The sequence below is a fragment of the Pseudoalteromonas ardens genome, assembly GCF_030125445.1.
Lineage (GTDB): Bacteria > Pseudomonadota > Gammaproteobacteria > Enterobacterales > Alteromonadaceae > Pseudoalteromonas > Pseudoalteromonas ardens.
In genome coordinates this window covers 346,028-431,962 of sequence record NZ_JASJUV010000004.1, presented here as the reverse complement: position 1 = coordinate 431,962, position 85,935 = coordinate 346,028, and the positions used below count along the sequence as shown (strand labels likewise).

At 48.7% G+C, this 85,935-nt stretch carries 76 protein-coding genes, 1 tRNA gene and 1 rRNA gene (1 of these 78 running past the window's edge); 35 read left to right on the top strand and 43 right to left on the bottom strand.

Features of this window, described 5'->3' with window-relative positions:
• From QNM19_RS15600 to QNM19_RS15590, 3 genes are all read right to left on the bottom strand, one after another.
• Positions 1 to 382: ribosomal RNA gene (locus QNM19_RS15600) — 16S ribosomal RNA — on the bottom strand; the annotation flags it as partial.
• A gap of 593 nt (positions 383 to 975) precedes the next feature.
• Positions 976 to 1,905 carry a porin gene (locus QNM19_RS15595; RefSeq protein WP_284026900.1) on the bottom strand — a complete coding sequence of 310 codons (930 nt, stop codon included), beginning with the start codon at positions 1,903 to 1,905 and terminating at the stop codon, positions 976 to 978.
• Positions 1,906 to 2,047: 142 nt separating this feature from the next.
• Positions 2,048 to 2,896, bottom strand: a complete 849-nt coding sequence (locus QNM19_RS15590) for a LysR family transcriptional regulator (protein WP_049866495.1) — start codon at positions 2,894 to 2,896, stop codon at positions 2,048 to 2,050.
• Positions 2,897 to 2,982: 86 nt separating this feature from the next.
• On the opposite strand from QNM19_RS15590, the gene QNM19_RS15585 reads away from it, so the two are divergent.
• Positions 2,983 to 3,360 (top strand): MaoP family protein, encoded by a 378-nt coding sequence (locus QNM19_RS15585; protein ID WP_049866496.1) that lies wholly within the window; start codon positions 2,983 to 2,985, stop codon positions 3,358 to 3,360.
• Positions 3,361 to 3,402: 42 nt separating this feature from the next.
• Here QNM19_RS15585 and rarD read toward each other — a convergent pair whose 3' ends face one another.
• Entirely contained in the window at positions 3,403 to 4,308 is a 906-nt protein-coding gene (gene rarD / locus QNM19_RS15580; RefSeq protein ID WP_049866497.1) for an EamA family transporter RarD, read from the bottom strand.
• Positions 4,309 to 4,457: 149 nt separating this feature from the next.
• Between rarD and recQ the strand changes: the two genes are divergently transcribed.
• The 5 genes from recQ (at position 4,458) to QNM19_RS15555 (ending at position 10,484) form a co-directional block, all read left to right on the top strand.
• A complete protein-coding gene (gene recQ / locus QNM19_RS15575; protein ID WP_284026899.1) occupies positions 4,458 to 6,272 on the top strand; it encodes a DNA helicase RecQ in 1,815 nt (604 codons plus the stop codon).
• 24 nt (positions 6,273 to 6,296) lie between these two features.
• Entirely contained in the window at positions 6,297 to 6,599 is a 303-nt protein-coding gene (locus QNM19_RS15570) for a DUF3630 family protein (RefSeq protein WP_284026898.1), read from the top strand.
• Positions 6,600 to 6,673: 74 nt separating this feature from the next.
• Entirely contained in the window at positions 6,674 to 8,443 is a 1,770-nt protein-coding gene (locus QNM19_RS15565; protein WP_284026897.1) for a BamA/TamA family outer membrane protein, read from the top strand.
• A 57-nt stretch (positions 8,444 to 8,500) separates the two neighbouring features.
• Positions 8,501 to 9,067: a mechanosensitive ion channel domain-containing protein gene (locus QNM19_RS15560; RefSeq protein WP_049862893.1), complete on the top strand. Its 567-nt coding sequence runs from the start codon at positions 8,501 to 8,503 to the stop codon at positions 9,065 to 9,067.
• A 79-nt stretch (positions 9,068 to 9,146) separates the two neighbouring features.
• Positions 9,147 to 10,484, top strand: coding sequence for a tetratricopeptide repeat protein (locus QNM19_RS15555; protein WP_049862894.1), 1,338 nt, complete (start codon positions 9,147 to 9,149; stop codon positions 10,482 to 10,484).
• Here the strand turns inward: QNM19_RS15555 and QNM19_RS15550 are convergent.
• Entirely contained in the window at positions 10,481 to 11,080 is a 600-nt protein-coding gene (locus QNM19_RS15550) for a DUF6151 family protein (RefSeq protein ID WP_156202133.1), read from the bottom strand. The two genes, QNM19_RS15555 and QNM19_RS15550, sit on opposite strands and share 4 nt — an antisense overlap.
• Before the next feature lie 148 nt (positions 11,081 to 11,228).
• Here QNM19_RS15550 and efpL point away from each other — a divergent pair, with 148 nt between their 5' ends.
• Positions 11,229 to 11,801, top strand: coding sequence for an elongation factor P-like protein EfpL (gene efpL / locus QNM19_RS15545; protein WP_049862896.1), 573 nt, complete (start codon positions 11,229 to 11,231; stop codon positions 11,799 to 11,801).
• Positions 11,802 to 11,989: 188 nt separating this feature from the next.
• Positions 11,990 to 14,653, top strand: a complete 2,664-nt coding sequence (locus QNM19_RS15540) for an ATP-binding protein (RefSeq protein ID WP_049862897.1) — start codon at positions 11,990 to 11,992, stop codon at positions 14,651 to 14,653.
• A 43-nt stretch (positions 14,654 to 14,696) separates the two neighbouring features.
• Here the strand turns inward: QNM19_RS15540 and rimI are convergent, their stop codons facing one another.
• The 5 genes from rimI to guaB form a co-directional block, all read right to left on the bottom strand.
• Positions 14,697 to 15,170 carry a ribosomal protein S18-alanine N-acetyltransferase gene (rimI, locus tag QNM19_RS15535; RefSeq protein WP_197094209.1) on the bottom strand — a complete coding sequence of 158 codons (474 nt, stop codon included), beginning with the start codon at positions 15,168 to 15,170 and terminating at the stop codon, positions 14,697 to 14,699.
• Positions 15,167 to 15,478 carry a hypothetical protein gene (locus QNM19_RS15530; protein ID WP_049862898.1) on the bottom strand — a complete coding sequence of 104 codons (312 nt, stop codon included), beginning with the start codon at positions 15,476 to 15,478 and terminating at the stop codon, positions 15,167 to 15,169. The genes rimI and QNM19_RS15530 overlap by 4 nt, the downstream gene beginning before the upstream one ends.
• A 107-nt stretch (positions 15,479 to 15,585) precedes the next feature.
• A tRNA-Trp gene (locus QNM19_RS15525) sits at positions 15,586 to 15,662 on the bottom strand.
• 148 nt (positions 15,663 to 15,810) lie between these two features.
• Entirely contained in the window at positions 15,811 to 17,385 is a 1,575-nt protein-coding gene (gene guaA, locus QNM19_RS15520; RefSeq protein WP_049862899.1) for a glutamine-hydrolyzing GMP synthase, read from the bottom strand.
• Between the two features lie 184 nt (positions 17,386 to 17,569).
• A complete protein-coding gene (guaB, locus tag QNM19_RS15515; protein WP_010383433.1) occupies positions 17,570 to 19,039 on the bottom strand; it encodes an IMP dehydrogenase in 1,470 nt (489 codons plus the stop codon).
• Between the two features lie 131 nt (positions 19,040 to 19,170).
• Here guaB and xseA point away from each other — a divergent pair, with 131 nt between their 5' ends.
• Entirely contained in the window at positions 19,171 to 20,535 is a 1,365-nt protein-coding gene (gene xseA / locus QNM19_RS15510) for an exodeoxyribonuclease VII large subunit (RefSeq protein WP_284026896.1), read from the top strand.
• Here the strand turns inward: xseA and QNM19_RS15505 are convergent.
• The 3 genes from QNM19_RS15505 to QNM19_RS15495 form a co-directional block, all read right to left on the bottom strand.
• Positions 20,532 to 21,194, bottom strand: a complete 663-nt coding sequence (locus QNM19_RS15505) for a hypothetical protein (protein ID WP_049862900.1) — start codon at positions 21,192 to 21,194, stop codon at positions 20,532 to 20,534. The two genes, xseA and QNM19_RS15505, sit on opposite strands and share 4 nt — an antisense overlap.
• Before the next feature lie 26 nt (positions 21,195 to 21,220).
• Positions 21,221 to 22,042, bottom strand: coding sequence for a serine O-acetyltransferase (cysE, locus tag QNM19_RS15500; RefSeq protein ID WP_049862932.1), 822 nt, complete (start codon positions 22,040 to 22,042; stop codon positions 21,221 to 21,223).
• A 203-nt stretch (positions 22,043 to 22,245) separates the two neighbouring features.
• Positions 22,246 to 25,119 (bottom strand): M16 family metallopeptidase, encoded by a 2,874-nt coding sequence (locus tag QNM19_RS15495; RefSeq protein WP_284026895.1) that lies wholly within the window; start codon positions 25,117 to 25,119, stop codon positions 22,246 to 22,248.
• Positions 25,120 to 25,420: 301 nt separating this feature from the next.
• Between QNM19_RS15495 and QNM19_RS15490 the strand changes: the two genes are divergently transcribed.
• The gene (locus QNM19_RS15490) at positions 25,421 to 26,377 is read left to right on the top strand and encodes a methylenetetrahydrofolate reductase (protein WP_049862901.1); all 957 of its coding nucleotides are present in this window, start codon (positions 25,421 to 25,423) and stop codon (positions 26,375 to 26,377) included.
• A 68-nt stretch (positions 26,378 to 26,445) separates the two neighbouring features.
• Here the strand turns inward: QNM19_RS15490 and gpsA are convergent, their stop codons facing one another.
• From gpsA to QNM19_RS15470, 4 genes are all read right to left on the bottom strand, one after another.
• A complete protein-coding gene (gpsA, locus tag QNM19_RS15485; protein ID WP_010383439.1) occupies positions 26,446 to 27,453 on the bottom strand; it encodes an NAD(P)H-dependent glycerol-3-phosphate dehydrogenase in 1,008 nt (335 codons plus the stop codon).
• A gap of 3 nt (positions 27,454 to 27,456) precedes the next feature.
• A complete protein-coding gene (gene secB / locus QNM19_RS15480) occupies positions 27,457 to 27,939 on the bottom strand; it encodes a protein-export chaperone SecB (RefSeq protein ID WP_010383440.1) in 483 nt (160 codons plus the stop codon).
• A gap of 70 nt (positions 27,940 to 28,009) precedes the next feature.
• The gene (grxC, locus tag QNM19_RS15475; protein ID WP_010383441.1) at positions 28,010 to 28,264 is read right to left on the bottom strand and encodes a glutaredoxin 3; all 255 of its coding nucleotides are present in this window, start codon (positions 28,262 to 28,264) and stop codon (positions 28,010 to 28,012) included.
• 8 nt (positions 28,265 to 28,272) lie between these two features.
• Positions 28,273 to 28,704: a rhodanese-like domain-containing protein gene (locus QNM19_RS15470; RefSeq protein WP_049862902.1), complete on the bottom strand. Its 432-nt coding sequence runs from the start codon at positions 28,702 to 28,704 to the stop codon at positions 28,273 to 28,275.
• A 263-nt stretch (positions 28,705 to 28,967) separates the two neighbouring features.
• Here QNM19_RS15470 and gpmM point away from each other — a divergent pair, with 263 nt between their 5' ends.
• The 5 genes from gpmM to QNM19_RS15445 all read left to right on the top strand — a co-directional run bounded on the left by gpmM (position 28,968) and on the right by QNM19_RS15445 (position 34,385).
• Positions 28,968 to 30,512, top strand: a complete 1,545-nt coding sequence (gene gpmM, locus QNM19_RS15465; protein WP_049862903.1) for a 2,3-bisphosphoglycerate-independent phosphoglycerate mutase — start codon at positions 28,968 to 28,970, stop codon at positions 30,510 to 30,512.
• A gap of 3 nt (positions 30,513 to 30,515) precedes the next feature.
• Positions 30,516 to 31,652 carry a murein hydrolase activator EnvC family protein gene (locus tag QNM19_RS15460; RefSeq protein WP_049862904.1) on the top strand — a complete coding sequence of 379 codons (1,137 nt, stop codon included), beginning with the start codon at positions 30,516 to 30,518 and terminating at the stop codon, positions 31,650 to 31,652.
• A 38-nt stretch (positions 31,653 to 31,690) separates the two neighbouring features.
• Complete coding sequence (locus tag QNM19_RS15455; protein WP_049862905.1) at positions 31,691 to 32,911, top strand: S41 family peptidase; 1,221 nt, start codon at positions 31,691 to 31,693, stop codon at positions 32,909 to 32,911.
• Positions 32,912 to 32,947: 36 nt separating this feature from the next.
• Positions 32,948 to 33,682 (top strand): divergent polysaccharide deacetylase family protein, encoded by a 735-nt coding sequence (locus QNM19_RS15450; protein ID WP_417712479.1) that lies wholly within the window; start codon positions 32,948 to 32,950, stop codon positions 33,680 to 33,682.
• 283 nt (positions 33,683 to 33,965) lie between these two features.
• On the top strand, positions 33,966 to 34,385 hold the full coding sequence (locus QNM19_RS15445; protein WP_284026894.1) for a CBS domain-containing protein: 420 nt from the start codon (positions 33,966 to 33,968) through the stop codon (positions 34,383 to 34,385).
• A gap of 41 nt (positions 34,386 to 34,426) precedes the next feature.
• Here the strand turns inward: QNM19_RS15445 and pepB are convergent, their stop codons facing one another.
• Complete coding sequence (pepB, locus tag QNM19_RS15440; RefSeq protein WP_049862906.1) at positions 34,427 to 35,722, bottom strand: aminopeptidase PepB; 1,296 nt, start codon at positions 35,720 to 35,722, stop codon at positions 34,427 to 34,429.
• Positions 35,723 to 35,803: 81 nt separating this feature from the next.
• On the opposite strand from pepB, the gene sfsA reads away from it, so the two are divergent.
• The 8 genes from sfsA (at position 35,804) to QNM19_RS15400 (ending at position 42,328) form a co-directional block, all read left to right on the top strand.
• A complete protein-coding gene (gene sfsA / locus QNM19_RS15435) occupies positions 35,804 to 36,511 on the top strand; it encodes a DNA/RNA nuclease SfsA (RefSeq protein ID WP_049862907.1) in 708 nt (235 codons plus the stop codon).
• A gap of 260 nt (positions 36,512 to 36,771) precedes the next feature.
• Positions 36,772 to 37,215, top strand: coding sequence for an RNA polymerase-binding protein DksA (gene dksA / locus QNM19_RS15430; RefSeq protein ID WP_010383453.1), 444 nt, complete (start codon positions 36,772 to 36,774; stop codon positions 37,213 to 37,215).
• Positions 37,216 to 37,233: 18 nt separating this feature from the next.
• Positions 37,234 to 38,178, top strand: coding sequence for a tRNA glutamyl-Q(34) synthetase GluQRS (gene gluQRS, locus QNM19_RS15425; protein WP_049862908.1), 945 nt, complete (start codon positions 37,234 to 37,236; stop codon positions 38,176 to 38,178).
• A 259-nt stretch (positions 38,179 to 38,437) separates the two neighbouring features.
• Positions 38,438 to 39,799 carry a polynucleotide adenylyltransferase PcnB gene (gene pcnB / locus QNM19_RS15420; protein WP_284026904.1) on the top strand — a complete coding sequence of 454 codons (1,362 nt, stop codon included), beginning with the start codon at positions 38,438 to 38,440 and terminating at the stop codon, positions 39,797 to 39,799.
• Positions 39,796 to 40,305, top strand: a complete 510-nt coding sequence (gene folK, locus QNM19_RS15415) for a 2-amino-4-hydroxy-6-hydroxymethyldihydropteridine diphosphokinase (RefSeq protein WP_049862910.1) — start codon at positions 39,796 to 39,798, stop codon at positions 40,303 to 40,305. The genes pcnB and folK overlap by 4 nt, the downstream gene beginning before the upstream one ends.
• 55 nt (positions 40,306 to 40,360) lie before the next feature.
• Positions 40,361 to 41,155, top strand: coding sequence for a 3-methyl-2-oxobutanoate hydroxymethyltransferase (panB, locus tag QNM19_RS15410; protein WP_049862911.1), 795 nt, complete (start codon positions 40,361 to 40,363; stop codon positions 41,153 to 41,155).
• On the top strand, positions 41,155 to 42,009 hold the full coding sequence (gene panC / locus QNM19_RS15405) for a pantoate--beta-alanine ligase (protein ID WP_049862912.1): 855 nt from the start codon (positions 41,155 to 41,157) through the stop codon (positions 42,007 to 42,009). The genes panB and panC overlap by 1 nt, the downstream gene beginning before the upstream one ends.
• 79 nt (positions 42,010 to 42,088) lie before the next feature.
• The gene (locus QNM19_RS15400) at positions 42,089 to 42,328 is read left to right on the top strand and encodes a hypothetical protein (RefSeq protein WP_049862913.1); all 240 of its coding nucleotides are present in this window, start codon (positions 42,089 to 42,091) and stop codon (positions 42,326 to 42,328) included.
• Between the two features lie 285 nt (positions 42,329 to 42,613).
• Here the strand turns inward: QNM19_RS15400 and QNM19_RS15395 are convergent, their stop codons facing one another.
• From QNM19_RS15395 to QNM19_RS15345, 11 genes are all read right to left on the bottom strand, one after another.
• Positions 42,614 to 43,582, bottom strand: a complete 969-nt coding sequence (locus QNM19_RS15395) for a PstS family phosphate ABC transporter substrate-binding protein (protein ID WP_010383461.1) — start codon at positions 43,580 to 43,582, stop codon at positions 42,614 to 42,616.
• A 76-nt stretch (positions 43,583 to 43,658) separates the two neighbouring features.
• Positions 43,659 to 44,987, bottom strand: coding sequence for a phosphate regulon sensor histidine kinase PhoR (gene phoR, locus QNM19_RS15390; protein WP_049862914.1), 1,329 nt, complete (start codon positions 44,985 to 44,987; stop codon positions 43,659 to 43,661).
• Between the two features lie 56 nt (positions 44,988 to 45,043).
• Positions 45,044 to 45,733: a phosphate regulon transcriptional regulator PhoB gene (gene phoB / locus QNM19_RS15385; protein ID WP_010383464.1), complete on the bottom strand. Its 690-nt coding sequence runs from the start codon at positions 45,731 to 45,733 to the stop codon at positions 45,044 to 45,046.
• 504 nt (positions 45,734 to 46,237) lie between these two features.
• Positions 46,238 to 47,191, bottom strand: coding sequence for a porin (locus tag QNM19_RS15380; protein ID WP_284026893.1), 954 nt, complete (start codon positions 47,189 to 47,191; stop codon positions 46,238 to 46,240).
• Between the two features lie 462 nt (positions 47,192 to 47,653).
• Entirely contained in the window at positions 47,654 to 48,718 is a 1,065-nt protein-coding gene (gene fba / locus QNM19_RS15375; protein ID WP_010383466.1) for a class II fructose-bisphosphate aldolase, read from the bottom strand.
• Between the two features lie 199 nt (positions 48,719 to 48,917).
• On the bottom strand, positions 48,918 to 50,096 hold the full coding sequence (locus tag QNM19_RS15370; RefSeq protein WP_049862916.1) for a phosphoglycerate kinase: 1,179 nt from the start codon (positions 50,094 to 50,096) through the stop codon (positions 48,918 to 48,920).
• A 31-nt stretch (positions 50,097 to 50,127) separates the two neighbouring features.
• Entirely contained in the window at positions 50,128 to 51,141 is a 1,014-nt protein-coding gene (gene epd / locus QNM19_RS15365) for an erythrose-4-phosphate dehydrogenase (protein ID WP_049862917.1), read from the bottom strand.
• Positions 51,142 to 51,298: 157 nt separating this feature from the next.
• Complete coding sequence (locus QNM19_RS15360; protein WP_049862918.1) at positions 51,299 to 51,916, bottom strand: 3'-5' exonuclease; 618 nt, start codon at positions 51,914 to 51,916, stop codon at positions 51,299 to 51,301.
• Complete coding sequence (locus QNM19_RS15355) at positions 51,913 to 53,751, bottom strand: DUF294 nucleotidyltransferase-like domain-containing protein (RefSeq protein WP_284026892.1); 1,839 nt, start codon at positions 53,749 to 53,751, stop codon at positions 51,913 to 51,915. Before QNM19_RS15355 ends, QNM19_RS15360 begins: the two co-directional genes overlap by 4 nt.
• A gap of 97 nt (positions 53,752 to 53,848) precedes the next feature.
• The gene (locus QNM19_RS15350; protein ID WP_125559199.1) at positions 53,849 to 55,573 is read right to left on the bottom strand and encodes a sodium:solute symporter family protein; all 1,725 of its coding nucleotides are present in this window, start codon (positions 55,571 to 55,573) and stop codon (positions 53,849 to 53,851) included.
• An 11-nt stretch (positions 55,574 to 55,584) separates the two neighbouring features.
• Positions 55,585 to 55,848 carry a DUF4212 domain-containing protein gene (locus QNM19_RS15345; RefSeq protein WP_010383473.1) on the bottom strand — a complete coding sequence of 88 codons (264 nt, stop codon included), beginning with the start codon at positions 55,846 to 55,848 and terminating at the stop codon, positions 55,585 to 55,587.
• Between the two features lie 366 nt (positions 55,849 to 56,214).
• Between QNM19_RS15345 and QNM19_RS15340 the strand changes: the two genes are divergently transcribed.
• On the top strand, positions 56,215 to 59,643 hold the full coding sequence (locus tag QNM19_RS15340) for a PAS domain-containing hybrid sensor histidine kinase/response regulator (RefSeq protein WP_284026891.1): 3,429 nt from the start codon (positions 56,215 to 56,217) through the stop codon (positions 59,641 to 59,643).
• Between the two features lie 30 nt (positions 59,644 to 59,673).
• On the opposite strand, the gene QNM19_RS15335 is transcribed toward QNM19_RS15340, so the two are convergent.
• Entirely contained in the window at positions 59,674 to 60,708 is a 1,035-nt protein-coding gene (locus QNM19_RS15335) for a sensor domain-containing diguanylate cyclase (protein ID WP_049862919.1), read from the bottom strand.
• A 146-nt stretch (positions 60,709 to 60,854) separates the two neighbouring features.
• Positions 60,855 to 62,483 carry a pyridoxal-dependent aspartate 1-decarboxylase PanP gene (gene panP, locus QNM19_RS15330; RefSeq protein WP_049862920.1) on the bottom strand — a complete coding sequence of 543 codons (1,629 nt, stop codon included), beginning with the start codon at positions 62,481 to 62,483 and terminating at the stop codon, positions 60,855 to 60,857.
• A 314-nt stretch (positions 62,484 to 62,797) separates the two neighbouring features.
• Here panP and QNM19_RS15325 point away from each other — a divergent pair, with 314 nt between their 5' ends.
• Positions 62,798 to 64,696 (top strand): GGDEF domain-containing protein, encoded by a 1,899-nt coding sequence (locus QNM19_RS15325; protein ID WP_284026890.1) that lies wholly within the window; start codon positions 62,798 to 62,800, stop codon positions 64,694 to 64,696.
• Positions 64,697 to 64,719: 23 nt separating this feature from the next.
• Here QNM19_RS15325 and trmB read toward each other — a convergent pair whose 3' ends face one another.
• From trmB to rph, 7 genes are all read right to left on the bottom strand, one after another.
• Positions 64,720 to 65,385 carry a tRNA (guanine(46)-N(7))-methyltransferase TrmB gene (gene trmB, locus QNM19_RS15320; protein ID WP_049862923.1) on the bottom strand — a complete coding sequence of 222 codons (666 nt, stop codon included), beginning with the start codon at positions 65,383 to 65,385 and terminating at the stop codon, positions 64,720 to 64,722.
• 117 nt (positions 65,386 to 65,502) lie between these two features.
• Entirely contained in the window at positions 65,503 to 66,270 is a 768-nt protein-coding gene (locus QNM19_RS15315; protein WP_155946230.1) for an ABC transporter permease, read from the bottom strand.
• Between the two features lie 2 nt (positions 66,271 to 66,272).
• A complete protein-coding gene (locus QNM19_RS15310; protein WP_049862924.1) occupies positions 66,273 to 67,193 on the bottom strand; it encodes an ABC transporter ATP-binding protein in 921 nt (306 codons plus the stop codon).
• Positions 67,194 to 67,400: 207 nt separating this feature from the next.
• The gene (locus QNM19_RS15305; protein WP_010383483.1) at positions 67,401 to 68,018 is read right to left on the bottom strand and encodes a flavin prenyltransferase UbiX; all 618 of its coding nucleotides are present in this window, start codon (positions 68,016 to 68,018) and stop codon (positions 67,401 to 67,403) included.
• 4 nt (positions 68,019 to 68,022) lie between these two features.
• Positions 68,023 to 69,372, bottom strand: a complete 1,350-nt coding sequence (mpl, locus tag QNM19_RS15300; protein WP_049862925.1) for a UDP-N-acetylmuramate:L-alanyl-gamma-D-glutamyl-meso-diaminopimelate ligase — start codon at positions 69,370 to 69,372, stop codon at positions 68,023 to 68,025.
• Between the two features lie 192 nt (positions 69,373 to 69,564).
• Positions 69,565 to 70,209: an orotate phosphoribosyltransferase gene (gene pyrE, locus QNM19_RS15295; protein ID WP_253046851.1), complete on the bottom strand. Its 645-nt coding sequence runs from the start codon at positions 70,207 to 70,209 to the stop codon at positions 69,565 to 69,567.
• 25 nt (positions 70,210 to 70,234) lie between these two features.
• The gene (gene rph / locus QNM19_RS15290) at positions 70,235 to 70,948 is read right to left on the bottom strand and encodes a ribonuclease PH (protein WP_010383487.1); all 714 of its coding nucleotides are present in this window, start codon (positions 70,946 to 70,948) and stop codon (positions 70,235 to 70,237) included.
• A 225-nt stretch (positions 70,949 to 71,173) separates the two neighbouring features.
• On the opposite strand from rph, the gene QNM19_RS15285 reads away from it, so the two are divergent.
• Positions 71,174 to 72,034 (top strand): YicC/YloC family endoribonuclease, encoded by an 861-nt coding sequence (locus QNM19_RS15285; RefSeq protein ID WP_049862926.1) that lies wholly within the window; start codon positions 71,174 to 71,176, stop codon positions 72,032 to 72,034.
• A 107-nt stretch (positions 72,035 to 72,141) separates the two neighbouring features.
• On the opposite strand, the gene QNM19_RS15280 is transcribed toward QNM19_RS15285, so the two are convergent.
• The 4 genes from QNM19_RS15280 to QNM19_RS15265 all read right to left on the bottom strand — a co-directional run bounded on the left by QNM19_RS15280 (position 72,142) and on the right by QNM19_RS15265 (position 75,078).
• Positions 72,142 to 73,497 (bottom strand): HEAT repeat domain-containing protein, encoded by a 1,356-nt coding sequence (locus QNM19_RS15280; RefSeq protein WP_049862927.1) that lies wholly within the window; start codon positions 73,495 to 73,497, stop codon positions 72,142 to 72,144.
• 498 nt (positions 73,498 to 73,995) lie between these two features.
• The gene (locus QNM19_RS15275; protein ID WP_284026889.1) at positions 73,996 to 74,118 is read right to left on the bottom strand and encodes a hypothetical protein; all 123 of its coding nucleotides are present in this window, start codon (positions 74,116 to 74,118) and stop codon (positions 73,996 to 73,998) included.
• A gap of 120 nt (positions 74,119 to 74,238) precedes the next feature.
• Positions 74,239 to 74,775 carry a hypothetical protein gene (locus QNM19_RS15270; protein ID WP_049862928.1) on the bottom strand — a complete coding sequence of 179 codons (537 nt, stop codon included), beginning with the start codon at positions 74,773 to 74,775 and terminating at the stop codon, positions 74,239 to 74,241.
• Between the two features lie 3 nt (positions 74,776 to 74,778).
• Positions 74,779 to 75,078, bottom strand: coding sequence for a helix-turn-helix transcriptional regulator (locus QNM19_RS15265; RefSeq protein ID WP_049862929.1), 300 nt, complete (start codon positions 75,076 to 75,078; stop codon positions 74,779 to 74,781).
• Between the two features lie 307 nt (positions 75,079 to 75,385).
• On the opposite strand from QNM19_RS15265, the gene QNM19_RS15260 reads away from it, so the two are divergent.
• The 6 genes from QNM19_RS15260 (at position 75,386) to QNM19_RS15235 (ending at position 82,340) form a co-directional block, all read left to right on the top strand.
• The gene (locus QNM19_RS15260) at positions 75,386 to 76,558 is read left to right on the top strand and encodes a MerR family transcriptional regulator (RefSeq protein WP_049862935.1); all 1,173 of its coding nucleotides are present in this window, start codon (positions 75,386 to 75,388) and stop codon (positions 76,556 to 76,558) included.
• A gap of 110 nt (positions 76,559 to 76,668) precedes the next feature.
• On the top strand, positions 76,669 to 77,292 hold the full coding sequence (gmk, locus tag QNM19_RS15255; RefSeq protein ID WP_284026888.1) for a guanylate kinase: 624 nt from the start codon (positions 76,669 to 76,671) through the stop codon (positions 77,290 to 77,292).
• Between the two features lie 164 nt (positions 77,293 to 77,456).
• Positions 77,457 to 77,732 (top strand): DNA-directed RNA polymerase subunit omega, encoded by a 276-nt coding sequence (rpoZ, locus tag QNM19_RS15250; protein ID WP_010383499.1) that lies wholly within the window; start codon positions 77,457 to 77,459, stop codon positions 77,730 to 77,732.
• A gap of 260 nt (positions 77,733 to 77,992) precedes the next feature.
• Positions 77,993 to 80,095 carry a bifunctional GTP diphosphokinase/guanosine-3',5'-bis pyrophosphate 3'-pyrophosphohydrolase gene (gene spoT / locus QNM19_RS15245; RefSeq protein WP_010383500.1) on the top strand — a complete coding sequence of 701 codons (2,103 nt, stop codon included), beginning with the start codon at positions 77,993 to 77,995 and terminating at the stop codon, positions 80,093 to 80,095.
• 10 nt (positions 80,096 to 80,105) lie between these two features.
• Entirely contained in the window at positions 80,106 to 80,498 is a 393-nt protein-coding gene (locus tag QNM19_RS15240) for a RidA family protein (RefSeq protein ID WP_010383501.1), read from the top strand.
• Between the two features lie 231 nt (positions 80,499 to 80,729).
• Positions 80,730 to 82,340: a DUF342 domain-containing protein gene (locus QNM19_RS15235; RefSeq protein WP_284026887.1), complete on the top strand. Its 1,611-nt coding sequence runs from the start codon at positions 80,730 to 80,732 to the stop codon at positions 82,338 to 82,340.
• A 42-nt stretch (positions 82,341 to 82,382) separates the two neighbouring features.
• Here QNM19_RS15235 and asnA read toward each other — a convergent pair whose 3' ends face one another.
• Positions 82,383 to 83,378, bottom strand: coding sequence for an aspartate--ammonia ligase (gene asnA, locus QNM19_RS15230; RefSeq protein WP_049864631.1), 996 nt, complete (start codon positions 83,376 to 83,378; stop codon positions 82,383 to 82,385).
• A 179-nt stretch (positions 83,379 to 83,557) separates the two neighbouring features.
• On the opposite strand from asnA, the gene asnC reads away from it, so the two are divergent.
• The 3 genes in view from asnC to recG are tightly spaced (at most 52 nt apart) and all read left to right on the top strand, a layout consistent with a single transcriptional unit that may run on beyond the window.
• A complete protein-coding gene (gene asnC / locus QNM19_RS15225) occupies positions 83,558 to 84,016 on the top strand; it encodes a transcriptional regulator AsnC (protein ID WP_010383506.1) in 459 nt (152 codons plus the stop codon).
• A 52-nt stretch (positions 84,017 to 84,068) separates the two neighbouring features.
• The gene (gene trmH / locus QNM19_RS15220; protein WP_284026903.1) at positions 84,069 to 84,767 is read left to right on the top strand and encodes a tRNA (guanosine(18)-2'-O)-methyltransferase TrmH; all 699 of its coding nucleotides are present in this window, start codon (positions 84,069 to 84,071) and stop codon (positions 84,765 to 84,767) included.
• A gap of 2 nt (positions 84,768 to 84,769) precedes the next feature.
• Positions 84,770 to 85,935 carry the 5' portion of an ATP-dependent DNA helicase RecG gene (gene recG / locus QNM19_RS15215; RefSeq protein WP_049864632.1) on the top strand. The gene runs 919 nt beyond the window's last position, so the window shows 1,166 of its 2,085 coding nt (coding positions 1-1,166); the start codon lies at positions 84,770 to 84,772; its stop codon lies off the right edge, out of view.

Genomic DNA, 85,935 nt, shown 5'->3' with positions numbered 1-85,935 from the left:
ATCAGGCTTGCGCCCATTGTGCAATATTCCCCACTGCTGCCTCCCGTAGGAGTCTGGACCGTGTCTCAGTTCCAGTGTGGCTGATCATCCTCTCAAACCAGCTAGGGATCGTCGCCTTGGTGAGCCGTTACCTCACCAACTAGCTAATCCCACTTGGGCCAATCTAAAGGCGAGAGCCGAAGCCCCCTTTGGTCCGTAGACATTATGCGGTATTAGCCATCGTTTCCAATGGTTGTCCCCCACCTCAAGGCATGTTCCCAAGCATTACTCACCCGTCCGCCGCTCGTCATCTTCTAGCAAGCTAGAAATGTTACCGCTCGACTTGCATGTGTTAGGCCTGCCGCCAGCGTTCAATCTGAGCCATGATCAAACTCTTCAATTAAAAGTTTTTTGAAACCGAAGTTTCGTGCTCATTGAATTCTGATTTTGATTCTTTCGAATCGAATTGACTGTGCTGAATAAACTATGTTTATTCCGTTGGTCACTCAGCTCAATTGAGACTCTAAATTTTTGTGCGTCATTCAGTAAACTGAAATTCGCTGTTAGAACTCAATCTGCACGAGTGCCCACACAGATGATTGCTTCATATTTTTAAAGAACAGTGCGACTTAATGTCGCTGCGCTGTTAGCGCCGAGGGTTGTGCATTCTAATCACTTCCCACTTTATGTCAACACTTAATTTTGAAAAATTTCAGAACCAAGTTTTATTTGACTCCCAACTCGCTGGCTCGTTGCTTTTCAGCGTTGTGCCCCGTGTCGGTGGATGCGCATTATAGGGAAATCGAAACCCAGCGCAACCCCTTTTTTGAAGAAAAGTGAGAAAAACATCGCGTTCGGACAAAAATAAGGCAAGACGCTCATTTTTTGACGTTAAACACCTCAAACTGAATAACTTTTAGGTACATATTACGCAAAAAGGCCAGTCAGAGTATTCTGACTGGCCTTTTTAATCTGTTCTATTAAATTGCGATATGCTTAGAACTTATATTCGATACCGGCACCCAGGTAATCTTCCTCTACACCGTTGTCTTCATCAACACTTGAGTAGAATGCGTAAAGCTTTGCCGCTTTGCTCAGCTTGTGGTCGATACCAACAGAGATACCATCTACTTTATCGCCTTTATCAAAGTCGATAACCTGGTACTGTAGCTTCAGGGTATTCGCGCCAAAACCGTAGGCCGCGTTTACCATATAACCGTCTGCCTCATCAGACCCATCTACTTTCTCTTGCATCTGGTACATTGCACCCAGTTTGAAATCTGCTACCTTACCTTGTACTGAAAAACGCACCGCATCGTAGCCTTTTACTTCACTGTCTGTTGCAACTGCTGCGTAGAAGTTAGTGTTCTTCAGTTTAGCATCACCATAAGTCAGGGCTGCCGAGAAACCGTTTTCACCCTCAGTGCTGTCTTCTGCGATAAAAGTACCGAGTACTTTGAAGCCATTGAAGCTGGCTGACTTATAAGAAATAGAGTCGCCCAGGCGGTTTTCACCTTTAAACAGATTCTTAATATCCGCTTCAAGGTCATTGAACAGATCCAATTTGCCTTGCGACTGTTTAAATGCCGTGTCATTGCGACCAACAACAACTTCACCGAAACCGCCTTTCAGGCCCACATATTGGTTACGCGCTGTAATGTTGTCATCATCGCCTTTAGAGTCTGCATCAGATACGTCAACCTGAAACTCCAATTTGTAGATAACTTCCAGACCAGAGTCTAGCTTTTCTGACCCCTTGAAACCAAAGCGTGATGCATTGCTCTTCACTTCTGTGAATGAACCTTCACCTTCATCTGAACTTTGTACAGACAAATTCGCTTTACCATATACATCAACATCAGCGTAAGCGCTCGCAGACAAAGCACCGAAAATAGAAACAAATAATGCTGATTTGGATAATTTCATGTGTATTTCCTCAAGTATCGCAACACGTAATTTTTTAGACAGGCGCAGTCTGCCAGTGGTACGTGACAGAAATATTACACTTAAAATAAAAGTGACATTTAATTGTCAGCCAACCATCATAAATAATTCAATAATCTGTAACCTAATCAGGTAAAGACGCCAAAAGACTGGCAATTGTCTCAATTTGTTCTATCTGTTCATTATCCTTGTGATAAGCAACATAGATCTCCCGTGCATTTTGCTCCACTGATTCAATATGAAATAGCAGCTTCTTCTCTATCGGCTCAACGGCCAGTGCACGGGGTATAAATGCTGAGCCACCACACTGCATGATCAAATCCAGTGCGATACGACCCGTACTGGTTCTGAAATAAGGCGGTGTGCTGCCGTTAAACTGTTTCGCATGCCACAATGAAAATGCTGTTCCCCAGTCTACGTAAACATATTGCTTATCGAAAAAATCTTCACTGGTGGTTTGCGCCATTGTACTGACCGGGATGATAGCCAGATGCTTAATTTGCTTAACGACCAGTTCATCCACTTTAGGTGGGTCAAATAGCACCGCAATATCGAGCGTGCGCTCCAATAACAAGCGGGTACTCTCCTGTTGCGCTTTGACCTCAGCCACCAGCGATACCCCAGGCATAGCCGCCACAATGTGGTTGATCCCAAACTGCAAAAAAGCGTCCCAAATATTCGGCGTGCCAGCCAGTGACACTTGTTTATGCATATTATTGGCAAGTGCGACGTCAACCTTGGCACGCTGCATCCCGGTGAGGATCATATTGGCATGAGGTAACAAACGTTCGCCCGGTGCAGTCAGTTGAATATTATTACGCTGGCGGATGAACAAATTAACGCCAAGGCTTTGTTCTAACTGGCGGATCCGAAAGCTGACAGCGGATTGAGTTATATATAAATTTTCCGCAGCACGACCAAAATGTCGCGTCTTAACAACTTCGACAAATGTTTTTAATAGATCTAGGTCCACATCCCCCCCTTACGATAAAAAAAACTCGTTTAATTATTTGTTCTCTATGGTCCATACTCCTGCCAAACAATGCTGAGGATTTCACCATGAATCAAAATTTAGCGACCTTGAAAGAAGCTTTTGTTACATCTAAACATTTCTATGATGATCTTAACTTTCCTCGAGGGTTTTCTCGCAGCGGACACTTCACTTTGCAGGAGTCTGATGTACTGGAAAACCATGGTGCACTACTAAAGAGCTTATACACCAAAGCTAGCCAGCCACAAAATGAATTTCAACGACAATTTGTCGACGTCATGGAGGGACGACAAACACCAGACAATGTGATGGAAAAAACCTGGACTAAATACCTGAAACTCACCACCTGCAAAACCAAGTTCCATACTTTGTTTGGCCGCTCTAAGGTAGAGACAAATAAAGAAGAAGTCGAAGCCGTTGCCGTGGAAGCAGACGACGAAATGTAATGAATTACCGGGGGCCTGACAGGTTCAGTGCCCCCAACATAATTATGCAGCCGCGAGACGGCGCTGCGCTTTACCCGAACGGTAAGAATCAAAACTGAACAGTGCCAGGGCAGACCAGATAAAGGCGAACGTTAACACCCGCTCAGCACTAAATACCTCACCATAGAACACCACAGCCAGAATAAACATCAAACTTGGTCCAATATACTGAAAGAAACCCAAAGTCGAATAGGGAATGCGTTTTGCGGCAGCGGTGAAACACAATAAAGGTAAGGTCGTTACAACCCCTGCGCTAATCAATAACACATTAGTGACCCAGTCATTCACCATCATATTGCTGGTTTCACTGGGTGTTAACCACCACCAGTAACCCAGTGCGATGGGCAGCAGAATAACGGCTTCAATCAACAGGCCAGGCAAAGACTCTACCGCCATGGTCTTACGCAATAACCCATAAATTGCAAATGACCCGGCTAAAGAAAAGGCAATCACCGGAAACGAGCCAAAGCTAACCAATTGCAGTACTACCCCAACAACAGCCAGCGCAACCGCAAACTGTTGGCGAGGCCGCAGACGTTCTTGCAAAAACAGCATACCCAACAGCACATTGAGTAAAGGGTTAATATAGTAGCCCAAACTTGCATCCAGCATATGGCCGTTATTCACCGACCAGATGAATAAGCCCCAGTTAAACCCCAGCAATAAGGCCGTAACCGTCAGCATCAGCATGAGTTTTGGTTGACGCAGCACAGCAACCACTTTGTCCCAGTTAAGTTTTACGGCGATGATCAAAGCAATAAAGAGTACCGACCAGACCACGCGGTGGATAAGAATTTCAAGCGCATCCACTTGATCCAACGATTTAAAATAGATGGGGGCCAATCCCCACATCAAAAATGCTAAAACGGCAAAGGTATACCCCTGCTTCGTTTCACTACTCGTTCCCATTCATTTCTCCCAAGCACACCATAATTGATCTTCTGATTGTTCCCACAGATGCCAAGCGCGCAGTATACCGTAATCTGTACCTGCCCGTATGATTTTCCTGTGATCAAAAACAAAAGACTTCTGCTGCAAAACCCACTAAAATGCGCTCGATGGAAAATCTTGCAACTCACTCAATCGACACACCGCACGGCGTACTGAAAGAAGTTTTTGGCTACAGTGACTTTCGTGACGGGCAACTCGACGTCATTCAGGCCTGCCTGGACGGGCGCGACAGCTTGGTACTGCTGCCTACCGGTGGCGGCAAATCGTTGTGCTATCAGGTACCCGCGTTACTTTTGCCGGGCACCTGCGTGGTGGTCTCTCCCCTTATTTCTTTGATGCAAGATCAAGTTGCACAGCTACAGGCTCTGGGTATCTCGGCAGAGTTTATCAATAACAGCCTCGACCGGGCTCAGCAACAAGCCATCTACCAGCGCCTGCATCAGGGAGAAATCAAACTCCTGTATGTGGCGCCGGAAAAAATACTGCAAAACGAATTTATTGAGCGCCTGAGTCACCTCCAGCTGGGCTTGTTTGCCATCGATGAAGCGCACTGCGTATCGCACTGGGGACATGATTTCAGACCACATTACTGTCGTCTGCATGAATTAAAGCATCGCTTTGCCTCAGTCCCTATGATGGCCTTAACCGCGACAGCCGATCTGGCCACCCGCAGTGACATTGTCACCCAGCTCGGGTTACAGGCCCCTTTTATTCATACGGGCAGCTTCGACAGACCGAATATTCGTTACACCATCGAAGAGAAATTTAAACCATTATCTCAGCTGATGCGTTATCTGCGCACGCAAAAAGGGCAAAGCGGCATCGTTTATTGCTCCAGCCGTAAACGTGTTGATGACATCGCCGAAAAGCTGGTTGAAGCCGGCTTTAATGCAGCAGCTTACCATGCAGGGATGAGCAATGAGCAACGCCAGTTTGTACAAAATGCCTTTGCGCGTGATGACATTCAAATTGTGGTTGCAACGGTGGCTTTCGGCATGGGGATCAATAAATCGAATGTGCGCTATGTACTGCACTATGACATTCCCAAGAGTATCGAGGCGTATTACCAGGAAACCGGCCGTGCAGGCCGTGATGGTCTGGCGGCAGAAGCCATCATGTACTTTGACCCCGCTGACATTGGCCGGGTAAAACGGTTTTTTGAAGACATTGAAGATGAGCACAGGCGCAGAGTCGAAGAGCAACGTTTTAGCTCAATGGCCAGTTTTGCTTCGGCTCAAACCTGCCGACGCCAAATTCTGCTCAATTATTTCAGCGAATATCAACGCGAACCGTGCGGCAACTGCGACATCTGCCTGAACCCACCAAAACGATTTGACGGCACTTTGGTTGCTCAGCAAGCCTTATCCTGTATTTACCGGGCCGAGCAGCGCTTTGGACTCGGCTATATTGTGGACGTGTTACGCGGCGCAAATACTGCACGGATCCGGGACAACCAACACCACACCCTGAGCACCTATGGGATTGGCAAAGAGCACAGCAACGAGTACTGGCTGAGTATTCTGCGACAGCTCATACACCATGGCCTGGTTGCACAAGACATTACCCAGGGCGCCGCACTACGCCTGACCGAAGGAGCGCGTTCAGTATTACGAGGGGAATATGCCCTGCAACTGGCACAGCCACGACTTGAAGCTAAGCACGTTTATCAGGATAAACTGGCGCAGTTCAATTATGATAAAAAGCTGTTTGCTAAATTGCGCAGCCTGCGAAAAGAGCTGGCCGATCAGGATGACGTACCACCTTATGTGGTGTTCAGTGATAAAACCCTGGCGGAAATGGCGCAACTGACGCCGACCAATGATAGCGAATTTTTGAAAGTGTCCGGGGTTGGCTTTACCAAACTCAGCAAATACGGCGCACCTTTTATGCAGCTGATCCGTAATTATCTGGACACAGATTAACCCAACTGTTTAAGTGGAGTCACCGTGACAACGCACATCGATCATTTAACAGATCAGAACCACATTCTTGTAACCCCCTGCTCACTCCCTGAGGCAGATGAGTTTGAGCTCTGGGGGCAAATTTTCTTGCACCTGGATGGCCTTACCTTACTGGAATTTCATCAGGGTGCTGACCGCCATCAATGGCGTTTCAATTATGCCGGACACCCCTACAATCTCAACTTTGAGCACTATAGTGAGAGTATCTGGATCGCGCCGGAAGGCCTTGGTGCCACTGAACATTTGCCGAACCTGGTAACATTATTACGGTTAAATTTACAACAATAATATAGACTTAGTTGAGCAGCTATGGCTAACATAGGCCATAATTAAAAGCACGTTAATTAACGACAGGCTGTTCTATGGGTTGGATTGTTCGCACTTCAATACTCGCAGTACTCACATCGATGGTAACCACGTCAGCGCAAGTTGCTGCCAGTACGCCATCAAGCGTTTCCGAACATTGCAGTAACAACCGTCCCATTGTGGCTGAGGACGATAACCTCCACCGCCAGTTAGATAGCACCGAGACTTTACCCGATTTGCGCAATGCCTCTGTGATCAGCATTGAGCTCAGGCAACTGAATGTCTTTGATACCTCTTTGCCGGAGGAAGACAACGCCGTGTTTCGCTTTGCAAATCGGGCGCACATCAAAACGAAACCTGAGGTGATCCGCAATTTATTGCTGTTTACCCAAGGGGGCGAATATGACCCCAAATTGCTGCGTGAGTCTGAGCGACTATTGCGTCAACAGCCCTATATCTATGATGCCAGGATCTTTGCCGAACAAACCTGTGAGGGAGAAGTGGCAGTCACCGTCATAACGCGCGATCTCTGGACCTTACTACCCGATATCAGTTTCAGCCGCAGCGGCGGCGATAATTCCAGCCGACTCGGCTTTCGTGAGTCCAACTTGCTGGGCTATGGTAAACGCCTGTCACTGACACATATTTCCGACCCGGATCGCAGTGGCTACTTATTTGTTTATGATGACCCCCAAATCCTTTCGAGCCGTTACCGGGGACGCCTTGAGTACGCAGACAACGATGATGGAAAAGTGCATTACGCTGGCGTTGAGTACCCGTTTTTTTCAATCTCCACGCCTTATAGTTACGGTATCAGTAACTTAAGTAATCGTCGGGTTGAGTCACTGTACAACTTGGGTGAAGAGATCTCGGAGTATCAGCAGCTCAGCGAAATATCCAATCTCTACATTGGCCGCGCCTTTGCACTGGACAATGACTGGACACGTCGACTCTTACTCGGGTATCAGGATGAAAAACAAGAATTTACCCGTCTTCGCGGTACCACTTTACCCATTGCTGAAAATCGGACGCTACGCTACCCCTATATGCAGGCACAGTGGTTTGAAGATGCCTATATTAAAGTGCGCAATTTTGATTCCATCTATCGTACAGAAGATTTAAATTTAGGCTGGAATATCAATGCCCAGCTTGGCTATTCAGACAGTGGGCTCAGCGATGATGACAGCCGTTGGGTGCTGACATTCAATGCCAACAAAGCCCACTTTACCTCTGCAGACAGTTTGCTCCGCTTTGCCTTCAACTTACATGGTTACTGGAACAAACGTCAGGATCAGGCTGAAAATCTGCTATTCAGTTCAAGACTGCAATATTATCTCAATACCAGCCTACGCCAATCCTGGTATGCCCAGCTTGAAATTCAATATGGTAAACACCTCAGTGCCGATAAACAGATCACCCTGGGCGGAGAAACCGGTTTACGGGGCTATCCCAGCAATTACCTGCAAGGCAATCGTCGGATTCTGCTGAACCTTGAGAAGCGCTATTACTGGGAATATGATTTACTACACCTGTTTAAAGTGGGTGGTGCCGCCTACTTTGATATTGGCAGGGTTGATGGCCGCCCGATACCGCCACCACTGCCGGGCAGCCTCGACGAGCCACACACTTTAACGGCTCTACAGCAACATGCGTTAACACATCAAATTCAGGGTCAATTTCTTAAAAACATTGGTATTGGACTGCGGCTTGCTCCCAGTCGGGCCAATTCGGGGCTGGTGCTGCATCTGGACGTCGCTGCGCCCCTTGATGGCCCGGACAATATTGACTCAGTACAGTGGTTATTTACCGTTAAAAACCGCTTTTAAACGGCCGAAATTCCCTGATATCATCGCGTTTTATTGATATATAAATAGGTCTGCCACGTGCCTGAAGCAATTACGACTTTCCTGCTCACTGAGTACAAACTGATAGTCACACTGCTGTTCGTTTTCCTGTTTCCTTTGCTGCTCAAACTGGCTCTCAAAATACTCCATCGGATCACCCGGGGTAAAATCGATCTGCACCGTCAACAACGGGCTGAGCTACTGCTCAAAGGGCTGGTTGGTACAGTGTTGTTATGCCTGTTACTGGTGTTCTGGGGGATCGAGTTACGCGGTTTATTAGTGCTGGGTTCCTCCCTATTTGCCATGCTCGGCGTTGCCCTGTTTGCCGCGTGGTCTTTGCTTAGCAACCTGACTGCTTTTTTAATCATGTTTGTGCAAAATGACTTTCGTCTTGGCAACTGGGTCAGGGTCATAGATGGCGCCAACGCCATCGAAGGCTGTATTGTCGAGATGGGGCTGATGAATGTGGTGTTACGTCATGTCGATGGGCATAAAGTGGTCTACCCCAACAACCTGTTCGTCACACGTCCAGTCTGGGTGTTGACCGAAGCGCCGGCCAAACCGAAAAACATTACTGAGCGACGGGTGCTAGGTCCCAAAAGATAGCCAAAACTGTCGATTGTCACACAATAGTGACATAACGCATGATATACGAAGGTATCTCAATATGAACAAGGAAAGGACAATGAAGACAACCAAGCTGTGTGCCATTATGATTGCGGGCGTACTGTTATTATCAGGCTGTAAAAGCCTGGTTGAAAAAGGAGACAAGTTGTATGAGGCTGGCATGTATGATCAATCCGCCGAGTTCTACGAACAAGCCCTCGCCGAAGACCCTCAGGATGTAGAAGCACGTCAGCGGCTCACCCTGGCGCGCAATAAAATCATCGACCGTGGACTCATTGACGTACGCATGTTGCGTCTGTCTGGCAACCATACCGGCGCGGCACTCAAACTGGAGACCTTACTGCGTAACCAGGTGAACTGGCACATAGAGCCCATCGGGCCTATGGCAGAAACCCAAAATGAAGAGCTGCGATATGCAACCAGCTGGCTCAGGCAAGAAGCTTTGTCACTGTCGCGCTCAGCCTTTCCGGATCCGTTTCGATACTTCGAATTGCGTTATGCATTTTTAATTGCCAATGCCAGACTGGGCAACACATTTGCTCAGTATCAGGCGCAGTTGCAAGTCAATGCCGAACGACAGTGTGAAAAACTCAGTACATCGCAGAGCAAAGATCGCCTGTTCTTACAGCGCTTTTATCGCAAATATTGTCAAGCCTGGAACATTGCCAGCCACCCCGCACAACGCGTGACTGCCCGGGCCTTGTATTCCGAGATCCGCATAGCACCAAAGCTCACCGTGCAACTGCACGACACAAGCACACAAAAACAACGCCTTCAGACTGTCTTATCTCAGCTAAATGACGCTTTTCGGGACAGCTTATGGTATCACCCTCAAGGTGAGGGGACCTTCACGCTCAACGTCCATGCCACTTTCAAACACAGCCGCAATACTAAACTGGTGAACAGACAAAAGCATTACACGCTGGAACAACCACAGCCTGACCCGAACGAGCCGGGCTCTTTTATAGACGTTGAGGTAGCGCAAACCTATCAATATCCGGTAACTGAATTCACGGAACATTACAGTCTGGATATGATGTACCTGGGGCGCCTGGGTGGGCAACGGATAGAGCATAAAGTGGACGATAGTCAGGTGCATCATACGCAAAGCCATTATGCAGACTTCCCCGATTTAGATCTGGAACCACAACAAGCCCAATTCCTGGATGTCAGCACGCATTTAGACAAACAGCTCACAGAGTTACATACTCAGTTTGTCGCAGATCTGGATCGGGTGTGGCTGCAAACCTACTGCGAAGATCAACTCGGTGCAGCCGATGGCGAATATGTACTGCGCTGCGCCAAGCTTGCACCACAACATGATTACGTCAATAACTGGTTTAATCAGCACTTTGGATTAAGTTACCAGGCGATGTCGAGTCTCTACTCGCTTTAGCCTTTGCCTGCAGGACATGAATAAAGCTGCTGTGGCGCTGCCAGCGGTTCGCCGTTTACAAAAAATACTGAGGGTGAGTTTTTGCCACACAGCTTCCAGGCCAGCAACTTAGTGATCAACCGCAGCACCATCACCTTTTGTGAGCGTGTGCCTTTGAGCTCATCTGGCAATCGACCTAGCGCGCCGCGGCAATAGACACTCCCCGAAGTGGGGCCCACCAAAGTATCGAGCGGTTCGCGCACAAAGCTATGTATGATCCCCACCATGGGCCAGAAAGAGCTAAAACAATTACCAACCGGAGTGTGACAACATTTAGAGTACCAGCGGTAAACGCCGCCCTTGGTCAGCTGCAAGCAGGCTAGCTGATCATGCCCTGTTAAGATACTGACGTGCGCCGGAGGCACCTGATAAATATCCGTTCCGCCAAAGTCGTTGAGAGAGTCCGCCTGTTCCAGGTGATGCAGATACGCACGACAATCCTGACAATAGCAGGTCAGACGATTCCCTTGCCAGCGCGGGTGCGCAGCGATGCGTCCGGTAACCTGACCACACCGACAACCCAGTTTAAACCCTTCAATCATCATGCCTGATCTCACCTTTCTCTCCTCACCAGATTTCCCTGTTCTACAATGCTTCGCCTATCAGGCCCGCATTGTAGAACAAACCGATTGGGAACACAGTACTTGGCGAGATCCCGACTTCATGCTAACTTCTCGCTCAGTTTAGACTAACAGGAAGCCTTTTATGCCTAAAGCCAGTGAAATAAAAAAACACGCCGCGATTGATTATAATGGTCGCGTAATGATCGTCCGAGATATTGAGCGCTCTGTACCGCAAGGTCGTGCTGGCGGCAGTTTATACCGTATGCGTATGTACGATGTCGTCAATGGCGGTAAAGTCGATGAAACCTTTAAAGCCGAAGAAATGCTGCAACTGGCCGATTTAACACGTCGCCCGGCAATGCTTTCTTACATTGATGGTGACGAATATGTGTTCATGGATGAAGAGGACTATACTCCTTATCACATCCATAAAGACTCGATTGCTGAACAGGTGCTATTCATCAATGAAGAAACCAAAGGCCTGTTGATTGTAGTTGTAGAAGGCACACCGGTATCATTAGATTTGCCTTCAAGCGTTGAGCTGGTAATCGAAGATACTGCGCCCTCTATCAAAGGTGCATCGGCCAGCGCCCGTACTAAGCCTGCCACGTTGACAACGGGCCTAGTCGTACAGGTACCTGAGCACATTTCCAGCGGTGATAAAATTAAAATTAACACTGCGGAATCTAAGTTCATGAGCCGCGCAGACAGTTAAGTCTGTGGTGCTCGCGGGACACACGCGGGCACCCTGCTGATGCGTTTAAAGTTCAACCAATTTATGAGATAGCATAGCCGTTTTGCGCAAAAATCGGTAACATAACCCACAATAACACACTAATCGGACACGTTTGTGGTCATACTGAAGTGCTTCAGCACCAAGTTGATAGATGGAATTAAACACGGATGAAGACAAGTAAGCTGAGTATCAGGCTATTATGGTATATCACCCCCTTGGTGATATTGCCGCTGCTACTGCTCGGCGGCTTTACACTGACCAATGTCACCAGCTCTACCCAAAAGCAGGCAAAACTCATTGTCAGTCGCTTCGTTGAACAACAGCAGCAAAAAATGTTCAACTATATGGAAATCTATCAATCCACGACCAAGTTGCTGTCAACCTCCCCGGTACTCAGTGATTTTTTAAGCCTGCCAGAAAATGAAACTCAGGAAAAAACACAACGTCTGGGTGCACTCATGGATGTGTTTGCCAGTTACAGCGAGGCCTATCCGGATATCATTAGTATCAACCTGGTTAATGAACATGGCCAGAGTCATGCCTTTTATGCCAGTAATCTGAACCGGGCGCCTCAGTCCTATCCCTTTTTTGCCCAAGTCCGACAAAGTAACTTACGCCAGCAGCAGTTTATGCAAGCGTCCCATAACGGTGGCACACAGCTGTATTTTGTGCAGCAGATTTATGGGGTGGACTTCAACCTAAACCGGCCTCAGCGTGAGGGCTACATTATTGTTCAGGTCGCCCCGTCAATCATCAGTAGCAGTATTCTGGAAGCCCCCTATGACAACACGCTGAATCTGCTGGTTTCAGCGTCGGGCGAAGTCTTATTCAGCTCCGACAGTCATTTTAATCAGAGCTTTTTGAGCGCTGAGGAAATGGCACAGATCAATGGTCTGGCAGATAAAGGAAAACTGGACTCTCTGGTGTTACCGTCCATTGATAACCTGCGGCGCATGACCTACAGCGCACAGCTCAGTGGCGGTTATTATTATATCTCAACCATACCTAAAACAATTTTATATCAGTCAGGTAAAGCGATCAGCCTGACCACCGCCCTGATTGTTATCCTGTCCGTCATTACACTTCCCATTCTGATCTTCATTGTGGTGAGAAACTTACTGCTGACTCCCATAGAACTGCTCGGGGAAGCCAGCCACCGTGTCGGGGATGGCGACTTATCGGTTGCGCTACCCGCCCATGACGATGACGAAGTTGGCATTTTGTTTGATGACTTTAACCATATGATCAAGCAGATCCGGGATTTCCAGGGGGAGCTGGAAGACTACAAACTGCATCTGGAAGAAAAAGTCGAAAACCGTACCCGGGCGCTGGAAGAAATGAATAGGCAGCTAGAGGTGGCGATTGCCGAAGCCGAACAAGCCAGCCAGCTGAAAAGCCGTTTCCTGGCCAATATGAGCCACGAGATCCGTACACCGCTGACTGCCATTATGGGCTTTACCGAGCAGATACTTCATTACCCTAATGCCACTAACTCAGCCCTGCACCTGGATACCATTTTGCGCAATTCCAGGCACTTACTGGAATTAATCAATAACATTCTGGACTTGTCCAAGATTGAGGCCGAGAAACTGGCTGTTGAACAAGACCCCATAGAATTGCTTCATTTGCTGAAGGATGTGGAGTCAATTATTGCGCCCATGGCAGAGCAAAAGCAGCTGGATTTCACCGTACACTATGCCTTACCGCTGCCTCAGCAACTCTTCAGTGATGAAACCCGTCTCAAGCAGATCCTGCTTAACATCGCAACGAATGCGGTTAAGTTTACTGAGACAGGCAGTATTCAGATCAATGCCCGGTACCGCTCAGACACAGCCCGATTTGAATTTGAAGTCAAAGACAGTGGCATTGGTATGTCGCAAGGCGAGATGTCTCGTGTATTTAAGCCCTTTGAGCAGGCTGATTCCACCACCACCAGACGCTTCGGTGGCACTGGTCTGGGACTATGTATCTCGAAAAATCTGGCTCAGCTATTAGGTGGAGACGTCAGCGTAGAAAGTGCTCAAGGGGTCGGCAGTTGCTTTAACATTAGCGTTGCAGCCAACCATCCGACGCAAGATTTTGCCTGGATTGACGATGAAGGCCAGCTGTCACACGATCACGTAGTATCTGCCCAGCAACTGGACCAAACCCAGCTGGAGGCAGAAATTCTGCTCGCCGAGGATAACCCGGATAACCAGGAGCTGCTGACCTTACTCCTCGGAGCTTGGGGACTCAAACCAGATATTGCCAGCAATGGCGCACAAGCCGTGGAGATGGCACTGGTCAACGATTACGATTTGATCCTAATGGACATGCAAATGCCGGTCATGGGTGGCCTTGAAGCCACTGAAATGCTGCGTCATGCCGCTTATGATGGCCCTATCATTGCGCTGACAGCCAATGTTATGAAACATGACATTGATACCTACCTGGCAGCCGGGTGTGATGCAACACTCGCCAAACCCATTGACCGTGAAAAGCTCGGCGCAGTCCTGCTTAATTACTTACAACTGGAAGACGACAAGAACTCTCAGTGGAACTCACTTTTACAAAGCGAAAAGTACTTACAAATCAGTCGCAACTACGTCGAAAAATTGCCCGATCAACTCATTCAGCTGGAACAGCTGTTTGGGGATCAGGAATGGGAATCTCTCAGGGCGTTGGCGCACAGTCTCAAAGGCAGCGCCGGGTGCTTTGGCTTTAACAACATCCACAGTGCCGCCGGCGATTTGGAAACCTGCTTGCGCGAAGACAATCCAACAAAGTGGGAATATGCCATGCTGACGCTTACACAGGCAATCAGATATACGCTGGAGCAGGAACACGCCTGATTCTGACGAGTCTGTTTCGCAAGCATAGGTAGAGTTAATATGCTCAATGATCCATGAGTTCAGGGTCAAACAGCACTTTCCCCATCAGCAACGCATCTTCTTTACCATCCGTGCTGGGATAGTAGTTTTTACGCACGCCCATCTCCGTAAATCCAGCCTTGTGATATAAACCAATGGCCGCTTCATTACCGACCCGCACTTCCAAAAAGATATTTTCGGCACGGTCTTGCTCACAGCGTGCCATGAAGTGCGCCAACAACTGACTGGCGAGGCCCTGCCCCTGACAAGCAGGCGTGATACAGATGTCCATCAGCGTAAAGTCCGGACCAGCCCGCTCACCTACATAAAAGCCAACCAGTTGCTCATCCAAATACATAGCAGCATTGAAATAACGGCCACTCAGACACGACTGCATGGTCTTGCTGGTCCAGGGGTGTGTATGGCAGGCCTGTTCAATATCCATGACTTGTTGCAATGGCAAGGCAGCAAGGTGATCAGGCCTGATAGAAATGGTCATGATTGCTCACTCCAGATCTGCTGCCACACTGCCCGCTTTTGCTCTGCACTCAGTTGCGTATCCGGTATAACCAGGTGAGCCTGCTGTGCGTGACACGTCCAGCTGATGGTATCGCCTGCAAAGACAGTGAGTTCGCTGGCATTGGCTGCTGTACAGATATCCTGTTGAAACCGCGCGCTTAGCGTCAGGACGACATCAGCTTGCTCCACTTGCTGAGACACAAGCGCACCAGGCTGAGGGTTGGGATCAAAAGCAGATTTGAGTTTAAGTGGCATTACACCAAGTAACTGAGCCTGAGTTGCATGCATGCAAAAACACCGGAAAAATTAAATGCTGAGGATTCTAGAATATGCGTGCAACGACTGCAATCTGAATTGTGTAAAATAAGGGAATTACTAAGAAATAAAGAAGGAAGTGGCAGGGGCGGCAGGACTCGAACCCGCAACCATCGGTTTTGGAGACCGCTGTTCTACCAATTGGAACTACGCCCCTGCAATGTCGACGCATTATAATGAGCTAATTGAAAAGGTAAAGAAAAAAAAGCAACTTTCTGATCGTTTGCTGTTTTTATCAGCAAAAAGGGCGAATGGTAACCCGATCCGCCCTGTTCTTAACCTAATTCAGCTGATAAAACTGATGCTTATTCCCACTCAATCGTCGCAGGTGGTTTACCTGAGATGTCATATACTACGCGAGAAATACCGTCGATCTCGTTGATGATACGGTTTGACACCTGACCCAGGAACTCATACGGCAGGTGTGACCAACGCGCCGTCATAAAGTCGATGGTTTCTACACAACGCAAAGAGACAACCCAGTCGTACTTACGCGCATCACCCATAACGCCTACTGAACGCACCGGCAGGAACACAGTGAAAGCCTGAGACACTTTGTGATACAGGTCAGCTTTATGCAGCTCTTCGATGAAGATAGCATCGGCACGACGCAGCAGATCGCAGTATTCTTTCTTGATCTCGCCCAGTACACGAACACCCAGACCAGGACCCGGGAACGGGTGGCGGTATAGCATATCGTACGGCAAGCCCAGCTCCAGGCCAATCTTACGTACTTCGTCTTTGAACAACTCACGTAGCGGCTCCACCAGACCCAGCTCCATGTCTTCCGGAAGACCACCCACATTGTGGTGTGACTTAATCACATGTGCTTTACCCGTGGCTGATGCTGCAGATTCGATCACGTCCGGGTAGATGGTGCCCTGTGCCAGCCATTTTGCATTAACACGCTTGCCCGCTTCCTCATCAAATACTTCAATGAAGGTGTGGCCAATCGCTTTACGCTTAGCTTCCGGGTCATCAATGCCTTTCAGTGCATTCAGGAAGCGATCTTCAGCATCCACTTTAACGATGTTCAGGCCAAATTTATCACCGAACATGTCCATGACCTGCTGGCCTTCATTCAAACGAAGCAGACCATTGTCAACGAATACACACGTCAGTTTATCGCCAATAGCGCGGTTGATCAGCATCGCCACCACAGATGAATCAACACCACCTGACAGACCCAGGATCACTTCATCGTCACCCACTTGCTCTTTAATACGAGCAACCGCATCTTCAATAATCTGGCTCGGCGTCCAGAGCTTTTCACAGCCACAGATATCCGTCGCAAAACGCTCAAGCAGGCGCAGGCCTTGTTGCGTGTGTGTCACTTCCGGATGGAACTGCACACCGTAGAAACGCTTTTCTTCCCAAGACATCGCAGCGTGCGGGCAGGTGTCTGTTTTTGCAGACGTGATAAATTGTTCCGGAATCTCGATGACTTTGTCACCATGGCTCATCCATACGTCCAGTTTACCAATACCGTCTTCAATGTGATCTTCAATCGCTTCGAACAAGGCACAGTTACCGACTTTTTCAACTTTCGCGTAACCAAACTCTTTCTTATCTGAGCTGTGTACCTTACCACCCAGCTGTGACGCCATGGTTTGCATGCCGTAACAGATACCAAGCACAGGCACACCTGCGTTGAACACATATTCTGGAGCGCGAGGGCTGCCTTCTAAAGTCGTTGACTCAGGACCACCTGACAGAATGATACCCTGCGGATTAAATTCGCGGATCTGCTCTTCGGTTACATCCCAGGCCCATAGCTCACAGTAAACGCCGATCTCACGGATGCGGCGGGCGATCAATTGAGTGTATTGAGAACCAAAATCTAAGATCAAAATACGGGAATCATGGATGTCTTTGCTCATTGATAATCTCGTTTGTTAGGAAGCGATAAAACTAGTAAAGCATAAGAAAAATACTTTACCTAAATGGCCGGGCAAGTTTGCCTGCCCAACGCATTGTATTTGACTATTTGTATCCGCCAGATAAAGGCAGACACTAAAATTAAGAAGGGCCGGCAACCGCCAGCCCACTTTTAACCCGCCGGGGTTAACCCATGCGGTAGTTTGGAGCCTCTTTGGTGATCTGCACGTCGTGGACGTGCGACTCACCCATACCCGCCGAAGTCACGCGGACAAACTGCGGCTTAGTGTTCAGTTCCAAAATAGTGGCACACCCAGTCAGGCCCATGGCACTGCGGATCCCGCCCACTTGCTGATGAATAATGGTGGCGATTGGGCCTTTATAAGCCACGCGGCCTTCAATACCCTCTGGTACCAGTTTTTCAGCTGAGTTGCTCTTCTGGAAGTAACGGTCTGATGAACCTTCTTTTTGGTTCATCGCGCCCAGAGAACCCATACCACGGTATGACTTGTAGTAACGGCCCTGATACAGTTCAACTTCACCCGGTGCTTCTTCAGTACCGGCCAGCATTGACCCCACCATGACACACGATGCACCAGCAACCAGAGCTTTAACAATGTCACCTGAGAAGCGAATACCACCATCAGCGATAACCGGAATGTCACGCCCTTTCAGACCATCAACGGCATCTGAAATTGCTGTGATTTGAGGCACACCACACCCAGTTACAATACGTGTAGTACAGATTGAACCTGGACCAATGCCCACTTTAACTGCATCTACACCGGCGTCAGCCAGTGCAATTGCACCGTCTGCTGTTGCCACGTTACCCGCTACGATTTGCAGATCCGGATACGCTTCACGGGTTGCCTTAACACGATCGATAACGCCCTGAGAATGGCCATGTGAAGTATCGATAAGCAATACATCTACACCCGCAGCAACCAAAGCTTCAATACGCTCATCAGTACCGGCGCCTACGCCCACAGCAGCACCTACACGAAGGCGACCTTGCTCGTCTTTACAGGCATTTGGCTTTTCTTGCGCTTTTTGGTAATCCTTAACCGTGATCATACCTTTCAGTTTAAAAGCATCATCAACGACTAAGATTTTTTCGATGCGGTGCTCGTGCATCAGGCCGAGGATCTCCTCACGTGAGGCGCCTTCTTTTACCGTAACCAGATCGGCTTTTTGTGTCATCACAGATGAAACAGGTTGATCTAGTTTGGTCTCGAAACGCATGTCACGGCTGGTGATAATGCCTTCCAGCAGGTTGTTTTCACCCACAACAGGGAAACCTGAAAAACCGTTTTCTTCAGCCAGTGCCAGTGTATCAGCAATGGTTTTATCCGCAGTCACAGTCACAGGGAAAGACACAATCCCCGCTTCATACGCTTTTACTTTGCGTACATTGCGCGCTTGTTCTTCAATGGTCATGTTCTTATGGATGAATCCGATGCCACCTTCCTGTGCAAGAGCAATTGCAAGGCGTGCTTCAGTTACTGTGTCCATAGAGGCAGAAACTAATGGCAAATTAAGTTCAATACCACGAGTCAGGCGTGTTTTTAAGTTCGCAGTGTGTGGTAGAACAGTCGAATGAGCAGGTACTAAAAGTACGTCGTCAAAGGTAAGGGCTTCTTTTGCAATTCTTAGCATGTGTGCGGCATCTCTCAAGTGAAACTGAGTATAAGGAATTGCGTGCGCATTTTATCAGCGTTCCTTATGCGAGTAAATAAAATTTAGCAAAAATATGTTAGAGTGTTCGTGAATTTTTTATGGAGCTGAGTATGTCGTTGCCACAACAAGAAAAAGTTTATTCGGTCTCACGCCTGAATCGTGAGATCCGCAGTTTGCTGGAACAGGGGTTCGCTTCTTTACAGCTGACCGGCGAGATCTCTAACTTTGTTGCTCCGGCATCCGGGCACTGGTATTTCTCTCTTAAAGATGACAAAGCACAAGTAAAAGCCGCCATGTGGCGCGGTAATAACCGCTATTGCCGCTACCGACCACAAAACGGTGAGCAGGTTTTAGCCCAGGCTCGCGTATCCGTGTATGAACCACGCGGAGACTATCAGCTCATCGTTGAACATATGGCACCAGCAGGCGAAGGCTTATTAAAGCAGCAGTTCGATGCCCTCAAACTGCGCCTGGCCGGTGAAGGCTTATTCAGTAGCCAGCATAAGCAACCACTGCCTGCACGCATAAACCGGGTGGGTGTCGTGACCTCTCCGACCGGGGCCGCAGTCAGAGACATTTTGTCGGTTCTGAAACGTCGTGCACCTCAGCTGGAAGTGGTGATCTATCCGACTCAAGTACAGGGTCAGGAAGCCCACCGGCAAATTGCCGCACAAATCGCCCTCGCCAATCGCCGTAATGAAGTGGATGTGTTGATCGTCGGCCGTGGTGGTGGATCGCTCGAAGATCTCTGGTGCTTTAATGAAGAAACGGTGGCCAGAGCAGTATTTACCAGCGAGTTGCCTGTGATCAGTGCCGTCGGTCATGAAATCGACACCACCATCAGCGATTATGTGGCCGATCTGCGTGCCCCCACCCCTTCCGCTGCCGCAGAACTGGTCAGCCCTGATGGGGCAGAAATTCTGGCTCAGGTCCGTCAACAAAAACAGCGACTGGAAGGTGCCATGCAGCGTTATCTGGCTCAGCAAACGCAACAGTTACACAATGCCCATCAACGCCTGCTGCTACAACACCCGCAAACTCAGCTGATGCAACAAGCACAAAAAGTAGATGAATTGAGTGGTCGGCTGCACCGGGCGATCAGCCACCAGCAACACCGAGCACAAAGCCGGGTTTCACTGGCACAACACCGCTTACAACAATTTCACCCGCAGCAAAAGCTACGTTATGCCAGCCAACACCTTGATGGACTGAAAGACAAGCTCACGCGTGCGATGCAAACATCGCAACAGCAACACCAGCAGCAACTTGCTGTGCTGGCAGCCAGGCTAGATAGCGTTAGCCCATTGGCGGTATTGTCACGTGGCTACAGCATTACCAAGTCAGGTGAGCAAGTCGTCAAGTCAATCCAGGATGTGGCCGTTGGTGACTTACTGATGACAGAATTGCATGATGGCCGCGTACAGACACAAGTGCTGGAACTCCATCCCCACACTGACAACAAAGAAAATGGTTAATACTCTGTGCTCAATTGACGGATGCTTTTGGTGCTCAGATGCACTTGCATCCCTTGCGCCGTTTGTTGAGCCGAACTGACCTTAAAGTGCGTTATCCAGGGGCTGTTAAAGAGGCTATCATTGAGGCGCTGCCATTGCATAGCATCTACGCCCTGGCTGCGTGGTACAAAACTTAACTGACACACATGGCGTTTACAGCCATAGCTGGCGTATGCGAAGTAAGTGCTTAAGTCACTGGTATAAAGAAAATCACCGAGCTGTAACTCGAGTTCATCGGCCCACACCGGGTCACGTGCTTCCGTGCGAAAAATATCTGCCAGCTGACGATGAATGTTGCCAGATGAAGTCACTTGCTGATGCTGTGCCGATGACTCAGACGCCGAATCGGCTTGTGCCTCCAGCTGAGCTAGTTCCCCTTGTAACTGTTGAACCTGTTGCTGCAATGCGGTGAGTTCTGCCCTGTCTTGTGAATTGTCGGAGGTTTCTCCATCAGAGAGCGTGTTTGACAATGAGGCAGTTGGCTGTTGAGCCCGAGGTGAAACGGGCTCCGCGTATTCTGACAGTGGAGTCGATGTAGGGGTTACAGCCCACCAGGTCAATGGTGCTGCAATCGCTGCTCCCAGTAGCATCCAGCACACTTTTTGGCCCAGGTTATCCATCAGCCCGCCTTGAGGTCAATTAAATGCTAGAGCATCGCGCTGGTATGAGATTCGTTACGGGCAATCAAATCTTCATCAAGAAAGTTCTGATCCATGGATTCGGCCGGACACGCGCAAGGAGGATTACCAACAACTTTCGCAGGCACACCCACTACAGTTGTATGTGGAGCGACTGCTTTAAGGACCACTGAGCCTGCACCTATGCGTGCACCTTCGCCCACTTCAATATTACCCAACACTTTTGCCCCTGCGCCAATCAATACACCTGCGCGTATTTTAGGGTGACGGTCGCCTTGCTCATTACCGGTTCCCCCTAAGGTTACCGACTGCAAGATTGAGACGTTGTTTTCTATGACGGCTGTTTCACCTATGACTATACCAGTCGCATGGTCAAACATAATGCCATGGCCGACTTTACAAGCAGGATGGATATCAACACCAAATACTTCGGATGAACGACTTTGGACAAAACGGGCGAGCTCTTTTCTGTCTTGTCGCCATAAGCAATGTGCGAGTCGGTGTGCTTGTATTGCATGGAAGCCCTTAAGGTTTGAAATAACGTTAAGGTAACTATCGGCAGCCGGGTCACGATCTTTAACTGCTTTTATATCATGCGCCACATGAGTCAGCATACGGTCACAATCCACAAAGGCCTGATCAAACAATTCACGAATAGTAAATGCCGATACCACGGCGTCTGCCAGCTTGTTAGCAACAATAAAGCTCAATGCTGCGCCCAGACAATCATGATTTAAAATACTTGAGTAAACATGGCTGGCGAGCAACGGCTCGCGGTCTACTAATTCGGTTGCTTCCTGACGAAGCTTTTGCCAGATCTCGTGTCTCATAAACTGCACTATTTCAATTATTCCAAGGCCTTGTTCTATCTTACCCTGCAAATGCGTAAATTAGCAGTGATAGTCAAATGCTTCTTGCATCAATTTGTTATTAATTATAACCCGAAACAACGGATTGGAGATGGATGAAAAGCAGGCGGATTGCAGATCCGCCTGAACAAGCAAGGAGTCCGCGATGGAACTCCGGCCTGAGGTTACTTAAATACCGCTTCTGCGTTCATCACGTCGATGTTCGCAGCTGGGATAGCGAGCTTGTAATTGGCGATGTGCTTATCTTCATCGATAAGTACTTGTGGTTTCTCAGCATTATAGTGCATTGGCGATTCTGTCTGATTAGCCAAACGCGCTTTCATATCAGCCGCATCGCCCGTAACAAACACGTAGTGAATATTGTCACTTTGCAGGTTTTCACGGATCACCCGATTCACATCTTCGACGGTCAAAGATGCCAGCTGGTCGCGAACATAACTGACAAACTCATCGGTATTGTAGAACTGGCTATCCAGTGCATAACCCAGCTGACGATCCTGACTGGCTACCATCTGAGGTACAAAGTTGCTCAGGAAGTTACGCGTTGCCTGGAAGTCACCTTCAGTCATACCGTCATTGATCAGTTTATCCAGTTCATATTGCGCGACGCGCGTGGCGAAGTGTGCATCGTTGTTCGAACGCAACGGACGCAGCCACACCTGGAAAATTTGCTCAGAGCGACCCAGGTTTGCATCTGGCTTAGTCTGGAACATGCCACGTGGGAAATACTCAATGTAAGCATAATCACCATAGTTCATGCCGCGTACCTGACGAATACGCTGGAACAGATAAGCATTCGAGTTACGGTGCTCACCAAAGTAAGAGCGTACTAACCACAGTGCAGTCCAGTCTTTGCTGCTGCGGATGGTATCAATTGGGAAGCCAAAAGAGACCGCTGTTGATTTAGCGCTCTTTTCTATGATGGTTGCATGGCGGCCAGTCAGTGCCGGTGCATCCGGGATAGTCAGGCGAGATACCTCACCTTTAGGCAGTTGCGCCAGGTCACTCAGCATACGCGCTTTAAGCTTGTCATTAAGCGCACCTGTGATGCCAACATTCAGCTTGGCCTGTGTAAACTCACTGCGATAGAAGGCTTTTACATCATCCAGTGTCAGTGCTTCCAGATCCGATAAATCGCCCAGGTTGTAGCTCTCATAGGGGTGACCCTGATATAGCTTGTGGTAGAGCACTTCTTTACCCAGTTCTTCATCGTTAGATGCTTTAAGGCCCGCCTTGATGTTGTCAATCATCTCTTTTTTCAGACGTTTAAAATCATCTTCACGGAAACCCGGGTTGAGTAACTGCTCACTGACTAACGCATACCACTGCGACGCATTGTCTTTGTGCACACGACCACGTAACGACAGCATTTCTTTGTCGATCTGATAATCGAAGCTTCCCGCAATCGGATAAAGTGCCTTTTGGATTTCTTTATACGACTTGCTCTGCGAGCCGCCATTAGCAATCATGGCTGCAGTCAATGCTGCGACGCCTTTTTTCCCTTTCGGATCGGCCGCCGCGCCGGTATAGAATAACAAGTTTACATCTACCAGAGGTGAAGCATTGGTGTTATCCAGTACAGAGAAATACTGCTGTTTTGGCTGGCTAAGTTGTGCAACCAGGTTATCCAGCTCAACTTCTTTGTCAAACCCCGCCACTTCCGTCAGATCAGACATAGTCACTGTGGTACGACCGCTGTCAACAAAATAACGGTTGGCTACATCGCGAATATCCTCGGCGCTCACTGAATCACTGGTCGCATACAACGTGTTGATCACTTCCGGATCGCGCTCAAAGTGCATGTACTCCGCCAGCATGCTGGCAATCGCCTGTGATGAGTCCAGCCCGTTCGCAAAGTTGTATTTAAGATTAGATTTAAGTGCTGCGAGTTTATCGCTGTCGACCAGCTCAGTGCGCGCAGTCGCATAAGTACGGTTGATGGCGTCACGCACTACGGCCAGGTCACTTTCTTCATTCACCTTCACAAAAACATGCAGCAGGCCCGGATCTTTGGTCTCGGCATTGTAGGTAAACATCTGACTGGCAATTTGCTTATCGACTACCAGCTCTTGATACAGCTCTGAGTTTTCAGAGAAATACAGTTGTGAGATCAGATCCAGTGCCGCACGATCTTTTTTCTGTGGCTCCCACGCTGTGCCTTTGTAAGAGACCAATAGCCAATGACCAGGCAGGCCGTCATAATGCTCATGCACGTATCTGGCTTGCTGCTGCTGTGGCTCAACCGGAATATCAGCAACGTAATTACCGCGCTGCCAGCCACCCCAGTGTTTTTTAACCATCTTCATGGTTTCCTGCGGATCCACGTCGCCGACAATCACAATCGAGACATATTCCGGCTTATAAAAGCGCTCAAAGAAAACCTGACCATACGCCATCTGGTCTGGCATGGCTTCGATATCTTCGAAGAAACCCATCGTGGTGTGCTTATAGGTATGTTTATCAAAGGCTTCTTTACGCACAGCACTTAACAGCTTGCGAATAGGACTGGCGTTGTTCTTCAGGTATTCGCCCTTTACCGTTAAGGCTTCGGTGCGGAACTGAGACTCGCTATAGCTCAGGTTCTGAAAAATATCGGCTTTGATCTCTAAAACCTTGTCCAGGTGCTCTTTAGAGAAGTTCAGATGGTAGTTAGTATAATCATTGGTGGTGTAAGCGCGGTTATCTACGCCTGAATTTTTCAGGATGTCAGCGTACACATCTTGGGGGAATTTCTCTGAGCCCTTAAACATCATGTGCTCAAAAAAGTGCGCAAATCCGGTGCGACCCGGTTCAACTTCATTACGCGAACCAACAGACACGGGGATCTGTAACGAGACAACATCAGGATAATCGGTTTTCACCACCATGACGCGCAGGCCATTATCCAACTCTTCCAGGACGTAGTCCTGCGCAAACACCTTGTTACTTGCCTGGGCCTGAACTTGGCCTGGCGTCTGCTCAGTCGATTGCTGAGAGGTTACGCACCCGGTCAGTGCCAGTGACACCGCCAGGCTGGTCGCCAGTAGTTTAAATTTCATATGCTTCCCTTAAATCTGTAGTGATTATTATTTTTGGCCTCGCGCGAGTGAGGCACATCGTTCCCAATTATGCCGCAATCCCGCTTGAATTCATCTTTACGCGCTCATTTTATGTAAAAAAATATGAACTGCATTGACCCGAACAAAGCTATCAGCAAAACAACGGCTTGCTCAAAAGCCGCAAAATCATATGAAAGAATTTCATGGGTATTGAATTTGTTTCAAGAAAAAAATCTATCTAGACGTCTAAATGGCTGCTATATTAGATCCCAGAAACTGAATTTTTGCCGGAGCCAAGATCATGGCGTTATCACTACAAGAGAAAATCTTAGACCCGAACCAAGGGGTATATTTGATTGGTACGACTCCGCCCAAATCCGGTACGGAGCGAGACAAAGTTGAGCGTATTGCCACTAAGCTACTCGACCGTCTGCACGAAATTGAATACGACGGCGTTATCATTTACGACATTCAGGACGAAAGTAGTCGCACCAATGTGCCCCGTCCTTTTCCGTTTAAAGAAACAGTCGATCCCTGTGAGTACAGCCGCCTGGTCAAGTCTTTGTCAAAGCTGGACGTGATCACGTATAAAAGTGTGGCTCAACGCGACAGCGCTGAATTTAATCAGTGGCTCAGCACCACCAAACAAGAGTTTGGTCTGAATAATTTAGTGCTGGTTGGCTCGCCGTCTTCGCAAGGTAAAATCAATTTACCACTGCCAGAGGCGTATCAGACGCTGGCCCAGCACGAAGAAAACTTTTTCCTCGGTGGGGTTACTATTGCTGAACGTCATGCATCCAAACGCAATGAACACGAGCGACTGATTGAGAAAACCACCCAGGGCTGCGAGTTCTTTATTTCTCAGGCCGTCTATGATGCACAGGCCACCATAGACTTGATCACCAGCTATGCCCGCACCTGCAAACAGCAAGGCATTGCGCCTAAACGGCTGATCCTGACTTTCACCCCGTGCGGCGGTGAGAAAACCTTGCAATTTATGGAATGGTTGGGCATTTCCGTGCCTGAAGCAACCAAATGGCGCATGCTGGATGCAGGCAACACCCTGAGTGAATCGATCCGCATTTGTCGTGAGAATTTGGATTCAATTCTGCGTAGTTGTGCTCACCTGGATGTTCCGCTGGGACTGAACATAGAAAGTCTGACTAACCGCAAAGAAGAGATCGATGCGTCTATCAATCTCTATCGCCTGCTCAAAGCCACCATGGAGCTGACACTGGCGGAAAAGCAGATCGCTTAGTAATACCAATTTGGAACCAATAAAAAACCGAGCACACTGGCTCGGTTTTTTTATTTTCAGACATCAGGTTATTCGGACTTTTGCTCTCTGCCAAGCAGTGCCATGGCCGCTTCTTTGACGTCTTTTTGTTGATACAGCACCTGATAGATCTGCTCCGTGATAGGCATTTCAATGCCAGTACGCTTTGCCAGCAAGTACACTTCTTTGGTGTTGCGATATCCTTCAACCACCTGGCCAATGCTCTGCATGGCCTCTTCAACGTTTTTACCCTGACCCAGAGCCAGACCAAAACGTCGGTTACGGGATTGGTTGTCAGTACAAGTCAGGATCAGATCGCCCAGTCCCGCCATCCCCATAAAGGTCTCAGAGCGAGCACCCAGCGATAGCCCCAGCCGGCAAAGCTCTGCCAGGCCACGGGTGATCAAGGCTGTTCTGGCATTAGCACCAAAGCCAAAACCATCTGACATACCCGCACCAATGGCGATGACGTTTTTCACTGCGCCGCCTAACTGGATACCGATAAAGTCGTCATTGCTGTACACCCGGAACGAGCGACCACAATGCAGCAACTTAGCCAGTTCACCTCTGAATGCTTCGCAACGAGATGACACTGAAATCGCGGTGGGTAACCCGGCCGCCATTTCTTTTGCAAAGGTTGGCCCGGACAAAACAGCCAGCGGAACCTGCTCACCGAGTACGTCCAGCGCAACATCCTGCAACAACCGACCGGTATCTGGCTCCAGCCCTTTTGTTGCCCAGGCAACCTTAGTACCAGGTAACAAGTGTGGCTTAATTGCCTCCAGAGTTTGCGCGAACGCATGACTGGGCACCACCACCAGGACCAGCTGACTGGCCTGGACGGCCTTGGTCAGTGAAGCTTCCAGCTGCAATGAAGCTGGGAAATCAATGTCTGGCAGATAACGGGCATTCTGACGCGAGCTGGCTAACTGCGCGATGGCAGTGCTGTCACGTCCCCAAAGAGTAACCTGGTGACCGTTGCGGGCAAAACAAATAGCAAGGGCGGTGCCATACGACCCCGCCCCTAATACGGTCACAGCTGAATGTGCTGTATTCATCACTTATGCGTCAGCAGCTTGCTCTTGCGCGGCACGTTGCTGCATGTACTGAGCAAATAGCGCGTCAAAGTTAACTGGTGCCAGGTTCAATTGTGGGAAAGTACCACGGTTAACCAGACCAGATACCGCTTCACGTGCATACGGGAACAGGATGTTCGGGCAGAATGCGCCAAGCATGTGTGCCATTTGTAGCTCTTCCAGTTCACCGATAGAGAAGATACCTGCTTGCTGGATTTCACATAGGAATGCGGTTTCTTCGCCCAATGACGCAGTCACAGTCAGTGCCAGAACAACTTCATATACACCTTCGTCCAGCTTGGCAGAACGCGTGTCCATGTCCAGTTTTACCTCAGGTGTCCACTCTTTCTGGAAAATAGCCGGAGAGTTAGGCGTTTCGAAAGACACGTCTTTGGTATAGATGCGCTGAATGTTAAATTGTGGACCTTGTTGTTCTTCTGCAGCAGCTGCGTTGTTTTGCTCTGTCATTGTTCTTCCTAATTATTCGTCTTTATTTAATGTGGGGCAGCACCACGAGTCGTACCCGGGATGCCAAAAGTTATTTCAGTAATGCGTCCAGCTTACCTTGTGCTTCAAGTGCCATCATGTCGTCACAACCACCAATGTGCTGCTCTTTGATGAAAATCTGTGGCACAGTATGACCGCCATTTGCTTTACTGATCATCTCTTCACGCAGCTCGGGTTGCGCGCCGATATCATACTCGGTATATGTGACACCTTTACTATCCAGCAACGCCTTTGCGCGATGACAGTAAGGACAGTAATCCTTTGTATAAATAACAACTTGGCTCATATTTACTCCTATTTACCCGAGGCGGTTGGCAGGCCGGCTGTTTGCCAGGAACCAAAACCACCCGACAAAACGTATACTTGCTCAAAGCCCGCTTTGTACATATTGCTGGCAATGCCAGATGCGGTCATGCCGGTGTTACACACCAGTATAATGGGCTTAGTTTTGAACTTTTCAAGTCCTGCGAAATCATTTTGTTTGGCTTTTTCCACATTCATGTGTTCGCTGCCTGCGATGCGCGAACCGTTAAACTCCTTCACTGCACGCATGTCAAACACCTGACCTTCCTGACGGTTCACCAGGATAGTGAGCTGTTGCGGATTGATCTGACGGATTTTAGAAAACATGCCTTTCAACCAGCTAGAGACCAACATAGCTGCTAAAACCAGCCAGATGATGCTGAGAATGGGGTTTCTGCCTAAAAACTCGATGTATTGTTCCATATTGTTCTTACCAACCGGGAAAATGAAATTGCTCGCGAGTATACTTTCTTACGGGCGTTGGTACAAACATCTGTGACGTAATCGCTCAGTCCACTGACACTGCCCAATCCCCTGCACAGCACTCGGCATAGCTAAGTGCCCTCATAGTTAATGGCTAATGTGAATTTTAAAGTGGTTGAGGATAAATCACGCTTAGAGGGCTGAATAATCATATAAAACAGGGTATCCTATGGCCAGATTTCGTGCACGTTTCAGGAGCCCAAATGACTGTGAAGAAAAAACCTCTGGTATTAATGATCCTAGATGGCTGGGGATACCGCGAAGATGCTGAGAGCAATGCTATTTTAGCAGCCAACACGCCGGTATTAGATGAACTATGGCAAACACGTCCGCGTACGCTGATCTCTGGTTCAGGCCTGGATGTGGGATTACCAGACGGTCAGATGGGCAACTCAGAAGTCGGCCACGTTAACCTCGGTGCCGGCCGTATCGTCTACCAGGACTTTACCCGCATCACCAAAGCCATTGATGATGGCGAGTTTGAGCATAACCCCGCACTGGTCGATAACATCGACAAGGCCGTTGCAGCTGGTAAAGCGGTTCACCTGATGGGACTACTGAGTCCGGGCGGCGTACACAGTCACGAAGATCACATTGTTGCCGCCATCGAGCTGGCAGCTAAGCGCGGTGCCAAAGCGGTTTACTTCCACGCCTTTTTGGACGGTCGTGATACCCCTCCTCGCAGTGCACAGGCTTCGATTGAACGTATTGAAGCACTCTTCACTAAGCTGGGCTGTGGTCGTCTGGCCTCAATTGTAGGTCGTTACTATGCCATGGATCGCGATAACCGCTGGGAGCGCGTTGAAGCCGCTTATAACCTGATGGTCTGTGGCCAGGCTGAGCACCGTTTTGCCGATGGCGTCAGCGCCCTGAACGCCGCCTATGACCGCGATGAAAACGACGAATTTGTTAACGCCACGGTGATTGCCGCAGAAGACCAGGAAGCAGCCACCATCAACGATGGCGATACGCTGATCTTCCTCAATTTCCGTGCTGACCGCGCCCGTCAAATGAGCCGTGCGTTTGTGGATGCCGACTTTGATGGCTTCAACAAACAAAAAGCGCCAGTGCTGAGCGGTTTTGTGATGATGACAGAGTATGCTGCCGACATTCATGCCCCTATCGCCTTTGCACCGGAGAAGCTCACCAATGTATTGGGCGAATGGTTAGCCAAGCATAATAAAACGCAGCTACGCATTTCTGAAACAGAAAAATATGCCCACGTGACTTTCTTCTTCAGTGGTGGTCGTGAAGACCTCTTTGAAGGTGAAAAGCGCGAGCTGATCCCATCACCGCAAGTTGCTACTTATGATTTGCAGCCTGAGATGAACTCAGCCTTGCTGACCGACACACTCATTGACGCCATTCACAGTGGCGAGCACGACGTGATCATCTGTAACTACCCGAATGGCGACATGGTCGGTCACTCCGGCGTATTTGATGCGGCTGTAAAGGCCTGTGAAGCCGTCGATGCCTGTATTGGCCGCGTTGTTGCTGCATTGGAAGAAGCCGGCGGTGAAGCACTGATCACAGCCGATCACGGTAATGCCGAGCAAATGGTGAACAGCAAAACAGGCCAGGCCCACACGGCACACACCAGCGAGCCTGTACCTTTCATCTATATCGGCCGCGATGCACAACCACAAACGGGTAAAACCCTCAGCGATGTCGCACCGACTATGTTGCATCTGCTGGGTATGGCACAACCTGAGGAAATGACTGGTTCTCCCGTCATGCTACTGAAGTAATTTATGCGCCATACGCTTGCTGTACTCTCGGTCTGTTTGCTGCCTTTACTGGGACAGGCAAATGAAACCCGCACCAAAGCCGATCTGGCTGCGGTGCAGGCTGAGCTCAAAAAGAGTCAGGCCGCCTATCAACAGCAACAAGCCAGCTTTAGTGCACTCAAAAGCACCCTGCAGTCTTTTGAGCTGGAAATCGCCAAGAGTGCCAAGGCACTGGCATTCACCGAGCAAGGGATCAGCGAAAACAAACAACAACAATACACGCTGCAACGCGAAGCAGAGCAGCTTGAATTGCAAAAAAAGCGCTTACAGCGGCTGCTGGCAGCACAGCTCAAAAGTGCCTATGTCACAGGCAGCCACGATTACTCAAAAATGCTGTTGAACCAGCAACATGCCGCGGCGTTAGAGCGCACCATCAGTTACTACGATTACTTTAACCAGGCACGTATCGCGCAGCTCGAAGCCCTCAAATCAGTATTTGCCAAATTGGCAGAAAACCGTGCCCAGTTAGAGCGTAAAAAGAAACAGCTGCTTGCGTTACAAGCGCAGCAGACCGTCCGTCGGGACGAATTAATGCTGGCGCAAAACGCCCGCAAAACCCACCTGGCCAAACTCAACGATAAGCTCAGTCAGGCAAAAGCGGCTATCGCCTACCTTGAAGAGAACGAGCAAACCTTAATTTCCACCCTCGAAACCTTAGCCTCAGAGCAGGCCAGCAGCCCAGAACAATATGTGGCGCAACTGCAAGGACTACAAAGGTTAAAGGGCAAACTTGCCTGGCCTCTCGATGGCCGTCTGAAACACAGATTTGGTCAGCGCAAACATGTTGGCATGAACTGGAAAGGCGTCGTGATCCGCGGCAGCAATGGCACACCGGTTAATAGTGTCGCACCGGGTCAGGTGGTCTATGCCGATTGGTTGAACGGTTTTGGCTGGGTCATCGTATTGGATCATGGGGAAGGCTTTATGAGCCTGTACGGTCATGCCCAGACCCTGCTCAAAGACGTTGGCGATCAGGTTATGCCAGGCGAGCCCATTGCTCTGGTTGGGCAAAGCGGCGGACAAACTGATCCTGGTCTATACTTCGAAATACGGCATAAGGGAAGCGCTGTTGATCCAGTAAAATGGTGCAGATCCAGTTAACTGACTAACCGATGCTGCCCCCCAGTGAGGAGCAGCATATGATGACTCCATGTGTTCAACCTGATAAAAACCACCTCTGGCATTGGCTGTTTGTACTCGGCCTGATGCTCAGTTTGCTGTGTTTACCGCTTAGTGCCAAACAGCTATCCAGCGAGCAAATTGACGAAATTCTCTATCATATACACACCTATTATGTGGAAGATCTGCCGCTTAGCCATGTAAAAAAAGACAACTTTAGTGAATTACTTACCCAGCTTGATGACTATTCTAAGTTCCTTGACGAGCACGAACTTGAAGCCTTATTCAGCGCGGCCAACGGCCGCTACACCGGACTGGGTATTGAGGTAGAAGAAGTCGAGGATGGCGTCGTTATTGTCGATACGCTGCCAGGCTCTCCGGCAGAAGCCGCGGGCATTGAGGGCGGTGACAAGCTGTTGGCCATCAACACCCATGATGTGAAACGGAAATCTATTGCTGAAGTCTCTAAGCTACTGCGAGAGGCCCAATTTTCGACCATACAACTCACCGTGGAGCGCGCCAATACAGAAGTCACATTGGCACTCAGACGTCAGGAGATCACTCTGCGTAGTGTCTCCAGCCAGCTGTTACCCGGCGGCATTGGTTATGTGCTACTAAGCAGCTTTAATAATCACAGTTACCACGACATTGCCCGTCATATCAGCATGCTCAATAGCCATCTGGGGGCACCACTCAAGGGCCTGATCATCGACTTGAGAGACAATCCCGGCGGCACACTCAACAGTGCTGTGGCCATCTCAGATTTGTTTTTGCAAAGCGGCACCATCGTCAGTACCCGGGGACGCTTTTATGATGCCAATCAACGCTTTTTTGCTGCCCAGGGCGATATACTCAATGGTGCCCCAATGTTAGTGCTGATCAATGAGCAGTCCGCTTCAGCAGCCGAAATACTGGCCGGCGCACTGCAAGACAACAGCCGGGCATTGATCCTGGGTAACCGCTCTTATGGCAAAGGGTCAGTTCAGTCTTTGATCCCCATAGGCAATGGTACCACCGCACTTAAGCTGACCACGGCTCGCTATTTCACTCCCTCAGGCCAGTCCATAGAAGGAACCGGGATCCAGCCAGATGTGATTTTTAGTAAACAAGTACTTTTAGAACTGGACAAAGACGCTATAATGGCTGGTGAAAAAAAGGTCAGACTGACCTTTGTTGCCAACCTAGATAAACATTGGCAAGAAGCGGAACAGCTATTACAAAACCATAATTTACAACAATAATTCAGGATAGTGCGCTTACTTATAACAAGCTTTTTGGTGCTTTTTCTCTGCGCGGCACCAAGCTATGGCAACCAGGTTGCCATCGTCATCGACGACATTGGATATCACGAACGTGACCTAGAACTGCTGGATCTGCCCGGCCAATTGAGTTACGCCATTTTACCACACACCCCGTTTTCACAACGCTTTGCTTATCAGGCCAGTCACAAGCGCCGCGAATTGCTGTTGCACATACCGATGCAGGCACTTGAAGACAAAGCTCTGGGACCCGGTGGCCTGACCTTAGACATGCGCAAATGGCAGCTGCAAACCACGCTGGGCCATGCGCTGGCAACCTTACCTCAGGTCAAAGGCGTCAATAATCACATGGGCTCAGCACTCACCCAATCTGTCGAGCCAATGAAGTGGACCATGGAGCTCCTCAAAAAACGCGGGCTATACTTTCTTGACAGCCGCACCACAGAACTCAGTCAGGCCCAGAATGTAGCCAATTTGTATGGTGTTGCTAATGTCGCCCGCCATGTCTTTTTAGATAACCAGACACAGCCCGATGCACTGCGTCGCCAGTTTGAAGAACTAAAATCACTTGCCCGTCAGCAAGGCTACGCCATCGGGATTGCGCACCCCTATCCGCAAACCCGACTCTTTCTTGCCGAAGCACTGGGCGAATTGGCAAACGAGGGCATCGAACTGGTTCCTTTGTCACACCTGGTTGAACAAAAGTACATCCAGCTGGCTGCGGTAAAACGTAGCCCGCTCACCTCGGAATAAGGCCTGTCGGCATCAATACATCACCCTCCTCAGCGATTAAACCGTCTATTAGCTGCACTCCAAAAGCCCTATTTTGGGATGCAGCCAGAAGACAAGCTCGCAATCTCTTGTCACGTCTGTACAAAGGTAAGCGCCTCAACAATAACCGGACACGGGCTTCCCTCAGCGGGATAGATGCGTCTTAATTAAACGCATTGGCAGAAAAATTTGATCTGGGACCATTCACTGATGCCCGGTGTCGGCTAGACTTAACTCAGACAGCATGCTCGCTTAAGGAAGTACTATGTTAACCACAGTTGCCGATTTAATGACGCCAGATCCACTGGCGGTTAGTGAAACCAATACCCTCAACGATGCCCATAACCTGATGCGTGAAAAGAACATTCGCCATATCCCGGTCATAGACGACAATGGCATGCTGGTTGGTATGCTGACACAGAAGATCATGATTGCCAAAGTGATGGGGATCATTGCCACCTACGGCACCAATGCACTGGAGCGTAAAGAAAAACAACAACAAGTTGCTGAAGTGATGGCCACCGACTTTGCCAGTGTTCAGCCACAGCAAAGCTTACAGGAAGTGGTGCGGTTTTTTGTTGATAACCGTCATGGCTGCATGCCGGTCACAGATGACAAGGGCAAATTGTTAGGTATTTTGACTTCATCGGACTTTGTCCGTCTGGCCGCCGCCTTACTGTCATAAAAAAGCCCCTGTTGGGGCTTTTTCTTTGCATTTCAGTCCTATCAGGCTTTAGCTTGCAGGGTACGTGCTACTGTGCGCATACCTAACGTTGTTGCGCCCGATGCCCATTGCGAGCCCCCTGTGTTCTGGAACGAGGCTGCCAGGTCGATATGCACCCAGCCCTGGCCTTCATTGGGCACAAAGCGAGACAAGAAGCCCGCTGCATTAGATGCACCACCGAAGCCACCGCCCTTTTGTGCACGGCTGTTCGCTGTGTCAGCGTACGCAGACGGACAGTTGTTCTGGTGCCATTTTTCCAGTGGCAACGGCCAGGCCGCCTCAAATTCTTCATGAGCATACTGTTGTACTTCGCTCACTAATTCTTTGTCCAGACCAAACAGAGCATTGTATTCCTGACCAACCGCAACCAGGGCTGCGCCCGTCAGAGTAGCTGCGTCAATAATCAATGGCGCACCGGTTTCACCGGCAGCCATCAGACCATCAGCCAGTACCAGACGACCTTCCGCATCCGTGTTGACAATTTCAACTGTGGTACCATTTTTATAAGTCAGGATATCTCCCAGCTTATAAGCATGACCTGAAATTAAGTTTTCCGCACAGCATAAGAACAGCTTGATGCGCTTGTCTATGCCACGCTGGATAGCAATAGCCAGGCCAGCTGTCACTGTCGCTGCGCCGCCCATGTCACATTTCATGGTGAGCATGCCTTCGCTTGGCTTAATTGAATAACCGCCTGAATCAAAGGTGATACCTTTACCCACCAACGCTGCCGCAACCGGGGCGTCTTCATCGCCTGTTGGGTTAAAATCCAGCTCCAGTAATACCGGAGGACGCTCACTGCCCCGGCCCACTTCATGGATCCCGATCCATTGATGTTCAAGCAGGGCGTTCCCTTTAATGATTTGGTAGCTGACATGCTCGGGGGCCAGTGACTGAATAAACTCAGCCGCTTTACCTGCCAGGCTTTCCGGATAAATGTCTTCAGCCGTGCCATTGATCATCTGACGGGTCCAGGTTGCAGCCGTTTTCAGTGCCTGTAGTTCACTGAGGTCAGACTGTGCGTTATCACAGAAGGTAACACCATCCAGTTGCTTCGGGCTTACAAACCCCTGATAAAATGCCCACTGAGATTCAGTGCACCAGGCATCACCCTGTAACTCAACCGCCAGGATCCCTTGCTGTGCCACGCTGCGGCCCGCTTTTTGAATGGTCTTCAGTGTCTCGTGTTCGCTCAGGTGCACCAGCGCACCTTCCTGATCGTACGATAAAGTCGCATTGCCACCCCAGTGTGCAGCCGGGGCCTGATCCGTCAGTCGAACAATAAATTTGTCAGCCATATATGATTTCACTCTTGCGCTTATTAGTTACTTGCAGTGTACACTAGCGGGCAAAATGCCCCAAATGAATGCGATTAATCTATGAAGTTTCACGCCCCACTGGCAAAAGCCACCTTGCTAAAACGCTATAAACGCTTTTTGGTTGACTTGCGCAGCGATACACAACAAGAATTCACCGTCCATTGCGCCAACACAGGTAAAATGACGGGGTGTGCTGACCCTGGCTTTGCTGCCTACTACTCAACCAGTGACAATCCGAAACGCAAATATCCGCACTCGCTGGAACTGACAGAAACTCAAGATGGCGACCTGATCTGCGTGAATACCGCGGTGGCCAATAAGGTTGCCATAGAAGCGCTTGAACAGGACCGCATTCCCGAGCTGAGTGGCTACCAGACACAACGCAGTGAAGTGAAATACGGCACAGAGAATAGCCGCATCGACATCTTACTCCAGGACCAGGACAAACCAGACTGCTACATAGAAGTGAAATCTGTGACCTTGCTCGAACAGGGACAAGGCTATTTTCCGGATGCCCAGACCACTCGAGGTCAAAAGCATCTGCGCGAACTGATCCAGACTCGCCAACAAGGGATGCGCGCTGTGTTGCTGTTTGTCGTCATGCACAACGGTATCGCGCAGGTTAAACCAGCCGCTCATATCGACAGCAAGTACGCCGCACTGATTGAGGAAGCGCTGGCACACGGGGTCGAGATCTACGCCTACCGGGCCAAAGTATCAACCCAGGAAATCATACTCACCGAGGCACTTCCCTTTGCTGAGCGCTAAACTAGCGTGATATACAACAGTGATCTTACGGCATAAAAAGTGCAGTATAATGAGTATTAAGCTTGAAAGTAGAAAATTTGCCTCCATATAGCTGCAAATGTCAGTGTGACCCCCGTCCGTCGCGACTTTGTGATTCCGATCATACCTTCAAACCGGGAGTGGTCTAACAAGCAAAAAGTGTTTGCCAAGGGGTAAAGATTTTGCTATCTATAGCCGCCGGCGTTAGCTGGGGTTGTTTATTAAGGATTTAGGAGAATGCTATGCCAGACCAGAAAAAACTAGGGTTGTTGGCTCAAGCCGGTTTAGAACCTTATCAGGAAAAGCCGGGTGAAGAATATATGAATGACGCACAACGTGCGCATTTCAAAAAATTACTGGAAGCGTGGCGTAGCGATCTTCGTAACGAAGTTGACCGCACTAAGAGCCACATGCAAGATGAAGCGGCAAACTTCCCGGATCCAGTCGATCGTGCAGCACAGGAAGAAGAGTTTTCTTTAGAACTGCGTACCCGTGACCGTGAGCGTAAGCTGATCAAGAAAATTGAAAAAACACTACAACTGATCGAAGACGACGATTTCGGTTATTGTGACTCATGTGGCATTGAAATTGGTATTCGCCGCCTTGAGGCCCGCCCAACAGCGGACCTATGTGTAGACTGTAAATCAATCGCTGAAATAAAAGAAAAACAACAAGGCCGGGGCTAACACACGTTCGTCTCAGCTATGCTACCCCAGTTTAATAGCGATTATCTATCCGGGAGCTATCGAGGTCGATTTGCTCCCTCTCCCTCCGGTGCGCTCCATTTCGGTTCATTGATCGCCGCACTCGCCAGTTATCTCGATGCCAAAATCAATCAAGGTCAGTGGCTGGTTCGCATGGAAGACATAGACACACCCAGAGTGGTTGCAGGTGCCGCCGATGACATTCTCAGAACTTTGGACGCCTATGGTCTGCATTGGGATGGTGAAGTGGTTTATCAAAGCCAGCGTCACGACTTATATCAGGATGTACTTGCGCAGCTAGGTGCCGCAGATCTGATCTACCCTTGCAGCTGTACCCGCAAAGCGCTCAAGCAACGCGGTGGCATTTATGATAACCATTGTCGGGAGCGACAGCTCACACCCGAAGGCAATGCACTGAGACTTACTCAAACCCAACCCGTTTATTCATTCACCGATCTGCTTCAGGGTGAGGTTATATTGAGCAACGCTTTAGCTGAAGAAGACTATATCGTAAAACGCCGTGACGATCTGTTTGCTTACCAGTTAGTTGTGGTCGTCGATGACATTGACCAGCAAATTACTCGCATTGTGCGCGGTGCCGATCTGTTAGAGCCCACCGCACGCCAGATCAGCTTGTTCAGACAGCTTATTGGCGACGCGCCAGACTATGCCCATGTCTCGCTCGCAGTGGCACAGCCCGGCTTTAAACTGTCCAAGCAAAACCATGCCCCCGCTATCGACAATACCAGGCCACAGCCTGCGTTGTGTGCCGCGTTACGCTTTCTGGGCTTGCCTGTTCCGGACGAATTGCAAAACGACTCCGTACCCACCATTGTGCGCTGGGCAGAACAGCAATTTACCTTACAAGCTTTACCGCGTCATCGTGAGATCCAGGTTTCTCTGTTGAGCGACGGACACTATGATTTTACCCGGTTAACCGCCTGAGGCCACAGCCATCTTTCCTCCAGGTCCAGGCACTCAATCCCATGTTGGATTTTTAATCATGAATCCACGCCCGCTCCTTCAATTTGACCCCATTTGAGTATATGATAGCGGGCCTCGTTAATTCGCCTACACTATACAAACTAAAACAGGTTCTATGGCCGTATGGCGAGTGTGTATGCATTATTGCACGCAATATTGATTGTTCAGGGTCGTTAGGAGAGTCGTTATTATTTCCAAAATTATTAAGCTTTGCCGCCAGATAGTTAAAGGCAAAGATCCGGTAGGAACCGTGACATGCAGCGCTACACCTGTGTTGATACCACGCAGTGAGCATGCAATCTCGCGCAAACAATTTAGCCCCAATGCAATCAAAGTGCTGTACCGACTTAAAGATGGCGGCTATGACGCCTACCTGGTCGGTGGTTGTATTCGTGATATTTTGTTAGGGATTGAGCCGAAAGATTTTGACGTGGTGACCAACGCCACACCTGAACAAGTCAAAAAGCTATTTCGTAACTGTCGTTTAATCGGCCGCCGTTTTCGCCTTGCGCACATCGTTTTCGGCCGGGAAATCATCGAAGTGGCCACCATGCGCGGACATCATCAGGCACAAGACAACCCGGATCCGACCAGTCAGTCAAGCGACCAGGGTCAGCTACTGCGCGATAATGTGTATGGCACCATTGAAGAGGATGCACAGCGCCGCGACTTTTCAATTAATGCGCTTTATTATTCGATTAACGACTTCAGCATCCGAGACTTTGCCGGCGGTATTGCGGCCATTGAGCACCGTAAAATAGAACTCATCGGCGACCCTGAAACCCGTTATCGCGAAGATCCGGTTCGTATGCTTCGCGCGGTACGTTTCGCCACTAAGCTGGATATGACCATTGCAGGCCCAACTGAAGCGCCGATTGCTGAACTGGCCCCATTGCTTGGTAACATTCCACCAGCCCGCTTGTTTGAAGAAACTCTGAAACTCTTTTTGGGTGGCAAGGCCGAAGCTAACTTCCTGATGCTCAGAAAATATGGTCTGTTTAAACAGCTATTTCCGGCCGTGGATGCCATTTTAGATAGCGCTGACAGTGAATTTGAAATTACCTTTATCCAAAAAATGTTTGCCAATACGGACGACCGCATCAACGCAGATAAAAAGGTCACTCCGGCCTTTATTTATGCAGCCCTGTTGTGGTTCCCACTGCGCGATCGTTGCAACACGCTGATAGCGGAAGGTATGAACGAATATGATGCCTTTATGCAGGCAATCAGTCAGGTTCTGGCCGAAAACGCGCGTCATATTGCCGTGCCCAAGCGCTTTACGCTAGGTGCACGAGACATCTGGCACATCCAACAACGCCTGGATAAACGCGGTGGCCAACGCGCCTATCGTCTCAGCCTGCAACCCAGATTCAAAGCCGGATATGATTTCCTGCTGTTACGGGTTGAAAGTGGCGAAACTGAGCAACAAGAGTTGGCAAACTGGTGGACCGACTATTTACAACAGGACGTGTCCGGACAAAAAGAGATGGTGAAAGCACTGGGTCAACGCTCTGGAGGCTCAGAAAGACGCAGACGCCGTCCCAGAAACAAACCACGCAGAAAACCTAATTCCGAATCATGAACACCGTTTATATTGGACTGGGGGCGAACCTTAACGCCCCTGAGGCACAGCTACGTAATGCGCTGGACGCCCTGAACACATCGCCTGTACTCACGCTCGTACAGGTCTCCAGCTTTTATGCCTCAAAACCTATGGGTCCGCAGGACCAACCCGACTATGTGAACGCCGTTGCCAAACTTATCACGGATCTACCTGCCATTGAGGTACTCGATTTGCTCCAGCAGATTGAACTGCAACACGGCCGGGTACGCAAAGCCGAACGTTGGGGTCCACGTACCTTAGATTTGGATATTCTGTTATACAACGATGCGCAAATAGCAACGCAACGACTGATCGTACCGCATTATGGCTTATGTGAACGTGAATTTGTGGTCTTTCCACTATTGGAGATTGCACCCGAACTCACTTTACCCACAGGCCAGGCACTGGCGGACATCGCCACGACATTACCACGTAACGGGCTGACTGCCATTAGTCAGTATCCTGTTGCAGCGTCGCTTGCATAGCATGACCTGAGCACCGCAGTGCGCTCAGCATCGAATTGAACACAAAGGGGGAAATATGGCTAAAGTAACCGTTTCAACATTGGCCAAGAAAAAACGTGAAGGAACAAAAATCACGGCACTAACCGCATACGATGCCAGCTTTGCCAAGCTGTTCTATGACAATGGCGTTGACATTATCCTGGTCGGAGATTCATTAGGTATGGTACTGCAAGGCGGCGAAGATACACTGGCTGTCACCACCACTGATATTGCCTATCATACTCGCTGTGTTCGCGCTGGCAGCAAAGAGCTATTTGTGATCGCAGATATGCCCTTCATGAGCTACGCTAACCCGGTACAAGCATGCGAAAACGCGGCAACGTTAATGCGTTCAGGCGCAAATATGGTCAAACTGGAAGGCGGTGAATGGCTGCTTGATTCTATTCGTTTGCTCACCCAACAAGGCATCCCAGTGTGTGGTCATTTAGGCCTGACACCACAGTCCGTGAATGTCTTCGGTGGCTTTAAAATTCAGGGCCGCGAAGACGCACAGGCGGAGAAAATGGTTGCCGATGCGATTGCCTTAGAACAGGCTGGGGCACAGCTGCTGGTTGTGGAGTGTATTCCTTCTTCACTGGCAAAACGTATCAGCGAAGCGCTGAGTATTCCGGTCATTGGTATTGGAGCGGGTAAAGACACCGATGGCCAGATCCTGGTTATGCACGACCTGGTCGGTATCTCTGCAGGCTATATTCCTAAGTTTTCGAAAAACTTCCTCGCCGAGACGGGCAACATGCCTGAAGCGGTCGAAAAGTTTTGCGCCGATGTGAAAAGCGGAGCATTCCCCTCTCAGGAACACGAGTTTAACTAATGCAATCAATTACAGAAATCAAATCTCTGCGTAGCCAAATCAAGGCCTGGCGACAACAAGGGCAAAGCATTGCCTTTGTTCCCACTATGGGCAATTTACATCAGGGGCATTTTTCTCTGGTTGAAAAGGCCAAAACTCTGGCGGACAAAGTGGTGGTCAGTATTTTTGTCAATCCAATGCAATTTGGTGCCAACGAAGACCTGGACAAGTACCCGCGGACACTAACTCAGGATAAACAAGGCTTAGCCGAACTGGACACAGACATTGTCTTTACCCCCAGTGTTGACGCTATCTATCCAAACGGGCTCGACACACAAAGCTATGTCGATGTTCCTGGTGTATCCGAAGGCTATTGCGGTGGCAGCCGCAGCGGTCACTTCAGAGGCGTTGCTACGGTCGTCACTAAATTATTCAACCTGGTACAACCTGATTTTGCCTGCTTTGGGGAAAAAGATTATCAGCAACTTCAGGTTATCAAAACCATGGTCCGCGACTTATCGATGCCTATCGAAATTATTGGCGTACCGACTCAGCGGGAAATTTCCGGGCTGGCAATGAGTTCACGCAATGGCTATTTATCTGAACAAGAAAAAGAAACCGCTAAAGTGCTATATCAGGTATTAAATGATACCGCACAGCAACTGCAAGACGGCGTACGCGATTATGCAACGCTGGAGCAGACAGCCAAATCTGTACTCAAAGATGCGGGACTTCAACCTGATTACTTCTCTATCGCACAAAGACAGAGCCTAAAACCTGCTACACTGGAAGACGGTGAGTTTGTCATTTTGGCTGCGGCTTACCTCGGCCAGGTGAGACTAATCGATAATATCCAGGTCCTCACCGACGCATAACAATGTATAGGATCCCTGAGTTCTCGGCGCACAGCGCTGTGGGATCCTAATTTAAATTACTCTCTTGCAGGACTGTCTCATGAAACCACAGATATCGATTATTGCCTTGCTACTGGCAGGCTGTAGTAATACCAATTCCCCTGAACTGAACCAGTGTGCACAACAGAACTATCAATGCGAACAAAGCTGCGAGCAACGTGCGAACCCTCAGTCAATGGCCATGCAGGTGTGTAGCGATGGGTGTATTGAGTCGTTTAACCAATGCAAGGCGCAGGCTGAGCAGCTCACTCAGCAGCAGCGTAATAACACCTTGTATTAAAAACTATTGCTGGCAAAAATAGACATTATACCAATTTCACTTAATACCTGGTCTATTTGAAAGAGCAAATAGGACGCTAATAGCGTTAAAAATTTCTCATTTAGAACCTTAGACATAGGTTCACAAATTTTTGCCTCGCCTATAGGGATGTAGGTGCCTCAGCGATAGCAGGACGCGGGAGCGGTGCTATCGACCCTATTTTCTCGCCTCAAAATAGCTCACTTAATTAAGCAAATTGGTATAAAAAAACCGCTCTTAGAGCGGTTTTTTCTTTCTGTGCAATGCTTATAGCAGGCCTAGCTTCTTAAGCTCTTTGCTTGCAAGCTGACTTGAAAGTGGTACATAACCATCTTTCTCTACGATCTTCTGACCTTCTTTTGACAGCACCATTTTCAGGAACTCAGCTTCAATTGGAGAAAGCGGCTTGTTCGGGTGCTTATTCACGTAAAGGTATAGGAAACGAGACAGTGGGTACTTACCCTTTGCAACATTGTCCAGTGTCGCATCAACAAAGTTGTCGCCTTTTTTCGACAGCGGTACTGTGCGCACACCTGATGTCTTATAACCAATGCCTGAGTAGCCAATTGCATTCACTGAAGAAGAGATTGACTGAACCACTGAGGCTGAACCAGGCTGTTCGTTTACGTTGTTACGGAAGTCACCTTTACACAGGGCTTTTTTCTTAAAGTAACCATAAGTACCTGATACTGAGTTACGACCATACAACTGAATGTCTTTGCTACCCCAGTCGCCAGACAGACCTAAGTCGCTCCAGCGCTCTACTTGCTCAGAAGCACCACACTTACGTGTTGATGAGAAAATAGCATCAACCTGGTCGATACGCAGACCCTGAATTGGGTTATCTTTGTGTACGAATACTGCCAATGCATCGATAGCAACACGTACCTCAGTCGGCTTATAACCATAACGCTTTTCAAACGCTTCGATTTCTTTCGACTTCATCTTACGGCTCATTGGGCCGAAGTTGGCTGTCGCTTCTGTCAAAGCTGGTGGTGCAGTAGAAGAACCCGCAGCCTGAATTTGAATGTTCACGTTAGGGTAAATACGTTTGTACTCTTCTGCCCAGAACGTCATCATGTTAGCCAGTGTGTCAGAACCCACAGATGAAAAGTTACCTGAGATACCGCTGGTTTTGTTGTACTCAGGTAGATTCTTATCAAGTGCAGAGGCTTGAGCAGATACCAGTGTTGTTACAGCCACACCCATTGCGGCAACTAAGCTTTTAAATTTCATTGGGGTCACTCCAAATGTTCTTCCCATTTAATTTCTGAGCACATTGTGCAGAAAACAAATGACAATAAAATTACTCTCAAATGACACTTTTATGACTTTCGTTACTTGTCATAAAAATGCGTTTTTCTTTTTCGAAGGCAAATGAGAAACACGATCCTTTGCCCAGTGTACTATCAATTTCCAGATGTGAGTCATGACGTGACAAGACGTGTTTGGTGATGGCCAAACCCAGCCCAGAGCCACCGGTTTTGCGGCTACGTGCCTTATCTACACGATAGAAGCGCTCTGTGAGCCGGTTAATGTGCTCAGGCGCAATCCCATCACCATTATCAATAACAGAAAAGCGGGCACGCTCTGACTCCAGGAACCAGTTTACGGTGATTTTGCCGCCAGGCTTAGTGTAATGAATGGCATTGAACACCAGATTGGAAAAGGCGCTACGTAGCTCATCAACACACCCTTTAATATCCAGAGCCTGATCAACGTTAAACTCAATCTCATGATGTTTATCCTGATTCAGTGAATTGGCTTCAGTCTGGATCAGAGTCAGCATGGCTGGCACGTTCACCGCTTTGTCATTGTCCTGGTTACGTTGCCCTTCAATGCGGGATAAGGAGAGCAGTTGATTGACCAAGCTATCCATCCGTTTGCACTGCTCTATCATGGTATGATGCGCTTTGTTCCACATTGCCGGCGGTGGCATATTATCGCCTTCCATCATCTCCAGATAGCCAGTCACCACTGTCAGTGGTGTACGCAGTTCGTGAGATACATTGGCAACAAAGTCTTTGCGCATCTGCTCGAGCTGTTTCAGTCTGGAGATATCACGCACCACCATCATTAACTGCTCTGCGTAGGGCATAACCCGAAACTCTAATACACGCTCTCCGCCATGCCCAGACTCCATCTCCAGGGGATCATCAAAATCATGAGCCTGCATATATTTGACGAACTTAGGATCGCGGATCAGGTTATCCAAGCGTTGCCCATGATCTGTCGGCCATTGCAGGCCCAGCACCTTGAGGGCAAGTTGATTACACCAGACAATACTAAGATCCTGTTGCATCACAATCACAGCATCCGGTACCGCCTCGGCGCCTTCGCGAAAACGTCGGATCAATTCAGCCAGCTCATTGCGCTTTTTACGGTTGCGATGTTGTAACTGGTAGATCCCTTCAAAGATCTGCTCCCAGGCTCCTGAGCCTTCAGGTGGGTTAAAACTGCGCTGGTTGATCAACCAGTCACTCAGTCGATACAGTTGTTGATAATGCCAGATCAATAGCACCATGGCACCGATAAAGAGTAATACAAACGGTGCGCCTAATAAGATCCCAATCAGGGTTAATGGCAGGAAATACAAAAACAGGCGTTTCAATAACGCCTGTTTATCAATCACCCTATACATACAAAATGATCCTAAAGAAAATGCGCCACGGTTAGCCTACCATAGCGCCAGGTGCTTTACAGCTTACTCGAGAAGCGATAACCAGCACCGCGTACGGTTTGTACCAGGCGATCATGGCCCAATGGTGCAATCGCTTTGCGTAAACGACGGATATGAACATCCACTGTACGATCTTCAACATACACATTAGTGCCCCAAACGTGATCCAGCAACTGTTCTCGGCTGTAAACGCGCTCCGGGTGTGTCATAAAGAAATGCAACAATCTGAATTCAGTAGGCCCCATTTCCAGCTCATTACCAGCTGAGGTTACACGGTGTGAGATCGGATCAAGACGTAACCCGTGCACTTCAATAGCCTCTTCCAGTGACGTTGGTGAAACCCGTCGCATCACCGCTTTGATACGTGCCATTAATTCTTTTGGAGAGAAAGGTTTAGTAACGTAGTCGTCTGCACCCACTTCCAATCCTTTGACCTTATCTTCTTCTTCCCCACGTGCTGTTAGCATGATAATCGGGATTTGTCTGGTGTATTCGCTTTGCTTAAATTTTTTGGCAATCTGAATACCGCTGCCACCTGGCAACATCCAGTCCAATAACACCATATCAGGATAAGGCTCAACCATAGCTGCAATTGCAGAATCATAGTCTTCAGCTTCAATGGCTTGAAAACCATTTTGTTCCAACACAAACACCAACATTTCTCTGATCGGCGCTTCGTCATCAACTACCAGTACTTTACGTGACATTCCCATTTATCTCTTACGTTACCGAAGTGGGTTTCATTATTATGACTAAGTATGACAGTTTTATGAAATACCAAGTGATAAAAGATGACAATTGGGAAAAAAATAGGGCCAAACAAATACAAAGCTATAATACTGAAAAAACGCAAGTTTCATCGAAATGCTAGCTTACTTTGACCAGCAAATGGGTTAAATCCTTGTTTAGTCAGGTTTGTTTTGTCGGTTTGCGTAGACAAAAAGCAAAACCAACGCTGTAAAAGCCACGTAACGCCAGACATACGGGCCATTTAAGTTCATTTACAAACCAACTCCGTTACACGGCACAATGGCTCAGTAACAGTGCGCTCAGACTGGGTTATGACGATAAACTTGATCCCAGCGATATGAGGGTTACTAAGCCCTATTAATCGAGTGGGATTCTATCATGTTGCACAGTCCCTTTAGCATGACACTATTAAATGCATACTTGTTCAAGTGGCGCTATTGAGTATAAGCCCGCCCTGTACGCTAAAAGTCATACCTCAATGTCAGTGCCATATGATCCTGATCCGCTTCGTTATCGAGATCGATTTTCGTGTACCATAAGTACATTCTCGTTTGCTTTGATAGGCTTTTTTCAACCCCGATGGAAGTTGCATCACCAGAGTCCTTCAGCTTGCCGGAGGCACCATCGGAGTTTTGATATTGCGCCAGCAACTTATAACCATTGTCCAACTTCAATGATGCACTGGCCATGTAACTGTCTACCGTGTCATTACTGTCAATGGCTTCACTTTGCTGATAACTGGCACCTAAGGTCACTTTAGCCACTTTGCCCTGTACAGTAATACGAGTAATATCCTGGCCTGCGACCTCTTCATCGCGTGCCACACTGGCATAAATCGCGGTTTTTTTCAGTTTACTGTCACCATAAGAGGCTGCCATCGACAACCCGCTTTCGCCATTTTGCTTGCTGTTGTCCTCGCTGATATAACTGACTGTAAATTTAAGGTGATTCAATGAAGGGGTTGTATATTGTAACGTGTCGCCAAGGCGGTTTTCACCAACAAAAAAGCTCTTGATGTCGGCGTTGAAGTCGTTCATGAGATCCACTTTCCCCTGAGACTTCTTCATAGGCGTGTCAGCCCGACCCACTAAAACCTGACCAAATCGGCCTTTGACACCCACATATTGTGAACGGGCGGTAATGTTCTCTTCAGACTTACCGTCGTTGTCGTTTTCTGACATTTCAACCTGAAATTCCAACTTATAAAACGCAGAGATCCCGGTGTCTATGTCTGCTCCGCCTTTGATCCCCATCCTGGAGGCATAGCTCTCAACGGATGTATCTGAGCCACTTCCCGTATCACTGTTTGCCACACCCAAATGGGCGCGACCGTAAACCTTGAGCTCTTCAGCCTGTACTTCCATGCAAGCCAGCGCAGAACACCCAATAAGGGCAGCCATAAAGCATTTTTTCATACTTTGACCCCAATAAAATTTAACGTGAGCAGAATAGAGTATTATTTAAAGCTAGACGCTCTGTATCAGAGATCAAGTGATGTACCGCTGGATCAAAGTTTTTCTAAGTCAAAACGTCAGAGATCACATTTATACCAACAAGATCCGATCGGGATCATGTTTTTACTAAGCAAAATGATCTGTTCTGGCACACTCAACACAACCAGAGGGTTAACTTATTGATTTTAGATCGGTTCCAAGGGGATAACGCGCCCAGATCCTTCTCTGACTTAGTAAGATCACGATCCGAAAACCTCTTAACTCTCGTCACTTAGTCAAGATCTGATCCCTGATTACATAGGTAGGTAAAACTCTGATCCCAATAGGATCGGCGTATGTGCCAGAGGCAATCAACACAAACAAAAATGCCGCAGTGCACACACTGCGGCATTTAACACTAACCCAATTGTGTCGTGTTAGTATTTATTTGATCTGAGGATCCAGCTCGCCAGACAGGTATTTCAGGTGCATATCGTCCAAAGAGATTGGCTTAATGCGGCTTGCATGACCCGCAGTACCAAACGCTTCGTAACGCGCAACACAGATCTCTGTCATCGCTTTCGTTGCTTCAGCAAGGTACTTACGAGGGTCAAAGTTAGCCGGATTATGTGCCAGATGACGACGAATAGCGCCTGTCGCAGCCAAACGTAAGTCAGTGTCAATGTTTACCTTACGCACACCGTGCTTGATGCCTTCAACGATTTGCTCAACGGGTACACCATACGTCTCTGGGATCTCACCACCAAATTCATTGATCACAGCCAACCACTCCTGAGGTACCGATGAAGAGCCGTGCATGACCAAGTGAGTGTTCGGGATGCGTGCATGGATCTCTTTGATACGGTTGATTGCCAGGATGTCACCCGTTGGTGGACGCGTAAACTTGTAGGCACCATGAGAAGTACCACAAGCAATGGCCAGTGCATCAACCCCTGTTTTCTTAACGAAGTCAGCCGCTTCTTCAGGATCGGTCAGCAGTTGATCATGAGAGAGTTTACCTACCGCACCAATGCCATCTTCTTCACCCGCTTCACCCGTTTCTAGTGAACCCAGTACACCCAGTTCACCCTCAACCGAAACACCACCAGCATGTGCCATTTCTACAGTACGTCGTGTTACATCGACATTGTACTCATAGCTAGACGGGGTTTTGCCATCTTCCATCAAAGAACCGTCCATCATAACTGATGAAAAGCCGAGCTGAATTGAACGCTGACAGACGCCCGGAGATGTACCGTGATCTTGGTGCATAACAACCGGAATATGTGGCCATTCTTCCACTGCGGCCAAAATCATATGGCGAATAAACGGTGCCCCTGCGTACTTACGTGCGCCTGCCGAGCCCTGAACAATCACCGGACTGTTGGTTTTGTCTGCCGCTTCCATAATAGCGCGCATTTGCTCTTGGTTATTTACATTAAAGGCAGGAACGCCGTAACCATGCTCTGCGGCATGATCCAGCAATTGACGCATACTGATTAAAGCCATTGTGCTTTCTCCAATTGTTGATGAGTGAAGCTGAAATTTCCAGATCAGCACTCGTGCTCATCGATTTGAACGGGATAAAATTTTAAGTGCTACACACTCAATTTGTTTTGAGAATAAATGTGAGAGAGTCTCAAAACCGGACCAAACTATCGGCCCAAAAATGTGATGCTGCGACGTATTGCGCAGCATCGTGCTTGAATTACGCTTTCGCTCTTTGTTCAAGCATAGCGACTGCTGGCAGTTTTTTCCCCTCAAGGAACTCTAAAAACGCACCACCGCCAGTCGAGATGTATGAGATTTCATCTGCTACGCCATATTTATCAATCGCAGCAAGGGTATCACCACCGCCAGCAATTGAGAAAGCGCTGGACTTTGCAATCGCATTAGCAATCGCTTCAGTACCATTACCGAATTGATCAAATTCAAATACGCCCACCGGGCCATTCCAAACCACAGTACCTGCGTTGGCAATAATCTTAGCCAGCGTATTAGCCGTTTCAGGGCCAATATCGAAGATCATGTCAGTGTCACGGACTTCCGCCACATCTTTGATCTCTGCAACCGCAGACTCTGAGAACTCGTCACCCACTACCACGTCTGTCGGCACAGGAATGTCTCCGTCATTGGCCCGCGCAGCGGCACTCAGTTTGTTCGCTTCATCAATCAGATCTGCTTCATACAAAGACTTACCTACCGGATTACCTGCTGCAGCGATAAAGGTATTCGCAATCCCGCCACCAGTAACTAGTTGATCAACCACTGTAGATAGTGAATCAAGTACTGTCAGTTTAGTAGACACTTTAGAGCCACCCACGATAGCAACCAGAGGGCGTGCCGGGTTATCTAGCGCTTTGCCTAATGCATCCAGCTCTGCCGCCAGCAGCGGACCTGCGCAGGCAACTTCAGCAAACAAGCCAACACCATGCGTTGATGCCTGAGCACGGTGCGCCGTACCAAATGCGTCCATCACATACACGTCACAGAGTGCTGCCAGCTTCTTAGACAGAGCTTCATCGTTCTTCTTTTCACCAACATTGAAGCGGACGTTTTCAAATACCACAACTTCATTGTTTGCGATATCAACGCCGTCCAGATAGTTATCAACCAGACGCACATTTTGATCTAGCGCGTCGTTAAGATAATCAACAACTGGTTGTAGTGAATACTGCGCATCGTATTCCCCTTCCGTTGGGCGACCCAGGTGAGACATCACCATAACCTTGGCACCTTTTTCCAGGGCAAGTTTAATGGTAGGTAAAGACGCTCTGATACGGGCATCTGATGTAACCTTACCTTCTTTCACCGGTACGTTAAGATCTTCACGGATCAGAACGCGTTTGCCGTTTAAATCTAAATCCGCCATCTTAATGACTGACATTGACATCTCCTTCAAGAACGATACTGAGTTTTTAATTAACTTGTGTCATTGCTGTGGCTGTATCGAGCATGCGATTTGCAAATCCCCACTCGTTGTCGCACCACACCAGCAACTTCGCCAACCGTTTCTGGCTGACACGTGTTTGGGTACCATCTATGATACTGGAATGTGGATCATGATTAAAATCCACCGAGACCAAAGGCTCTTCAGTGTAGTCCAGTATCCCTTGCAACGGACCACCAGCGGCCTGTTGTAATGCATTATTCACTTGTTCAAGTGTCACATCACTGTTCAGGGTCACGCTCAGATCCATTGCCGTCACATTAATGGTGGGTACCCGCACTGCAATGGCTTCAAAACAGCCATGAAATTTAGGCAAGATCCGCTCGATCCCGCGGGCCAGCTTAGTATCCACCGGGATAATTGACTGACTTGCTGCGCGGGTCCGCCGCAGATCAGGATGATAGGCATCAATCACCTGTTGATCATGCATAGACGCATGGATCGTTGTGATGGTGCCCGAGCCAATCCCAAAAGCATCATCCAATACATTTATGACAGGGACAATACAGTTAGTGGTACATGAACCATTTGATACGATGGTATGCTCAGGACGCAGTTCTTTGTCATTGATACCATACACTATGGTGGCATCGACGTCCGCGTCAGCCGGGTGAGAGAACAACACTTTCTTGGCACCCGCGCGCAAATGTGCCTGAGCATGAAAACGGGAATGAAATACACCAGTACACTCTAAAACAACATCAACATCGAGGGCATGCCAGGGTAAATGGCTGGGATCGGCTTCGCTAAACAGTTGGATTTTATCTTCTCCAACCGTCAGATAAGGCGCATCAAGGTGAACAGGAAAAGCAAAACGCCCATGTGAGGTATCGTATTTCAGCAGATGTGCAATGCCCTGCGGATCGGCAAGTTCATTTATGGCGACGATTTGAATGTCATGCTGGCGACCAGATTCATACAAAGCTCGCACTATATTGCGACCAATACGACCAAAACCATTTATAGCCAGTTTGATAGTCATTAAATTGAAGATCCACCACGTTGTGAAAAATTGGGCTCAATCCTGCTGCATATGCGGTGTATAGACCGCACGCGAATAAATTTCCCAAGCTTTCCGTATTAAGATGGCGCTATTGTAATCGACCAGGCACAAATGTGTAAGAGATATGCAAAAATAATTATGTCAGTTGCCTGAGTAACGCCCCATGTGCCCCACCAAACTGGCTGTTTTGTGCAAGTAAAAGCTCCGCGGTACTCAGCGCATCACTCAGTGCATGATGCTCACAAGCTGATGGTAACCCATAGCGCTGACGACAAGCAGACAATGTCAGGCAATCTGCCGCAAGCGTTTTCCCCTGTCTGAGCAAACGATTTCTCTCAATCTGCATGGTATCCAGGATCAACTCAGGACGCACAGAGATATCATGAGACACGAACGCCCGCTTGAGAAAGCCCCAGTCGAGTATGGCGTTGTGGCATACCAATACACCCTGTTCGAACAACTCGGCCAGTTGCTGTAGCAATGCACGCAAACTGCTTCCCTGTGCCAATGCCCGCTCATCCACGCCATGGATCACCGGACTTTGCCCCAGCTGGCGTACTTCCTTATTCAGCATGTGCCGGGCTGTGCTAAGCGTGATACGGCCCTGTCGGATCTCAACCCAGGCGGCGGAGACAATTTCATCTCGTTTCGGGTCTAATCCAGTCAACTCCAGATCCAAGACGATCAGGTTGGCATCTTCCAGTCTAAGATGACGGTAAGCATGCCAATTACGTAGTCGGGTTAACCAGCTCACAGGCTACCTCTGGCAAATTTAAAGGCACATGCTTGCTGTGCCTGCTTGATCAAATGAAAGGCTTCTTTGAGCTGATGACGCTCCAGTGAGCTTAGATACTCCGGATTAATGCAATTTTCTGGCAAGCCTTCTTTGTCAATCTGTGTACGCAAACGTAACTGCGTTAAATAGCGCCAGCAATCTTGCAAGTTAGCAATGTCTTCAGCACTGAGCACTCGGTGCGCTTTAAGCGCCTGTAAGCGTTGCAGTGTATTGGCTTTACGGATCCCAGCTTGCAGCGCGTAAAGACGAACAACATCGTTTATGATCACCACACCGCGCTTTTTTAGGTCCAGATATTTGTGCTTGTGCTTATCCTGCTGAAGCTTAAATTGCTGAAACAATCCAATCGGCACCGTATTGGCATTAATATCGGCCGCCATCGCAGCGTAAAACAACGCATTTTTCGGGATCTCATTTAAATGATGCAGAAATTGGCCGAACAAGACATCCGATCCCGTAATAAAGCGCAGATCAAAATAGATCTTACAGTTCAGCATTGCATGGGGTGTTGGTGTATGGATCCAACTCGTAAATCTGTCGCACCACTCACTGAGCGTGCCCCGACATTGCGGATTGCTTGCCATAATATTGCCCGGGCAAGTGCGGATCCCACATTCATCCAGTTGTTGGCAGACAAATGCGCCAAGCTGAGCAAAATACTGTCTTTGTTCATCTGTGACACCTTCGGGCAACAACAGACCATTGTCCTGATCGGAATGCAGGGTTTGCTCTTCACGCGCCTGGGAACCAAAACAGATCCAGGCAAACGGGGTGGGTGCGTTGCCATGCTGCTGCTGATAAAGGTCTATCAAGCGTCCTGTCAGTGCATCACTAAGGCCACTGAGCAACTGACCGATCAGTGAAATATCCTCGATCTTATTGGCAAAATCACTCAACAGATCCGGGATCTCTTTCGCCAACTGCCTCACCTGAGCATAACTACATGCTTTATAGATCCGGCCGATCAACTGCACCGGATCGCTTTTTTGCTGACGTAAAAGATCTGTGCTGGTGATCATGCCTATCGGCATGCGATCTTCACTGAGCACAGGTAGATGATGAATATTGTGCTTAAGCATCAAATGCAATGCCGAAAAGATCCGGTTGTTTTCGAAAATGTGTTTCGGTTTGGCTGTCATGATCTCACCAATAGCCCGGGCAGGATCAAGACCTTCTGCCAGCACCCGGTTGCGCAAATCGCGATCCGTCACAACACCTGATAATTGGTCATGCTCAGTCACCATGATCGAAGAAACCCGATGCTTCTTCATAACTTTGGCCGCTTCCTGAATACTGGCATCGGGTGCCAGGGTCACTGCTGCCCGACTCATTAACTCACTGACCGGACGTTCAGACCAGCTGTTTCCCGATTCTTTATAGTGACTGGATAGCAAACGTTTGGCATGGGCACGCACAAAATACTGCTCAAAAGGTTTGTATTCACGACGAAGAAAGTCAAATGCCGATTGTGGCAATACATAGACCAGCCCTGGCTGCACCACTTCCAGCTGATTACTGATTGGCTCACCCGTTAGTAACGAGGGGTAACCAAAGTAATCCCCTTCAGCGAGCCGGGTAACCAACTCTCCCCGCTCCGACCGCAAATCAAAGTGACCAGAACGTACCAGATAAAGCTGGGGCTGATCGCTTCTGAACCACTGGGCCTGATTCTGTGCACTGACATAAATGATATCCAGGTGTTCAACAAAGTAATCTGCCGCGCTGTCGGCCAACTGACCAAATGGCGCCTGTTGCTGCACAAAGGTCAGCACATCCTGTACGTGAGCCGTCATAATCCCTCCCAAAAAATGACAACTACTCCACAGCTTTCGCCATGAAGTAGTTGGTTTCTTTGCTATCAGAAAGTATCACTATCCGATAGAGTGAGCTTTAATGCGCATGTGCAGCAGATGAGCCTTTCGGATTACGGATCCCGTCTACCATTTGCTTCACTTCAATTGGCGTCTCAGCCGTCAGCTTCATCACAATAGCTGCAATACCAAAGTTCACTAACATGCCAATAATGCCAATTCCCTCAGGTGAGATACCAAATAACCAATTCGCTGGCGTATTCAGTTCCGGGCTGACAAATTTAAAGTAGATGATGTAAGCAGCGGTGAAGCCAATACCACACACCATGCCGCTGATGGCACCTTCTTTGTTCATGCGTTTAGAGAAGATCCCCATAATAATCGCCGGGAAGAAGCTTGCTGCCGCCAGACCAAAGGCAAAGGCCACCACCGACGCCACGAACCCGGGCGGATTAATGCCAAAGTAAGCAGAGATTGCAATGGCCACCATTGCTGACAAACGTGCGGCCAGGAGCTCTTGTTTATCACTGATATCCGGCTTAAGTGTGCGTTTAAGGAGATCATGGGAGACCGAGGTGGAGATCACCAATAACAAACCTGCTGTTGTCGACAGTGCTGCGGCTATGCCACCCGCTGCGACCAGCGCAATCACCCAGGCTGGTAAATCTGCAATTTCCGGATTCGCCAGTACCATGATGTCACGGTCGATTTTCACTTCATTACGGCTCGCCGGGTCGTCAATCTTACCAGCAGAATAGAACATCTTGCCGTCGCCATTTTTATCATTGAATGTGATAAGACCCGTTCTCTCCCAGTTTTTCACCCACTCAGGCGCCTCAGCATAGGCGGTACCACTGCCATCTTTACCATTAATCGTGTCAATCATATTCACACGGGCAAATGACGCAACCGCGGGTGCTGTGGTGTAAACAATGGCGATGAACACTAAAGTCCAGGCCGCTGAGATACGAGTATCTTTTACTTTTGGTACAGTAAAGAAACGCACAATAACGTGTGGCAGACCGGCCGTACCAACCATCAGGGCAGCCGTAATGGCAAAGACGTCAATCATGCTCTTGGACCCTTCGGTGTATTGCGCAAAGCCGAGTTCGGTACTGAGCCCGTCGAGTTTATCCAGCAAATAGGTCCCGGAGCCATCCGCCAACGTACCGCCGAAGCCGGTTTGCGGCAGTAAGTGGCCAGTCATCATCAAAGAGATAAAGATAGCGGGTACCAAATAAGCAAACACCAGTACGCAATATTGCGCAACCTGAGTATAAGTAATGCCTTTCATGCCACCCAGTACGGCATAGAAGAATACGATCACCATCCCGATATACACACCGGTTTCAATGTCAACTTCAAGGAAGCGAGAGAACACTACGCCTACACCACGCATTTGCCCTGCGATGTAGGTAAAACAAATAAAGATTGCACACAGTATGGCCACAACCCGTGCCACTTGCGAGTAATAACGGTCGCCGATAAAGTCCGGCACGGTGAATTTACCAAATTTACGCAGGTAAGGTGCCAGGCACAGTGCCAGCAGTACATAACCACCGGTCCAGCCCATCAGATACACACCCCCGTCGTAACCGGCAAATGAAATGATCCCCGCCATAGAAATAAACGACGCTGCGCTCATCCAGTCGGCGGCCGTTGCCATGCCGTTTGCCAGCGGCGGCACACCGCCACCTGCAACATAGAATTCATTGGTTGAACCGGCACGCGCCCAGATGGCAATGCCGATGTACAGGGCAAAGCTGAGCCCAACAATTAAAAAGGTGAGAGTTTGAACATCCATCATAGCGCTCCTTATTCATCCACGCCGTATTTTTTGTCCAGCGCATCCATTTTGAACACATAGACAAAAATCAAAGCAACGAAGGTATAAATTGCGCCCTGCTGCGAAAACCAAAAACCCAATTTAAATCCGAAGAAGCGGACCTCGTTGAGTACATCAACCAGCAGAATGCCGCATCCAAAAGACACCACAAACCACACTACTAATAGCTTAAACATTAAGGCTAGATTCTCTGACCAATATGCTTTTGCTTGTTCTTCACTTTTAAAAGCCATGATAAGTCCCCTTTCACACACCTGTTGCCGATGTGCTGGTGTTAATGACCTTTTGACTGTAGCAATGGGTCGTCAAGAAGAAATTGAGACCTTAGTCGTAACAACAAGGTTACGTTTACGTAAACTGCAAAACAAACTCACATCAATGGCTATTAAATATTATAAAATCAATCACTTAATTTATTTATCGATGATATGGAACGATTAACGGAACGTATATCTCAGGGATAAGACATTAGTCTAATTAATTCAATAAAAATCGAATAATTATGTAAAATCAGGTGATTATGTCACTTTGGATTATTTGTAAGTGATGCTACTTTAAAGGCACAGAGACAATAACAAGAATTAACACAAGGGCTCATCATGACGGCTGCACTGATCCTAGTTGCCATCGCCTATATCGGCTTACTCTTCTGGCTCGCCAACTGGGGGGACAAAACAACGCCGGCTGCAACCCGGATCAGCCATCACCCTTTTGTTTATGCCCTCGCACTGGGTATTTATTGTACCTCATGGACCTATTACGGATCAGTAGGCACCGCAGCGACCAGTAGCTGGCACTATTTGCCCATTTTACTGGGCCCAGCCTTGCTGTTTATGTTTGGTCAGGGCTTTTTGCGCAAACTGATCCTGGTCAGTAAAAAACAAAACATCACCACCATAGCCGACTTTATTTCAGCACGTTATGGTAAGCGCCAGACCACCGCGGTGATGGTCACTATGATAGCCTTGCTGGCCACCATTCCCTATATTGCGTTGCAGCTCAAGGCGCTGAGCAGCAGCTTTTTGCTGTTACAACAGGGCACCCCAATTTCCGGGGGCATGCTGGCCATGACCGGCACTTTATTAATGGCCCTGTTTGCGATCTTTTTTGGTACCCGTAAAGTTGATGTCACCGAATATCGCTCCGGACTGATGCTGGCTGTCGCATTTGAGTCGCTCATCAAGTTACTGGCACTGGTCGCAGTGGCTGTGATCGCCATAAAAGCGCTGCTAACTCAGAGCGGCTCAACCACCTTGTTATTTGTTCACTGGCAGGGATTTGATTTTACCAATTTCAACTTTGTCGGCCAGACACTGATGGCCGCAGCAGCCATCATCTGCTTACCTCGTCAGTTTCATGTCACAGTGGTCGACAACCAGGATAGCCGCCACCTTCGTACTGCCCGCTGGGCATTTCCGGTCTACCTTATCCTGATCGCTGCAATGATCTTGCCGATTGCCACGGCAGCCATTCATCCCAATATCGGCCAAACCGTCGCAGCAGATAGCTTTGTACTGGCTCTGCCTATGATGCAGGGTCACCCATTGATCACCACCTTTGTATTCATCGGCGGGTTGTCGGCTGCCACCGCCATGATAGTGGTCGCCACACTGACGCTCAGTACCATGCTTTCCAATGATGTGGTGCTCCCTTTGCTGATAAAGCGCAAGTTTAAGAAAAACCGCCTCACCAGCAATTATAAAACCCGAATTTTACTTATCCGCCGCTTTATCATCGCGGCTATCCTGGTGCTGGCTTTTCTTTATCAGCAATGGTTTGGCCACGGCGAAGCGCTCGCCAACATGGGCCTGGTGGCGTTTTCTTTGGTCACTCAGTTATTGCCGGCCATTGTCGGTGGACTGTACTGGCGAAAAGGCCATGCTTATGGCGTCTATGCCGGATTACTGGCTGGCTTTCTGTGTTGGATGTTATTTCTGATGTTTCCCGTCATTGAAGCCGGTAGTGCACTGGATTTTGAAACCCGCCAGACCATAATCACCCGGGGCACCTTACTGGCGCTACTGGCTAATATCAGTTGTTATATCAGCTTTTCACTGGGTGCATATGAGCGCCTCATTGATAAAATCCAGGCAGCCGCGTTTGTTAGCCCATGGGAACAAGCCAGTGCAGCTAAACGGCTTAACAAAGACGTTAAAGCCACTGTGTACGACTTTACGGTATTACTACAGACCTTTTTGGGGATCCAGCGGAGCCAGCAGTTACTTAGCCATTACGCGATTAATCATGATATTGAAGACAGTAACGCCTATCCGAGTGCTGATTTCATTGCCTTTTGTGAGCGGGCTCTGACCGGTGTACTGGGCGCCTCATCGGCCCGTGCCCTGATCCATGCCGTCTCATCAGGTAAGCAGCTTGCCTTTGAGGAAGTGGTTAACTTTTTTGATGAAACCACGCAAGCATTACAGTTCAACCAGAATCTGTTGTTTACATCTTTGGAAAACCTCAGTCATGGCATTTCTGTCGTCGACAAAGATCTCAATCTGGTTGCCTGGAACCGCCGTTATCATGAAATGTTCGAATATCCGGATGGTTTTTTACAAGTAGGTCAGAACATTGAGGAAGTGATCCGCTTCAACGCCGAACGCGGTGAATGTGGCCCCGGAGAGTTAGAAAAACTAGTCGAAAAACGTGTACAGCACTTGAAAAATGGCACGCCCCACCATTTTATTCGCCACCGCAGTAATGGCCAGGTGTTCGAGATGACAGGTAATCCGCTACCAGAAGGTGGCTTTGTTACCAGCTTCTCTGACATCACCAGTCATATCGACACCCAAAACGCGCTTGAAGAGGTCAACATGGATCTGGAAAATCGCATTGAAGCGCGTACCCAGGAGATCCGTCTGATCAACCAGGATCTGAAGGCTCAGATAGCTAGCCGGGAAGAAACCGAACAGGCACTGGTCGGCGCTAAAAAGGAAGCAGAACGCGCCAATGACAGTAAAACCCGCTTTCTGGCCCTGGCCAGCCATGATATTTTGCAGCCCCTCAATGCTGCCCGCCTTTACCTGGCGGCCATTAATGAAGATAAGCTGCAAGTCAATGATCGCAGCAATCTGGAAAAGCTGGGGGCCAGCCTGGATTCAACGGTTCACCTGATGTCGGCATTGCTGGATATTGCCAAACTGGAACAAGGCGCTATGAAGCCAACCCCCCGCCATTTTGATATCAACGACATTATGTCGCCACTGGCCAATGAATACGCCATTTTGTGTCAGGAAAAAGGCTTATCATTGCAAGTGCGTACCAGTCACCAAATCATTCACAGCGACATTACCTATCTGCGTCGTATCATACAGAACCTGGTCTCCAATGCAGTCAAATACACGGAGCAAGGCCGGGTTTTGCTGGCCTGTCGTCGTCGCAGCCACAGTGTCCGCATTGAGGTGTGGGACACAGGCCCGGGTATCTCGGAGCATGAACAGCAGAAAATATTTAACGACTTTTACCGCATTCAAAGTGGCGACAACAAAGGGGTCGGACTGGGGCTGGGCGTTGTAAAACGGCTTTGTGAGTTGCTGAGTATGCCACTGGAAATGCAGTCGATCCCCGGTAAGGGTAGCCGTTTTTGTGTCGAAGTGCCTCTGGGCGACCAACAACAAGTACAGCAAAAAACCACACAGTCAGAGCAAAAACTAAGCGCAAAGACCCGCCTGAATCTGGTGGTGGTTGACGACGATCCGAAGAATCTGGCTGCGATGGCAAGCCTGCTCGATAAATGGCAGTTTAGTTATCAGATGTTTGAAAGGGCAGACAAAGCTCGACAGCATGCCGCCCAAAGCCAGGCACCAGATTTTATCCTGATGGATTATCAGCTCGATAACAATGAGGACGGGATTAATTTGATCACGGAATTAAGACAATGCTGGAACGCCCAGATCCCGGCGGTATTGATCACGGCAGTACGTGACGAACCTTTAAAGCTACAGGCCAAACAGGCCGAGATCCACTATCTGAGCAAACCTCTTAAACCGGCTAAGCTCAAAGCACTGCTCAACCACAGTGCCTGAGGCGCACACTTCAGAGCAGGTTAAGAGTCACTAATAGGCAAGCTGGATCTGGTCACGACCATTGGCCTTGGCGCGGTAAACGGCCTGATCGGCCATTTTCAGGGCATGACCGAATGGCATACTGGGATTGACTTCGGCCACCCCAAAACTGGCCGTGACATGGATAAGCGTGTTCTCCTGACGCACTTCCATCTCACGGATCGCAGTGCATAACCGGTTTGCTACCATATGCGCATCACTGACCGAGGTTTCTGGCAGTAACACCACAAACTCCTCACCGCCCAGACGACAAAAACAATCTTCAATGCGCACCACATCCAGACAACACTGCGCAAACTTTTGCAGCACTTTATCGCCGGCATCATGGCCAAAATCGTCATTGATCCGTTTAAACCTGTCCAGGTCCATCATGATCAGACTCATGGGACGCTCTGTGCGCTGATGACGGCTCATTTCACGTTTGGCATGCTCCATTAAAAAGCGGCGATTGTTGAGGCCGGTAAGCATGTCCTGAAAGGCCATTTTGGTAAGCTTTTCCTGCATTTGATACAACTCGTGTACCAACAAACGTCGACTACAGCAATCTGCGACCATTTCTGTGATTGTTACTTCCCACTCCTGCCACTGGCGCACATCAGCTCGTCCCTCACAACACACCACACCCAATGCAATGCCGTTTTTAAAGATGGCAGTATCTAGCATGGTGGCGATATTATGCGGCTTGAGATAGATTTCGGTGAATTCGCAAGTGCGCGGATCTGTACAAGCATTGTCTGCTGCAATCGACTGACCGCTTATAATGGTGGCAAAGTAAACGGGAAAATCATCAATGCTTAGCTCCGGCAGCTGGCTTGGCACGGCCTGCCAATCCGTATTGGCGTAATTTAGCAACTTGCCTGGCTTATGCATGTCGTCAAACAACCACACCGACACACGATCGACCTTAAGCAAAGATTTTGCCTCAAAAATGATATCGCGCAGAAAGCTCTGATGCTCACCTGAAACATCGACTTCTTGCGAGCTGATCCGCCGCAATTTTTGCGTGCTCTGGGTTAATCGATTCAAAGGTACTACCAAGTCGCAAAGCTGTTGAAATCAGGCACCATCTCAATGTGATGCCATATCGTTGTCATACTCTAATAGTATAGCGCCTGTTACAAAATGCACTGTTTTCTTTAGTCCAGACATACCCAAAACTGAAAACAGATGTACTAAGCCATATATTTTGCCAGGTACTTTTTAAATACCGGATCGCTCTGCGCCAGCCCTTTTTGTTCTGCCAGAATTTCTTTTAGCATCTGTTTTGAGGTCAGCGGATTGGCTAACACCACTCTGAATACCACGGTAGGCTGATACTGGTATTGCGAGGGAGTTAAACGCGTCCGTGATACAAAAGAGCGGCCGGATTCACGCTGACGTTTCTGCATACTGGCAGTAAATCGATTCAACGCCGCATAAATGTCAATGCGTTCCTGCTCGTCGGCCTGTTCAATCGCCTGGCGGATCTGTTTTGGTACATAGCGATAGGTCAGCAGGCATAGCTCCGGTTCAGAGACCAATTCAAAGTCGTCTTCTTCGCGGATCAGTTCTGAAAAATAGTGGGCTTTTTCAATGCCTTTGTCGATCAGCATTTCATACCCTTTACGGCCTATCACCCGCAAACATGCATGAACCAGCATGGCCATACCAGGGCGGCTGCCCTCAAGTGTATGACTACCCAGGTCTTTTGATCCTTTACGCAGAATGTACTCCGCGTGGTGTTCTATCGCATCTGTTGCGGTGGGATCTTTAAACAGTACGATACCTGCACCCATTGGCACATACATTTGCTTGTGCGCATCAATGGTGATCGAATCAGCTAACTCAATGCCCTTAAGTAAATGCCGGTAATTCGCTGACAACAAAGTTGCACCGCCCCAGGCTGCATCAACGTGAAAATGACATCCTAGGTCCTGAGCCAGAGCCGCCATTTCGGGTAAGGGATCTATGTTGCCCGTTTCGGTAGTACCGGCCACGCCAACAATCGCCATGACCTTAATGCCCTGCTCACTCAGCGTCTGTGCCTTAGCGCGCATTGCCTCAACATCAACTTTATTGTTCTCATCGGTTTTAACGGCAATAAAGTTACTGCGCCCAATGCCCAGTACATCGGCCGCTTTGCCCAATGAATAGTGACCACGCTCAGACACCAACACAGCCAGGCCTTTGTATCCATAATGCAGCATGGCAGCCATGATCCCTTCACTGGCAAGCCCTTTAAAGTCACCATCAGGACCAAGCAATCGGTTGCGGGCAATCCACAACGCCGAAATATTGGCAATGGTGCCCCCAGAGCAAAATGCACCGAGTGCGGTTTTGGCACTGTGCATCCATTTTTCATAGAAGGCGTCATCTTCACCATAAGCAAGGTGATGCATCATACCCAGCACCTGTCGCTCCAATGGCGTAAAGGCCTTTGAAGTTTCTATTTTTACCAGGTTCTGATTCAAACCGACCATCAACTTTGACAACGGCAGAACAAAATGCGGCAGCGCTGAGGTCATATGCCCGATAAAGCTTGGCGACGCGGTATGCACGGAATGTGCGACCAACTGCTCCATAATATCCTGAGCATAGTCAGAGACAAACATCGGTTCTTCCGGGATCATTGCCGACTGAAAGTCTTTTTCTATCTCATGCAATGGTTTTTCAATTGCTGCGATATTTTCATTCAGAAAGCCCGCCAGATTACTGGAAATTTCCTGCTCTATTACACTTAACGTGGAGCTGGGTGCTTCTGGAACGGTAAAGATACGCATTAAGCTTTCTTCAGAAGCGACTGCACAACGCTTTGGACCCATTTTAATACCTAATCATGCGTGGGTAACTGATGTGGGGAGTTACCTTGCCAAGTTGATACGAAATGACTAACTTTACTGTAAAGCGATGGGAAAGTCTGCAATGCAGTCAAAAAAAATGAACTCTGCTTGATAATTTGATGAACCTCTGATGACACAGCATCGCAAAGTAATCCCTGTATTTATTACGGTGCATGTAAGGAGTAGGGTTCAAAAATAAGGCAGATTCGTTAAATATTTTGTCAGCATTGTCAGAAATGGATAGTATTAGGAACAATTCATCCCATCAGACTTGCAGACTCAAACGGAAACTGACAATGAATAAACGGAATTTTGCGCTTAGGGCCTTATCTCTGACCTGGATAGTCATCGGCTTTGTGGTTTTTGTTGCCTCTTTGTCGGCCTATGTGCTTTACACTTATCATCAGACCCGTACCACCATAGTACAAGGTATAGATCAAAAGCTCCTGATGGCTGCCCGAAGTACCCAACTCATCTTGGGAGAAGGCTATCATGACAGACTCAACGAAATTACCAGCGAAGAATATCGCTACAAGAGTATGCAATTATCTCAACTGGCACAGCACCTGGGTGTCGAGTATGTGTATGCCATGGTCTATGATGCGCCCTATGTCCGTTTCAGTGCCTCTAGTTACACCCAAAATGACGTATTACAGGACAAAGTCACCCGCATGCTCGACCTCTACCCTGAGGCAACCTCGGTTAACAAAAGCGCATTTCGCTCAACACAACCTTTATACGAAGTGTCCGAAGACAAATGGGGCCATTTTAAAACCATTTTTATTCCCCACGTAACACGTGACGGCAAGGTCTTCCTGACTGGAGCCGATATTAAAACATCACACATCCAAACCGAATTGGCAAAAAGCGTTAAAGAGGCCCTGTTCACCGCCTGTTTCTTCTTTGCCATTGCTTTACTGGTGGCAGGGATGTATTTACTGATACTGAGAAAAACACTGACAACCGATCCGCGTACCGGATTTCCCAATCGTCTGGCATTAGAACAGGATCTGGCCAAAAACCCCACTCAGCACCTTAGCCTGGCAATTATCGCAATCAACGAGCTGGAAGAGATAGTGAGCTTTTATGGCACCGATGTCGGTGATGAGATCATACGCAGAGTGATGAGCCATTTCAGTGAATTTACCGCCCCATTTAAAGTGTACCGTCTTGCCACTGCCAAGCTGGTGCTATTGAGCGATGCCAACAAAGGGGAGCATTATCTGAGTAGCCTGATCAATGAATTTCCTGCCACAACTCCGATTTTACAGGACCCACATTTATACATTCAGGTAACCGCGGGCATAGCCAGTGGCAATAAACGCCTGTTACTGGAGAATGCGTTTATCGCATGTCGTCAGGCACAACAAAAACAGCAACGAGTGTGCATCTATGGACAGGATCCAACGCAGATCAAAACCATTCAGGAATCCCATATTGCCATTGCAAAAACAGTTCAAAGTGCGTTTGAACAACACCGTATTCTGCCCTACTTTACACCACGTATGGGCACTGAGAGCAAAGCCGTCGAACAATATCATTGCACCCCGAGAGTACTCACTGAGCAGGGCCTGATCTTACGTCCTGAATCTTTCTCAGAGGTGATCCGCCACTCCAGGCTGAGCTCTCAACTGACCAAAGTCATGCTTGAGCTGTGCACCGCACATTTTCGAAAATCACATCATGCCTGGAGCATGCAACTGAGCTGGCAGGATCTGGCCGACCCGCAAATAATGGAGTTTATTTTTGCGCAGATCAGACGCTACCCGCAGCCCGCCAAAATTACCTTTGAACTGGAAGAGCAAGAAGTGATTGAGCATTTTGCCGATATGCGGGTTTATATCAATGTGCTAAAAAGCAAAGGGGTGAATATCATGGTGGCGTCAAGCAACAGTGGTTTGCTGACCATCAGCAGGGTACTAAAACTCACTATAGACAGCGTTAAGCTGACCTCCAGCGTCATTGAGCAACTAAGTGAAGAGACTGAATTGCATGAGTACATTGAACACATTGCCAGACTCTGCCATGAGCGCCAAATCACCTTGTTAGTTGACGGTGTACAAAGTAAATATCAGCTGGATCAATTGCTAAGCTGCAACGTTAAATTGGTTGAAGGAAGCCTGATTGGCGCACCTGGCCCACACATCAATGTCAGCCAGAGCAATATGGGCAAGGATTTTCAGGCCAGTGCCTGACCAACACAGGTGACCAGGAACTCTTATAACTGAGCAATCAGGCGAGTACTTGATTGCCCGCTGGCCCAGTACTTGCGTTCAAACGGTGTCATGGCGGTATCACTTTCATAGTCACTTACCGTTGCCTGAGCGCCTGCAAGCGCCAGGCTGCGGGCAAATTCCTCAACATAAATAGACCAATTACTGCGCAGTTCAAGCCGTCCCCCCAGCTTTACGATATAAGGGAACACTGCCGCACCATGCCAGCGCCTTTGCAGGTGTTTCGCCTTAGGCCACGGATTGGGGTAAAGCAAATAATGATGACTTGGCTGCCAATTGGCCTCGCAGGCAAGGCGCCAGAAATCATTCAGATCTGCCTGAACCAGAATGTACTGACCCGATTCTGTTTGCTTATATTCAATGTCATGCTTTTCAAGACGATGTTCTGACTTATCAATACCGATAACTAACGCATCCGGGTGTAGTTTGGCTAAATTCGCCGTACTCTCTCCCACCCCACAGCAGGAATCCAGAATGATCGGACCATCGAATGCCTGTACTTTCTCATTCACCTGCTCAAAGGCTTGTTGTGTATGGGCAGCAATGGGTTTTTTGAATGGTGTATTGAGGTGCTTTTGTACTACCTCATCTAACTTTTCATGCAGTCCGGTCTGATTACTGGTGATGCTTCTGGAGTTGGCGTCTGACATAACAGCGTGTTGTGGCTCGTAGTGTGAACAATAATGCGGGTATTTTATCTCAGTCTGCAGGATTAAGTAAGCGGTTGTGTGGCAGAGTCTCCCCCTGCCACCTCGATAGCCTAATGATCAGTGACGCAAGCCGACGCCGCGCTTGATCAGGTTCAGTGCAACCGCAAATAACACGGTGATGAAGCCCAGCAATACCCCAAAGGCCAGGGTAATATTGACATCAGATACCCCCAGGAAGCCATAACGGAACGCATTCACCATATAGATGATTGGGTTAATCTGAGACACCCCCTGCCAGAACTCCGGCAACAAGGTAATAGAGTAAAACACTCCGCCCAGATAAGTCAGTGGTGTCAGCACAAAGGTTGGAATGATACTGATGTCATCAAAACTATTGGCAAAAACGGCATTGATCAGACCACCCAACGCAAAGACTGCCGAAGTCAGTAAAACCGTCAATACAATCACCGCCAGATTGTGAATTTGAATATCCACAAACAGCAGACTAACCAGAGTCACTATCAGACCCACCAGCATACCCCGCGCCATACCGCCGCCCATATAACCCAGCACTATGATGTAGTTAGGCACCGGTGCCACGAGCAACTCTTCAATGCTTTTCTGGAACTTAGTCGAATAGAAGCTGGATGCCACGTTTGAGTAGGAGTTGGTGATCACCGACATCATGATAAGACCCGGCACAATGAACTCCATGTAGCTAAACCCACCCATTTCACCAATGCGTGAGCCGATCAGCGAGCCAAAAATCACAAAATACAAGGTCATGGTAATGGCCGGTGGCACCAGGGTTTGTATCCAAATTCGCAGGAAGCGAATACATTCTTTAATCCAGATACTTTTCAGTGCCACGCCGTAGTTTAAGATTTTCATTCGCTGCGCCCCTGTTCCAACAACCCGACAAACAACTCTTCCAGGCGGTTTGCCTTATTTCGCATACTCAGCACAGTGTTACCCTGTTCATTTAGCTGGGTGAATACCCCATTGAGCCCCTGAGATTTTGCGACTTCAACTTCCAGCGTATGATCGTCTGTCAGAACATACTCATAGCCTTCCAGGTTAACCGGATTTATGGGCGCCTTAAGGTCCAGTACAAAGGTTTCTTTGTCCAGCTTAGCCAGCAACGCCTTAATGGTCGTATGTTCGACAATTTTGCCCTGATCGATAATCGCAATGTTGCGACACAGCAACTCGGCTTCTTCCAGATAATGGGTGGTCAGGATAATGGTGATACCCTGAGCATTGATTTCACGTAAGAAATCCCACATGGAACGACGCAGTTCAATATCAACCCCAGCCGTTGGTTCGTCCAGGATCAACAGCTTAGGCTCATGCATCAATGCGCGGGCAATCATCAAACGGCGTTTCATACCGCCTGATAAAGTCCGTGCCTGTTTGTCTTTTTTATCCAGTAACCCCAATTGCTTTAAGTATTTTTCGGCGCGCTCATGGGCCTGAGCACGCGGCACACCATAATAGCCCGCCTGATTAACCAAAATCTGATTGAGGGTTTCAAACTGATTAAAGTTAAACTCCTGCGGCACCAGGCCCAGATGAGATTTGGCCGCTTCCAAATCGGTGTCTATGCTCTGGCCAAATACTTCCACCTGACCCGCCGTTTTGTTCACCAAAGATGAAATCACACCTATGGTGGTCGACTTACCGGCACCATTTGGGCCCAACAGCGCAAAGAAGTCGCCCTGCTCAACCTGTAAATCAATCCCTTTGACGGCCTCAACGCCGTTACTGTAGACCTTACGCAGGCCAGATATATTTAATGCCTTTGTCATCTTATTGTTTTTCCTCACATCCCCATGTTGTTGTTTTCACTCGTTTGTATCAATACGCTTTGTTACCAGCCTGGTAAAAAACGCAACACCTCAGCGCCAGAGAAATCTAGACCTGATTATTCAGTGGTTCTGAATACGCCATTTTCAACCCAGGTCATGATAAGTTTTAACTCCTCTGCGCCTGTGATGTATTAACACTGCAGAAGTTTAGTCGCCGTAGCCCCAGCGCTTTGCTAACCGATGCTCTATCCCAAGATGATCTAAAATGCGCGCCACCATGAAATCGACTAAGTCCTCAATGCTTTGTGGCTGGTGATAAAAACCAGGAGCCGCAGGCATAATGGTGACACCCAACCGGCTTAGCTTGAGCATATTTTCCAGGTGAATTGCACTGAACGGGGTTTCTCTGGGTACCAGGATTAGCTCACCACGTTCCTTGATCACCACGTCGGCCGCACGCTCTAACAGGTTGTCGGATGCGCCCATCGCAATGGCGGAGACACTGCCCGCACTGCACGGACACACCACCATTTTCTTCGGGGCCGCAGAGCCCGATGCCACCGGGCTAAACCAGTTGTCTTTGCCAAATACCTGGATCTGTCCAGCCTTGGCCTGATAAAGCTCACTGAGCTGCGCTGTGGCCTTGTCTTCATTACCGGACAATTTGATATTCGATTCGGTGTCCAGCACCACACGGGCAGCACTGGAGATCAATACATAAACCTGATAATCCAGCGCCACCAGCACTTCGAGTAAACGCAACCCGTAGGGCGCACCCGACGCCCCACTAAACGCCAGTGTGATAGCTGGCTTAAATTGTGACATAACTTTATGACCTCTTTTCGCGCAGTGCACTTAACACTGCCTCATGGATCCCATTAAACCCGCCGTTGCTCATGATCAAGACATGCTCGCCCGGCTTTGCCTGAGCCGCTACCGCCGCCACAATGTCATCGGTGTTGTGGTAACACCCATACCCAGCTTGTTGAGCCGCTTCTTGTAATGACCAGCTCAGCTTAGGCGGCTCAAACAACAACACCTCATCGGCTGCCGCCAGCGAGTTCATCAGCGTTTGCTGATGAACCCCCATTTTCATGGTGTTAGAACGCGGCTCCAGAATCGCTGTAATACGGGCATCACCCACCTTGGCACGCAATCCGGCCAAAGTGGTTTCAATTGCTGTGGGGTGATGAGCAAAGTCGTCATACACACAGACTCCATTAACCTCACCCAGCAATTCCATGCGCCGCTTAGGTGATTTAAATTCACCGAGTGCCTCAATGCTAACAGACACAGGAATGCCCACATGACGCGCAGCCGCGATGGCCATCAGTGCATTTTTGACATTGTGCTCACCAATGGCCTGCCAACTTACCATGCCCTGGCTTTGATTATTCAGCAGCACCTCAAACTGGCTGCCATCCGCTTTACACAGGCGATAATCCCAGTCACCACCGAGCGTTTCTTGCTGGCTCCAGAAGCCTTTGTCTATCACTTCGCACAGGGGTTTATCCGCTGCCGGATAAATTGCTTTACCCTGCGCAGGTAAAGTACGAAGCAAATGGTGGAACTGGGTCTGAATTGCAGCCAAATCGGCAAAAATATCGGCGTGATCAAATTCCAGGTTGTTCATGATCAAGGTTCGCGGCAGGTAATGAACAAACTTACTGCGCTTATCAAAGAACGCCGTGTCATATTCATCGGCCTCAATGACAAAAAACGGGGTGTCACTGGTACGCGCCGATACACCAAAGTTTTGCACTATGCCCCCGATCAGAAAACCGGGACGCAATCCTGCGTATTCCAGCAACCAGGCCAGCATACTGGCAGTCGTCGTTTTACCGTGAGTACCGGCCACTGCCAGTACCCAACTGTTTTGCAAGACGTGATGTTTTAACCATTCGGGACCTGAGGTGTAAGGTAAGCCGCGTTCCAGCACATATTCCACACAGGCGTTACCGCGGCTCATGGCATTGCCAATCACCACCATATCGGGTGCCGGGTCCAGCTGAGCCGGCTCGTAGCCCTGAGTTAATTCAATACCAAGCGACTCAAGCTGAGTGCTCATAGGTGGATAAACGTTTTGATCGGATCCCGTCACCTTATGGCCCAGCGATTTTGCAATGGCCGCAATGCCACCCATAAAGGTGCCGCAGATCCCAAGAATGTGAATATGCATGATTTTATTTATTAATTAGCTGACTAACCCGCTTAGGTTATCATACTCGTCTGAACCTTGGCTGGTTTTGTGAGCAGAACCACACAAAACACTTTTGCAGCTGGTGCAAAGTCACGGCAACAGACATAAAAAAACCGACTTAAGTGCATCACCTAAGCCGGTTTTTAAATACGATTTTAATGGGCTACTTAATTAAGCAACACCGTACTGGTCACGATACGCTTTAACCGCTTCCAGGTGCTCGGCCATATCACCCTGTTGCTCAAGGTAAGTAATAAGATCAGCCAGCTTCACGATAGACACCACAGCGGTGTTAAAGTCGCGCTCAACTTCCTGAATAGCAGACAGCTCACCTTTGCCTTTTTCCTGACGATCAAGAGCAATCAACACACCCGCCAGATCTGCGCCATTGGCAGCGATGATTTCCATTGATTCACGAATAGCCGTGCCCGCCGTGATCACATCATCCACCAGCATGATACGACCTGTCAGCTCAGAGCCTACCAGGTTGCCACCTTCACCGTGTTGCTTTTTCTCTTTACGGTTAAAGCAGTAAGGTACGTCTTTATCATAATGATCTGCCAGTGCAACAGCCGTGGTCGTCGCAATTGGGATACCTTTATACGCCGGGCCGAACAGGACGTCGTACGCAATGCCAGCATCTTCCAATGCGGCTGCGTAAAAACGACCTAAGCGCGCCAAATCACGGCCAGTGTTGAACAAACCTGCATTGAAGAAATAAGGGCTGGTACGGCCAGATTTAAGCGTAAATTCACCAAACTTCAGCACCTGCTTTTGTAGGGCAAATTCAATAAAGTCTTTTTGATACTGTTTCATGCGATACCTTCTTATTTACTTATGCTTATGCCAGAGCCTGTTTTTGCAGGTCAATGATCTCACGGATTGAATGCTTAGCCAGTGCCAGCAGCTCATCCAGTTCTTCGAATGAGAAAGGTTCGCCCTCGGCCGTGCCTTGCACTTCAATCAGTTTACCGGTTTCCGTCATGATCACGTTCATGTCGGTCTCAGCTTCTGAATCTTCCAGATATTCCAGATCGGTAATGGCTTCGCCGTTGTAAACACCCACAGAGATAGCTGCGATCATAAACTTCAGCGGGTTAGCATTGATCATGCCCTTGGCACGCATGTGTGTCAGTGCATCAACCAGTGCCACACAAGCACCGCTAATCGATGCAGTACGTGTACCACCGTCTGCCTGTAACACATCACAATCGATGGTAATGGTGTTTTCACCCAATGCGCTCAGGTCAACCGCAGCGCGCAATGCACGGGCGATCAGACGTTGGATCTCCATGGTACGTCCGCCCTGCTTACCTTTTGCCGCTTCACGGCCATTACGCGTGTGAGTAGAACGCGGAAGCATCCCGTATTCTGCAGTGATCCAGCCTTTGCCCTGGCCTTTCATAAAACGCGGTACACCCGCTTCAACCGTGGCAGTACACAACACCTTAGTGTTGCCGAACTCTACCAGCACCGAGCCCTCGGCATGCATAGTATAGTTACGTGTAAAAGTTACCGGTCTGATTTGATTTGCAGTTCTTTCGCTTGGACGCATCCACCTTCCCCTATCATCAAAGTTTCGCGATATTATAAAGGGTTCCCAGGCGCTATGCCATGCGGATCGCGAATAATTCACACCCAGCCACTAGAGCTGGGCGATGTTTCAGCTATAATGGCGATGTTTCGTTCATGGCGATGTGTGTGTTCACCAACGACAGCGCTGTACCTTAGGTAGCCACATGCAGACACGCCGCAACCTTAGATTAAATTAGGAACTTATATGATCCATAGTATGACCGCTTATGCCCGTAAAGAGATCAAGGGCGACTGGGGCACCGGTGTGTGGGAGATCCGCTCCGTCAACCAACGCTATCTTGAAACCTTTATCCGCGCACCGGAACAGTTCCGCGGCCTGGAACCGGTCATTCGCGAGCGCCTGCGCAAACACTTACAGCGCGGTAAAGTGGAAGTATTTTTGAAGTTCACCGCCAACCCGGCGCACGTAGGTCAGCTGTCGATCAACGAAACCCTGAGTAAACAGCTGATCGAAAATGCCAAGTGGGTCCAGTCGCACAGCGGTGGCGAAATCAACCCAACAGACATCCTGCGCTGGCCAGGCGTCATGGAAGCCGAAGAAGTGGATCTGGACACAGTGAACAGCGAGCTGTTAAAAGGCTTTGATGCCCTGGTTGAAGAATTTAAAGCAGCGCGCGCAAGCGAAGGTAACAACCTGGAAACCATGATCACCACCCGCCTGGATAGTATTCTGGAGCAGGTTGCCGTTGTTGAAGGTCACATGCCAGAAGTGGCTAAATGGCAGCGTGAAAAACTCACCGCTAAGCTGGAAGACCTGAAAGCCGAAATCGACGAGAACCGCCTGGAGCAGGAGCTAATTTACCTGGCGCAAAAACAGGACGTGGCAGAAGAACTCGACCGCCTCAAGTCACACGTTAAAGAAACCCATAAGATCCTGAAAAAAGGCGGCGCCTGTGGCCGACGTCTGGACTTTATGATGCAAGAGTTCAACCGCGAGTCCAACACCCTGGCGTCTAAATCCATCAATACCGAGATCACCAACGCCGCCGTTGAACTCAAGGTACTGATTGAGCAAATGCGCGAGCAGATCCAGAATATTGAGTGATTTAAACTAAACTCGTTGAAAAGCCCCAGTTGTTGGGGCTTTTTTATTCAACACTCCCGCGCTTAATTTCCACTGCCGACCTTCGTGCAGATATAACAGAATGATTCTTAAACTCTTTTATGAATGCCCAAAGTTTTAAGGGCGTGTGCAAAGCTGCCAAAGTGTTCACTAAACCTGGTTGCGGGTACTCCCGCCATCAATACGCTGATCTCATCGATTTGCGCTTGCGTAGGCTGGTTAAATGAACGGTTATAGTCATCACCCCAATTCGCCAGCTCTGATTTAATCTGCCCTTCATCAAACATAGAAACGACCTGTTCGTTTGACATTAGCATCAGTAAAAATACCACTCTTTCCCACTTATTGATTTGATGAGACAGCGCCACACATGCTCGTGCAGTATGCCGATGTTCTGAGCCACAAATGATATCCATCAACGCTTTCGCATTCAGGTAGACCCGTGTTTTTACCATCAGCCTTGCTGACTCCTTACATACTGAAGGAGAGGGATCTTTTAGCCCGTTCAACAGATAAGCCAAACTATTGTGAGAGTCTAACTTCAATAGACTGTTTAGCGCCTGTTTTCTGAGAGAGGGTGTACCATGCTGATGAAAGTATTTTATTTTATCCAGATCATCAACACACTTAAGATAGCCAAGCCCCCAGATAGCCGCCTTAGTACTTGCATCTTTAGTAAGGTGTTCCCTGTAAAATGCCACAACATCATTACCATTTGCCTGGCAGTGCTTTACAGCCAGCTCACGTATCGAGGAATGGCGATCAACTAACCCTTTTTCAGCCACCTGAGCATTATTGGTGGCCATTAATAGGTGCTTTAATGAGGCTTTTCGGATTGGCATAAACTTATCATTTAATAAGCTTAGGTAGTGCGTCTCCAGCACTTGTGGATAGTGAACGCCAGACCAGCGAAAAGCTTGAGCTCTGACTAAGACATCTTTACTCGCAAAGGCCATAGGCAACAGTGTTTGGGCATCAACAACCTGATGTTCAATTACTAAACTCAAGCAGAGCCTGGCTACATAACTGTTTGCGCTTTGCACAGCTGCCAACAAATGGCATCGGTTTGTTTCTGTTAACAGCAAAGCCTCCACTTGCCGAATAACATCTTGATGATTGGCCCTGTGGCAATTCTGAAGATGATATACTTGAGGAAGACACTGAATAATGGCCTCAACATTTTCATCTATCATCAACTTGCTCAACGCTTTTACTGCCGCATCTCGAACTTGAGGCACCCAATCATTCACGCGAATAATTAGACAGGGAAAAGCCACCGGGTCACCCATCATACCTAGTCTTAAAACGGCATTTTCTCGTTTGTGACCGTCATGATCCTGACTCAACTTAATAAGCTCTTCAATGGTTGCTGCCTGCTCAGGTTGAGTATTTCTATTTAAGGTTATTTTTTTCAACTGACTGAATAATTGCTGCAAGTCATACACAATAGTGCCTTTTTAAATATGCCCGGTTAATCTGTCGGCTAGCCTAACGCAACAAGGCATAACAATAAACTCCGTCAAGTCTCCTGTGGTTTTCCTCTGAATTTTTAGCTAACACCCACTGGTAAATTCACGGACCAATTGTGGGCAGTTTCAAAGTCGAATCTGCCTCAAAGCCTATACGCCAGTTTGGAGTGGCTGTCCATGTTGTTCTTCACGGCTTACCGGAGAAAGAAGCCTGCCTGAGCGCGCAATGGCTGCCGAAATGTTTAATTAGGCTGGTTATAGTTAGCATATGTCATGCGTCCCAGCTGGTTGCTTCAAAACCGGCCTAACTAGTCTTGATAACTCGCTGCAACAATTCCGTGTGTAAAGCATAAAATCTGCTAAACCAGGCTATTAGCTGATTGTCTAGCGCTATTCACGGGCTAAAGCAAAATTATGTATATCTTCATAAAAAAAGCGCTGAACGCGCTTTTTGTTTTAGCAATTAAGCTGACTTTAGCCACGACAGCTCTTTTTCGGATCCGGGTGAGACACCTGAACTCTGCCAGGTAAATCAGGGCTGCCAATCCCTGCACCACCTTTCACACTTTTCAATTTCTCTAAGTGTAATTGCTCCATATTTAATAACACCTCCGTACATGTTCGACTCTCTGTCGATGTTTTAGATAATCATGCTTTTAAAGCAGGCATAAAGCTTATACCAAACCTACATTTGTCAATGTGAGACAAAAAGCACTTTCAATGAACACTCTCTTGCTCAGCATATTTTTCTCTTACCTGAGCACTCATAGCAAACGCAAACATGGTGAAACACAGCACAATATGTAGCAATAACATAAAGTTGTCTCTGATATAAAGTTTGAAAGGTGCAGAATCAATAATGTAATATTTGTAGGCTAAAACTTCTAACCAGGTGATTAAATTAGCAAGACACATCAAGGCAATAAGCAGTAATATTGTACATTCCTGCGCTGACAATGTTTGCAGCCTGTACACTCTCTTAAAATACTGACTACCCGACAATACATAAAGCCGCAATGCCAAATTTCTGCGATACACAATAGGTATGACGAAAATCAAACTCATCCCAATGTCTGCAAGATAGTAATGCGTACTCCACTGTAATGTGATGGGAAGCGTCACTAAGTCGATAATTTCGAACACACCATAAGCCAGTAAAAACCAGCGGGCAGTGGCAATATTCCAACTAATCGCCAACCCCAAACAAATAACGAAAAGAGGCGCATATTCCATGATGGCGTATACTTCCTTCATAACCTACTCCTTTTCTGGCTTTTCATCGGGTGAAGGACTTTGCTCTTCAAGATCGGTGAGTTTATGTACACCAGTTAAATCTTTACCAAAAACCAGAAACAGCTCGAACATCTGGGCGTAACTCATATCTGTTTTGCCGGATTCATAGTTGCTGATGGTGGCCTGGTCGACACCAAGCCGCCTGGCCAGCTCTTGCTGGGACCAGCCTCTGTGGTGTCTCAACTGGCGGATTGAGCGCTGCACATAGCGCCTGAAGTTCTCCACTTTGTGATTGCGCTTGTCAGGACTGTTCTTCACGCGCATGCATCTCCCTATTTATTCTTGAGGCTAACCTAGCAAGCCACATCACAAGATACAACATTTTAGAAACAAAATTAACACACCCAACTACCCTTTATGAATACTTTTATAACCTTCTCCATTTTGCATCCGTGTTTATCCTCACCCCGGTAACAGCCCCCAAACCTGAACCCTGAGCGGCAAACCTTACCTTTATTTGCCCTCACTCATTGACCTGTCTATAACTTCATAGTTTATCGTTTCGTTTGTTACCGCCTGACCGCGCTTACTTTTGGCCAGTCTGGCATATGTAAAAGAGGAGCCGGGTTTGGTGTATCGGATTTCTGAATTGGCGGCGCAGCTGGGTTTAGCGCGTTCTACTTTGTTGTATTACGAAAAGCGGGGGCTGATCTGTGGCAGCCGGGCCAGCAATGGTTATCGGGTTTATGGCGAGCAGGACTTACAAAAGCTCAGACTGCTGCAACAGCTACAGGCCGGCGGACTGACGCTGAGTGAATGCAAACAGGCGCTGGAGGCCAAGCTAGATCGCACCGTGCTCAGCAACAGGCTCGCTGAGCTGGAAAGCGAAATTGCACATAAGCAGCAGGCGCATACTTTGTTGTCTGCGCTGCTTGGGCGCGGTTCACTGCGCGACTGGCATGCACAGGCCGATAAGCTGGCACCCGATGCACACAGAAACTGGCTTGAACAGCAAGGGTTTAATGAACAACAAACCCTGTACTTAAAATGGTTATCAAAAGACATGAACGAACACGACACTTATATGGCCGACTTTATGGCGGTCTTTCATCGGCTGGAACGCTGGGGACCCGGCAGTAATACAGATACACGCAAGGCGTTAACGCACATTCCTTTTACACCGCATACTGTGCTGGATATTGGCTGTGGTAAGGGCTTTGCTACTGAGTTACTGGCACAACAGACACAGGCACAGATCACGGCGGTGGATAATGAAGCTCAGGCAATAGACAGCCTGGCGGCGCGACTAAAACACGCGAAACTGGACGAACGTGTCACCCCTCTGTGTGCCAGTATGACTGCTTTGCCCTTTCAGAGCGGCAGTTTTGATCTGCTCTGGGCCGAAAGTTCCGCTTACATAATGGGCTTTGAAGCGGCGTTGAATGCCTGGCGCCCGCTGCTGCGTTCAACAGGTTGCCTGATGGTCAGCGATTTGGTGTGGTTAAACGAGACGCCCTCTCAGGAGGCAATCACCTTCTGGCAACAGGAATACCCGGATATGCAAACAGTTGCTGTACGGCTCGCACAGATTGAGCAGGCCGGTTTTCGGGTCTTGAGCCACTTTACGCTGAGTGAGCAGGCCTGGGCAGACTATTATGGACCACTCAAAGCTGAAGTTGAACAACGACTGAGCCACCAGCCTGATTCTGCTGCGCTTCAGGACATGGCCCGGGAAATTGCCATCTACGAGCGTTACCTGGGCGAGTTCGGCTATCAAATGTTTGTGCTGCAACGCAGCGATTGAACACGGTGAGGCTGGTAAGTTAGGTGATATGGCTTTAAAATAACTCTTTTGGACAACCAGCGGTGTGGCCACATTCACATCGCTGTACTGCAACCCTATAGGTCTGACGTATGCCACATCAAAATCGCGGTAATTTGTTTATTCTTTCAGCGCCCTCTGGTGCCGGAAAGTCAAGTTTGATTAAAGCCCTGCTGGAAAGACAAGATAAAGTCAGGGTCTCGGTGTCACATACAACTCGCGCGCCTCGCCCGGGTGAGAATAATGGCGAGCACTACCACTTTGTCTCTGTGGATGAGTTTAAAGCGCTTATCAACCAGAATGACTTTTTCGAATGGGCGCAGGTTTTTGATAACTACTACGGCACCTCTAAACAGGCCATCGAAAACCAGCTTGCACAAGGTATTGACGTGTTCATGGACATTGACTGGCAAGGTGCCCGTCAGGTTCGCAAGCTGCTGCCTGAAGTAAAAACCATCTTCATTCTGCCGCCGTCAAAACAGGCACTGGAAGAGCGCTTGAATAACCGAGGGCAGGACTCTCAGGAAATCATTGCCTCGCGTATGGAGCAGGCCAAATCTGAATGCTCTCACTACAATGAATTCGACTATCTGCTGGTCAATGATGACTTTGAGACTGCGCTGCATGAACTGGAGCACATCGTCGTGGCTGCACGTCTGGAGCTGAAAAAGCAACAGGTGAGCCAGCAGGCATTGATAGCCGAACTGTTAAAGTAAGTCACATCGGCGGCCGACTGGTCGGGGTTTCGCACTGGCAGCAAAGATTGCTGCCACATAAAGCCATAACGACCCGATATTTTTTAACCATATACTTGGCGAATCCGGCGCTTTTTAGTAGACTAGCCCTTTGCTAAATGTATTGAATTTTTTGGAGTGCTTCGATGGCTCGCGTAACAGTAGAAGACGCAGTAGATAAAATTGGTAACCGTTTCGACCTAATTCTTGTTGCAGCGCGTCGCGCTCGTCAGATTGCAGTCGGTGGTAAAGACCCTCTGGTTGAAGCTGAAAATGACAAGCCAACCGTAATCGCATTGCGCGAAATCGAAAAAGGCATGGTCACCAGCGATTCACTGGACATGATCGATCGCGAAGAGCAACAAACTCAGGAAGCTGCAGAGCTTGCTGCTGTTGCTGCAATTGTGGGTGGCAATCGCTAATCCACTGCGACCAGTACGACAATAACGCCAGCTTTATAGCTGGCGTTATTGTTTCTGCAGCACAGGTCACTGAACACCTCTATCTAGACTAATAAATGTGTTAGTCGATTGGCTTCGACGTCAATTCATCGTATATTCAGTACTTAACTTATTATTAATACCAATCAAATGTCATACCAACCAAGGTAAAGGTGTTATAGCCTGACTGCAAGTAGGTTAATACGCATTTGATATAACTTCGCTGGAACATTGGAGTGTGAATGTATCTGTTTGAAGGCTTAAAGAAAAAAATATCAGAGTATCTGTCACCCGAAGATGTGGAACTGGTGCAAAAAGCCTACGTGGTTGCCCGCGAAGCGCATGAAGGGCAAACCCGCTCCAGCGGCGAGCCTTATATTACTCATCCGGTTGAAGTCACCCAGATCCTGGCCAGTATGAAGCTGGACCACGAAACACTGATGGCAGCATTGATGCATGATGTGATCGAAGACACCGACTTCAGCCAGACCGATCTCGCCGAAATCTTCGGTGATACAGTTGCCGAACTGGTGGCGGGTGTCAGTAAGCTGGACAAACTCGACTTTAAAGATAAAAAAGAGTTTCAGGCCGAAAACTACCGTAAAATGATCATGGCCATGACCCAGGATATCCGGGTGATCCTCATCAAACTGGCCGACCGCACCCACAACATGCGCACGCTGGGCTTTTTACGTCCGGAAAAACGCCGCCGGATAGCCCGTGAAACCCTGGAAATATTCGCACCTATCGCCAATCGTCTTGGTATCCATGACATTAAGAACGAACTGGAAGATCTGGGCTTTGCGGCCTTATACCCGATGCGTCACAGAGCACTCAAATCAGAAGTGGCCAAAGCGCGAGGTAACCGTAAAGAAGTGATCAGCAATATCCAGTCAGAGATAGAATCTCGTCTGGAAGAAGCAGGCATTGATGCATCGGTCAGTGGCCGTGAAAAACACCTGTACAGCATATATAAAAAGATGCTCAACAAAGAGCTGCTGTTCAACGAAGTGATGGACATTTACGCTTTTCGCATCAACGTCAACAGCATAGATACCTGCTACCGGGTGCTGGGTGTAGCACACAACCTGTATAAACCCATAGAGACCCGTTTTAAAGACTACATTGCTGTACCTAAAACCAATGGCTATCAGTCACTGCATACCTCTTTGGTCGGGCCGCATGGTATTCCGGTAGAGATCCAAATTCGCACCCATGATATGGATCACATGGCAGATAAAGGGGTGGCAGCGCACTGGATGTATAAAAAGTCCGGCGACACGGCGGGCCATACCGCACAGCAACGCGCCAGACAATGGATGCAAAGCCTGCTTGAGTTACAACAAAGTGCTGGCTCATCGTTTGAATTTGTCGAAAACGTAAAGACCGAGCTGTTCCCGGAAGAAATTTATGTCTTTACACCGGATGGGCGCATCATTGAATTACCTATGGGCGCAACAGCCGTCGACTTTGCCTATGCCGTTCATACCGACGTCGGTAACACCTGTGTTGGCGCGCGCGTTAACCGTAAGCCTTATCCACTCAGCAAAGCGCTGGATACCGGGCAAACTGTTGAGGTGATCACTAGCTCTGGTGCACACCCCAATGCCACCTGGTTAAACTTTATTGTCACAGGTAAAGCGCGCCTGGGTGTACGTAACTACCTTAAGAGCCAGCACCAGGAAGAGTCTATCCTGCTGGGCCGACGCTTACTTGACTCCGCACTGGGTGAACATAAGCTGGACGATATTCCAACCGAGCAAATAGACCGAGTACTGGAAGAGCATGATCTGAACACCGTACTTGAGCTGTTAGTGGAAATCGGCAACGGCAACATCATGAGTATGCTGGTTGCAAAACGCCTGCTACAAGCCGATGATGAAATCGAGAGCCTGGCACAAAAAGCCAAAGCGCCGATCATTGGTACAGAGGGTATGCTGGTCACTTATGCCAAGTGTTGCCGACCTGTCCCGGGTGATGACATCACCGCCTATGTTAGCCAGGGCAAGGGCTTAATGGTCCACCGCCAGGAATGTAAAAACATTAAAGGCTGGCAAAATGAACGCGCCAAGTACTTTGTGGTAAAGTGGGAAGATAACCCCGAAAAAGAATACATCGCAGCACTGCGGGTTGAGATCATCAACCACCAGGGTGCGTTGGCCAAATTAACCAATGTGGTTGCAAGTACACAAGCCAATATTGTGGAGATTGCAACCGAAGAAAAAGAGAGCAACCTGTACGTGATTGATCTGGGTGTTACCGTCAAAGACAGGATCCACGTTGCAAATATTATGCGCCGGATCCGGGTAATGCCAGATGTACAACGTGTAACCAGGAAGCGATAAAGGAAAGACAATGAATAAAGCCATTATTTCAACCGATCAGGCGCCGGCAGCAATCGGCACCTACAGTCAGGCAGTTAAAGTCGGTACGGCGGTTTACCTTTCGGGGCAGATCCCTTTGGTGCCTGAAACAATGGAAGTGATCTCAGAAGACTTTGCAGAGCAAACACAACAGGTATTTAAAAACCTGACTGCCGTGTGTGAAGAAGCGGGCGGCCAGTTGCAGGACATGGTCAAGGTGAACATCTTCCTGACTGACTTGAGCAACTTTGCCACCGTCAATGAGATCATGAGTCAGCACTTTAAAACGCCCTACCCGGCACGGGCTGCTATCGGCGTAAAAGAGCTGCCTAAGGGCGTACAGATTGAGATTGATGGCATCATGGAGCTGCCTTCAACCAACTAAGACGCCGTGTCTATTAGTTATATTACTCAAGCCCGCTTAATGCGGGCTTTTACTTACCTGTACAATGATTTTTCATGCGCTTAACTTTGATCTTAAACACTTGACCGCATACTATTAATTTAGCAATCTGGTGTTACACGAAGCACTTTGTGCAATCTTGGTAACGCCGCATTTTTTGGCAATTTGAGGTATTCATTATCGTAGTTGGTTTAAAGCAATAAGGATAAGCCTGTGTTTAAACTCGCAAAAAATGGCAATATATTGATGGACGTCGCGGCAGCGTCGCCCCCCAGTGCAGCGTTTGTGGTTGAAGCACTCGAGCGCTCACCCTATGCTGACTGCGCAATTGATCATGAATCCATTGCCGCATACTTCAAACAAGATACGCCTGTCACTCAGCTGATTGTGGCACAACAAAAAGATGCCCATATCGAAGTCGCACTGAGCGACGACAAAATGCAGGCCATCGCCAAACTCACCACCGCACAGGGTGGTAAAATGATCAACCTGGAGGATGCCAAGCGCGCCATAGTCAAAGTCGGTGTCACCCGGGGCTACAAGCAAGTTTATCTGGAAAACTTGCTCAAACAGCAACTGGAGTCTCTGCCAGGCACAGAAGTCACTGGCATCGTTGCTCAGGGGCGTCCGCCCGAAAATGGCATACCTGCCAAGCTGATGCCACATGTACAAACGCTTAAAGAACGCCTGAAACAACCCAAGTTACGTGAAGACGGCACCGTTGATATGCGCGATTTTGGCGCACTGGCCAGTGTTGCACCCGGCACCTTACTGGTCACGCAAAGGCCGGCAACCCCAGGCAAAGAAGGCTTTACGGTTACCGGAGACAGCATTGCACCTAAGCCCGGAGATAGCTTTCAGCTGGTTGCCGGTGAAGGCACCGAGATTTCCCCAACCAACCCATTACAACTGGTCTCGACCATTGCAGGTTGTCCGTCCGATGTGCCGAATGGCATGCGGGTAGACGATATCTTTACCATCAGTGACGTCAACGTACGCAGCGGCCACATTGAATTTAGCGGCAGTGTGCTGGTTACCCATAATGTCGACCCGGGCATGAAGATCAAAGCGCACGGCGATATCACCGTCATGGGGACCGTAGAATCGGGAGAATTAATTTCCGATGGTAACATCGAAGTACGTGGCGGTGTGATTGGCCACTTAGATCATCGCAACGACGATCAGGGGCTCACCTGCCGTCTGATTGCCAAAGGCGATGTCCAAATCACCCATGGCCAGTACACCTATCTGGAAGGGCAAAATGTCTTTATCCAGAAACAAAGTAACCACTGTGATATCAAAGCGCGTAACCTGTTACAGGTTGGCCTGGATGAATCACCCAAAGGCAAACTGGTCGGCGGCACCATTTTTGATGCCAAGATGCTGGTGGCGGGTGAAGTAGGCAGCAGCTCTGGTGCGACCATGGCTGTATACCTGGCACGCAGTGGCATGGAGATAACGGAACGTACCGATCTGTGTCTTAAAGAACTCACTCAGACTGATGAGCAGATCACCAACTTGCAAAAGGCGGTCGAAAAAGCCGATAACGTAAAGGATGCTGAAAAGAAAAAAACCTTGCTGGCCAAAATCGGGGCCACACAGGAGCACTATTGTAAGCAAGCCGAGGCGCTGGAACATCAGCTGTCAGAACTAGACCATACTCTGCATGATTTACTCGATCACACCCAGCTGGTGGTGAACACCTCTTTGCACTCAGGTGTCGAGATCCATATTTTCGATAAGGTCTATAAAACCACCCGCAGCTACCCGCCGTGCAGCGCCAGACTGCTCGAAGGCAAAATAGAAATTGAATTTAAGATGTAAGGGAGCCCCTGGAGGCTCCCTTACCGTGTGTCGCCGTCGCCTCTAAAGTAACCCAGAAACTTCAGTTTTAACATGCTCAGGCCACACACCAACCTGGACCTGACCAATATGTTGCTTTTGTAATAACAGCATCACCAAACGAGACTGGCCAATACCGCCCCCTATGGTTTGTGGCAATGCCCCTGCCAGCAAGCTCTGGTGCCAGTCCTGCTCTAACCTTTGTTCATCCTGCGTCAGACTCAATTGACGTTGCAGGCTGTCCGGACACACCCGGATCCCCATAGAGGAAATTTCAAAGGCATCTTCGAGCACAGGGTTCCAGACCAGAATATCACCGTTCAACCCTTGATACTGCTCACACGTTGGCGTTGACCAGTCGTCGTAATCCGGTGCTCTGACATCATGGATCTTGCCATCTCCCAGTTCACCGCCGATACCAATCAGGAACACTGCACCGTACTCCTGCGCAATCGCTTTTTCTCTTTGCTTAGCACTAAAGTAAGGATACATCAGGCGTAGTGCCTCACTGTGTACAAAGGTGATTTGCTCCGGTAAAAACGGCGTCAGACCATACTCAGAAGCCAGTTGCAGTTCAGTTTCACGAATAGCGCCATACAATGTGCGAACAGTGTCTTTGAGCTTGTCTAAAGAACGTTCAGACTGTGCACAGATCACCTGCTCCCAGTCCCACTGATCAACATACACAGAATGTATTGGAGACAGCTTGTCTTCATCCGGACGCAACGCCTTCATATGTGTATACAGTCCCTGCCCTGCGCCAAAGCCATAGTCGCCGAGCGTTTTACGCTTCCACTTCGCCAGTGAATGAACTACTTCATAGTCGCTATCGCTGAGCGTTTTAACTTTAACCTTCACCGCTTTTTCGGTGCCACTGAGGTTGTCCTGAATACCATCTCCCACCTTTGCCAGGATAGGCGCTTGTACTTCGATCAGGCCTAACTTATCAGTCAACTGTTGTGAAAAAAGTGCTTTCGCACGGGCTATTTGTTGTTGTGTTTGCAGATACTGTTGCAACATATCGGTTTCCTCATTCCCAATGGTGTTGAATAACGGTGCAGGCTTGCTGCGTTAAATCTATCCTCAACAAAAACGAACAAAGATTCAATAGTCCATAACAAAAACACCTTTACACTATTTTTTTCATCAAAAATTGGCTTTAATAATTATTGAATCAATAATTAGCGTGCGAAATATCCATGGAAAATTATCAAATCGATAATCTCGACCGTTCTATCCTTCATGCCTTAATGGACAATGCCAGAACCCCCTACGCCGAATTGGCCAAGCGCTTTGCCGTCAGTGCCGGGACCATTCATGTGCGGGTCGAGAAAATGAAACAGGCCGGTATTATCGTCGGCACACGGGTCAGCATAGATGCCAAACAGCTGGGTTATGATGTCTGTTGTTTTATCGGCGTAAACCTCAAGCATGCACGGGATTATCCGGCGACCATTGAGCAGCTGGAAGGCTTTGAAGAAGTCGTTGAAGCCTATTACACCACAGGTAACTACAGCATTTTTATCAAAGTCATGGCACGCTCTATTGATCATCTTCAGGACGTCCTGATCAACAAGATCCAGACAATCGAAGCGATTCAGTCAACAGAGACCCTGATCTCCCTGCAGGCACCAATAATGCGCGAAGTAATGCCTTAGCGAGGTGCTTTTTGTTATAATCGCGGCAATTTTGTAGTTAAGAGCTGTAATGATGGAAGAAAACCGTTTTCAGCGCGTTAAGCGCATTTTGGATCAACGCCAGACTGATTTAACTGTGTGCCTGGATGAAGTCCACAAGCACCACAATCTGTCGGCCATAGTGCGTACAGCCGATGCGGTCGGCTGCCATCATGTTCATGCGGTATGGCCGCAGGAGCAAAGACGCCTGACCAATAACACCTCAGGTGGCAGTAAAAACTGGGTAGAAACCCATATGCACGATGACATTGATCAGGCCGTTGCCACTATTCGTGCGCAAAACCCGGGGATCCAGCTGTTGGCCACCAACCTGAGTGATTCAGCCGTGGATTTTCGTGAGATTGATTATACCAAGCCAACCGCCGTTATTGTCGGGCAGGAACGCCTTGGGATCTCAGACAGAGCACTGGAACATGCCGATCAGCACATCGTGATCCCAATGGCAGGTATGGTACAGTCGTTAAATGTCTCGGTGGCCGCAGCATTGATCTTATATGAAGCGCAGCGTCAGCGCGAAGCGGCGGGGTTGTATCAGCGTAACGACATGCTCGACCCGGCGATTAAGCACAAACTCTTGTTCGAAGGCTGTCACCCTATCATTGCTAATCGCTGTGTAGAAAAAGGCCTGCCCTACCCGGCTTTGGATGAGGTGGGTGAAATCGTGGCCGATGATACTTTCTGGAACACACTGAAATTCAGTCAAAAAGGATAATTATGTCTCTTCCCAATTTAGCCCAGTACGCCATGACCGATCTCAAGGGAGTCGGCCCGAAGGCCGCAGAGCGGCTGGCCAAATTGGGGATCCGCAGTGTTCAGGATATGCTCTTTCATCTGCCACTGCGTTATGAAGACAGAGCCAGAACCTACCGCATCGCCGAATTGATGCCGCATACCCATGTCAGTGTTGAAGGCGAAATCGAGCAGGCCAACATCACCTTCGGCAAACGCCGTATGCTGGTGTGCCAGATCAACGATGGAACAGGCCGTATCACCCTGCGCTTTTTCAACTTCAGCGCCGCGCAAAAGAACGCCATGCAAAGCGGCAAAATCATGCGCTGCTTTGGCGAAGTACGCCGTGGCCGGGTCGGCCTGGAAATGGCTCACCCTGAATACAGTATTCGCGACGAGCGCAGTGAAACACCGCAAGGCGCGGATACACTCACGCCGGTCTATCCAACCACTGAAGGGCTAAAGCAACTAAGCATTCGTGCCATTGCCGAGCAAGCTATCGCTTTGCTGCAAAAATACGACATTGAAGATCACCTGCCCGCTCAGTTCAGGCCTAACCAGCTGAGCTTAAAAGAAGCCTTACTCACACTCCATCAGCCGCCTCAGGATGTGGCACTGGATCAACTGGAATTGGGTCAGCACCCGGCGCAACAACGGCTGGCGTTTGAAGAATTGCTGGCGCAAAACCTTAGCCTGCTGCAACTCAGACAGCAAGGTCAGGCCGTCAAGGCGGTATCACTACCGCCGAATAATACCTTAGAAACGGAGTTTCTGGCCCAGCTGCCTTTTAAACCTACGTCAGCACAAAGTCGGGTCGTAGCCGAAATTAAAGGGGATCTGCAACACCCTTTTCCGATGATGCGACTGGTACAGGGTGACGTAGGCTCAGGTAAAACCCTGGTTGCAGCACTGAGCGCACTCACGGCCATTGCCAAAGGCTATCAGGTCGCTCTGATGGCCCCCACCGAGATTTTATCAGAACAGCATAATATCAACTTTCAGAACTGGTTTGCCGCACTGGGCATAGAAGTGGTGTGGCTGGCAGGCAAGACCAAAGGCAAAGAACGCGAGCGCGTGCTGGAACGCATCAGCTCAGGCCAGGCGCAAATGGTCGTTGGCACGCATGCACTGTTTCAGGAGCAAGTGCAGTT

Excerpts from the sequence above, each read along its gene's own strand:
- QNM19_RS15595 (WP_284026900.1), bottom strand. The coding sequence starts at position 1,905 with ATGAAATTATCCAAATCAGCATTATTTGTTTCTATTTTCGGTGCTTTG.
- QNM19_RS15585 (WP_049866496.1), top strand. The coding sequence starts at position 2,983 with ATGAATCAAAATTTAGCGACCTTGAAAGAAGCTTTTGTTACATCTAAA.
- rarD (WP_049866497.1), bottom strand. The coding sequence starts at position 4,308 with ATGGGAACGAGTAGTGAAACGAAGCAGGGGTATACCTTTGCCGTTTTA.
- recQ (WP_284026899.1), top strand. The coding sequence starts at position 4,458 with ATGGAAAATCTTGCAACTCACTCAATCGACACACCGCACGGCGTACTG.
- QNM19_RS15565 (WP_284026897.1), top strand. The coding sequence starts at position 6,674 with ATGGGTTGGATTGTTCGCACTTCAATACTCGCAGTACTCACATCGATG.
- QNM19_RS15555 (WP_049862894.1), top strand. The coding sequence starts at position 9,147 with ATGAAGACAACCAAGCTGTGTGCCATTATGATTGCGGGCGTACTGTTA.
- efpL (WP_049862896.1), top strand. The coding sequence starts at position 11,229 with ATGCCTAAAGCCAGTGAAATAAAAAAACACGCCGCGATTGATTATAAT.
- QNM19_RS15540 (WP_049862897.1), top strand. The coding sequence starts at position 11,990 with ATGAAGACAAGTAAGCTGAGTATCAGGCTATTATGGTATATCACCCCC.
- rimI (WP_197094209.1), bottom strand. The coding sequence starts at position 15,170 with ATGACCATTTCTATCAGGCCTGATCACCTTGCTGCCTTGCCATTGCAA.
- QNM19_RS15530 (WP_049862898.1), bottom strand. The coding sequence starts at position 15,478 with ATGCATGCAACTCAGGCTCAGTTACTTGGTGTAATGCCACTTAAACTC.
- guaA (WP_049862899.1), bottom strand. The coding sequence starts at position 17,385 with ATGAGCAAAGACATCCATGATTCCCGTATTTTGATCTTAGATTTTGGT.
- guaB (WP_010383433.1), bottom strand. The coding sequence starts at position 19,039 with ATGCTAAGAATTGCAAAAGAAGCCCTTACCTTTGACGACGTACTTTTA.
- xseA (WP_284026896.1), top strand. The coding sequence starts at position 19,171 with ATGTCGTTGCCACAACAAGAAAAAGTTTATTCGGTCTCACGCCTGAAT.
- QNM19_RS15505 (WP_049862900.1), bottom strand. The coding sequence starts at position 21,194 with ATGGATAACCTGGGCCAAAAAGTGTGCTGGATGCTACTGGGAGCAGCG.
- cysE (WP_049862932.1), bottom strand. The coding sequence starts at position 22,042 with ATGAGACACGAGATCTGGCAAAAGCTTCGTCAGGAAGCAACCGAATTA.
- QNM19_RS15495 (WP_284026895.1), bottom strand. The coding sequence starts at position 25,119 with ATGAAATTTAAACTACTGGCGACCAGCCTGGCGGTGTCACTGGCACTG.
- QNM19_RS15490 (WP_049862901.1), top strand. The coding sequence starts at position 25,421 with ATGGCGTTATCACTACAAGAGAAAATCTTAGACCCGAACCAAGGGGTA.
- gpsA (WP_010383439.1), bottom strand. The coding sequence starts at position 27,453 with ATGAATACAGCACATTCAGCTGTGACCGTATTAGGGGCGGGGTCGTAT.
- secB (WP_010383440.1), bottom strand. The coding sequence starts at position 27,939 with ATGACAGAGCAAAACAACGCAGCTGCTGCAGAAGAACAACAAGGTCCA.
- grxC (WP_010383441.1), bottom strand. The coding sequence starts at position 28,264 with ATGAGCCAAGTTGTTATTTATACAAAGGATTACTGTCCTTACTGTCAT.
- QNM19_RS15470 (WP_049862902.1), bottom strand. The coding sequence starts at position 28,704 with ATGGAACAATACATCGAGTTTTTAGGCAGAAACCCCATTCTCAGCATC.
- gpmM (WP_049862903.1), top strand. The coding sequence starts at position 28,968 with ATGACTGTGAAGAAAAAACCTCTGGTATTAATGATCCTAGATGGCTGG.
- QNM19_RS15460 (WP_049862904.1), top strand. The coding sequence starts at position 30,516 with ATGCGCCATACGCTTGCTGTACTCTCGGTCTGTTTGCTGCCTTTACTG.
- QNM19_RS15455 (WP_049862905.1), top strand. The coding sequence starts at position 31,691 with ATGATGACTCCATGTGTTCAACCTGATAAAAACCACCTCTGGCATTGG.
- QNM19_RS15445 (WP_284026894.1), top strand. The coding sequence starts at position 33,966 with ATGTTAACCACAGTTGCCGATTTAATGACGCCAGATCCACTGGCGGTT.
- pepB (WP_049862906.1), bottom strand. The coding sequence starts at position 35,722 with ATGGCTGACAAATTTATTGTTCGACTGACGGATCAGGCCCCGGCTGCA.
- sfsA (WP_049862907.1), top strand. The coding sequence starts at position 35,804 with ATGAAGTTTCACGCCCCACTGGCAAAAGCCACCTTGCTAAAACGCTAT.
- dksA (WP_010383453.1), top strand. The coding sequence starts at position 36,772 with ATGCCAGACCAGAAAAAACTAGGGTTGTTGGCTCAAGCCGGTTTAGAA.
- gluQRS (WP_049862908.1), top strand. The coding sequence starts at position 37,234 with ATGCTACCCCAGTTTAATAGCGATTATCTATCCGGGAGCTATCGAGGT.
- folK (WP_049862910.1), top strand. The coding sequence starts at position 39,796 with ATGAACACCGTTTATATTGGACTGGGGGCGAACCTTAACGCCCCTGAG.
- panB (WP_049862911.1), top strand. The coding sequence starts at position 40,361 with ATGGCTAAAGTAACCGTTTCAACATTGGCCAAGAAAAAACGTGAAGGA.
- panC (WP_049862912.1), top strand. The coding sequence starts at position 41,155 with ATGCAATCAATTACAGAAATCAAATCTCTGCGTAGCCAAATCAAGGCC.
- QNM19_RS15400 (WP_049862913.1), top strand. The coding sequence starts at position 42,089 with ATGAAACCACAGATATCGATTATTGCCTTGCTACTGGCAGGCTGTAGT.
- QNM19_RS15395 (WP_010383461.1), bottom strand. The coding sequence starts at position 43,582 with ATGAAATTTAAAAGCTTAGTTGCCGCAATGGGTGTGGCTGTAACAACA.
- phoR (WP_049862914.1), bottom strand. The coding sequence starts at position 44,987 with ATGTATAGGGTGATTGATAAACAGGCGTTATTGAAACGCCTGTTTTTG.
- phoB (WP_010383464.1), bottom strand. The coding sequence starts at position 45,733 with ATGTCACGTAAAGTACTGGTAGTTGATGACGAAGCGCCGATCAGAGAA.
- QNM19_RS15380 (WP_284026893.1), bottom strand. The coding sequence starts at position 47,191 with ATGAAAAAATGCTTTATGGCTGCCCTTATTGGGTGTTCTGCGCTGGCT.
- fba (WP_010383466.1), bottom strand. The coding sequence starts at position 48,718 with ATGGCTTTAATCAGTATGCGTCAATTGCTGGATCATGCCGCAGAGCAT.
- QNM19_RS15370 (WP_049862916.1), bottom strand. The coding sequence starts at position 50,096 with ATGTCAGTCATTAAGATGGCGGATTTAGATTTAAACGGCAAACGCGTT.
- epd (WP_049862917.1), bottom strand. The coding sequence starts at position 51,141 with ATGACTATCAAACTGGCTATAAATGGTTTTGGTCGTATTGGTCGCAAT.
- QNM19_RS15355 (WP_284026892.1), bottom strand. The coding sequence starts at position 53,751 with ATGACGGCTCACGTACAGGATGTGCTGACCTTTGTGCAGCAACAGGCG.
- QNM19_RS15350 (WP_125559199.1), bottom strand. The coding sequence starts at position 55,573 with ATGGATGTTCAAACTCTCACCTTTTTAATTGTTGGGCTCAGCTTTGCC.
- QNM19_RS15345 (WP_010383473.1), bottom strand. The coding sequence starts at position 55,848 with ATGGCTTTTAAAAGTGAAGAACAAGCAAAAGCATATTGGTCAGAGAAT.
- QNM19_RS15340 (WP_284026891.1), top strand. The coding sequence starts at position 56,215 with ATGACGGCTGCACTGATCCTAGTTGCCATCGCCTATATCGGCTTACTC.
- panP (WP_049862920.1), bottom strand. The coding sequence starts at position 62,483 with ATGGGTCCAAAGCGTTGTGCAGTCGCTTCTGAAGAAAGCTTAATGCGT.
- QNM19_RS15325 (WP_284026890.1), top strand. The coding sequence starts at position 62,798 with ATGAATAAACGGAATTTTGCGCTTAGGGCCTTATCTCTGACCTGGATA.
- trmB (WP_049862923.1), bottom strand. The coding sequence starts at position 65,385 with ATGTCAGACGCCAACTCCAGAAGCATCACCAGTAATCAGACCGGACTG.
- QNM19_RS15310 (WP_049862924.1), bottom strand. The coding sequence starts at position 67,193 with ATGACAAAGGCATTAAATATATCTGGCCTGCGTAAGGTCTACAGTAAC.
- QNM19_RS15305 (WP_010383483.1), bottom strand. The coding sequence starts at position 68,018 with ATGTCACAATTTAAGCCAGCTATCACACTGGCGTTTAGTGGGGCGTCG.
- mpl (WP_049862925.1), bottom strand. The coding sequence starts at position 69,372 with ATGCATATTCACATTCTTGGGATCTGCGGCACCTTTATGGGTGGCATT.
- pyrE (WP_253046851.1), bottom strand. The coding sequence starts at position 70,209 with ATGAAACAGTATCAAAAAGACTTTATTGAATTTGCCCTACAAAAGCAG.
- rph (WP_010383487.1), bottom strand. The coding sequence starts at position 70,948 with ATGCGTCCAAGCGAAAGAACTGCAAATCAAATCAGACCGGTAACTTTT.
- QNM19_RS15285 (WP_049862926.1), top strand. The coding sequence starts at position 71,174 with ATGATCCATAGTATGACCGCTTATGCCCGTAAAGAGATCAAGGGCGAC.
- QNM19_RS15275 (WP_284026889.1), bottom strand. The coding sequence starts at position 74,118 with ATGGAGCAATTACACTTAGAGAAATTGAAAAGTGTGAAAGGTGGTGCA.
- QNM19_RS15270 (WP_049862928.1), bottom strand. The coding sequence starts at position 74,775 with ATGAAGGAAGTATACGCCATCATGGAATATGCGCCTCTTTTCGTTATT.
- QNM19_RS15265 (WP_049862929.1), bottom strand. The coding sequence starts at position 75,078 with ATGCGCGTGAAGAACAGTCCTGACAAGCGCAATCACAAAGTGGAGAAC.
- gmk (WP_284026888.1), top strand. The coding sequence starts at position 76,669 with ATGCCACATCAAAATCGCGGTAATTTGTTTATTCTTTCAGCGCCCTCT.
- rpoZ (WP_010383499.1), top strand. The coding sequence starts at position 77,457 with ATGGCTCGCGTAACAGTAGAAGACGCAGTAGATAAAATTGGTAACCGT.
- spoT (WP_010383500.1), top strand. The coding sequence starts at position 77,993 with ATGTATCTGTTTGAAGGCTTAAAGAAAAAAATATCAGAGTATCTGTCA.
- QNM19_RS15240 (WP_010383501.1), top strand. The coding sequence starts at position 80,106 with ATGAATAAAGCCATTATTTCAACCGATCAGGCGCCGGCAGCAATCGGC.
- asnA (WP_049864631.1), bottom strand. The coding sequence starts at position 83,378 with ATGTTGCAACAGTATCTGCAAACACAACAACAAATAGCCCGTGCGAAA.
- asnC (WP_010383506.1), top strand. The coding sequence starts at position 83,558 with ATGGAAAATTATCAAATCGATAATCTCGACCGTTCTATCCTTCATGCC.
- trmH (WP_284026903.1), top strand. The coding sequence starts at position 84,069 with ATGGAAGAAAACCGTTTTCAGCGCGTTAAGCGCATTTTGGATCAACGC.